The organism is Sorangium sp. So ce128, assembly GCF_051525245.1.
GTDB lineage: Bacteria > Myxococcota_A > Polyangia > Polyangiales > Polyangiaceae > Sorangium > Sorangium cellulosum_B.
Genome location: NZ_CP150313.1, coordinates 8,388,365 through 8,503,707 on the forward strand (window position 1 = coordinate 8,388,365; position 115,343 = coordinate 8,503,707).

Annotated in this window: 89 protein-coding genes and 1 other RNA gene (2 of these 90 running past the window's edge); 36 read left to right on the plus strand and 54 right to left on the minus strand. The window is 72.0% G+C overall.

The features are described 5' to 3' along the window. Both WME82_RS31820 and WME82_RS31825 read left to right on the plus strand, forming a co-directional pair. Positions 1-1,956, plus strand: the 3' portion of a protein-coding gene (locus tag WME82_RS31820; protein ID WP_438038374.1) for a hypothetical protein. Its footprint begins 288 nt before the window's first position; 1,956 of the gene's 2,244 nt are visible here — the last part of the coding sequence; its start codon lies beyond the left edge, outside the window; the stop codon is at positions 1,954-1,956. Positions 1,957-2,160: 204 nt separating this feature from the next. Then, on the plus strand, positions 2,161-2,724 hold the full coding sequence (locus WME82_RS31825; RefSeq protein WP_438038375.1) for a hemerythrin domain-containing protein: 564 nt from the start codon (positions 2,161-2,163) through the stop codon (positions 2,722-2,724). Between the two features lie 56 nt (positions 2,725-2,780). On the opposite strand, the gene WME82_RS31830 is transcribed toward WME82_RS31825, so the two are convergent. Then, the gene (locus WME82_RS31830; RefSeq protein WP_438038376.1) at positions 2,781-3,962 is read right to left on the minus strand and encodes a hypothetical protein; all 1,182 of its coding nucleotides are present in this window, start codon (positions 3,960-3,962) and stop codon (positions 2,781-2,783) included. A gap of 73 nt (positions 3,963-4,035) precedes the next feature. Between WME82_RS31830 and WME82_RS31835 the strand changes: the two genes are divergently transcribed. Beyond that, positions 4,036-4,341, plus strand: a complete 306-nt coding sequence (locus WME82_RS31835; RefSeq protein WP_438038377.1) for a PilZ domain-containing protein — start codon at positions 4,036-4,038, stop codon at positions 4,339-4,341. A gap of 170 nt (positions 4,342-4,511) precedes the next feature. Here the strand turns inward: WME82_RS31835 and WME82_RS31840 are convergent, their stop codons facing one another. From WME82_RS31840 to WME82_RS31850, 3 genes are all read right to left on the minus strand, one after another. Next, on the minus strand, positions 4,512-5,786 hold the full coding sequence (locus tag WME82_RS31840) for a FecR domain-containing protein (RefSeq protein ID WP_438038378.1): 1,275 nt from the start codon (positions 5,784-5,786) through the stop codon (positions 4,512-4,514). Beyond that, positions 5,783-6,757, minus strand: coding sequence for an RNA polymerase sigma factor (locus tag WME82_RS31845; RefSeq protein WP_438038379.1), 975 nt, complete (start codon positions 6,755-6,757; stop codon positions 5,783-5,785). Before WME82_RS31845 ends, WME82_RS31840 begins: the two co-directional genes overlap by 4 nt. 304 nt (positions 6,758-7,061) lie before the next feature. Then, on the minus strand, positions 7,062-7,499 hold the full coding sequence (locus WME82_RS31850; protein WP_438038380.1) for a hypothetical protein: 438 nt from the start codon (positions 7,497-7,499) through the stop codon (positions 7,062-7,064). A gap of 58 nt (positions 7,500-7,557) precedes the next feature. Here WME82_RS31850 and WME82_RS31855 point away from each other — a divergent pair, with 58 nt between their 5' ends. Beyond that, positions 7,558-8,409, plus strand: a complete 852-nt coding sequence (locus tag WME82_RS31855; RefSeq protein ID WP_438038381.1) for a purine-nucleoside phosphorylase — start codon at positions 7,558-7,560, stop codon at positions 8,407-8,409. Then, positions 8,406-8,870, plus strand: a complete 465-nt coding sequence (gene cdd, locus WME82_RS31860) for a cytidine deaminase (protein WP_438038382.1) — start codon at positions 8,406-8,408, stop codon at positions 8,868-8,870. The genes WME82_RS31855 and cdd overlap by 4 nt, the downstream gene beginning before the upstream one ends. Before the next feature lie 34 nt (positions 8,871-8,904). Here the strand turns inward: cdd and WME82_RS31865 are convergent, their stop codons facing one another. Next, a complete protein-coding gene (locus tag WME82_RS31865) occupies positions 8,905-12,204 on the minus strand; it encodes a response regulator (protein ID WP_438038383.1) in 3,300 nt (1,099 codons plus the stop codon). A 230-nt stretch (positions 12,205-12,434) separates the two neighbouring features. After that, a complete protein-coding gene (locus WME82_RS31870; protein WP_438038384.1) occupies positions 12,435-13,559 on the minus strand; it encodes a 6-phosphofructokinase in 1,125 nt (374 codons plus the stop codon). A 315-nt stretch (positions 13,560-13,874) separates the two neighbouring features. On the opposite strand from WME82_RS31870, the gene WME82_RS31875 reads away from it, so the two are divergent. After that, a complete protein-coding gene (locus tag WME82_RS31875; protein ID WP_438038385.1) occupies positions 13,875-15,104 on the plus strand; it encodes a lysylphosphatidylglycerol synthase transmembrane domain-containing protein in 1,230 nt (409 codons plus the stop codon). 96 nt (positions 15,105-15,200) lie between these two features. Here the strand turns inward: WME82_RS31875 and WME82_RS31880 are convergent, their stop codons facing one another. Next, positions 15,201-16,685 carry a Do family serine endopeptidase gene (locus WME82_RS31880; protein WP_437740262.1) on the minus strand — a complete coding sequence of 495 codons (1,485 nt, stop codon included), beginning with the start codon at positions 16,683-16,685 and terminating at the stop codon, positions 15,201-15,203. Between the two features lie 261 nt (positions 16,686-16,946). On the opposite strand from WME82_RS31880, the gene proC reads away from it, so the two are divergent. Then, positions 16,947-17,804 (plus strand): pyrroline-5-carboxylate reductase, encoded by an 858-nt coding sequence (proC, locus tag WME82_RS31885; RefSeq protein WP_438038386.1) that lies wholly within the window; start codon positions 16,947-16,949, stop codon positions 17,802-17,804. A gap of 172 nt (positions 17,805-17,976) precedes the next feature. Beyond that, an RNA gene (rnpB, locus tag WME82_RS31890) (RNase P RNA component class A) lies at positions 17,977-18,441 on the plus strand. Between the two features lie 66 nt (positions 18,442-18,507). On the opposite strand, the gene WME82_RS31895 is transcribed toward rnpB, so the two are convergent. Next, the gene (locus WME82_RS31895; protein WP_012238497.1) at positions 18,508-19,359 is read right to left on the minus strand and encodes a sigma-70 family RNA polymerase sigma factor; all 852 of its coding nucleotides are present in this window, start codon (positions 19,357-19,359) and stop codon (positions 18,508-18,510) included. A 457-nt stretch (positions 19,360-19,816) separates the two neighbouring features. Beyond that, a complete protein-coding gene (erpA, locus tag WME82_RS31900; RefSeq protein WP_437740264.1) occupies positions 19,817-20,140 on the minus strand; it encodes an iron-sulfur cluster insertion protein ErpA in 324 nt (107 codons plus the stop codon). A 599-nt stretch (positions 20,141-20,739) separates the two neighbouring features. Between erpA and metH the strand changes: the two genes are divergently transcribed. Then, a complete protein-coding gene (gene metH, locus WME82_RS31905; protein ID WP_438038387.1) occupies positions 20,740-24,507 on the plus strand; it encodes a methionine synthase in 3,768 nt (1,255 codons plus the stop codon). Between the two features lie 117 nt (positions 24,508-24,624). Next, a complete protein-coding gene (locus WME82_RS31910) occupies positions 24,625-25,431 on the plus strand; it encodes a class I SAM-dependent methyltransferase (RefSeq protein ID WP_437851177.1) in 807 nt (268 codons plus the stop codon). Positions 25,432-25,444: 13 nt separating this feature from the next. Here the strand turns inward: WME82_RS31910 and WME82_RS31915 are convergent, their stop codons facing one another. After that, on the minus strand, positions 25,445-26,149 hold the full coding sequence (locus WME82_RS31915; protein ID WP_437851179.1) for a glutathione S-transferase family protein: 705 nt from the start codon (positions 26,147-26,149) through the stop codon (positions 25,445-25,447). A 94-nt stretch (positions 26,150-26,243) separates the two neighbouring features. Next, positions 26,244-27,068, minus strand: coding sequence for a DUF3025 domain-containing protein (locus WME82_RS31920; protein ID WP_438038388.1), 825 nt, complete (start codon positions 27,066-27,068; stop codon positions 26,244-26,246). Positions 27,069-27,414: 346 nt separating this feature from the next. Between WME82_RS31920 and WME82_RS31925 the strand changes: the two genes are divergently transcribed. From WME82_RS31925 to WME82_RS31935, 3 genes are all read left to right on the plus strand, one after another. Then, a complete protein-coding gene (locus tag WME82_RS31925) occupies positions 27,415-28,296 on the plus strand; it encodes an MBL fold metallo-hydrolase (protein ID WP_438038389.1) in 882 nt (293 codons plus the stop codon). Positions 28,297-28,402: 106 nt separating this feature from the next. Further along, complete coding sequence (gene allB / locus WME82_RS31930) at positions 28,403-29,758, plus strand: allantoinase AllB (protein ID WP_437851185.1); 1,356 nt, start codon at positions 28,403-28,405, stop codon at positions 29,756-29,758. Further along, positions 29,737-31,290, plus strand: a complete 1,554-nt coding sequence (locus WME82_RS31935) for an allantoicase (RefSeq protein WP_438038390.1) — start codon at positions 29,737-29,739, stop codon at positions 31,288-31,290. Before allB ends, WME82_RS31935 begins: the two co-directional genes overlap by 22 nt. A gap of 97 nt (positions 31,291-31,387) precedes the next feature. Here the strand turns inward: WME82_RS31935 and WME82_RS31940 are convergent, their stop codons facing one another. The 4 genes from WME82_RS31940 to WME82_RS31955 form a co-directional block, all read right to left on the minus strand. Further along, on the minus strand, positions 31,388-31,825 hold the full coding sequence (locus WME82_RS31940) for a CHRD domain-containing protein (RefSeq protein ID WP_438038391.1): 438 nt from the start codon (positions 31,823-31,825) through the stop codon (positions 31,388-31,390). Between the two features lie 593 nt (positions 31,826-32,418). After that, positions 32,419-33,636 carry a formylglycine-generating enzyme family protein gene (locus tag WME82_RS31945; RefSeq protein ID WP_438038392.1) on the minus strand — a complete coding sequence of 406 codons (1,218 nt, stop codon included), beginning with the start codon at positions 33,634-33,636 and terminating at the stop codon, positions 32,419-32,421. A gap of 241 nt (positions 33,637-33,877) precedes the next feature. After that, positions 33,878-34,219, minus strand: coding sequence for a hydroxyisourate hydrolase (uraH, locus tag WME82_RS31950; protein ID WP_437740273.1), 342 nt, complete (start codon positions 34,217-34,219; stop codon positions 33,878-33,880). A gap of 56 nt (positions 34,220-34,275) precedes the next feature. Next, positions 34,276-35,709: a DUF6986 family protein gene (locus tag WME82_RS31955; RefSeq protein ID WP_438038393.1), complete on the minus strand. Its 1,434-nt coding sequence runs from the start codon at positions 35,707-35,709 to the stop codon at positions 34,276-34,278. A 225-nt stretch (positions 35,710-35,934) separates the two neighbouring features. On the opposite strand from WME82_RS31955, the gene WME82_RS31960 reads away from it, so the two are divergent. Continuing rightward, positions 35,935-38,190 carry an alkaline phosphatase D family protein gene (locus WME82_RS31960; RefSeq protein ID WP_438038394.1) on the plus strand — a complete coding sequence of 752 codons (2,256 nt, stop codon included), beginning with the start codon at positions 35,935-35,937 and terminating at the stop codon, positions 38,188-38,190. A 91-nt stretch (positions 38,191-38,281) separates the two neighbouring features. Here the strand turns inward: WME82_RS31960 and WME82_RS31965 are convergent, their stop codons facing one another. Both WME82_RS31965 and WME82_RS31970 read right to left on the minus strand, forming a co-directional pair. Further along, positions 38,282-39,547 carry a hypothetical protein gene (locus tag WME82_RS31965; RefSeq protein WP_437740276.1) on the minus strand — a complete coding sequence of 422 codons (1,266 nt, stop codon included), beginning with the start codon at positions 39,545-39,547 and terminating at the stop codon, positions 38,282-38,284. Continuing rightward, positions 39,544-41,541 carry a zinc-ribbon domain-containing protein gene (locus tag WME82_RS31970; protein WP_438038395.1) on the minus strand — a complete coding sequence of 666 codons (1,998 nt, stop codon included), beginning with the start codon at positions 41,539-41,541 and terminating at the stop codon, positions 39,544-39,546. The genes WME82_RS31965 and WME82_RS31970 overlap by 4 nt, the downstream gene beginning before the upstream one ends. 191 nt (positions 41,542-41,732) lie before the next feature. Here WME82_RS31970 and hisF point away from each other — a divergent pair, with 191 nt between their 5' ends. The 6 genes from hisF to WME82_RS32000 all read left to right on the plus strand — a co-directional run bounded on the left by hisF (position 41,733) and on the right by WME82_RS32000 (position 50,716). Then, positions 41,733-42,545, plus strand: coding sequence for an imidazole glycerol phosphate synthase subunit HisF (hisF, locus tag WME82_RS31975; protein WP_438038396.1), 813 nt, complete (start codon positions 41,733-41,735; stop codon positions 42,543-42,545). After that, a complete protein-coding gene (locus WME82_RS31980) occupies positions 42,542-45,106 on the plus strand; it encodes a hypothetical protein (protein WP_438038397.1) in 2,565 nt (854 codons plus the stop codon). The genes hisF and WME82_RS31980 overlap by 4 nt, the downstream gene beginning before the upstream one ends. Positions 45,107-45,139: 33 nt before the next feature. Further along, a complete protein-coding gene (locus tag WME82_RS31985) occupies positions 45,140-45,523 on the plus strand; it encodes a TerB family tellurite resistance protein (protein ID WP_437740280.1) in 384 nt (127 codons plus the stop codon). Between the two features lie 438 nt (positions 45,524-45,961). Continuing rightward, positions 45,962-47,650: a delta-60 repeat domain-containing protein gene (locus WME82_RS31990; RefSeq protein WP_438038398.1), complete on the plus strand. Its 1,689-nt coding sequence runs from the start codon at positions 45,962-45,964 to the stop codon at positions 47,648-47,650. 179 nt (positions 47,651-47,829) lie between these two features. Beyond that, positions 47,830-49,260 carry an imelysin family protein gene (locus tag WME82_RS31995; protein WP_438038399.1) on the plus strand — a complete coding sequence of 477 codons (1,431 nt, stop codon included), beginning with the start codon at positions 47,830-47,832 and terminating at the stop codon, positions 49,258-49,260. Next, positions 49,247-50,716: an HTTM domain-containing protein gene (locus WME82_RS32000; protein ID WP_438038400.1), complete on the plus strand. Its 1,470-nt coding sequence runs from the start codon at positions 49,247-49,249 to the stop codon at positions 50,714-50,716. The genes WME82_RS31995 and WME82_RS32000 overlap by 14 nt, the downstream gene beginning before the upstream one ends. 143 nt (positions 50,717-50,859) lie before the next feature. Here the strand turns inward: WME82_RS32000 and WME82_RS32005 are convergent, their stop codons facing one another. Both WME82_RS32005 and WME82_RS32010 read right to left on the minus strand, forming a co-directional pair. Continuing rightward, positions 50,860-52,245 carry an IS4 family transposase gene (locus WME82_RS32005; RefSeq protein WP_438037969.1) on the minus strand — a complete coding sequence of 462 codons (1,386 nt, stop codon included), beginning with the start codon at positions 52,243-52,245 and terminating at the stop codon, positions 50,860-50,862. A 122-nt stretch (positions 52,246-52,367) separates the two neighbouring features. Further along, positions 52,368-54,503 (minus strand): TonB-dependent receptor family protein, encoded by a 2,136-nt coding sequence (locus tag WME82_RS32010; RefSeq protein ID WP_438038401.1) that lies wholly within the window; start codon positions 54,501-54,503, stop codon positions 52,368-52,370. A 757-nt stretch (positions 54,504-55,260) separates the two neighbouring features. Between WME82_RS32010 and WME82_RS32015 the strand changes: the two genes are divergently transcribed. Beyond that, complete coding sequence (locus tag WME82_RS32015) at positions 55,261-55,464, plus strand: hypothetical protein (protein WP_437740285.1); 204 nt, start codon at positions 55,261-55,263, stop codon at positions 55,462-55,464. Here the strand turns inward: WME82_RS32015 and WME82_RS32020 are convergent, their stop codons facing one another. The 5 genes from WME82_RS32020 to WME82_RS32040 all read right to left on the minus strand — a co-directional run bounded on the left by WME82_RS32020 (position 55,465) and on the right by WME82_RS32040 (position 60,880). Continuing rightward, on the minus strand, positions 55,465-56,370 hold the full coding sequence (locus WME82_RS32020) for an FAD binding domain-containing protein (RefSeq protein ID WP_438038402.1): 906 nt from the start codon (positions 56,368-56,370) through the stop codon (positions 55,465-55,467). Then, entirely contained in the window at positions 56,367-56,849 is a 483-nt protein-coding gene (locus WME82_RS32025) for a (2Fe-2S)-binding protein (RefSeq protein ID WP_012238522.1), read from the minus strand. The genes WME82_RS32020 and WME82_RS32025 overlap by 4 nt, the downstream gene beginning before the upstream one ends. Continuing rightward, positions 56,846-59,194 (minus strand): xanthine dehydrogenase family protein molybdopterin-binding subunit, encoded by a 2,349-nt coding sequence (locus tag WME82_RS32030; protein ID WP_438038403.1) that lies wholly within the window; start codon positions 59,192-59,194, stop codon positions 56,846-56,848. Before WME82_RS32030 ends, WME82_RS32025 begins: the two co-directional genes overlap by 4 nt. 106 nt (positions 59,195-59,300) lie before the next feature. Then, on the minus strand, positions 59,301-59,939 hold the full coding sequence (locus WME82_RS32035; protein WP_437740289.1) for a nucleotidyltransferase family protein: 639 nt from the start codon (positions 59,937-59,939) through the stop codon (positions 59,301-59,303). Further along, entirely contained in the window at positions 59,936-60,880 is a 945-nt protein-coding gene (locus WME82_RS32040; protein ID WP_438038404.1) for an XdhC family protein, read from the minus strand. Before WME82_RS32040 ends, WME82_RS32035 begins: the two co-directional genes overlap by 4 nt. A gap of 189 nt (positions 60,881-61,069) precedes the next feature. On the opposite strand from WME82_RS32040, the gene WME82_RS32045 reads away from it, so the two are divergent. Further along, positions 61,070-62,986 carry a HEAT repeat domain-containing protein gene (locus tag WME82_RS32045; RefSeq protein WP_438038405.1) on the plus strand — a complete coding sequence of 639 codons (1,917 nt, stop codon included), beginning with the start codon at positions 61,070-61,072 and terminating at the stop codon, positions 62,984-62,986. A gap of 1,721 nt (positions 62,987-64,707) precedes the next feature. On the opposite strand, the gene WME82_RS32050 is transcribed toward WME82_RS32045, so the two are convergent. The 11 genes from WME82_RS32050 to WME82_RS32100 all read right to left on the minus strand — a co-directional run bounded on the left by WME82_RS32050 (position 64,708) and on the right by WME82_RS32100 (position 79,871). Then, complete coding sequence (locus WME82_RS32050) at positions 64,708-66,021, minus strand: hemolysin family protein (RefSeq protein ID WP_438038406.1); 1,314 nt, start codon at positions 66,019-66,021, stop codon at positions 64,708-64,710. A 63-nt stretch (positions 66,022-66,084) separates the two neighbouring features. Continuing rightward, positions 66,085-67,416, minus strand: coding sequence for a glutamate--cysteine ligase (locus WME82_RS32055; protein ID WP_438038407.1), 1,332 nt, complete (start codon positions 67,414-67,416; stop codon positions 66,085-66,087). Between the two features lie 73 nt (positions 67,417-67,489). Beyond that, entirely contained in the window at positions 67,490-68,539 is a 1,050-nt protein-coding gene (locus tag WME82_RS32060; protein WP_438038408.1) for a homocysteine S-methyltransferase family protein, read from the minus strand. 117 nt (positions 68,540-68,656) lie between these two features. Continuing rightward, positions 68,657-71,479, minus strand: coding sequence for a VWA domain-containing protein (locus tag WME82_RS32065; RefSeq protein ID WP_437851227.1), 2,823 nt, complete (start codon positions 71,477-71,479; stop codon positions 68,657-68,659). Further along, the gene (locus tag WME82_RS32070) at positions 71,476-73,383 is read right to left on the minus strand and encodes a vWA domain-containing protein (protein ID WP_438038409.1); all 1,908 of its coding nucleotides are present in this window, start codon (positions 73,381-73,383) and stop codon (positions 71,476-71,478) included. Before WME82_RS32070 ends, WME82_RS32065 begins: the two co-directional genes overlap by 4 nt. Before the next feature lie 2 nt (positions 73,384-73,385). Continuing rightward, positions 73,386-74,339: a DUF58 domain-containing protein gene (locus tag WME82_RS32075; RefSeq protein ID WP_437542928.1), complete on the minus strand. Its 954-nt coding sequence runs from the start codon at positions 74,337-74,339 to the stop codon at positions 73,386-73,388. An 18-nt stretch (positions 74,340-74,357) separates the two neighbouring features. After that, positions 74,358-75,362, minus strand: a complete 1,005-nt coding sequence (locus WME82_RS32080; RefSeq protein ID WP_437740297.1) for an AAA family ATPase — start codon at positions 75,360-75,362, stop codon at positions 74,358-74,360. A 72-nt stretch (positions 75,363-75,434) separates the two neighbouring features. After that, positions 75,435-77,375 carry a hypothetical protein gene (locus WME82_RS32085; protein WP_438038410.1) on the minus strand — a complete coding sequence of 647 codons (1,941 nt, stop codon included), beginning with the start codon at positions 77,373-77,375 and terminating at the stop codon, positions 75,435-75,437. A gap of 335 nt (positions 77,376-77,710) precedes the next feature. Beyond that, complete coding sequence (locus WME82_RS32090) at positions 77,711-78,481, minus strand: response regulator transcription factor (RefSeq protein ID WP_438038411.1); 771 nt, start codon at positions 78,479-78,481, stop codon at positions 77,711-77,713. Positions 78,482-78,600: 119 nt separating this feature from the next. Further along, positions 78,601-79,266 carry a hypothetical protein gene (locus tag WME82_RS32095; RefSeq protein ID WP_437851235.1) on the minus strand — a complete coding sequence of 222 codons (666 nt, stop codon included), beginning with the start codon at positions 79,264-79,266 and terminating at the stop codon, positions 78,601-78,603. After that, entirely contained in the window at positions 79,266-79,871 is a 606-nt protein-coding gene (locus tag WME82_RS32100; RefSeq protein WP_437765560.1) for a hypothetical protein, read from the minus strand. The genes WME82_RS32095 and WME82_RS32100 overlap by 1 nt, the downstream gene beginning before the upstream one ends. 452 nt (positions 79,872-80,323) lie before the next feature. Between WME82_RS32100 and groES the strand changes: the two genes are divergently transcribed. The 3 genes from groES to WME82_RS32115 all read left to right on the plus strand — a co-directional run bounded on the left by groES (position 80,324) and on the right by WME82_RS32115 (position 82,938). Continuing rightward, positions 80,324-80,614 carry a co-chaperone GroES gene (groES, locus tag WME82_RS32105; protein ID WP_012238539.1) on the plus strand — a complete coding sequence of 97 codons (291 nt, stop codon included), beginning with the start codon at positions 80,324-80,326 and terminating at the stop codon, positions 80,612-80,614. Between the two features lie 33 nt (positions 80,615-80,647). Beyond that, entirely contained in the window at positions 80,648-82,276 is a 1,629-nt protein-coding gene (gene groL / locus WME82_RS32110; protein ID WP_437740301.1) for a chaperonin GroEL, read from the plus strand. A gap of 128 nt (positions 82,277-82,404) precedes the next feature. Next, positions 82,405-82,938 (plus strand): GNAT family N-acetyltransferase, encoded by a 534-nt coding sequence (locus tag WME82_RS32115; RefSeq protein ID WP_437740302.1) that lies wholly within the window; start codon positions 82,405-82,407, stop codon positions 82,936-82,938. A 40-nt stretch (positions 82,939-82,978) separates the two neighbouring features. Here the strand turns inward: WME82_RS32115 and WME82_RS32120 are convergent, their stop codons facing one another. Further along, positions 82,979-83,506, minus strand: a complete 528-nt coding sequence (locus WME82_RS32120) for a TrmH family RNA methyltransferase (protein WP_437542947.1) — start codon at positions 83,504-83,506, stop codon at positions 82,979-82,981. 15 nt (positions 83,507-83,521) lie between these two features. After that, positions 83,522-84,364 carry a PDZ domain-containing protein gene (locus WME82_RS32125; RefSeq protein WP_437740303.1) on the minus strand — a complete coding sequence of 281 codons (843 nt, stop codon included), beginning with the start codon at positions 84,362-84,364 and terminating at the stop codon, positions 83,522-83,524. A 64-nt stretch (positions 84,365-84,428) separates the two neighbouring features. Between WME82_RS32125 and asnS the strand changes: the two genes are divergently transcribed. The 4 genes from asnS to WME82_RS32145 all read left to right on the plus strand — a co-directional run bounded on the left by asnS (position 84,429) and on the right by WME82_RS32145 (position 88,753). Further along, a complete protein-coding gene (gene asnS, locus WME82_RS32130) occupies positions 84,429-85,769 on the plus strand; it encodes an asparagine--tRNA ligase (RefSeq protein ID WP_438038412.1) in 1,341 nt (446 codons plus the stop codon). Between the two features lie 563 nt (positions 85,770-86,332). Beyond that, positions 86,333-87,070 (plus strand): class II glutamine amidotransferase, encoded by a 738-nt coding sequence (locus WME82_RS32135; protein WP_437542954.1) that lies wholly within the window; start codon positions 86,333-86,335, stop codon positions 87,068-87,070. A 100-nt stretch (positions 87,071-87,170) separates the two neighbouring features. After that, positions 87,171-87,797 (plus strand): hypothetical protein, encoded by a 627-nt coding sequence (locus WME82_RS32140; protein WP_438038413.1) that lies wholly within the window; start codon positions 87,171-87,173, stop codon positions 87,795-87,797. A 41-nt stretch (positions 87,798-87,838) separates the two neighbouring features. Next, positions 87,839-88,753: a patatin-like phospholipase family protein gene (locus WME82_RS32145; RefSeq protein ID WP_437740306.1), complete on the plus strand. Its 915-nt coding sequence runs from the start codon at positions 87,839-87,841 to the stop codon at positions 88,751-88,753. A 52-nt stretch (positions 88,754-88,805) separates the two neighbouring features. Here WME82_RS32145 and WME82_RS32150 read toward each other — a convergent pair whose 3' ends face one another. From WME82_RS32150 to WME82_RS32170, 5 genes are all read right to left on the minus strand, one after another. Next, complete coding sequence (locus WME82_RS32150) at positions 88,806-89,291, minus strand: hypothetical protein (protein ID WP_438038414.1); 486 nt, start codon at positions 89,289-89,291, stop codon at positions 88,806-88,808. A gap of 122 nt (positions 89,292-89,413) precedes the next feature. After that, on the minus strand, positions 89,414-91,324 hold the full coding sequence (locus WME82_RS32155; RefSeq protein WP_438038415.1) for a beta-ketoacyl synthase N-terminal-like domain-containing protein: 1,911 nt from the start codon (positions 91,322-91,324) through the stop codon (positions 89,414-89,416). Next, positions 91,321-92,235: a hypothetical protein gene (locus WME82_RS32160; RefSeq protein WP_438038416.1), complete on the minus strand. Its 915-nt coding sequence runs from the start codon at positions 92,233-92,235 to the stop codon at positions 91,321-91,323. The genes WME82_RS32155 and WME82_RS32160 overlap by 4 nt, the downstream gene beginning before the upstream one ends. Then, positions 92,232-94,544 (minus strand): beta-ketoacyl synthase N-terminal-like domain-containing protein, encoded by a 2,313-nt coding sequence (locus WME82_RS32165; RefSeq protein ID WP_438038417.1) that lies wholly within the window; start codon positions 94,542-94,544, stop codon positions 92,232-92,234. The genes WME82_RS32160 and WME82_RS32165 overlap by 4 nt, the downstream gene beginning before the upstream one ends. 25 nt (positions 94,545-94,569) lie before the next feature. After that, positions 94,570-94,836, minus strand: a complete 267-nt coding sequence (locus WME82_RS32170) for a phosphopantetheine-binding protein (protein WP_044969499.1) — start codon at positions 94,834-94,836, stop codon at positions 94,570-94,572. An 84-nt stretch (positions 94,837-94,920) separates the two neighbouring features. On the opposite strand from WME82_RS32170, the gene WME82_RS32175 reads away from it, so the two are divergent. Both WME82_RS32175 and WME82_RS32180 read left to right on the plus strand, forming a co-directional pair. Beyond that, positions 94,921-95,712, plus strand: a complete 792-nt coding sequence (locus WME82_RS32175) for an enoyl-CoA hydratase/isomerase family protein (RefSeq protein ID WP_437709110.1) — start codon at positions 94,921-94,923, stop codon at positions 95,710-95,712. 176 nt (positions 95,713-95,888) lie between these two features. Then, the gene (locus WME82_RS32180; RefSeq protein WP_438038418.1) at positions 95,889-96,737 is read left to right on the plus strand and encodes an RNA polymerase sigma factor; all 849 of its coding nucleotides are present in this window, start codon (positions 95,889-95,891) and stop codon (positions 96,735-96,737) included. A gap of 60 nt (positions 96,738-96,797) precedes the next feature. Here the strand turns inward: WME82_RS32180 and WME82_RS32185 are convergent, their stop codons facing one another. Next, positions 96,798-98,342 carry a flavohemoglobin expression-modulating QEGLA motif protein gene (locus WME82_RS32185; protein WP_438038419.1) on the minus strand — a complete coding sequence of 515 codons (1,545 nt, stop codon included), beginning with the start codon at positions 98,340-98,342 and terminating at the stop codon, positions 96,798-96,800. Positions 98,343-98,472: 130 nt separating this feature from the next. Here WME82_RS32185 and WME82_RS32190 point away from each other — a divergent pair, with 130 nt between their 5' ends. Then, on the plus strand, positions 98,473-99,507 hold the full coding sequence (locus tag WME82_RS32190; RefSeq protein WP_438038420.1) for an AAA family ATPase: 1,035 nt from the start codon (positions 98,473-98,475) through the stop codon (positions 99,505-99,507). A 24-nt stretch (positions 99,508-99,531) separates the two neighbouring features. Here WME82_RS32190 and sixA read toward each other — a convergent pair whose 3' ends face one another. Then, entirely contained in the window at positions 99,532-100,059 is a 528-nt protein-coding gene (gene sixA / locus WME82_RS32195; RefSeq protein WP_438038421.1) for a phosphohistidine phosphatase SixA, read from the minus strand. Between the two features lie 80 nt (positions 100,060-100,139). Continuing rightward, positions 100,140-102,020 (minus strand): MopE-related protein, encoded by a 1,881-nt coding sequence (locus WME82_RS32200; protein WP_438038422.1) that lies wholly within the window; start codon positions 102,018-102,020, stop codon positions 100,140-100,142. An 804-nt stretch (positions 102,021-102,824) separates the two neighbouring features. Between WME82_RS32200 and WME82_RS32205 the strand changes: the two genes are divergently transcribed. Both WME82_RS32205 and WME82_RS32210 read left to right on the plus strand, forming a co-directional pair. Then, complete coding sequence (locus tag WME82_RS32205; protein ID WP_438038423.1) at positions 102,825-103,385, plus strand: SMI1/KNR4 family protein; 561 nt, start codon at positions 102,825-102,827, stop codon at positions 103,383-103,385. 65 nt (positions 103,386-103,450) lie between these two features. Continuing rightward, positions 103,451-104,509 (plus strand): RluA family pseudouridine synthase, encoded by a 1,059-nt coding sequence (locus WME82_RS32210; RefSeq protein ID WP_438038424.1) that lies wholly within the window; start codon positions 103,451-103,453, stop codon positions 104,507-104,509. On the opposite strand, the gene WME82_RS32215 is transcribed toward WME82_RS32210, so the two are convergent. The 3 genes from WME82_RS32215 to WME82_RS32225 form a co-directional block, all read right to left on the minus strand. After that, the gene (locus WME82_RS32215) at positions 104,490-104,753 is read right to left on the minus strand and encodes a hypothetical protein (protein WP_012238561.1); all 264 of its coding nucleotides are present in this window, start codon (positions 104,751-104,753) and stop codon (positions 104,490-104,492) included. The genes WME82_RS32210 and WME82_RS32215 overlap by 20 nt on opposite strands. 84 nt (positions 104,754-104,837) lie before the next feature. After that, the gene (locus WME82_RS32220; protein ID WP_438038425.1) at positions 104,838-106,379 is read right to left on the minus strand and encodes a hypothetical protein; all 1,542 of its coding nucleotides are present in this window, start codon (positions 106,377-106,379) and stop codon (positions 104,838-104,840) included. Further along, the gene (locus WME82_RS32225) at positions 106,376-107,035 is read right to left on the minus strand and encodes a Maf family protein (RefSeq protein WP_438038426.1); all 660 of its coding nucleotides are present in this window, start codon (positions 107,033-107,035) and stop codon (positions 106,376-106,378) included. The genes WME82_RS32220 and WME82_RS32225 overlap by 4 nt, the downstream gene beginning before the upstream one ends. A 186-nt stretch (positions 107,036-107,221) precedes the next feature. On the opposite strand from WME82_RS32225, the gene WME82_RS32230 reads away from it, so the two are divergent. Together WME82_RS32230 and WME82_RS32235 are read left to right on the plus strand one after the other, a co-directional pair. Then, positions 107,222-109,243, plus strand: coding sequence for an OmpA family protein (locus tag WME82_RS32230; RefSeq protein ID WP_438038427.1), 2,022 nt, complete (start codon positions 107,222-107,224; stop codon positions 109,241-109,243). Next, positions 109,240-110,178 (plus strand): PPC domain-containing DNA-binding protein, encoded by a 939-nt coding sequence (locus WME82_RS32235; RefSeq protein ID WP_438038428.1) that lies wholly within the window; start codon positions 109,240-109,242, stop codon positions 110,176-110,178. The genes WME82_RS32230 and WME82_RS32235 overlap by 4 nt, the downstream gene beginning before the upstream one ends. Positions 110,179-110,227: 49 nt before the next feature. Here WME82_RS32235 and WME82_RS32240 read toward each other — a convergent pair whose 3' ends face one another. From WME82_RS32240 to WME82_RS32265, 6 genes are all read right to left on the minus strand, one after another. Continuing rightward, positions 110,228-110,821 (minus strand): polysaccharide biosynthesis/export family protein, encoded by a 594-nt coding sequence (locus WME82_RS32240; protein WP_438038429.1) that lies wholly within the window; start codon positions 110,819-110,821, stop codon positions 110,228-110,230. After that, positions 110,821-112,230 (minus strand): hypothetical protein, encoded by a 1,410-nt coding sequence (locus WME82_RS32245; protein ID WP_438038430.1) that lies wholly within the window; start codon positions 112,228-112,230, stop codon positions 110,821-110,823. Before WME82_RS32245 ends, WME82_RS32240 begins: the two co-directional genes overlap by 1 nt. A 38-nt stretch (positions 112,231-112,268) precedes the next feature. After that, positions 112,269-112,844: a hypothetical protein gene (locus tag WME82_RS32250; RefSeq protein ID WP_438038431.1), complete on the minus strand. Its 576-nt coding sequence runs from the start codon at positions 112,842-112,844 to the stop codon at positions 112,269-112,271. 212 nt (positions 112,845-113,056) lie between these two features. After that, positions 113,057-114,502 (minus strand): AgmX/PglI C-terminal domain-containing protein, encoded by a 1,446-nt coding sequence (locus WME82_RS32255; RefSeq protein ID WP_438038432.1) that lies wholly within the window; start codon positions 114,500-114,502, stop codon positions 113,057-113,059. Between the two features lie 190 nt (positions 114,503-114,692). After that, on the minus strand, positions 114,693-115,304 hold the full coding sequence (locus tag WME82_RS32260; protein ID WP_438038433.1) for a hypothetical protein: 612 nt from the start codon (positions 115,302-115,304) through the stop codon (positions 114,693-114,695). 9 nt (positions 115,305-115,313) lie between these two features. Next, positions 115,314-115,343, minus strand: partial view of a hypothetical protein gene (locus WME82_RS32265; protein WP_012238571.1) — the 3' end only. The gene runs 219 nt beyond the window's last position; only the last 30 of its 249 coding nucleotides appear in the window; its start codon lies beyond the right edge, outside the window; the stop codon is at positions 115,314-115,316.

A 115,343-nucleotide genomic window follows, 5' to 3' on the forward strand; every position in this document is an offset into this window, starting at 1 on the left:
CCCGATCGGGCCGTCGAGAGCGTCCTGGGCGCGCTGGCCCTCGTCCGTCCCGGCGAGGGGCGCGCCGAGATGATCGACGCCGTGGGCGAGCGCGCCATCGCCGGCGCGATCGAGCGGCTCAGCCCGCGCGGCGACGAGGGGCGGGTGCGGGCCCTCATGGAGATCCGCTCCGCCGCGCTGCCGAGCGGGAGCCGGGCCCGCGCCGAGAGCGACGAGCACCTCGCCGCGCTCGAGCAGTGGATGAAGGAGACGCGCACCGGCGGGCCGCTCGAGCAGCTCGGCGCGGATCAGCGCGCGGCCGTCTCGCGCGCCCTCGTCGACGGCCGCGCGGAGTCGATCCAGCGCGCGGCCGCCGCCACCGTGGCGTGGATCGATCGGGCGATCGAGTTCAACATCGAGTACCGGCAGGGCGGCGCGAGGCCGGAGCGCGAGGAGGCGGTCGAGGCGGCGCGCGCGCTCGAGTCGGGCGGCGCGAGCCTGGCGGCGCTGTTCCTCCGCTTCGGCGACGCGAAGGGCGCGATCGATCAGATCGACCGCACGAGCGTGCGCCGGGTGATCCCGCCCGGCCTGTACCAGCGGCTCAAGGCCGCCGCCTCCGACGACGACGCGGTCTCGTGGCAGGCGCTCGCCGCCGCCTTCGCGCAGCACGAGGCGCAGGAGCGCGACGCCGAGACCGGGATGCGGCAGGATCTGCTCGACGGGGCGATCTGGGGCGCGGCCCTCGAGGCCTACCGGCGCGACCCGCAGAACTACGACAGCGCCACGCTCCTCTCCCAGGTGATGATCCGCCTCGGCATGTCCGAGGCGACGCCGCTCGTGATCGCCGGCGCGCTCGGCGACCGGCCGAGCCCGGGCGCGCTCGGGGCCGCGCTCGGGCTCGTGCTGAGCGCGCTCTCGGAGGAGGCGTCGAACGACGATTTCGACGCGGCCCGGCGCACCTACAACGCGGCGGGGCCGCTGCTCGTGCTCGCCGATCGCGCGGCGCGCGGCGGCGGCGCGCTCGATCCGTCAGGCGCCCGCGTCCGTTCTCTCATGGCGTCGCTCGAGCTGCGCGCCGGCAACCTCGTGGCCGCGCTGCCGCTGCTCCGCGCGGCGACGGCGGCCGAGCCGACGGTCAACGGGCTCACGGTGCTCGCGATGGCCGAGCGGCAGTCCGGCGAGCACCAGGCGGCGCTCGAGGACGTGCGGCGCGCGCTGGGAGCGCCGGACGCGCGCAGCGCGCCGCTCGAGATCATCCAGGCGCACCTGCTCGCCTTCGAGCTCCACCGCGACGCTGGCACGCAGGACCGGGCGAAGGAGTCGCTCGACGCCGCGCTCGCCGCCGCGCTCGACACCCGGCAGCGCGCCCGGGATCCCGGCGCCAAGGCGCGGACGGAGCGGCTGCTCGGGCGCATCCTCGACGGCTATGGCGACGAGAAGGGCGCGACCCGGGCGTACGATCGGGCGTTCGCCCTGGTGGCGGCCGAGCCGCCGCAGCTCGGCGCCACGATGCTCGACGCCGTGGGGCGCGCGCTCGTGGAGCGCGATCTCCCCGCCGCGCGACGGGCGCTGAAGCGCGGCCTCGAGGCGAACGTGGACGAGGACGATCTCATCTACGGCGGGCTCTGGGTCCTGCTGCTGGAGCGCGCCCTCGGCGTCGCGACCGACGGCACCGCGGGTCGCGCGCTGGACAGCGCGACGAGCCGCGCGTCCTGGACGGGAAAGCTCGCGGCCTGGGCGAACGGTGGGCTCAACGACGCGGATCTCGGCAGGCTCGCCCGGAGCGCGGCGCAGCGGGTGGAGGCGCAATTTTACACCGCGATGGCCAGGAAGGCGGCGGGTGATGCCGGCGCGGACGAGCGGCTCCGCGCGGTGTCGAAGAGCCCCGTGATCGACCTGCTCGAGGTGCACCTCGCGCGCGAGATGCTGGCGCCCGCGCTGCACCTCGATCTGCCCCGCAACGCGGGCCTTCCGTAACGCGCCAGCGATCCCGCGCGGGATGACCGGCGCCGGAGGTGCGATACGGTCTCCGCTGGTCAGGTGGCGAGTTGGTCGGATGACCAGCGCGCGAAACGCGCGACGCGGAGCGCGCGACGCGGAGCGCGCGACGCGGAGCGCCAATCGCGCGCGGAAGGAATAAAGGGCTTCCACGCGTGCGCCTTGTCGTTCGATCATCGATGAATGTCCGATGACCGGATCGATCCGCTCGAGAAGCTCGCCGCCGCTCACCGGAGCCTGGAAGAGAACCTGAACGATCTCGCGCGCGCCGCGCGCGCGCTCAGCGATCCCCGCGGGCGCGCCGCCGCGCTCGAGGGTCTCTCCAGCGTGGTGTCCTACTTCGAGCGGTCGATGAGCCGGCATCGCGAGGACGAGGAGCGCTCGCTGTACCCGCGGCTCGCGGTGCTCGAGGCGATCGCGCCGACCCTCGAGCGCCTCCGGCAGGAGCACAAGGCGCAACAGCGCGCGCTCGATGCGCTGCGCGCCGCGATCGACAGAGACGGCGGCCCCGAGGCCGTGGAGACGATCCCCCAGCTCATCGAGGACCTGCGCGCTGCGCACCAGCGCCATGTGGAGAGCGAGGAGCAGGAGGTATATCCGGCCGCTCGCCGGTTCCTGCAGGCCTCGGCCAAGCAGGGGATCTGGAACGAGATGGAGACGCGCCGAGGGCGCGGCGGGCAAGGCAACCCGGCCAAGGGCATCAGCGGGCGCCCATACCGCCCCGGCGGGATACGCAGGGGCCCGTAGGCCCTCCCCGGGGGATGCGGGCGCGACCGATCGGCGCGGCCGACGGGAGACCGTTCCTAGAATTGCTCCTCGCGCGCGCGCTCGAGCGCGGCGCGCAGGTAGTTTTGCGCTCGAAGCGTGTACGCCCCGTCGGGGTGCTGGTCCAGGTGGCTGCGGAATGCCTCCGCCGATTGCATGAAGCTCCCCAGCCGATAGAGCGTGACACCGCGGGCGAGGTGCCTGGGATAGGAGGGGTCGAGCGCGGCGAGCTCGTCAATCTTCTTCAGGCGATACTGCTCCTCGGCGCGCCGCGCCTCCGCTGCGCGGAGCGCGGCCGCGGGTGCGCGCGGCCCCGACCCACCCGCCTGCGCAAGGCGCGCCGCCGTCTCCTCGTCGGGAGGAGCCGGGAGGGTCTGCGCGCTCCTCGCGGCGACGAGCGGGTGCGCGAGCAAGAACTTGAACAGCGCGCGCTCCTCGTCGAGCGCCGGGGCGAACGGATCTCGCTGGACGCCGACGATGGCGCTCCAGCGCTTCTTGAAGAGCACACCGAGCGCGACGCCATCCATGGCGACGCGGCGGGCTCCCTCCCCGCCGCCGCGCGGCGCCGCGTCCCCCTGCCCCAGCCAGGCGTTTCGGCGGAGCAGCCCGAGGAAATCGCCGCCGAGCTCGCGGAGCTCGTCGGACTCCTCGCCGGTCGCCTCGAAGCGGCGCACCTCGCGGACGAACGCTCTCAGCTGGTAGGCGCGCAGCCGGAGCACCGCCTCGTCCCCCTGGGCGAGCGCGCGGCCCATGGCGTCGATCACGCGCGCGCGCGCGGCGAGGAGCTCGGCCTCGGTGTGATCCGCGTCGGCGTCCACGAGCCCGAACGCGCGGACGGCGGAGCCGAGCTCGCGCACCTCGGCGTCGAGCCCGAGCTCCTCGGCCTCGCGGGCGCGCGTGATGTCCGCGTCTCGCACGCGCGCGAGGGTTCGCGCGTCGGCGAGCGGCAGCGGCAGCTCGGCCGGCTCGACCGACCGCGGCACAGCGAGGATCGCCGCGGACCCCGCGATGAACACGGCCACGAGCCCCGGCTCCCAGCCCTCGAGGTGCCGCTTCCAGCCGCGGCGCGCCCCCGCGTCGGCCCTCGTGGACGACGCGATCGCGACCGCGGGGGTGCTGCTGCCGCTGTTGTTCGATCGGCTCGAGCGACTCGAGCCACTCGAAGAAGAACTCGAGCGCGGCTCCCGGCGCTTGACAGCGACGCTCTCGGCTCGCGACATTGATCGTCTCCTCTGCGCTCCAGAATACCCCACGCGGCGCGCCTCAGCGCCGCGCAGCTAGCCAGCGAGGAACGTGCGAGATCACCGGAAGCACCCGCGCAAGCAAATCGAGCTCTCGATCGCGTTCCGGATCGGTGACGGCCCGCGCGTCGACGCCATATGCCGCGACCTCAGCCTCGGCGGGATGTTCATCGAGACGAGCTCGCCGGCTCCCTTCGGCGCGACCGTCGAGGTGCTGCTGTCCCTGCAAGGACTGAAGCAGGTCGCCGTGATCCCGTCGGTGGTGCGATGGACCACCCCTGAGGGGATGGGGGTACAGTTCAGCATGATGGGCGCGCGAGAAACCTTCGCGCTCACGCAGCTCCTCGGCTCCCTCTAAAGCGGCGGTCACCCGCACAGGAAGAGCGGCGGTCACCCGCACAGGAAGAGCGGCGGTCACCCGCACAGGAGACGGGTCCAGATCGGCGTTTTCGGCGCGCAAGCGCACTCCGGTGCGCTGAGCACCGAAAACGTCGAGATGGGCCCGTATCCGAAGCGGGTGACCGCCGCTCAGTCGTCGATGGTCAGGGGGATGTCGAGCTGCCTCGAGCCTCCCGCGAAGCGCCCTCGGTAGAGGCCCTCGGCGCAAGCCTGCAGCGCCGGCCGGAGCGGCGGGTTGAAGCGCAGGGCGGCGACGCTGCCGTCGGGGCGCACGGAGACGTGCAGCGTCGAGACGATCGATCGGCGGACCGAGGACCTGCCGCCCGCGCTCTCGCGCGCGAAGCAGCTCGACAGCAGCGACTGCACGGAGGCCGGCGTGAGCGCCGGCGGGCCAGACGCCTCCTGCGCCTCCGGGACCGGCGGCGCGGCGGCGGCCGGGGGCTCGGTCGTCAGCGGCGACAGCAGCGCAGTCGGCTCAGCGACCGCAGGGGCGGCGGGCTCCTCCGCGCGAGCCACGATCGCCGGGGCCAGAGCGGCTCCGCCCGGCGGACGCGCGCCGACGGACGGCTGGGGCGGAGCGGGTGCAGGCTCCGGCGCCGGCGACGCGACCGCGGCGGCGCCTTCCTTCGGCGCGGGGCGCTCGAGGAGGCGCGCCTCGCGGCCGCCGTCGAGCGAGAAGGTGCCGCGCGACGGGCCAACGAGGAGGTGCGCGGTGGTCGCGCCGCGGTACGCCGCAGGGCCGACCGCGACCGTGCCGTGCTCCACGTCGACCTCCACGCGGCCCTCCAGACGGGTCACGGTGAAGAGCGTGCCGTGCACCGCGACGCGGGTGCCGTCCACCTCGACGGCGAACGCCTCGACGAGCCCCTCCTCGGGCGCACGCGTGACGACGTCGGCGCGCACCGAGCCCCGCTCGAGCGAGATCACGTGGCCGACCCCTGCCGCGCCCACGGCGCGCACGACGGCGCGGCTGTCCGGCAGGAGCGTCCAGCGCACCGAGCCGACATCGACGAAAGAGACCGCGTGGTCCGCGGTCTCGACGGAGTCGCCGGGCCGGAGGGCGCGGAAGTCCAGGTCGCCGGACGCCCGGTCGCCGCCGGCTGCCACGGGGACCTCGGCGAGATCGCGGGCGCGCGGCGGCGTCGACGTCGCCGTGACGGGCGGGGCGGAGCGCCCGGCCGCGAGGACCGCGAACGCGATGGCCGCCGCCGCCGCCGCGAACCCGAGCGCGCGCCCGAGCGGCGAGCGCTGCTGCGGCGCGGCGCGGTGGACCGGAGCGGCCCGCTCGATCCGCGCGAACAGCTCGCGCTCGATGGTCTCCCAGCGCGGCTCGGGCGGCTGCTCGGCGCGGAGCAACCGCTCCATGTGCTCGCGTGCCCGGTCGTAGTGCTTTGCGCCGCTCATGCGTCCTCCGCGTCGACAGCCGATGGATCCGCCGCGGGGTATCCCACGGCGGCGCCCCCCACGGAAACGCGCGTGCGCGCCGCTGCCGGCCCGGCGCCATCCGCCTTGTCCGCGCCGCCCTCGGCCAGCTCGGCGGCGAGCTGGGCGAGCGCGGGCTCGGCGCGCATCATCGCCTCGATCTCGCGGCGCGCATAGAACAGGCGCGTCCGCACCGTCAGGACCGGCGCGCCGACGATCTCCGCGATCTCGTTCGGCGGGATCCCCTCGAGCTCGTGCAGGACGTAGACGACCCGCTTCTTCTCGGGGAGGCGCTCCAGCACCCGCCGAAAGGCGTCGATCCTGCGAGCGCGAGCGGCGTCCTCGTCCGGGAGCATGCCGCGGTCCACCTCGATATCGGCGCCGAGCTCGCCCACGAACACCGGCCGGCAGCGCGCAGCGCGCCGCGCCATCAGCACGGCATTGACCGTCACCCGGTGGAGCCACGTCGTGAACTTCGATTGCCCGCGGAAGTCACCCAGGCTCCGGTGCACCTGGATGAACACCTCCTGGATGACGTCCTCGACGTCGGCCGTCGGCCCGAGCATCCTGAAGACGAGGCGCGCGACGTCGCGGCGGTAGCGGCGGAAGATCTCCGCGAACGCCGTCGGGTCACCGCTCTGGAAGCGGCGGATCCACTCGCCCACGTCGTCGGGCTCGGTCACCTGCGGAAGCCTACCCGCCCCCTCGGCGCTCATGGAGCTCGACGGAGAGACGAGGAGCGCCGGACGACGAGAGCGGTCACCGCCCGCGAACGCGACGTCGAGCGGCGCGTGGGCGTCTCTGGCAGCGCACTCGGGCAGGTCGTCGTCACGGCCGTCCGGCGCAGCCGCGTCAGCAGGGAAGAACGACCGCGAGAGGTGCGCCCACAGCGCCCCCGTCTCGACCGCCACGGTATGCACGGAGAGCTCTGGTGCGCCGAGCCGCCGGATCATTCATGGCGCCGCACGGCTGCTCCACAAGGGCAGCGGTTACGCCGAACGCAGAAAAGTTGTTCCTTGAGCCACATTGGCGCGACCTTCCGGCGCATGATCTTCATCGCCGTATCGCTGACCGTGGCCCTCGTCGCCGCCGACCTGCTCGATCTGGGCTCCCGCCGCCGCGATCGCGTGTAGCGAGCGCCTTCAGCCCCTGACAAAAAGGGGCCCGGCTGGAGCCCGCGTCGGCCTCAGGCCGACGAGCGCTCCAGCCGGGCGAGTCGAGGAGATCGCGGCGCCGTCCGGGTCGTCCCCGTCGGCTTCAGCCCGCGGCCTCGGCCCCCGCCGCGCCGCCCTTTTTGGGCAGCTCGAAGAGCGCCGACAGCTCGACCTTCTCCTGCTTCTTCTGCTCTAGGACCCGGTTGACCGCGCGAAGAACGCGCGTCTTCGCGGGGCCGCTGATCGCCTTGCCCTGCAGCGCGGCGCTCAGCGTGCGGTCGGTCACGGGACGACCGCTGCGCGGCTTCTTGGCGCTGGCCGCCTCCTTCTTCTTGGCGGCGTCCTCGCTGCCACGCGCCAGCCGCTTGGTCAGGCGGATCGCCCGATCCTCCGGCTGCAGCCGCTCGATCTTCACCGACGCCGCGATGATGCGGCGGGGGTCGATCTTCTTTTCCTTCAAGAAATCTTCGATCTTGGTGCCCATCGTCGTCACTTGCCCCGAAAGGGCGGCGACCCTATCACGCGCCGCGCCGCCGTGCATCTGCGACGTTTACGCTGCGACGTTTACCCTTTGCGCCGCCCTGGGGTAGCTTGTCACGGTGACCCTCCTGCCTGAGCTCGACGAAGCCGCGCGCGTTATTCGTGAACGAATTCCAGCGCCTCCGCGCGTTGGTGTGGTGCTCGGATCGGGGCTCGGCGGCTGGGGCGACGAGCTCGCCGAGCTCGTGAAGGTGCCCTACGCGGACATCCCCGGCATGCCCCGGCCGGCCGTCGCCGGGCACCCCGGCTTCCTCTGCGCCGGCCGCGTCGGGGACGTGCAGGTCGCCTGCCTTCAGGGGCGCGCGCACCTCTACGAGGGGCACCCGCTGGCGAAGGTGGTGTTCGGCGTGCGGGTGCTCGCCCGGCTCGGCTGTCGCGCCGTGCTCCTGACCAACGCGGCCGGCGGCATCAACCCGGGGTTCGCCGCCGGCGACCTCATGCTGCTCACCGATCACCTGAACCTGATGGGAGCGAACCCGCTGGTCGGGCCGAACGACGAGGCGCTCGGCAAGCGCTTCCCCGACATGACCTACGCGCACGACCCCAGGCTGATCGAGCTCGCGAAGACTGCGGCGAGCGACGCGGGCGTCGCCCTGCGCGAGGGGGTCTACGCCGCGCTGCTCGGACCGACGTACGAGACGCCCGCCGAGATCCGGATGCTGCGCACGCTCGGGGCCGATGCGGTCGGGATGAGCACCGTCCCGGAGATCATCGCGCTCAGGCACATGGGCGTGCCCGCCGCGGCCATCTCGTGCGTCACGAACCTCGCCGCGGGGCTGACCAAGCGCGAGCTCGACCACAAGGAGGTCGAGGAGACCGCCCGGGAGGCGCGCGCCCGGTTCACGGCGCTGCTCTCGACGTGGGTCCGCCGCGTCGGCGCCGACGTCGCGGCCGGGAGCACGGCGTCGTGAGCCGCCCTCCGCGCGACGCCGGCGACGCGCTCGCCTCGGCTGAAGCGGCGCAGGCGATCGACTGGGGCGCGCTCGACCAGGCCGCCCTCGCCGTCCGGACGCGGGCGCACGCGCCGTACTCCAGCTACCGGGTGGGCGCGGCGATCCTCGTGCGATCCGGCCGCGTGTTCACCGGCTGCAACGTCGAGAACGCCTCGTACGGGCTCACCATCTGCGCAGAGCGCTCCGCCATCGTGCAGATGGTCGCGGCCGGCGAGCGCGATCCGATCGCGCTCACCGTCGCCACCAGCGGGCCCGTGCTCGGCAGCCCGTGCGGTATGTGCCGGCAAACCCTCGCCGAGTTCGCCGTGGATTTCCCGATCCGCCTCATCGCCGCCGAGGCCGACGGCGTGGCGCCGCGGACCACCTCGCTGTCGGCGCTGCTCCCCGAGGCGTTCGGGGCGGCCGCGCTCTCGCGCTGATCGCCCCGAGCGCCCTCCAGGGAGCGCCGAGGGCTCACTCGATCGAGAGCGCCTCGGCTTGATCGATCTGCGACAGCGCCGCGGCGAGCGCCTCCCGCGCGCGCTCGAGCGAGACGCGGTCCTCACCCCACTTCGAGCGTGCCTTCTGCAGGCGGGCGCGCTCGACGGCCAGCTGCTCGGTGAGCTGCTCGCCGTGCGCCCGCAGGGTGTCGCGCTCCTCGGTCCGCTGCGCGAGCTGAGCGCCGAGCTCGCTCCCACGCCGCTCGGCCTCGGCGAGCCGGCCCTGGAGCGCCTCGATGGATTGCGCCCGCTCGGCGAGCTCACCCAGCAAGCGCTCGCGCTCCGCGGCAGCCGCGGAGAGCTCGCCCGCGCGCTGCTCCAGCTGCCGATCGAGCTCCTGCGTCCGGGCCTCGAGGTCCGCGATCTGGCTGCGCGCTTGCCCGAGCTCCGTGGAGAGCCCGCGGGCGACCTCGTCCAGCTCGCGCCGCTGCGCCGCCCAGGCGGCCTCCCGCTCGGCGGTCTCGGCCTGGTGCGCCGCGCGCGCGTCGGCGAGCGCCTGCGCGTGCGCGGCCTCGAGCTGCGCCTGCCGCTCGGCGGCGCGCGCCTCGAGCTCGACCACCCGCTTCGCGTGGGCCTGCTCGGCGTCGCGGACGGCCTGCTCGCGCTCCTCGATGAGCTCGCGCTCCCGCGCCGCGAGCTGCGTTGCGAAGCTCTCGCGCGCGGCCGCGAGCGCCCTCGCGTGCTCCTCCGTCTGCTGCGCGATCGCCCGCGCATGCTCCTCGGCCTGCCCCTCGAGGGCGCGCGCGTGCTCGGTCTGGAGGCGTTGCAGCGCGCCCGCGTGCTCGCGATCCCGCCGTCCGATCTCGTCCGCGTGCTCGCTCCGGAGCCCCTCGACGGCGCTCGCGTGCTCGCCCCGCAGCGACTCCAGCGCGGACGCGTGCTCGCCCCGCAGCGACTCCAGCGCGGACGCGTGCGCGGCCTGCTGCTTCTCGATCGCGGCGGCGTGCTCGTCGCGCGCCCCCTGGAGCGCGGCGGCGTGCTCCGCCTGAGCGCGCTCCAGGGCGGCGGCGTGCTCGCTTCGCGCCGTGTCCAGCGCAGCGGCGTGCTCCCGGTCGCGCCGCTCCGCCGCGGCTTCGTGCTCACGCCGCAGCGCCTCGACGGCGGCCTCGTGCTCGCGCCTCGACGCGTCGAGCGCCCCGGCGTGCTCGGCCCGCAGCCCCTCCATGGCGGCGGCGTGCTCGGATTTCGCCCCCTCCGCCGCCGCCGCATGCTCGGCCCGGAGGCGGTCCAGCGCCGTGGCGTGCTCGCCGGCCAGCTTCTCGATGGCGCCGGCGTGCTCGCCGGTCAGCTTCTCGATGGCGCCGGCGTGCTCGCCGATCAGCTTCTCGATGGCGCCGGCATGCTCGCCGGTCAGCTTCTCGACGGCGGCGCGGTGCTCGGCGGCCTGCTGCTCGCGCCGGGCGGCGTGCTCGGCGTTGAGCCGCTCCACCTCCGCCCGGTGCCCCGCGGCCGCCTGCTCGAAGCGCTCGCGCTCCACCTGCGCGCTCTCCTCGAGCTCGCGCTGCGCCGAGGCCTCGACGGCGGCGATCGCTTGCGTCTTCTCGTCCGCCGCCGCGCGCAGCGCCTCCGTGTGCGCCGCCTCCGCGTCCATCAGCGCCTGCCGGGCCGACGAGAGATCGGCGTCGCGGGCCGCGATCTGCCCCTGCAGCTTCTCCGCGCGCGCCTTGAAGTCGTCCGCGCGCTTCGCGGCGAGCTCCTTGTCCGCGCGGAGCGACGCGACCTGTCCGTCGAGGTCCTCGCTCGCGCGCTCGAGCTCCAGGATCCTGTCGACCTGATCGGCCTTCTCTCGCTCGAGCGACAGCGACTGATCCCGGAGCTCCAGCAGCTCCTTGTCCTTGCGCGACATCTGGTCGCGGAGCGCGAGGATCTCTTTGTCCTTCTTGTTGAGCGCCTCGCGCAGATCCAGGAACTCGCGGCTCGACACGCCGCCGGGCCTGGAGCCGGCGCCGGCGCCGGACGCGAGCTTCACCTTGAGCTCGTCCAGCTCGCGCCGCAGGCGGGCCGCCTCCTGGCTGCCGTCGTTCGTCGAGGAGAGCTCTCCCTCGAGGCGGAGCGAGGTCGCGCGCGCAGCCGCGACTTCCTTGGTGAGGCGGACGATCTCTCCCTTGGACCTGTCCAGGTCGCCACGCAGGCGCTCGATCTCGGCCGCGTCGGCGTCGGAGCGAGGCGGCGCGGGCGGCGCAGGGGTCAGCCGCCCGCGCTCGGAGATCGGAGCCCGGTACGCGGCACCGCGCTCGGAGACCGGAGCCCGGTACGCGGCACCGCGCTCGGAGACCGGCGCCCGGTACGCGGCCACCGGCGACGAGCTCACGGGCGGCGGCGCCGAGGCCGGCACGGGCGTCTTCGTGGGCGCCAGCGTCCGAGACGACGGCGCGACCGAGGGCCTGACGTCGGTGCGCTCCTCCTCCTCGTCGCGGATCAGCCGGGTGAACGCGCCGCCGATGAACTCCTCGATGTCCTCGTCCGACTTGCGGGCGTCCGACCGCGCCGCGGCGCCCTGCGGAGGCCTCGGCGGAGCTGACGCCCGGGCACGATCCTGCGCAGCGGCGGCAGGGGGCGCCGACGGCACGGCAGACGGTGTGGCGGCAGACGGCGGCACCGCGGACGTCGGCCGCGGCGCGGGGGGCGGCGGCACCGCGGACGTCGGCCTCGGCGCGGGGGGCGGCGGCACCGCGGACGGCGTGGCGGCGGCGGCAGGCGGCGGCGGCGCCGCGGACGGCGGCCTCGGCACTGGCGGCGGGACCGACGGCGCAACGGCGGGCGGAGGCGCGACGCTCCCGGGCGTGCCGTCCGAGCCCACGGCGGCCGTGATGATCGTGGGATCGCCGGAGTCCTCGTCGATGTCGGCCTCGAGCACCTCGGCCTCATCGATCATGATCGGATCGGCCTCCGCGTCGTCCCCGTCGATCGGGACGTAGTTGCGGATGTGCTCGAGGAGCTCGCCGAACGCGATCGGCTTGTGGATGTAGTCCTCCGCGCGCGTCCTGAGCTTGCGGTGCTGCTCGAACGTCTCTTCGCTCGACTCGCTCGACATGATGACGAGCGGGACGTCCTTGAGCTGCACGTCCTTCTTGAGCTTGTTGCAGACCGAGAAGCCGTTCATGCGCGGCAGCTCGATCGACAGCAGGATGAGGTCGGGGCGCTCGGCCGCTGCCGCCTGCAGGCCGACGTTGCCGTCGTCGACCACCTGAACGGTGCAGCCGAGGCGGCCCAATTCCGTGCGGAGCTCCCCGGCAAACGCCGGATCGCTCTCAAATACGAGGACTTTCGTCATGTTCCGGGGTGTGCGCGGGTTCGGAGGGGAAACCAAGATATCGGCCCCCTTCAACGAGTGTCAAACACGAGGCTGGCAGCGCAGCTCAGATCGCGCGGCCGCCGTCCGCCTGCCAATCCTGCCGACGGGGCGCCGAGCGGAAATCGCCCGGTCCGGGGGCGATACCGCACAACCCTACATAACTCTCGCCGAGGAGCAGGGAGACAGCGGAAGACCCGCGCGCTCGCCGATCAGGGCGCGACGAAGTGGCCGGGCGCCTCGTCTCCAAAGCACAGCCCCATCTCACGGGCGGTGACGACCGTGTCCGAGTCGAGCGGCACCGTCTTCGTCTTGCCGGCGACCTCCTCGAGGGGGACGAGCTCGATCCGGTTCGAGCGCAGCGCCACCATCCCGCTGCCGCAGTCCTCGACGAGGCACCGCGCCGCGGCCGCGCCGAAGCGGAGGGCGAGCAAGCGATCCGCCGTCGTGGGTCCGCCGCCCCGCTGGAGGTGGCCGAGCACCATCGAGCGCGCTTCCTTGCCGGTGCGGGCCGCGAGCTCCTTGGCCACGCGCTCGGCCACGCCCCCGAGCACGGCGGTGCGGCGGAACGCGTCGCCCGCGTCCTTGATGATCAGCTCACCCCCTTGCGCATACGCCCCCTCGGCCGCCACGACGATGGAGAAGCGGCGCCCGCGCGACTCCCGCAGGCGGATCTTCTCGGCGATCGCGTCGAACCGGAACGGGATCTCCGGCATCAGGATGGCGTCGGCTCCGCCGGCGATCCCGGCGTTGAGCGCGATCCAGCCCGCGTGCCGCCCCATCACCTCCACGACCATGATCCGCTCGTGCGCCTCGGTCGTGGTGTGGAGCCGGTCGAGCGCCTCGGTCGCGATGGAGACCGCCGTGTCGAAGCCGAACGTGAGGTCCGTGCAGCAGACGTCGTTGTCGATCGTCTTCGGTACGCCGATGACGAGGGGCAGCCCGCGCTGGAGCAGCTGGTGCGCGATCCACATGGATCCGTCTCCGCCCACCGAGATGAGCGCGTCGAACCCCTCCGCGCGAAACCGCCGCACGAGATCCTCGGATCGATCCCGGGGGACGAGCCCGTGCTCGCCAGGCGTCGGGTAATGGAACGGATCGCCGCGGTTCGCGGTGCCCAGGATGGTGCCCCCGAGGTGCGCGATGCCCCGGACCCGCTCGCGATCCAGGCGGATGAGCCCATCCGGATCGTCGTCGAGCAACCCGCGGTACCCTTGCCGGATCCCCCAGACCTCCCAGCCACGCTCGAGCGCGCCGAGCGTGGCCGCGCGGATCACAGCGTTGAGCCCCGGCGCGTCGCCTCCGCCGGTACTGATAGCGATCTTTCGTGCCGCCATGAGGCTCGCAGCATCGCGAGCCGCCCCCGGCGACGCAATAGACATCTCCTCGACCTGGCCTCGAAAGGCACGGATGCGCGTCGCCATTCGACGGAGCGACGGCGGCGAACGCGGCGCGCTGGACGAGCCCGGGGGACGCGGCGAGCGAGGAGCGCCTGCGCGAAGCGGCCTTCGCACCCGACGCGCGTGCGCCGTGTGGTCGGGGCCGCCACGGGAGGGGTGTCGATCCGGAGGAGCGCAGGCATGACGGTCGCGAGCGCCGGCGACAGGGTATAGGGGCGTGCGCATGCGATCACCCCGGCTGCGTGCCCCTGTATGAACCGCGCCACCCTGATCCGAGGCATCCAGGTCATCGTCACGCTCACGCTCGCGTCGTTCGCTTACGTCCTCTACAGCGAGATCCACGACAAGCAGGCGAGCCTCGCCGCCGCGTTCGCGCACGTGCGCCCGGGCTGGCTGCTCGTCGGCGCCGTGCTGGCGCTGCAAGAGGGGGTGTTCGGAGGCCTCAGGATCTGGACCCTCGGGCGCGTCCTCTGGCCCGAGCTCCGCGTCCGTACCGCGGTGACCTCGGAGTTCGTGCTGATGTTCTGCGCCGGGGTGACCCCCGGACAGGCCGGCGCGGCGCCGTCGCAGGCCGCCGTGCTCGTGCACGGCGGCATGCGGCTCGTCGACGTGGCCACGGCGGAGCTGCTCACCGCCTCGTGCACGATCACCTTCTTCCTCCTGTCTGCCGTGGTCATCTTCGTGCTGCAGCAGGGCGGGATGCTGGTCGTGCAGGCGGGCTCGCAGATCGAGTGGCTGCTCCTCTTCACCGTCGTGATGTTCGGCTCGGCCCTCGTCGCGCTCATCGCCGCGGCGGCGTACCCGCCGCTCCTCAAGGGGATCGTCCGCGCGCTGTCGGTGCCGCTCGGGAAGCTCCTGCGCGCCGCCCTGCTGGGCGTCCGGCGCGTGCCCCGGCTGCGGGCCCGCGCCGAGGCCGCGCTCGCCGCCCCCGGCGCCACGACCGCGCGCCTGCTGCTGGGCGTGGACGAGTTCCACCACGGCTTCCGCATCTACATGCGCCGCGGCAAGCGCGCCTACGCCGCCGCGCTGCTGCTCACGTTCGGCTTCTTCTGCTCGCGGTTCGCCGTCGCCTACTTCATCCTGCTCGGGCTCGGCATTCCGACCTCGCCGTCGACGTTCGTCTCGGTAGGCCCGCCGATCGTGCAGGTCGTCCTGATCCAGACGCTGCTCAACTTCGCGCTCTACATGACCCCCACGCCCGGCGCGAGCGGCGTCGCCGAGCTCGGCTCGAACGCGCTCATGTCGCCCTGGGTCCACGGCGCGTTCGTGGTGCCCTACGTCGTCCTCTGGCGGGTGCTCACCCTGTTCCTCTGCATGTTCGTCGGGGGGGTCTACGTCTTCCGCTACCTCGGCACCGACGTGCTCGAGGAGCGCGTGAAGCAGACGGAGGCGGAGAAGCGCGCGCTCGCGGAGGCGGCGCGCGCCGCGAAGGCGCCGCTGGGTGGAGAGGACACCACCGATCGGCAGCAAGGCGTGGGGTGACGCGGGAATGGGGTGACGCGGGAATGGGGTGGCGCGGTCGGCGCGGCTGGCGCAGGGCGGCTCGCGCCAGCCGCGAAAGCCACGCCCGGCGCAGGATCAGCGCGCGGAGATCGGCACGGCCGCGAACTGGACGAGCTTCCCACGCCGCACCTTGAGGAGGGCGACGGACCCGTCCTTGAGCTTGGCGATGGCCGCCCGGAGGCCCGCGACGTCCTTCACCGGGGCGCCGTTCACCTCGAGGATCACGTCGCCCACCTCGATCTCCTGGACCTTGCTGCCCGAGGCGAGCCCGTCGACCCGCACGCCGCCGCCCGGGGCCTCGGAGACCTGGATGCCGAGCTTCTCGGCGCTCAGCTGGCGCTCGGGCCGCGCGCCCTGGCTCGGCCGCGCGCGGCCCGCCGCGTCGCCCTCCTCGTCCTGGAGCGCGTCCAGCTTGGCCACGACCTGTTGCTGCTTCTGGGCGCGCACCAGCGTCACCGCGATCTCCGAGCCGGGCGCGTTGCGCGCCACGTTGCGCCGCAGCTCCTCGGCGTGGTGGATGGGGACGCCGTTCACGTTCACGATCACGTCGCCCGGCTTGATGCCGGCGCGCGCGGCCGCGCCGCCCGGCTCGACCTCGGCGACGAGCGCGCCCCGAGGCCCGTCGAGCTGGAGCGCCGCGGCGAGATCGCGCGTGACGGGCTGGAACAGGAGGCCGAGCTTGCCGCGCTCGACGAAGCCCTTCTCGCGGAGCTGCGGGAGCACGTCCTTCAGCGCGTCGATCGGGATCGCGAAGCCGATCCCGTTCGCGCCCGCCCGGATCGCGGTGTTGATGCCCACGACCTCGCCCCGCCAGTTGAACAGCGGGCCGCCGCTGTTGCCCGGGTTGATCGACGCGTCGGTCTGGATGAAGTCGTCGTACGGCCCCGCGCCGATCGCGCGCGCCTTCGCGCTGACGATGCCGAGCGTGACCGTGTGGCCGAGCCCGAAGGGGTTGCCGACCGCGAGCACGTGCTCGCCGACCCGCAGCTGCTCGCTCGCCCCGAGCGGCGCCACAGGCAGGCCGCTCGCGCCCTTCAGGCGGAGGAGCGCGAGATCGAGCTTGGGATCGCGGCCGACGACCTCGGCCTCGAACTCCCGCTCGTCGGCGAGCCGCACGCGGACGCCGGACGCGTCGTGGATGACGTGCTCGTTCGTCACGACGTAGCCGCTCGGGTCGATGATGAAGCCGGTCCCGAGCGCCGTCTGCGTCGGCTGCTGGCCCCGCGGGTTGAGCCGTCCGCCGCCTTGCGGACCGAAGAAGAACTGGAAGGGGTCGAGCCCTTCGGGCCCCTGGACCTCATGCGTCGTCGTGATGTTGACGACCATCGGCTTGACCCGATCTGACAGGGCGGCGACATCGAAGGTGGCCGGCACCGGCGCCGTCGCCGGCGGGAGCGTCACGGTCGCGACCGGCGGCGCCGCGGCCTGCGGCGAGGCGGCGGCCTGGGTGGAAGGAGGCGTGGCGTGGGCCTGTTGACCGCAACCGCCGATGGCCAGCGCCGCCGCCGTGAGCAGCGCGAGGGCCGAAGCGCGAGGGCGATAGGAAACCGCTTGAATCATGAAATCTCCGTCGGGCAGTCGAAGGGTCCCGTCCTGCCATCGACGAACATGGGACCGACTGCGTTCATTCCGCCGCACCAATAACGCCGCAGGCTCGGCTGACAAGAGTGATCGCCTCGGTCCGGGCGAGCGGGCCCCGCGCCTGTCTGCACGTCCATGGCGGCACGCGCGGCACGCAGCCGCGCGGCGGTGTCCGTCGAGATTTGAGCCGCGCGCTCGGCAAGGCTGCTAGGGTGCGCGCTCCTGGAAGCGAGGCGAGCGATGGCGAGCGATGAGGGTCTGCTGCGAGGGCGCAAGATCGGGTTTCTTGGCGGCGGAAACATGGCCGAGGCGCTCATCCGCGGCCTCGTCCAGGGGGGCGCCGTGGGCGCGGAGCAGATCCGCGCGAGCGATCTCAAGAGCGAGCGGCTCTCCTTTCTCCACGGGCGCTACGGCATCGAGACCACCGAGGACAACGAGGCGCTCTGCCGGTGGGCCGACGTCCTCGTCATCGCCGTCAAGCCGCAGATCGTCGATCGCATCCTCGCTCCCATCTCGTCGGGGCTCGGCCGCTCGGACGTCGTGATCTCGGTTGCGGCCGGCGTGCCGATCGACGCCATCGAGGCGCGCCTGCCCGAGGGAGCGCGCGTCATCCGCAGCATGCCGAACACCGCGGCGATCGCGCTCGCCGGCGCCACGGCGATCGCCGCCGGGAGCCACGCCACGAGCGAGGACGTCGAGATCGCGCGGACCCTGTTCCAGGCGGTCGGCCGCGTCGTCGTGCTCGACGAGTCGCTGCTCGACGCGGTGACCGGCCTGTCGGGCAGCGGCCCCGCCTACGTCATGGTGATGATCGAGGCGCTCGCGGACGGCGGCGTGAAGGTCGGCCTCGGCCGGGACACGGCGCTGCTGCTCGCGGCGCAGACGGTGTACGGCGCCGCCAAGCTCCAGCTCGAGACCGGCGAGCACCCCGGCCGCCTGAAGGACATGGTGACGAGCCCCGGCGGCACGGCCATCGCGGGGCTCCACACGCTCGAGGCAGGCGGCCTCCGCCGCACCTTGATCGACGCGGTGGAGGCGGCGTCCAACCGCTCGGCCGAGCTGGGCGCCCAGATGGCGCAGAAGCTCCGCCGCACCTGAGCCTGACCAAGGAGCGGGCCTGTCCCCGAATGCTGACCACGAGCAGGGGAGCAACAGCGCCACCGCCGGAGCTTGGCTTTGAAAGGACAAGACACTCCACGGCATGCAGTCGCGCCCGTTCTCCGACCTCAGTGTTGGCGTTCGGCCGGCTCTTGACTATGTTCGCCGCGTCGCAGCGGGACAGGCGATCGCCGGCGGACGGGGAAACCCGGCCGCGGGAGGAAAGTCCGAGCTCCGCAGGGCAGGGTGCCGGGTAACGCCCGGTGAGAGCGATCTCGAGGAAAGTGCAACAGAGAACAGACCGCCGCGCCGCGCGCTTCGCGAGGGCAACGAGCCTCCTGCCCGGATGGGCTGGGCTCCGAGCCTCCGCTGGCTCGCCGCGCGGCAAGGGTGAAACGGCGGGGTAAGAGCCCACCGCGCCCTTGGCAACAAGGGTGGCACGGCAAACCCCACCTGGAGCAAGGCCGCGTAGGGAGGCGTCCGCGACGGCGACAGCCGCCGCGGCAAGGGTTGCCCGCCCCAGGCCTCCGGGTTGGCTGCTTGAGGCGCGCGGCGACGCGCGTCCTAGAGGAATGATCGCCGGCGCGAGGGGGGCGACTCCCCGCGCAACAGAACTCGGCTTACGTCTCCTGCGACCACGAAGCTCCGCCCCGGCGGGGCTTCGTGCTTTTGTGCTCGCCCGCCGCTCACCTGTGGCAAGTCGCTACGCCGCCAGCGGCTGGAGCCGGTCGCGCAGCTTCTTCTTGGCGCGCGCCTCGAGCTGCCGAGCCCGCTCGCGCGACACGCCCAGGCGACGCCCGATCTCGGCGAGCGACAGCTCCTCCTCGGGATCCGCCATCATCCGGGTCTCGACGATGTACCGCTCGCGCGGGTCCAGGTTCTCCACCGCCTGCGTCAGCCGCTCCCGGAGCAGGGCCCCCTCCTCCGCGCGCGAGAAGCGCTCCTCCTGGTCCTGATCATCCGCGGGCAGCGTGTCGACCAGCGACCGGGCGCCGTCCTCGAACACCTTCGTGTCGAGCGAGACGTCCCGGGCCTCCAGCCGGTGAGCCATCTCCAGCACCTTCTCCGCGGGCGCGCCGAACTTCTCGGCCAGCAGCCGATCCCCCTCCTCCCCCTCGCCCACGAGGCCCGCGATGCGCGCCCGTTCCCGCCGCAACCGGAAGAACATCTTCGAGCGGAGCGGGCCCGAGCCCACGCCGACCAGGCTCCAGGAGTGGATGACGTGGTTCAGAATGTACGCCCGGATCCAGTAGGCCGCGTAGGTCACGAAGCGGTTTCCGCGGTCCGGGTCGTACTTGCGGATCGCGTGGACGATCCCGAAGTTCCCCTCGGCGATGAGGTCGGCGAGCGGGATCCCGTAACGCCGGTAGCTGATCGCTATCGAGACAACATGCCTCAGGTTTGCGAGCGCGAGCGCCGCTGCGGCCTGCTCGTCGCCGTGGTCCCGCCACCGTCGAGCGAGCTCGACTTCTTCCTCGCGCGACAGCTCCGGGATCTGCCGAACATGCGTGATGTAGCGCGAAACCGCGCTGGCCTGATCTCGGGACGTTTGCACAGGGTTTCCTTCGAGGTCCGAAGACCCCGGTTCGGTTGGTGAGGCCGGCCGACGCCGGACCCCGTCTCCTGCTGTCGAGGTCGGCCGGGGCCGGACCTCGATCGCGTTGATCGCTTCGCCGGCACTTGCCGCCGACGTGGTTGGTTCGAGATTCCGAAGAGAGCAGCCCACCCAGGCTGCGATGCAGCTGGCATGCCGCCCCGGGCGGGCAGCTTGTACACCATGGCTGCGAAGCGCTGGCGCACGCGCCTCAGGCGCGCCCGAGCGAGGGACGAGCCAAACCGAAGGCGCTAGAGAGCCAGGAAGGCCGCGATGCTCCGGGCAGACGCGCTCACGCGGCCCGTGTGCATCTCGCGTAGGCCGCTCGAGGGACGAGCGGCGCGAGCCAGGACGGAAGCGACGCCCGCGAAGAGAGCGGGCGCCCGATCAGAGGGGAATCTGACGGAAACGAACGGAATCAGACGGAGAACGAGGAGCCGCAGCCGCAGGTGCTCTTCACCGACGGGTTGCTGAACTTGAAGCCCGAGCCGTGGAGGCCTTCCACGTAGTCAATCTCCGTGCCGTCCAGGTACTGGAAGCTCAGCGGGTCGATGTAGAGCTTGATTCCCCTGTCCTCGAACTCCTCGTCGAACTCCGTCGGCTTGTCCTCGAAGTACAGGTCGTACGAGAAGCCGGCGCACCCACCGCCCACGACGCGCAGGCGCAACCCCTGCCCCATCAGCTCCTCCGCTGTCGCGATCTCCATCACCTTCTCGGCTGCCTTCTCTGTGATCGTGATCATCCTGGAATCTCCTCTGCGTGCTTTGTCGGCGGGGGACGGCAGGTCCTGTCTCGGGGGGCGTTCGCCCCGCAGCAAGGCGAACCGTGCGGTGAGCCCGGCCGGCCGTGCCCTGGGGTGGGGTGCTCAGGGCTCGCCAAAGATACGCACCTTCAGCGATGTCCGCCAGTGCCTCAGCCGGAGCGGCGTCAGGCGGCGCCCTGGCCGCCCGTTCGTCCATGGATGACCACCAGCTCGCCGCTCGCCCGGCGCGCGCCCTGCTGCCAGTGCGCCCAGACGCGACCACCCGGTCGGCCATCCAGCAGCATCGCGCAGCGTGCACAGCAGCGTGCACAGATGAGCCCGCGGCAGGGACCGCCGCCATCGCCCGCTCGCAGCCGACGCTTGACACCGGCAGGCAGGCCCGGCAGTTTTCAATCCGTTAATCCGGATTGAGATATCAAATGCCTCGGTCCATGTCCGCCGCGTGAGACCGGCCTCGACCGTCCCCTGGACCGCAAGCCGGGCGACGACGGGCCCCGGGCCGCCCAGCCCTCGCGGCAGAACGGCTGCCCTGCGGCCGCAGCGCCCACGGGAAAGAAGCCCAGGAGATGAGCAGAGCCATGAACGGAAGCGAACGCCCCGCGCGCCTCGAGGAGATCCTCGAACACCGGATCCTGTGCCTCGACGGCGCGATGGGTACGATGATCCAGCGCTACCGCCTGGACGAGGCCGACTACCGCGGCGAGCGCTTCCGCGACCACGCGATCGATCTCAAGGGCAACAGCGATCTCCTCGTGCTGACGCGGCCGGACGTCATCGCCGAGATCCACGGCGCGTACCTCGACGCCGGCGCCGACATCATCGAGACGAACACCTTCACGGGCACCTCGATCGCCCAGGCCGACTACCGGCTCGAGTCGCTCGCCTACGAGATCAACCTGACCGCGGCCCAGATCGCCCGGAAGGCGGCCGACGCGTGGACGGCGCGCACGCCCGGCAAGCCGCGCTTCGTCGCGGGCGCGATGGGGCCGACGCCGAAGACGCTGTCGATCTCGCCGAGCGTGAACGACCCGTCGTTCCGCGCCGTCGGCTTCGACGAGCTGCGGCGCGCGTTCGCGGAGCAGGTGCGCGGGCTCGTCGACGGGGGGGTCGACGTGATCCTCGCGGAGACGTTCCTCGACACGCTGAACATGAAGGCGTGCCTCGTCGCGATGGAGGAGGTCTTCGCGGAGAAGGGGCGGCGCCTGCCGATCCTGCTCAGCGTGACGATCACCGACAGGAGCGGCAGGACGCTCTCCGGCCAGACGATCGACGCCTTCTGGACGAGCGTGGAGCACGCGAGCCCGCTCAGCGTCGGCCTCAACTGCGCCCTCGGCGCGAGCGACATGCGGCCCTACCTCGTGGATCTCGCGAAGCTCGCCCGGGCGCGGGTGAGCTGCTACCCGAACGCGGGCCTCCCCAACGCGTTCGGCGAGTACGACGAGCTCCCGGAGACGACGTCGCGGCTGCTCGCGGAGTTCGCGGAGAGCGGGCTCGTGAACATCGTCGGCGGCTGCTGCGGGACGACGCCGGATCACATCCGCGCGATCGCGCGGGCGACGGCGGAGCTCCGGCCGCGGCCCGTGCCCGCGGAGCGCGACGGCTTCGGGCGCTTCGCCGGCCTGGAGACGCTCGTCATCCGACCCGACACGAACTTCCTGATGATCGGCGAGCGGACCAACGTGACCGGCTCGGCCCGGTTCATGGAGCTCATCAAGAAGGGCGACTTCACGACCGCGCTGGAGGTGGCGCTCGATCAGGTGCGCGGCGGGGCGAACCTCCTCGACGTGAACATGGACGAGGGCATGCTCGACTCCGAGCAGGCGATGACGACCTTCCTGAACCTCGTCGCCACCGAGCCCGAGATCGCCCGCATCCCGATCATGGTCGACAGCTCGAGGTGGTCGGTCATCGAGGCGGGGCTCAAGTGCATCCAGGGCAAGGGGATCGTCAACTCGATAAGCCTCAAGGAGGGGCCCGAGGACTTCCTCGAGAAGGCGCGCGCCGTGCGGCGCTACGGGGCGGGGGTCGTGGTGATGGCCTTCGACGAGATCGGCCAGGCCGAGACGGTGGAGCGCAAGGTCGCGATCTGCCAGCGCGCGTACAGGCTGCTCACCGAGGAGGCGGGCTTCGATCCGCAGGACATCGTCTTCGACCCGAACATCCTCGCGATCGCGACCGGCATCGAGGAGCACAGCGACTTCGCGAAGAGCTTCATCGAGGCGACGCGGATCATCAAGGCGACCTGCCCGGGGGCGCGCGTGAGCGGCGGCGTGTCGAACCTGTCGTTCTCGTTCCGCGGGAACAACGTCGTCCGCGAGGCGATGCACTCGGCCTTCCTGTTCCACGCGATCCGGGCCGGAATGGACATGGGCATCGTGAACGCGGGGCAGCTCGCGGTCTACGAGGACATCCCGAGGGATCTGCTCGAGCGGGTGGAGGACGTCCTCTTCAACCGGCGCCCGGACGCGACCGAGCGGCTCGTCGAGCTCGCCGAGCAGGTGAAGGGCAAGGGCAAGAAGAAGGAGCTCGACCTCGCCTGGCGCGACGGCCCGGTCGAGGAGCGGCTCTCGCACGCGCTCGTGAGGGGGCTCGTCGACTTCATCGAGGCGGACGTGGAGGAGGCGCGGAGGAAGTACGAGAGGCCGCTCTCCATCATCGAGGGGCCGCTGATGGACGGGATGAAGGTCGTCGGCGAGCTGTTCGGCGCCGGGAAGATGTTCCTGCCGCAGGTGGTGAAGAGCGCCCGCGTGATGAAGCGCGCCGTCGCGCACCTGCTGCCGTTCATGGAGGCCGACAAGGCCGCCGGGGGCTCGTCGTCGCAGGGGAAGGTCGTGATGGCGACCGTGAAGGGCGACGTGCACGACATCGGCAAGAACATCGTGGGCGTGGTGCTCGGGTGCAACAACTACGAGGTGATCGACCTCGGCGTGATGGTGCACCAGGACAGGATCCTGGAGGCGGCGCTGCGCGAGGAGGCCGACATGATCGGGCTGAGCGGCCTCATCACGCCGTCGCTCGACGAGATGGTCAGCGTGGCGCGCGAGATGGAGCGGCGCGGAATCCGGCTGCCGCTGCTCATCGGCGGGGCGACGACGAGCCGGCAGCACACGGCGGTGAAGATCGCGCCGGAGTTCAGCGGGACGGTGGTGCACGTGCTCGACGCGTCGCGGGCCGTGGGCGTGGTGTCGAGCCTGCTCGATCGGGCGAACCGGCCAGCCTTCGACGCGCAGAACCGGGAGGAGCAGCGCCGGCTGCGCGAGCTCTTCGCGAGGAAGCGGGCGAAGCCGCTCGTGACGCTCGCCGCGGCGGACGGGGGGCGGCTCGAGATCGCGTGGCGGCCCGAGGACATCGCGAGGCCGTCGTTCACGGGGCGCCGCGTGGTGGAGGTGCCGCTCTCGGAGGTCGCGAGGTACATCGACTGGACGTTCTTCTTCACCGCGTGGGAGCTCAGGGGGCCGTTCCCGCAGATCCTGGAGCACCCGCAGTACGGCGAGGCGGCGCGCGAGCTGTTCGATCACGCGCAGAAGGTGCTGCAGCGGATCATCGAGGGTCGCCTGCTCGAGGCGCGGGGCGTCTACGGCTTCTGGCCGGCGAGCGGCGAGCAGCGGGACATCGTGCTCTACGCGGACGAGGAGAGGGAGCGGGAGCTCGTCCGGTTCAACATGCTGCGCCAGCAGCAGGTGAAGGGGCAGGGCGGCGCCGAGGAGGACGGAGACGGCGGCGACAAGGCCGCGGGCGGGGTGAGGCCGCACCTGTCGCTGGCCGACTTCGTGGCGCCGCGGGAGCGCGGGCTCGCCGATCACGTCGGCGCGTTCGCGGTGACGGCGGGGCTCGGGCTCGACGAGATCGTGCGCGCGTACGAGAAGGACAAGGACGATTACAGCGCGATCATCGCGAAGGCGCTGGCGGACCGGCTCGCGGAGGCGTTCGCCGAGCTGCTCCACGAGCGCGCGCGCAAGGACTGGGGGTACGGCGCGGGAGAGGCGCTGACGAGCGAGGAGCTCATCGAGGAGAAGTACCGGGGGATCCGGCCGGCGTTCGGGTACCCGGCGTGCCCGGATCACACCGAGAAGCGCAAGCTGTTCGCGCTGCTCGACGCGCCGTCGGTCGGCATCGAGCTGACGGAGAGCTGCGCGATGACGCCGGCGGCGAGCGTCAGCGGCATCTACCTGGCGCACCCGAAGGCGCGGTATTTCATGGTGGGGCGCCTCGGCAGGGATCAGGTCGCGGACTACGCGAAGCGCAAGGGGATGACGGTCGAGGAGGTGGAACGGTGGCTGTCGCCGAACCTGGGGTATGACCCGAAGGCGGCTGTCGAGGGGGAGAGCGCCGTCGTGGCGGCGTGACGGCGGACGGAAGCGGTGATGTGCCCAGGAGCGCACATTGCGGCGCAGGGACGGCGTCCGAGCGCGGCAGCGATCCGACGCAGACCGCGCGACGAACGTTGTGATAACAAGTTCCCCATGTCCGAAGCCGACTGGTTTGCGCTGAACCGCGCCGCCTGGAACGCGCGCACCCGCGTGCACCTGGCGTCCAAATTCTACGATCTGGCCTCGTTCCGGGCCGGCGCGAGCTCTCTCAAGCCGATCGAGCTCGAGCAGGTCGGCGATGTGCGCGGAAAGACGCTCCTCCACCTGCAGTGCCATTTCGGGCAGGACACGCTCTCCTGGGCGCGGCTTGGCGCCCGCGTCACCGGGCTGGACCTCTCCGACGAGGCCATCACGGCGGCGCGCGCGCTGGCGCAGGAGCTCTCGGTGGACGCGCGCTTCGTCGAGGCCAACGTCTACGACGCCCCCGAGGCCCTCGGCGGCGAGACGTTCGATATCGTCTTCACCTCGTACGGCGTCCTCGGGTGGCTCCCGGACATGACGCGCTGGGCGCGCGCGGCCGCGGCGTGCCTGAAGCCCGGGGGCGTCCTGCACGTCGTCGAGTTCCACCCCCTCGTGTGGATCTTCGACAATGCATTCGAGCAGATCGCCTATGCCTACGATGGGCACGGGGAGCCGATCGTCACCGAGGAGACAGGCACGTACGCCGACAGGAGCGCGCCCGTGACGCTGAAAGAGGTCGGCTTCAACCACGGGATCGGGACGGTGGTGTCGGCGCTCCTCGACGCGGGCCTCACGCTGGAGCGCCTGCGCGAGCTCGACTGGTCCCCCTACGACATCTTTCCGGACATGGTGGAAGGACCGCCAGGGCAGTTCCGCATGAAGAAGTTCGAGCGCCGACTGCCGCTCGTCTATGCGCTCGCGGCGCGACGGCGCGTCTGAGAGCGGGGCGCCCTCAGGCGGCGATCGCGTTCAGCGGGCTCGTCCGGCCGAGGCCGCCGTAGAGGTCCTGGACGCGGCCGAGCCACACGAGGAGGGGATCGTCGGCTTTGAGGAAGGGGGCGGTGGCGATCGACCCCACCCAGAGCAGGAAGCCCGCGACGATGTAGTCCGCATAGCCAGGGTTCGCCCCCGCGAGGAACGGCGCGCCCCCCTTGAGCGTGAACCGGACCGAATCGAAGCCGGCGCGCGCCGCGTCGAGCCGCTCCGCGCGCCCGCTGGCCAGCTCCTCCAGCGTGGAGCCGAGCAGCTTCTCCCGGGTCTGCCGGAAGTAGGCGCGATCTCGCTCGTGGGCGTGGTCGTGGATGTCCTTCACATAACTCATCAGAAGCGACCTGCCGGCGCTCACGAACAGGCTGGCCTCGACGAAGCGGCAGAGCTCGCGCTCGGCCGGCGAGGCGAAGAGACGCGGTCGGTCGGGATACGCCTTGTCGAGGTGGTCCGCGATCGCCCAGGAGTCGGAGACGGTCTTTCCGCCATCGTCGATGATCGGCACGGTCTTGTGCGCGCCGCCCTCGATCGCTGGGATGTCCGTGAGCCCGACCGGCACGGTGTCGAACGAAAGGCCCTTGTGGGCCAGCGCGTACTTGATCCGCCAGCAAAAGGGGCTCGGCCGGCGGTCGTCCCGCACCTGGAGATCGTAGAGTCGGATCGCTGTCATGGCGGCGGCCATCTTCCGGTCGGGCTGCGCGCCGCGGCAAGCCCCTCGCACGCTCAGGGCGCCGTCGTCCCCCGGCCGCGGCCGTCACTTACCATCACCTGCACAGGACGCGCTCGTCCAGGGGGAGGCGCGGGCTGCGCTCCGGGCGCGCGAAGCTGTCGGGTGACCGCAGCACGTCGCCGAGGCGCGCGTCGGCCAGCGCCACGAGCGCGGCAGGCGCGGCGGGCAGCGGTCCGTCGCACGGGATGGACTGCACCATCGCGTAGACCATCGGTCCGCGCTGGAGGAGGCTCTCGTACAGCGCGTGGCCGAAGACGAGCGCCGCGGCCTCGCCCCGCTGCACGGCGTCCCGCACCTCGCCGGCGCAGCGCTCCAGATCGGAGGCATCGCCGAGGAGGGGCGCCTCGCGCGCGTTGTTGTGGAGCAGCAGGAGCCCGCCCTCGTCGAGGAGCGCGAGCCCGTCCAGCTCGCGCGTGCGCGCCGGAGGGAGCGCCTCGGCGCCGGGGTGGAGGCGCGCGGCGATCGCCCGGTGCTGGCGCGCATGGAGCTCCGCCTTGGCGCGCGGGAAGGCGCCCCACACCAGCATGTTGAGGAAGTCGTGCCAGTTGCTCGGGCGCGTGGGCACGCAGCCCTCGACGTGGATGCGCGCGTCGTAGAGCGCCGAGGGGTCGACGGGCCCGCGCCGCCCGCGCCGACGAGGCCGCGGCTTTTGCTCCGCAAAGCGCACGGGGAACCCCTCGCCGAGCGCCCGGTTGTAGTCCTCTACCGGCGGCCAGCCGGCGCACCCCGCGAACGCCGCGGCGAGGGGGCGGATGGGCCAGTAGAGCCGGCTCTTCTCGTGGAAGAGCGGCTCCCAGGGAACGGGGGTGCTCCCTGGCGCGCCGCTCGGGTGCGGCGCAGCTCGGCCGGCGGCGCTCACGCCGCGCAGCGTAGGAGCAGCGCGGCGAGAGCTCAAGCCGCGCGCAAGGCGGCGCCGGGGCGCGCTGAGCGCGAGGCGGCGGCCACGCGGCGGGACCAGGGCCTCGCCGGCCGCCCGGCAGGCCCGCGGTGGACCGAGCGCACAGAGCTGGACAGCAGGGCGCCGGTGTCCCGAGACTCCCTGTCTCAACTCACCCGGTTTCCCGGGATATCCACGCTCGCCCTCATGCAGCCATCACGCAACGAGAGCTCGCGCCAAGCCTGGAGTGATGGCCGTTCGCCGTGGACGTGGCTGCGACGGATCTGCCCCCACGCCCGCCGCCCGCGTGTCATCCTGAGATAACGAGATGGCTCGCCTCGAGGACCGCCTGCCAGAGAACGCCCCCGGCGATTACTTCGTCGACCGGTCGTGCATCGACTGCGACGTATGCCGCCAGCTCGCCCCCTCGGTGTTCGCGCGCGCGCCCGCCGTCGAGCAGAGCGTCGTCGCTCGCCAGCCCGCGACGCCGGACGAGCACCTCCGCGCGGCCATGGCGCTGGTGTCGTGTCCGACCGCCTCCATCGGCACCTCCGCACCGGCGGCGGGGATGGCCGCCGCGACCTTCTCCTTCCCCGAGCCGATCGACGAGGATGTCTATTATTGCGGCTATACCTCGTCGTCCTCGTTTGGCGCGGCGAGCTACCTCATCCTGCGACCGGAGGGCAACGTGCTCGTCGACTCGCCCCGCGCCGCCAGGCCGCTCATGAAGCGCATCCGCGAGCTCGGCGGCGTCCGGACCCTGGTGCTCACCCACCGCGACGACGTCGCCGATCACCGGATCTTCCGCGACAACTTCGGGTGCGATCGCGTGATCCACGAGGACGACATCGACGACGGAACAGCGCTCGCCGAGGTGAAGATCAAGGGGCTCGACCCCGTGGCCCTCGCGCCCGATCTCACGTTGATCCCCGTCCCGGGCCACACGCGGGGCAGCGTCGCGCTCCTCTTCCGGGACCGGTACCTCTTCACCGGGGACCATCTCTTCTTCTCCGGCGAGCTCGGGCGACTCGACGCGTCGCGCGACATCTGCTGGTATTCCTGGGCGGAGCAGATCCGCTCGATGGAGCGCCTCCTCCAGCACCGGTTCACGTGGGTCCTGCCAGGCCACCTCCGCCGGTACCGCGCTCCCTCCGAGGACGCCATGCGCGCCGAGCTCGCCGAGCTCATCGATCGCATGAAGATGGCGTGACGCGCGCACAGGCCCACGCGCGCCTCGACGTGCGCGCGGGCAGGCGCGCGCTTCGGCGAGCGGCCCGCCTCGGTCCGCCGGGCGCCGTGGTACGATCGCGTCCCTGATGACGCCGGACCTCATCGTTCGCGGGTTGCGGGTGGTCACCGGGGGCGCCGTGCGGCCGGCCTCGGTGCACATCCAGGGCGGCACCATCGTCTCCGTCGCCGGCTACGACGAGCTGCCGGAGGGCTGCCCCGTCGTGGACGCTCAGGGCGCGGTGGTGATGCCCGGGCTGGTCGATGCGCACGTGCACATCAACGAGCCCGGGCGGACCGAATGGGAGGGCTTCGAGACGGCGACGCGCGCCGCGGCCGCGGGCGGCGTCACGTCGCTCGTCGACATGCCCCTCAACAGCATCCCGCCGACGACCACGGTCGCGCACCTCGAGAAGAAGGCGCGCGCGGCGGAGGGCCGGTGCCTCGTCGACGTGGGCTTCTGGGGCGGCGCCGTCCCGGGCAACGCGGGAGAGCTGGTCCCGCTGCTCGAGGCCGGCGCGCTCGGCTTCAAGTGCTTCATGGTCGACTCGGGCGTGGCGGAGTTCGGCCACGTCGCCGAGGCGGACCTCAGGGCGGCGCTCGAGGTGCTCGCGGGCACGGGGGCGCCGCTGCTCGTGCACGCCGAGCTCCCCGGCCCCATCGACGCGGCGCGCGCGGCGATCGCCGGCCTGGATCCGCGCACGTACGCCGCCTACCTGCGCTCGCGCCCGCGAGAGGCGGAGGACCAGGCCATCGCCCTGCTCGCGTCGCTCTGCCAGGCGACGGGCGCGGCGGCGCACGTGGTCCACCTCTCGTCGGCCACGGCGCTCGACATCCTGCGGCGGGCGCGCGACGGCGGCGCCGCGCTGTCGGCCGAGACGACGCCGCACTACCTGCACTTCGCCGCCGAGGAGATCCCGGACGGCGCGACGCCCTTCAAATGCGCTCCGCCGATCCGGGAGCGGCAGAACCGCGAGGAGCTCTGGGCCGCGCTCGCGGGAGGCCTCATCGATTTCGTCGTCTCCGATCACTCCCCGTGCACCCCCGAGCTCAAGCGGCTCGAAGCCGGCGACTTCGACGCCGCCTGGGGCGGGATCTCGAGCCTGCAGCTCGGCCTGTCGATCGTCTGGACCGACGCCCGCCGCCGGGGCATCCCGCTCGAGCGGCTCGCGGACTGGCTGTGCCGCGGGCCCGCGAGGCTCGCCGGATTGCGCCGCAAGGGGGAGATCGCGCGCGGGTTCGACGCCGATCTGGTGCTCTGGGATCCCGACGCCAGCTTCCGGGTCGAGCCGCCGACCCTCCAGCACCGGCACAAGGTGACGCCGTACGCCGGAGAGGAGCTCCACGGCGTCGTGGAGGCCACCTACCTTCGCGGCGAGAAGGTCCATGAGCGCGGGAGCTTCCCCGCGGAGGCGAGAGGGCGATGGCTGAAGCGAGAGGGGTGACGGGGCCGGCGTTCGCGGAGGCGCTCGATCTGGCCTCGGAGCGCCTGGGCGGCGCGGTGCTCGCGGCGAACGACGAGTTCTTCGCGCCGAAGGAGAACCTGCTCAAGGCAGGGAAAGCGGTGTTCCTTGAGCACGAGTACACCGATCGCGGGAAGTGGATGGATGGCTGGGAGACGCGCAGGCGCCGGACTCCCGGGTTCGACTGGTGCCTCGTCCGGCTGGGGCTGCCAGGGATCCTCCGCGGGGTCATCGTCGATACGGCGTTCTTCCGGGGCAATTACCCCGAGCACTGCTCCATCGAGGCGTGCGCGGCGCGGCCCGACGCGCGGGTCGAGGACTTGCTCGACCCACGGACGCACTGGGTCGAGATCCTGCCGCGCTCGCCGCTGGCCGGCGACTCGCAGAACGCGTTCGAGCTGAGCAGCTCTTCGCGGTTCACGCACCTCCGCCTGAACATCTACCCGGATGGCGGCGTGGCGCGGCTCCGGGTGCACGGCGACGCCCTCCCCGACGTTCGCCGGCTGGGCCGCCCGGGCGCGGAGATCGACCTCGCGGCCGCGGAGAACGGCGGGCGCGTGCTCTCGTGCAGCGACATGTTCTTCGGGGTGCGCCACAACCTCATCATGCCCGGCCGGGCGGCGAACATGGGAGACGGCTGGGAGACGCGGCGCCGGAGGGGGCCCGGGTACGACTGGGCGCTCGTGGCGCTCGCGGCTGAGGGCGAGATCGCGCGGATCGAGGTCGACACGAACCACTTCAAGGGCAATTACCCCGACAGCTGCATGATCGAGGGGATCGACGCGGCGGGGCGCTCCGCGGCGGAGCTCGCCGGCGCGGGCGAGTGGCGGGAGATCGTGCCGCGGACGAAGCTCCAGGCGCACACGCGTCATCTCTTCGAGGAGGAGCTCCGCGCGACGGGGCCGTTCACGCACGTGCGCCTGAACATCTATCCTGACGGCGGCGTGAGCCGGCTCCGGATCTTCGGCAAGGCGACCCGGAGCGGGGCGGCCGAGCAGCGGCTCCGCTGGCTCAACGCGCTCACGGAGCCGGAGGCCGAGGCGGAGCTCCGCGTGGCGTGCGGCTCGTCGGCGTGGGCGTCGCAGATGGCGGCGGCGCGGCCGTTCCGCGACGAGGAGCACCTCTCCGCGGCGGCGGCGCAGGCCTTTGCGCGGCTCGCGCCGGAGGACTGGCTCGAGGCGTTCCGCGCGCACCCCCGCATCGGAGAGACCAGGCCGCAGGCGGAGGCCGCGGAGGCGAGCGCGACGGCGAGGCGCTTCTCCAGCCAGGAACAGGCGGGGATGAGCGCCGCGGCGGTGGATACGCGAGAGGCGCTCGCGCGCTTGAACCGCGTCTATGACGAGAAGTTCGGGTTCATCTACATCGTCTGCGCCACAGGGAAGAGCGCGGACGAGATGCTGGAGGCGCTGCGCGCGCGGATCGAGCACACGCCGGAGCAGGAGCTGCCCATCGCCGCGGACGAGCAGCGGAAGATCACGGCGATCCGGCTGAAGAAGCTCCTGTGGGGCGGATAGAGCCCCGGGGCGCGGCCCTCGAGGAGGGAGCGCGTCGGGCGAGGGGAGCGCCGGCGCGTCGGGTGTCCGGGCGATCGGGTGTCCGAGCGTGGGGCGCTCAGCGCGAGAGCTGGCCTCGCAGCGCGCCGTCGGGGAAATCGGCGGTGCGCACGGCGACGTAATACCTCTCCGGATCACCGAGCAACGCGCTCAGATCGTCGCGGGCCGCGCTCACGCAGCCGCTGGAGCTGCCGCCTGTCGGCGGCATCAGCGTGATGATCCCGCGGCCCGCGCGGCCGGCGGAGCCCTCGTGGATGCGCGCCGCGGTCGCCGGCGCGATGCCGGCCACCGCGAGGTCGAAGCAGACCTCGCCGCGGTCGAGATCGAGCGTGACGCGGGCCGTGCCGCTCCCCTTCGGGTCGCCGGGGCCGGGCACTTCGTCTTGCCCCGTGAGCGCCGCCGTGAGCGAGCCGACCGGGCGCTCAGGCAACGCCGCGCGCGCCAGCGCCGTCGCGAGGAGGCCGGCGCCCAGCGCGAGCATCGTGAGGTATTGCATGTCTCCCTCCTGCACATCACGGGGATGTGCGATTCGAGGGCGCCACGAAGAGCAAAGACGACGCCGCCCACGCGCCGCGAGCCGCCCCGCACGTCGCTCGATCGCGGGGGCGGCGAGGAGGCCGCGACGGACACGGCGATTCGCCCCGATCGCCGAGGCGCGCTGGAGAGAGACAGAGGCGACAGCGGACCCGGATCGGCACACGACGCGGGGAATCGGCGTCGCCTGCGCGAGGTGGCAAGGCGGCCCGTGCTCCACACGGGCGGACAGGCCGCGGGCGCGGCCAGAGCAGCGGTGGAGGCATCCGCATGAGCACGCCCGGTCCGTCGCGGGCGGGGGCTCAGGGTTGACGACGAGTCCGCCTTCTGCCAGGAGACGGACGCGCGCGAGGCGCGCGGAGAGCACGGCGGAGGCACACGATGAGCACAGAGATCTCGAAGACCGACAACGACGACTGGACCATGCCCAAGCTCATCGCGCTCGCGTTCACGACGCTCCTCGTGGCCTTCTCGGTCATCTACCTCATCTCTCCCTGAACGGCGCCCGTTCGCCCGTTCCCCGGCGCGCGCCGGCCCCACGAAGGGCGGCGTGCGCTACAGCCTCCTGGCGCAGCGCACGCCGAGCGCGTCCGTCACATCGGTCGGGTCCCAGCCGGTCCGCAAGCGAGCGGAGAGGTCCTCCGGTCTAGGCTGCCACCAGCTGCCGCCGCGGATCACCCGCGCGGAGCCGCGCTCGACGTTCGCGCAATCACGGCACGGCTGGGGGTACGTCCCCTCGAAGTCCAGGGTCCACTCCCACACGTTCCCCGCGAGGTCGGCCTGCCCCCACCGACCATCACCCCTCGGCGATTTCGATCCGACGACGGCGCTGCCCGTCATGTCGAACACGGCGTAGGTCGAGTTCGGAAACGCGTTGCCCCACGGATACGCCCGCTGCTCGCTCCCGCCAGCCGACGCGTAGTCCCACTCCGCCTCTGTCGGGAGCCGCCCGCCGTCCCAGGCGCAGAAGGCGAACGCGACGAACCAGCTCACGCAGCTGATCGGCTTGAGCTCGTTCCCGCCCGCGTCGTCAGTCCACGAGTGCAATCCCGGGTTGCACTTCAGGTCATCCCTCAACGCCGCCTGGCTCGCGGGCAGACGGGAGTCCCACGCAGCGTCCCAGCCGCTCCGCTGGATCGCCGGGTGAGCTCCAGCGCCGGCCGCGGGTCGGCTCGCGGGATACGCCTCGACGAACTTGCGGAACCGTCCGACGGTGACCTCGTGGCGATCCAGGCGCAGGTCGCTCACCTCCGCCGGATACGCCGCGTCGTTGCTCCGGTCGTACCGGCCACCCGGAACGCGCGGGCTCGCGCAGCAGGGCTGGTTCCGATCCGGCCCGCAGGTCTCGCCCGCCCCGGTCTCGCCCAGGCGGCAGCTCGGCGGCAGGATGCACCGGCCCGCGCCGCACCACCCAGCGCAACCGGCACGACCCCACCGCCCGTCGCTGCCGCACACCTCGATGAGATCGCCGGCGCACCGCGCCTCGTCGGGAGAGCACTCGACAGGGGTCCCCCCGCCCCCGCCTGCGTCACCGCCGCCGGCCTCGCCGCCCCCGGCCGCTGCGCCGCCGGCCTCACCGCCACCCGTCGCGCCACCGCCGCCGGTCGCACCGCCCCCCGTCGCGCTGCTGCCAGCCCCGCCGCTGCCAGCCCCGCCGCCACCGACCGCCGTGCCCGACCCACCACCTGCTCCGCCGCCAGCGGCGCCAGCGCCGCCGTCGCCATCGACGAAGCTCCGCACCTTCTGCTCGCAGCCCGGCCCGAGCGTGGCCATCGCGACGGCCAGCCAGCCAGCACCGCGCCGGCGATCCCGAGCTTCACCCGAACGAATCCGTAGAGCGCCCACCGTTCACCCTCACAGTCGCCCACCGACGGGCACCCGCCATCGTATCATGTGGGACACCTCCTTCACCCCGCCCGACCGTCGACCTCGCGGCGCCTCCGGGCGCACCACGGACGGCAGGCGCGCGCGTCGCGCTCGCCGCGCAGGACGGCGCTCTCGCGCGGATGCGCGCTCAGCTGCCTCGGTACGTGGTGTAGCCGTGAGGGCTGAGCAGCAGCGGGACGTGATGGTGCTGCGCCGGGTCCCGGATCTCGAAGAGGATCGACACCGTGGGATAGAAGCTCTCGCATCCGAGCGCCGCGTAATAGGCGCCTGTGTGGAAGGTGAGACGGTAGCGGCCCTGGAGGGGCCGTTCGCCGGGCGGCAGCAGCCCCTTCTGCCGGCCGTCGCCGTCGGTCGTGCCCCGTCCGACCTCCCTGTAGGCGCCGTCGTCGCCGACCTCCAGCACCACGAGCACGCCGCTCGCCGGGCAGCCCCGTGACGTGTCCAGCACATGCGTCGTGATCGCGCTCATCGGTCCTCCTCGCCGCTCGGGCCCTCCGCGAACCGGGCCATTCCGGTGCTCTCCTATCACGCGCTCCGGCGCGCCACGATGGCCTGAAAGGATCGGCCCCTGAGCTCGTCCGGCGTGAGTCCGGTCCTCTCCGCCGCCTCGCCCTCCGTCATCGCCCCCGCGCCGATCGCGCGCAGGAAGAAGCCCAGGAGGCCCTGCCCCGTCGCGGCGTCGTCGAACACCGTCCCGGCGACGGTCGCCTGCGCGGCCCGCTCGACGAAGCTCCGCAGCCGCGCGGCGGCCGCATCGACGCCCTCCAGGAAGAACGCGTACGTGGCGGCGTAGCGGACCGGCAGCTCCGCGGGGTGGAGGTCCCAGCCCTGGTAGTAGCCGCTCTCGAGCGCGCGGCGAACCTGACCGTACTTCAGCCGCCACGCGCCCACGACGGCGCGACGGTTCTCCTCGCCCTGCTGCGGCGTGAGCGGCGCGCCGCCGGGGCGCGCGCGGTGCGGGCCGACAGGCAGGAGGTTGCTCGCGCCGTCGGAGAGCCAGAGCCCCGAGCCGGCCAGCGCGACCTGCATCACGTGCCGCGCGAAGTCGCACGCCGGGTGGGCGAGGTGCTGATGGGCGGCCGTGATCTCGCAGCTCGCGGTGTAGTCATAGGCCCCGAAGTGCGCCGCCACGCACCGCCCGCGGGCCGCCTCGACCAGCCCGGGCAGCGCGATCTCCCCGCGCGGGCCGATGATCGACGCCGGCGTCTCGACCATCAGCTCGATCCGGATCGAGCCGGCCGGCAGCCGCAGCGCGCCCTCGAGCGCGTCGAGGGCGTCGGCCAGGGCGGCGACCTGCTCGGGCGCGACCACCTTCGGCAGCGTCACCGCGAAGGCGTGCGGGAGCGCGCCGCCCGACGCGGCGATGAGCGCAGAGAAGAAGACGTCGAGCGTCCTCAGGCTCCGCTCGGCGCACCCGTCGCCGAGCGGCTTGAGCCTGATCCCGAGGAACGGAGGCAGGCTGCGCGCGGCCATGCCGAGGGCGACCTCGCGCGCGGCGGCGGCGGCGTGCGCGTCCTCCTCGTTTCCGGGGCGCACGCCGTAACCGTCCTCGAAATCGATGCGCAGGTCCTCCACGGGCTCGCGGCGGAGCTTGTCGAGCACGCGCGCGTGCACCGCGTGCGCGAGCCGCGCAGCCCCGGAGGCGCCCTCGGCCGCGCCCCCGCCCGCCTCGATCGCGGCCGCGAGCGCGAGGGCGTCGGCGCGTCCCTCCGGGAGCCCCTCGGCCCCCGGCAGGCCGATCGCCCGCGCGAAGACGGCGAAGTCGGGCGCGTGCTCCTCGACGGCGCGGAGGGCCACCGCCCCGAGCTTCCGGGCCGTGTCGGCCTTGAACAGGTGGGCGCCGCCGTAGACGGTATGGACCGGCTGGCGCGCGCCCGTGTGGTCGAAGACAGAACGCCCGCTGCGGAGGCGCGAGAGCGCGCCGCGCAGCGCTTCGGAGGAGAGGTTCGTCTGGAACATGGTGTGCTTTCAGCGGGTAGGGCGCACACGAGATGCCGCCTGACTCGGCACGTCAAGTGGCGCTCGCGCTCCTCGCGAGGAGGCGCCATGCTGCGACCCGCGCCGCTCGAGCGAACGCGAGGAGCGCCGCGCGCGGCGGCGGCGCTGCGCGCGCGACGGGGGCACCGGCGCCGCCGTTGCGCGCGCAGCGCTCGGGGTGTATCCGTCGTTGGAGGACTTGAATCGATGATGAGACGCCGAGACTTTCTTCGCGCCACCCTGGTGACCGCTGGTTCGGTGGTCGTGCCGACTGCCTGCTCCGATGATGGTGACGCCGTCGGCGCATGCGACGCGCACGAGGATGACGGGTTCTTCCCGCAGTCGGTGGCCTCCGGCGATCCGCGGCACGATAGCGTCGTGCTGTGGACCCGGCTCATCGATAGCAAGCAGCCGCAGTCGGATCTCAACCTGGCGCTCGTGGTCGCGCTCGACGAGGGGTTCACGCAGCTCGTGGTGCTCAACCCGAGCTCCGACAACGTGGCCACGGTGGGGTCGGGCAGCACGCAGCTCCGCGTGACCGCCCGGGCGGAGTTCGATCACTGCGTCAAGATCAAGGTGAACGGCCTGAGCCCCGGCACCACGTACTATTACCGCTTCTACTACATCACTGGAGAAGGCTGCGTCCGCTCGCGCGTCGGGCGCACGCGGACGGCGCCCGCGGACGGCGCGGACGTGCCGGTGCGCTTCGCCTTCGTGTCCGGCCAGGACTACATCGGTCGCTACTACAACGCTTATGTGGCCCTGGCGAAAGAGGAGCTCGACTTCGTCGTCCACCTCGGGGGCTACATTTACGAGACGACCGGGAACCCGAGCCTCCAGGCCCCCCCGGGGCAGCGCGGCATCTCCTTCTCCGACGTGGACGGCGCCATCGCCTTCCAGCCGGCGGAGGGCGCGGCCTACCACGCGGCCAAGTCGCTGAGCAATTACCGGGAGCTCTACAAGACGTACCGGTCCGACCGGGCGCTGCAGCGAGTCCACGAGCTCTTTCCCATGATCGCTGTCTGGGGCGATCACGAGTTCTCCGACGATGGCCACGGCGCGACGGCGGCCTATCTGGACGGCCGAGAGCCGGAGACGGACGAGTACCGGCGCAAGGCGGCGAACCAGGCCTGGTTCGAGTACATGCCGGCCGAATACCCGAATGATCCGAAGGGCGACGAGTTCCGCTACGACAGCGCGGTCGAGTACCCGGACGACATCACCATCTACCGGGACTTCTCGTTCGGGAAGCACGTCCACCTCGTGATGACGGATCTCCGCTCCTACCGCGCGGATCACCTGATCCCGGAGGACGCCTTTCCGGGGAAGGTCATCGCGCTGAAGGTGGACATCGAGGACGAGTTCAACGAGGCAGAGATCGAGGCGTTGGCCCCCTACAGAAGCCACTACATCGAGGACATCGACGTGTTGACTCGATACAAGGACGCGCTGGAGATCGCCGCTCCCCTGCTCGGCTTTGACCCGCTCCTCGGGTTCGCTCAGAACGAGTCGCCGCGCCCCATCAGCGCCAGCGTCGTCAACGAGATCGTCGCGAAGCTGAACGAGCAGAGGCCCGAGACCGAGCAGGTGCCCCTCATCAGCGCAAGCGAGATGAGCTTCATGGACGTCGGGTTCGCCTACGCCGATCTCGGAAAGACGGACTATTACAGCGCATTCGGATCGCGTCACCTCGTCGTCAAGGAATCCTTCGACCCCATCTCGAGGATCGCTCTCAAGGCCGACGTGGAGCGGGGCGTCGTCATGGGAGACGCGCAGAGAGCCTGGTTCAAGAAGACGATGGAGGACTCCCGGAGCACCTGGAAGGTATGGGGGAACGAATACCCCCTTTCACAGCTCGTCCTCGCCCACACAACGCCACCCGCGGAGCCCGAGCAGGAGTCGCTCACCCGGCACTTCTACCTGAGCTGTGACGGCTGGGACGGCTTCCGCAAGGAACGGGACGAGCTCATCGGGATGCTCGCCGCGGTCGAGGGCAACGTGGTGTCGATCACCGGCGAGCTCGGCGCCTTCCTCGCAGGGACGGCCGCCGTGGAGGGCGCCACGGCCAAGATCGTGGAATTCGGCGGCGCCGCGATCTCGTCGGCCACGTACCGCTCGGTGCTGACGAAGCAGCTGGCGAGCCATCCGACGCTGAAAGGCGTCCTGGAGGCGGAGGACATCGACATCGACGACAGCATGCAGAAGGCCAATCCGTACCTCGCCTTCAGCAACGCCACGAGCAACGGGTTCTGTATCGTCGAGGCGAATGCCGACGAGTTCGTCGTGAGCATGCACATGATCCCCGAAGACGCGCTCGCCGCCCCCCTGTACGACGAGACCGGCGCGGCGGCGCTCGACGAGCAGATCACGATCGCGCGGTACAAGACGAGGGCGGCCGAGTCCGAGCTGTACTGGGAGGACGAGGGCACCTGGAAGCAGTGGATCCCGGACACCGCAAGCTAGGACGCAGGATCCATCGACCGAGCTGGTCGGCTGGCGCTGCCGGCCAGCTCGGCCATCGACACGCAGCTCTGGGCACGAGCGACGGCTGGCGCTAGCGCGCCAGCATCACCACGGTGCCGTCACGGCAGGCGATCGCCATCCGCTCCTCGCCGGCAGGGATGACGGCGACCGGCGCGGAGCAGACGCGCTCGGCCGCGATGGAGACATTGCCGTCCGCCTCGACGACGCCGGCGCGTCCGCCCGCGCGCACGAAGCCGACGCGGCCGGTGCGATCGATCACCACCGGCGGGCTCGGCTTCGCGTCCACCGGGCCGAAGAAGCCGGAGAGCCCGCCGTCGGCGGGTGGGGACCCCGGAGGCCTGTCGATCGCGACCCGGAACGCCAGGTCGCCCGACGCGTTGACCCCGAGGAGCAGCCCGGTCGTCGACAGGACCACGGCCACGCCCCCGGCGCCGATGGCGGGCGGCCCGTCGAGCGCGCTGAAGGCCGCGCCGGCGCGGACCCCGGCGGTCCCTGTCGGCAGATCCAGCGCGACCAGGCGGCGGGCGTCGACGACCGCGAGCAGCGTGCGGGCGTCGGCGAGGGCCGCGCCGCGGCGAGGCACACCGCCGAGAGAGCCGAGCCGCCTCGGCGCGCCGGGCGGACGCCAGGTCAGCACCGCGCCCGACTCGGTGGTCACGAGCGTGCCTTCAGGGCCCGCGAGCAAGGCGCCCGTCGCGCGATCCGCGATCTCGGCGCGGGCGCGCACGGTCCCGTCCGCGGCGAGCTCGACGAGGGAGCGCCCCAGGGCCGCCACGAGCCCGCCGTCGTCGAGCGCGAGGGGCGTCACGTCGGCGTCGCGCCCCCGGAGGCCGAGGGGGACGGCGAAGCGCACGCTCCCCGCGGGCGTGAGCCCGACGGCGACGCCGGACGAGGTGATCAGCGCGAGGGTGCCGTCGCTCGTGAGCACGGCGGGCGCGAGCGGCGCGCTGTCGCCGATGCGCACGCGCCAGCGCTCCCGGCCGTCCGCGCCGAGCTTGACGACCTCGGGGACCGTCAGCGTGAGGAGGAGATCGCCCGCGGCGTCCGCGAGCGGCGCAGCGTCGATCCCGCCGCGGAGCTGCTTTCGCCACGCCTCGCGCGCCGGGAAGGGCAGCCGCGCGGCGGAGCGGCCCGTGCGGCGCGCGTCGAGCCGCTCGCTCGGGGCGAAGCCGCGGGGCGCGCCGACCACGATCGTGTGCGGCCGGCTCGTGTCGACCGCGTCGGCGAAGGCGAGCGGCGCCGCGGCGGAGAGCAGGAGCGCGGCCGCGGCGAGGCCCGCCGTCCGGGCGCGACGCGGCCTTCTCGGGCTGGGCGCCGTGGTGCGCGCGGCGCTCATCGGCCGCCCTTCACGGTGAACTCGACCTGCACCTCGGGGATCTCGGCGCCGCCCGGCGCGACGAACGGCGGCGCGACGCTGCCGTAGGCGGTGAGGATGTCCCCGCGCTGGGCGGGGTTGTCGGCGCCATGGACGAGGCGGACCTTGCACGCCTCCGGAGAGCGCGGCGCGGCGCCCGGGCTCGCGCTCGCGGCGGCCGCGCCGCCCTCCTTGCAGCCGGACGCGGGCGGGATCGAGAGCAGGATCAGCGTCGCGTATCCCTGCCGGCGCACCTCGAGGGCCTCGCCGGTCAGCGCGATCGGCTTGCCGATGTGGTCCTTCCCGCCGGCGGCGAGCTCGGCGTACCCGATCGGGCCGCGGCCGGCGAACTCCTTCGCGGCGGCGTCGAGCCGGTCGACGCGGCGCACCGCGAGCTTCGCGATGCGCGGCGCCATCCCCTGCATCTTCGCGCGCACCTCGAACTGGGTCGCGCCCACGGACGAGACGTTCATCACGTGCGCGAAGGTGCCGTCGGGGCGAACCGCGATCGGGTGCGCGCCGGCGAAGATCTGCGCGCCGCGGGCCGTGCGCCCGGCGAGGACGAAGCTCTCCTTGTCGATGACCACGCTCGGGCCGGGCGACTCGATGGTGAGCGGGACGATGCCGACCGCGACGCTCACCATGCCCTGCTCGCGCGGGCCGTCGGGCGGCGTGACGGTGTACGGCACCTGCCGGCTCAGCGTCTTCGTCTCGTCCGAGGGCCCCGCGACCGCGTCGGTGACGTCGATCGACTCGATGGCCCGGCCGCTCGTGAGCGCGACCTCCTTGCCGTCGAGGATCACCTGCGTGCCCTTGCTCGCCTCGACAACGACCTGGATCGAGGGCCGCTCCCCTTGCAGCGTGCCGAGGTCGGGCCGGAGCCGGTAGGCGACGTGGATGGAGACGCCGACCGTCTCGTCGCGCCCGCTGCCGGGGCGGTCGATGGCGACCTTCATCCGGTTTTCGCCGACGGAGAGCGGGCTCGCGAGCGGGATCTGCGCGACGCGGCCGGCGGTGGTCGCGCGCCCCTCGCCGATGGAGACCGCGGTGCCGTCAGGACAGCTGTCGCACCGGAGCTCGATGACCTCGCGGCCCCCGGCGTCGGCGCGGGCGCGCGCGGTCACCGGGGGCGCGCTCGGCCAGAGGAGCGCGAACAGGACCGCGCCGAGCGCGAGCACGCCGCCCGCGACGACGACGGCGACGGCCCGACGCGACGTGCGCGGGCGCCTCTCGCCCTTCGGCGGCGGGAGCCGCTGCTTGAGGCGATGAGGGCGCATGAGCGCCGGGTTCTGCAGCGGAGGGGCGCGGAAGCGCGCCGGCGCGATCGTGGCGCCGAGCTCTCCGGCCGGCTGGTAGCGCGCGTCGAGCTCGGGATCAGGCTCGGGGTCGGCCGGGGCGCCGGGCGCGAGCGGCGCGATGCCTGGCCGGGCGACGCCGACCAGCGTCCGCGACACGGCGGGCAGCGGCACCGGAGCGCGCGGCGCCGCGAGGCCCGGGGCGATCGGCACGGTGTGGTCGAGGCGCAGCTCACCCGGGGCCGCGTGGAGCGGCGCGGCCGGGGCCGCGTGGAGCGGCGCGGCCGGGGCCGCGGGCGCGTCGAGGCGCGCTCCCGGGGCCACGGAAGCCGGGGTCCCGACGACGAGCGTGCCACCGGCCAGGCGCGGATCGGCCTGCGCTTGCGCCGGCGCCGCCCCGAAGATCGCGGCGGGCATGCCGACGATCGTGCGCGAGGCGGCGGCCGGCCCGCCGGCCATGGGCGGCAGCGCGGCCTGGCCGGGGCGCGCGCCGCCCGGATCGGCGGGGGCGGACGGCGTCTGTCGGAGCAGGTCGGGGAGCGTGACGCCGACCATGGTGCGGGCCGCGGGCTTCATGCCGTAGTAGCCGGCCGCTCCGCCCGGCGGCGCGAGCGCGGCGCCGCAGTGCGGGCACGCGATCGAGCCCTCGGGTACGGGTCTCCCGCAGTGCGGGCAGTGCATGGCGCCATGGTAGCGAGGAACCGCGGCGCGGTCAGGCTCCGGGCGCTGCGGCCGGCGCGCTGCGCCTCCCCGGCGGCCGGAAATGCGGGCAAAACGTGCGAGAGGCGCGCGAGGAAGCCCCCCGCGGCGCCGGAGCGGGCGCACAGCGCAACAGTTGGCCCTGGCGTGGCAGGTAGGCTAACGCGGGACGTATGCTCGCGAAGCGCATCATCCCGTGCCTCGACGTCAAGGACGGCCGCGTCGTGAAGGGCGTCCGCTTTGTGGGGCTGCGGGACGCCGGTGATCCGGTCGAGGCCGCCCGCCGTTACGACGCCGAGGGCGCGGACGAGATCACGTTCCTCGACATCACCGCGTCGCACGAGAAGCGCGGCATCATCCTCGACGTCGTGGCGCGCACGGCGGAGGTGCTGTTCACGCCGCTGACGGTCGGAGGCGGCGTCAAGTCCGAGCAGGACATCAAGGCGCTCCTCGACGCGGGGGCGGACAAGGTCGCGATCAACACGGCCGCCGTCAACGATCCCGACCTCGTGCGGCGCGCCGCGGACCGCTGGGGTGCGCAGGCGATCGTCGTGGCGATCGACGCGCGCCGGATCGTGGATCCCTCGCGCGTGGCCTGGACGGTGGTGACCCACGGCGGCCGTCGGGACACGGGGCGCGACGCGGTCGCGTGGGCCGAGGAGATCGCACGGGCGGGCGCGGGCGAGCTGCTCGTCACGAGCATGGACCGCGACGGCACGCGGGACGGCTACGACCTCCTGCTGACCGCCGCCATCGCGCGGGCCGTGCCGGTCCCGGTGATCGCCTCGGGCGGCGTCGGGACGCTGGATCACCTGCGCGCCGGCCTCGTCGAGGGCGGCGCCGACGCCGCGCTCGCCGCGTCGATCTTCCACGACGCCGAGTACACGATCGGCGAAGCGAAGGCGTACCTCGAGGCGGCGGGAGTGCCGGTCAGGCCGGCGCGCGCAGGCGGGCCGGGCGACGCGGCGGGCCGGGGGCGCTCGTGAGCGCTTGCGTCACGCTGGAGGAGGTCGTCGCGGCGGCGCACGCGCGGAGCGCCTCGCTGGTGCCGGAGACCTCGGGTTACCTGGCGCTCGCCGTCAGCGACGCGACGTCGCGCCTGCCCCTCAGGCTCGACGATCGCGCGGTGCTGCTCACGACCGAGGGCACCGTCACGGTGCGCACGCGCGGCGACGCGGTGGCGCCGACCGAGGCCGCGCGGCTGCTCCGCGACCTGCTCGCCCGGCTCCTCGCTGTGTCCGCTGGCAGCATGCCCAACCTCACGGCGACGGCGCGCCCGCGCCCCGCGCACGAGCAGGACCCGGAAGCTGTCGCGCGGGAGCTCGAGGCCGCGCTGATCCCGGTGAACCGCAACGCCGCCCGGCGGGCGCTGGCGCGGCTCGCCCGTGAGACGCTGCGCGCGAAGGAGGCCGGTCGGCTGAGGCGCCCGCGCCCGGAGGTCCAGGCGAAGCCTGCGGCGCCGGAAGCGGACGAGATGCCGCCGCCGCAAGCGGAGCAAGCGCGGCGCGATGCGACCGCCGCTGCCGCTCGCGGCGACGCCCCCGCTGCCGCGCGCGGCGACGCCCCCGCTGCCCCGCTGCCGAATCCCATCGTGGAGCTCACGCTCAGCCCCGGCCCGGTCGCACCTGCGGTCGTGGAGCTCACGCTCAGCCCCGGGCTCGTCGCGTGTGCAATCGCCGGGGTGACGCTCCCGGCGCCTGCGAGCGCAGGCGATGCTGCCGGGGCGGTAGCTGTCGCGCCGTGTCCCGAGAACCCGCCGGCGCCTGCGCACGCCGGCGAGCAGGTCGAGGCGCTGCCGGAGCCGACCCCGACCGTCGTGCAGGCGGTGGTTGAGCTCCATGGGGCCGCAGCGCCGGCCGAGATCCCGGTCATCCCGGAGCTCATCGAGCCTGCTCGGACGATCGCGCCGGTGGCGCCGCTCACGCGCGCGGCGGCGGAGATCGCTCCTGAAGAAGCGCGGCCCGTGCCCGCGCCATCGCTCGTCGTCAGCGGCTCCTCTGCCTGCAGCGAAGCGCTCACGAGCCCCGAGGGGATCGAGGTGCTCCTCGTCGACTTCTCCCCTGCTCCCGCCGCCGTCGCGCTGTCTTCCCGGGAACCGACGCCGACCGATTCGATCCTCGTCGAGCTCTCCCCGGATCCCGCCGAGGTCGCGCCGCTCTCGCAGGAGCCGACGCCGACCGTGGCCATGGCCGTCTGGGAGGAGAGGGAGGCCGCCGACGGGGCCGTGCTCTCGCGCCTGGCGGACGCGCCTGCCAGCGTGAGCGAGGTCCCGGAGTTCATCGAGACGTCGCGCGCGCCCGCCATCCAGTTCATGGCGGCGGACGCGGCGCTCCAGGTCACGCCGGCCTATGGCGCCTGGCCGCTCGTTCGTCGGGCACACCTCGCCGTGCCCGCGGTTCCTCGAGCGGCCGTTGCGCCGTTCGACGAGACACCAGCAGCGCGTCACACGCTGCCCTGGCCCCTTCCGGCGCAGCGCGACGACGACGCTCCGGCCGCGCCGCACCCGACGGCTCCGGCCGCGCCGATCGAGGCCTTGCTGGCGGCGGAGACCGACGGTCCGGAAACCGCGCACGCCGGCGCGCCGCCCGCGGACGCAGCACCCCAGGAACTGTTCGCGGGCGCAGCAGCTCCCGAGGAACCGTGCGCCGATCTGGCTCCCGAGCTGCCGCCCGCTGTTCTGGCTCCCGAGCAGCCGCCCGCGGATGCAGCTCCCGAGCTGCCGCCCGCCGATCTGGCTCCCGAGGAACTGCCCGCAGACGCAGCAGCTCCCGAGCTGCCGCCCGCCGATCTGGCTCCCGAGGAACTGCCCGCAGACGCAGCAGCTCCCGAGCAGCCGCCCACCGATCTGGCTCCCGAGGAACCACCCGCCGACGCAGCTCCCGAGCTGCCGCCCGCAGACGCAGCAGCTCCCGAGCAGCCCTCCGCTGACCTCGCGCCCGCGGATGCAGCATCAGCGCAGCCTCCCGCCGACGCAGAGCCGCAAGAGACGCCGTGCCCGGCGGAGCTCGGTCCCATCGATGCGATCGTGTGGAACGCCTCGCGGCGATCCCGGAGCGCGCGCCCTCCCGCGGATGGCGTCGGTGCAGGCGCTTCCCGGGTCGACGAGCTCGTCGCGCGCTTCGTCGCGCAGTCCGAGCACAGCGCGCAGCGCCGCGCGGCGCGCAGCATGAAGGCGCTCGCTGGCCTCGACCTCACCCTCACGCCGCCGCCGGTCGCTGCTGTCTCCGGCACCTCCGCGCGCGCCATCCCCGGCGCGCGCCCGCCGCTCGCCGGGGCGCTGAGCCCCGTTGCATCCGAGCGCGCCACGCCCGGATCCGCTCCGGTCGCCCTGATGGACGACGGCAACAGGCCGCCTTTGCCGCTGGTGGCCCCGCGCCGGCGAGGTCTGTCCTTGTGGCTTGCGCTCCTCGCGCTCGCCCTGCTCTGCGCCGGGCTCGCTGGGACGCTGCGGCCGGAGGTCTTCGCCTCGCTGACGGAGCCGCTCGCACGGGGAGCGCTCCAGATCGTCCCGCGCGCCGAGGCGAGGACGCCCTCCCCTCACGATTGACGTTGCCCCGGGGGAGCGACGACACTCGTCGTCATGCAAGAGCAGAGCATGGCGATCGTGAAGTCGCTCGTGAGCGTGGCGTGGGCGGACGGCGAGTTCCACGAGGCCGAGCGCGAGATGGTGGAGGGGCTGATCGCGGCGTTCGAGGCGAACGAGGACCAGGCGAAGGAGATCCGCGCCTACGCCTCCCAGCGAAGGACCCTGGACGACGTGCCGCTCGGCGAGCTCGGCGGCGACGACCGCCGCGCGCTGCTGCAGCACGCCGTGCTGCTCACGTTCGTCGACGGCGAGCAGCACGACGCGGAGAAGCAGTACATCGCAGCGCTGACCAAGAAGCTCGAGCTCCCCGAGCCGGAGTCCGCGGAGATCATCCAGGCGGCCGAGGCCCGCGCCCGACGCCTCCTGACCTTGCTCTGACGCAGCCTGCGCGGCGCCCGAACGCCGCTGGCCCGGCCTCCGCCGGGACTCCCGCTGCGACCTCGGCCGGCCGCCCTTCCGGCCGACGGGCCGCGATCCTCCGTGCTCCGGAAGGAAACCGACCCCCCCAGGCGAAGTCGCTCTGCCGATACGGCGCGCCGAGCGGTCATCGATCGCCGAGCAGGCTGCCCGCGCGCGAGGTGCCCCCGACAGCGTCGCGCGGCGCAATGCGGGCATCGTCAAAGGCGCGTCACACGCCGCGCTTCCCCCACCCACCGCACCACCTCCACACCTTCACCTCCATGCGGCATTTCCAGCGAGGAAAGGCCTTGGCGGGATAGCGACAGCAGAATCTCTTGACAGCGTGGACGGCATGCAAGATTATACCCAACAAAGATAACGACTTTCATTTTCATGTTCATGAAGGGATTGCCGACCATGCCTGTGAAGAGAACCTGGTTGTCCGCGCAGCGGACCGTGCTCGCGACGTTCGGACTTTCCTGGTGCGTGCTGCTCGGCGGAGTGGCTGCGTGCGGAGACGACTCCGACGGCTCAGCGAACTCCGGGGGCGGCGGCGCTGGCGGCGCTCCCTCGACGAGCAGCAGCGGCGGCGGCGGCGCCGGCGAGGGCGGCGGCACCGGCGGCAGCGACACAGGCGGCGGCGGCGCTGGCGAGGGCGGCGGCACCGGCGGCAGCGACACAGGCGGCGGCGGCGCCGGCGAGGGCGGCGGCACCGGCGGCAGCGACACAGGCGGCGGCGGCGCCGGCGGCAGCGACACAGGCGGCGGCGGCGCTGGCGAGGGCGGCGGCGGCGCTGGCGAGGGCGGCGGCACGGGCGGCAGCGACACAGGCGAGGAGCCTTGGTCGACCGGATTCGCAGGGGTCGTGGCGCTCGACGAAGCCACGGACGACCGCTTCTGGGCCGTCGCGTTCGACGCCGAGTCCAGAGCTTACGCTGCCGGGCACGTGGCCGTGGCGGGCGACACGTACATGGCGGTGGCGCGCTTCAAGACCGATGGCTCGTTCGACACGACCTTCGGCACGAACGGGGTCGCGAGGGTCAACGTGGTCGCAGGCAAGACCACGGAGACCGCGCGCGGCATCGTCCTGCAGTCGGACGGGAAGATCGTGCTCGCCGGCCAGGTCGAGCACGACCCGAGCGCCACGCCGTCGGACGCGGATCTCGCGGTCGTGCGGTTCAACAGCAACGGCACGCTGGATACGACCTTCGGCACCGAGGGCATCGCCATCCACGATCTCGGCGCCGGCGAGGGCAACACGGGCGATCTGCTCTGGGGCGTCGACCGCGACGCGAGCGATCGGCTGGTCCTCTTCGCCAGCAGGAAGGCGGCGGCTCGCGCCGATCGGGATCGCGCGATCGTGCGGCTCACCGCGAACGGCGCCCTGGACACCACGTTCGCGACGGAGGGCGTCCACACGCTCGACGTCGATGGGCTGAACCTGGGCGACAACCCGCGCAACGGGTTCGTGCAGGCCGACGGCAAGATCTTCTCTTCCGGCTACACGAGCGTGGGCGGCAGGAACCAGATCGTGCTGCTGCGGCTGAACCAGGACGGCACCCCGGATACGACCTTCTCGTCGGACGGCGTCGTGAGGCTCGCGCCGTTCCCGCTCGGCATGGCCGAGGCCTACGGCGCGGCTCGCCAGTCGGACGGCAAGTACGTGACCACCGGATACGGGCGCTCCGAGGAGAGCGGGGCCGTGGATCTCGTGTCCTTCCGCGTCACGGCCACGGGCGGATTCGACCCCTCCTGGGGCGTGGGCGGCGGCGTCCTGCTCGACGTGGCCGGCGACAACGACCGCGGGCGCAACCTCCTCGCCCTGCCCGACGATCGCGTCGTGATGGTCGGGAGCGCCACCCCCGCGACGGGCAACGTCGACGGGATGATCGCCCTGTTCGACAAGAACGGCGCCCTGGACACGCGCTTCGATCCGAACGGATACCGGCGCTACAGCTTCGATCGCCCCGACGACTCGCTCTACGGCGTCGCGCTGTCGCCGAACGGCGCATGGCTCGCGGCCGCCGGGTACCGGTCCGACAGCGACGGTCCCGAGGACGACGACGCGACGCTGGTCTTGCTGCCGGTCCCGGCGCAGAGGGACTGACGCTCACACGACCGACGCGCGCCGGGAGGCGCCCCCCGCCGCGCCGCGCTGACAGGCGGGGGAGCGCTCCCTCCGTGTTGACGGGCAGGGTACGACGGACGATTCTCGCGCGAAACGAGCTCGGGGCCGCCGCGACGCCGGCGGGCCCCGGGCGAGCGCCCGTATCTCGGAGAGGCAGCATGAACAGCGTGAGGCCGACAATGAACCGCGCCCGGAGCGAGAGGGCGGGCCGCCGCCTCTCGACAGCGCTCCTGCTGTCGCTCGTCGGCGTCGCCGCGGCCGCCGGGTGCCGCAAGCCGCCCCCGGACGAGGTGGTCTATACGGGCCAGGGCGCGGGGCCCGGCGTCGCGCAGCCGCCAGGCAGCGGCGGGTCCGCACCCGTGCCGTCGATCGGGAGCGGCGCCACGAGCACCACGGCGGCCTCCTCCACGATCGCCACGACCGCTGGCGCGGGGGGCGCGGGGGGCGGCGAGCCGGCCCCCGGCGACGTGTGCCCCCCGGTCCCCATCGCGGAAGGCCCCTTCAGCAAGGCCAAGCTGATCACCGCAGCGGCGGACTGCGCGCTGAACCGCGCCTGCGAGTTCGAGGTGCAGGCGCGCGCGCTGCACGAGAGCGCCGCGGCCCTCGCCCGCGGCCCGGGCGAGCCGAGCGCCGCCGCCGCGCGCGGCGCCTGGCTCGCCGCCATGGCGGTCTGGCAGGAGGTGGAGCTCTTCCGCTTCGGCCCCGCGGCGAGCTCCACGCAGCCCGGAGGACAGGACCTCCGGGATCAGATCTACTCCTGGCCCCTCGTGAGCCGGTGCAAGATCGAGGAGCAGATCGTGAGCCGCGCCTATGCGCAGCCGAGCTTCTCCTCGTCGCTCATCAACGGGCGCGGCCTCGCGGCGCTCGAGTACCTCGCCTTCTACGGCGGCGGCGACAACGCCTGCTCGCAGTACTCGCCCATCAACGCGAACCGCACCTGGGCGGCGCTCGGCGCGGGAGAGCTCGCGCAGCGCAAGGCCGATTACGCCGCCGCGGCGGCCGCGGACGTGCTCGCCCAGGCGGGCGCGCTCGCGCGCGCATGGGCGCCCGAGGCGGGGAGCTTCCGGGAGAAGCTCATCCAGGCCGGCCAGGGGAGCCCCGTCTTCGCGACCGAGCAGGACGCGCTCAACGCGGTGAGCGACGCGATGTTCTATGTCGAGAAGGAGCTGAAGGACTGGAAGCTCGGGCGCCCGCTCGGCTTCACCGAGGACTGCGTCACGCCCACCTGCCCGGAGGCGCTCGAGTCCCGCTTCGCCCTCGCCTCGGCGGCGCACATCCGGGCCAACCTGCGCGGCTTCCGGCGCCTGTTCCAGGGCTGCGGCGAGGGCGGCGAGGGCGTCGGGTTCGACGACTGGCTGCGCGCGGTCGACTCGGCCGATCTCGCCGATCGCATGCTGCAGGCGCTGTCGGGAGCCCAGTCGGCCGTGGACGCGCTCGACCTGCCGCTGGAGCAGGCGCTCTCGACCGACCGGGCGAAGGTCGAGCCGGTCTACACCGCCGTGAAGGCCCTGACGGACCTGCTCAAGACGGAGTTCGTCAGCGCGCTGAACCTCGAGCTGCCCCAGTCGTCGGAAGGTGACAACGACTGAGCCCCCTGGCCGCGCGGGCCCCCTGGGGCTCGCGGCGGCGTGGTCGCGCGCGGCCGCGGCGCTGCGTCGAGCGCTGTTTCGCCCGATCGACATCGCCTGGCTCGCGGCGCTCCGCGCCCTGTTCGGGCTCACGATGTGCGTGAGCATGGCGCGCTTCATCGCGTATGGCTGGATCGACGAGTTCTTCGTCAAGCCCAGCTTTCACTTCAAGTACTGGGGCCTCGCGTGGGTCGAGCCGCTCTCGCCGGCCGGGATGCACGCCCTGTTCTGGGCGCTCGCGGCGCTCGCCCTGGCGCTCGCCCTCGGCTTCATGTTCCGCGTCGCGGCGCCCCTGTTCGTCGTCGGCTTCACCTACCTGCAGGTCATCGACGTCACGACGTACCTCAACCACTACTACCTGGCGAGCCTGCTGGGCCTGTTGCTCGCGGCGTCGCCGGCGCACCGCGCCTGGTCCATCGACGCGCTGCTCTCGCGGCGCAGCGAGCGCTCCGTCTCCGCTGCGTGGCTCTACCTGCTGCGCTTCCAGGTCGGCGTCGTGTACACGTTCGCGGGGCTCGCGAAGGCCCACGCCGACTGGCTCCTGCACGCGCAGCCGCTCCGCATCTGGCTCGGCTCGCGCACGGACATGCCGGTCCTCGGCCCGCTCTTCACGCACCCGTGGGCCGCGCCGCTCATGAGCTGGGCGGGCTTCCTGTTCGACACCAGCGTCGTCTGGCTTCTCCTCTGCCGGAGGCTCCGCCCCTTCGCGTACGCCGCGGTGATCCTGTTCCACGTCGTCACGCGCTCGCTGTTTCCGATCGGGATGTTCCCGGTGATCATGGTCCTCTCCGCGCTCGTGTTCTTCTCCCCGGAGTGGCCCCGGCGGCTCCTCTCCCGGCTCCGAGCGCGCGCGCTCCCCGCCCACGGCGGCGCCGGCGCGCCGCAAGCGCGCACCGACGACCCCGCCCTCCCCCCGGCGGCGCCGCCCTCGCGATCGCTGCGCGCCCTCGGGCTCGCGCTGGGCGCCGCGTACTGCGCGATTCAGCTCGCGATGCCGCTCCGCTTCCTGGCGTACGGCGGCAACGTGCGCTGGCACGAGCAGGGGATGCGCTTCTCCTGGCGCGTGATGGTGCGCGAGAAGAACGGGAGCGTCACCTTCATCGTCCGCAGCAGGCAGACCGGCCGGACATGGCATGTGAGCCCGCGGGAGTACCTGACGCGCCTGCAGGAGCGCGAGATGGCGGGCCAGCCCGATCTCATCCTGCAGCTCTCCCATCACATCCGCGAGGACTTCGAGCGCCGCGGCCGCGGGCCGGTGGAGGTGCGCGCCGACGCCCTCGTCTCGCTCAACGGCCGCCGCATCGCGCGCCTCATCGATCCCGGCGTCGATCTTGCCGCGGTCCGCGACGGCCTCGGCCCGGCGCCCTACATCCTTCCAGCTCCAGAGGGGCCTCCCCCCCACATCCGCCCGCTCTGATCGACGTGCGCGTCCACGTCGGGCGCCCCGCTCGCTTCCCGCCCACCTCTCCTACATGCAGCGCACAGCGGCGGTCACCCGCACAGGAGACGGGCCCAGATCGGCGTTTTCTGCGCGCAAGCGCACTCCAGTCTCAGGATTGATCATATTTTCCCCACCTCCCTCGCGGCGCTCCAGCCTTGGACGAGGGTGAGGAGTTGCTCGTAGCCACGGCCCAAGGTCTGCCAGCCGGGCTCGCCGTTTCGCCGGAGGTGTCCGCCGAGCCCGGCGATTGCCAGGAAGGCATCGCGGGCCGTGGCGTTCTCGGGCAGGGGCTTGCGCGCGAAGACCCGCAGCACCTCGATCTGGGTGGGCGTGAGCACGGCGGTCGCGGGCTGCTCCGGAGCGCGCCGAGCCTCGCTGCGCAGCAGCAATAGCTGCCAGGCGATGGGCGCGAAGAGCGCCAGCACGTTGCGCAAGCCGTGCAGGTCCTCGATCTGGCGCTTCTCGTAGGCGCATCCGGTCTTCAGGGCCTTGAAGAACTCCTCCACCATCCAGCGCGCCCGGTACCAGTCGACCAGCTGCGTCAGCTGCTCGACGGACTCGACCGGCTCGCTCGTGAGCAGCACCCACTCGACCGGCGCTTCGCCCGGCGGCGGCTCGATCTCCCAGACGCGTACGACCCACAGCGACAGCGTCGCAGGCAGCTCGCGCGGCTGGGATCTCGGTCGCCGCAGGGTCACGCGCGTGCTTCCAAGGGCGAGCTTGGCCAAGCGTCCTGCGCGCGGAGGATGCAGCCGTTTCTGTTGAGGGCTGCGATTGCCCGCCGGCCGCGGCGAAAGCTCTACCTCGCGTACGGCCACCGCTTGAACATGCGCGAGCGCCTGCTCGAGCTTGGCCTGCTCTCCGAGGGCGTCAGCCTCGACGAGGCGATTGTGCGCGAGCCGAATCACGAACCGATGCCCTGCGCTCAAAAGCTGCGCGAACAGGCCGTAGTCGTCGCCTTCGCGGTCCATGACGTGCACCACGTCGTGCGCAGTAGCGCCCAAGGCCGCGACTCGCTCCACCTGCTCTCCCCAGCGGTCGTGCTCGTTGTCCGTCCTGCCGTCGTCGCGCACGTGCGTGCTCAGATCGAGCACGCCGAGCGGGCGGCGCGTTCCATCGCCGCTGACCGCCAGCGTGAAGTGGGCGAAGAACGTCTGCCCCGAGGAGCGCAGCCGTCCGAGCCCCTGCCGCTGGCCGTCCGAGCGGAAGGACAGGGTCGTGGTGTCATGGATGGCGAGCACGACCGGCTCGGCCTCCATGCGCGCGAGGGTGGCGCGCACATGCGGAGCCAGAATCGCCGCGGGCGTGACGGCGTCGTTGCCGAAGAAACGGTACGCCGCCTCCAGCTCGCTGTCGGACAGCAGCGAGGGGAAGCTCTTGTCCGGCGCCTGCGCCAGCTTCTGCACCAGCTTGCTCTGGCGCTTCGAAAGCCGCGCATCGCCGAAGTGCGCGTCGCTCATCTCCTCGGCGAGCGCCGCTGCGTGCTCTGCTGCAGGTGAACCCATCCGCAGCTTTGATCACGTCGCTCAGCACACATCAAGCGAGATGTGTAGGATCCTGAGACTCCAGTGCGCTGAGCACCGAAAACGTCGAGGTGGGCCCGTATCCGAAGCGGGTGACCGCCGCTCTAGAATGATGCCTTGGCGCCGACCTGGATCCAGCGCGGCGCGTTCGGCCGGGCGCCGAAGGGCCGGCGCGACACGATGTACTGGGAGCCGAGGATGTTCCGCGCGTTCGCGTAGAGCACGAGCGGCCCGACGACACGCACCTTGGCGCTCGCGTCGAAGAGGAGCTGCTCGTCGGTGGCGAGCGCCCGGGATATGGGCTCGCTGCCGGCCTTCTCCCGCATGGCGGACATGTAGGTGGCGCCCACGGCGACGCCGGCGCGCTCGTGCTCGACCCCGACCGAGAGGCTCGCCTGGTGCCGCGGGACATAGGGCATCTCGTCTCCCTTCACGACGCGGCCGAAGATGGGGTCGTCCGAGGCGAAGCTCGAGAGGAACTCGGTGCGGGTGAGCGTGTAGGCCGCGGTGATCGGCAGCTTGAGCTGGCCGAGCGGGACCTCGTGCTCCGCATACGCCTCGATTCCGTAGATCCGGGCCTCGCCCGCGTCGTACTGGCGATCGAGATCCGCGTCGAGACAGCCGCTGGAGAGCGTGCAGACATCCGTGATGTTCGAGTAATCGTTGAAGTAGCCGATGATCTCCGCGCGCAGCGGCCCGTCGGCGAAGCGAGCGCCGCCCTCGTAGTTCACGCTGAGCTCGGGCTCGACGTGCTCGTCGCTCCCCGGGGCCGGGGGGCTGAATCCTCGGTAGGCCCCGGCCAGGAGGCCGAGCGCCTCGGTGAGCGCAAGGTAGGCGCCCGCGCCGGGCAGGAGCGCCTGCGCGAGCCGCGTTTGCTCGCGCCCCGCCGCGCGATCCACGAGGGCAGAGCGCATGAGCTCGATCCGGACGCCGGGCGTCACCGTGAGCGCTCTCCAGGTGATCGCGTCGCTCGCGTGGAGCGCGACCGCCTCGGTCCATGCCTCGTTGAACTGGGTCACGACGGTCGGTCCGCCGTCCGGCACGAGCGCGCCGCCGAGCACGAGAAACCCGTTCTCGCTGTGGCGGCGCTCGACCCGATCGTGGTGCAGGCGCAGGCCGTACTCGACGCGGTGCGAGACGGGCCCCGTGGCGACGTTCCAGCGGACGCGGGTCTCCACGCCTTGCGACACGAAGTCGCGCTCGTTGGGGCCGATGAGCAGCGCCTCGCCCGGCGTCGAGCTGTCGAGCTGCCCGGTCAGCACGGCGTGGTACACCGCGTTCTGCGGCGTGTCCGGGGCCGCGAGCACGTCGAACAGGTTGGCCCCGCGGAAGCCGTTCACCTTGCGCCACACGCGCGAGAAGTCGTTCCGGTACACGGTCGTCGTCACCGACAGGTCGCGCGACGGCTCGAGCACGTGGGTCACGGCGACCGCGGTGCGGTGGTTGCGCATGCGGTCGAGCGCGGTCACCCCGTAACGGCGGAGCGGGTCCTCCTCGAAGTCCCCGTCCGTGATGCCGAGGTACGTCTCGTTGGAGAGCTCTTCCGAGTAGGTGAGCTTGAGGCGGAGCTCGTTCTTGATGCGGGCGGCAGGGTCGACGAGGTAACTGCCCTTGACCATCACCTCGTTGCGGTAAAACCCTGTGTCCGCGCCGCTCGGGAGCTCCTTGAAGCCGTCGCTCCGCAGGTGCACGCCCTCGACGAGGAAGTCCATCTGACCGTCGCTCGTCCCGACATAGGCGTGCGCCTTGCCGTAGCCGTACTGGCCCAGCGCGAGATCGAGCGCGCCCGACGCGAGCGACGGGGCGGAGCGGGTGACGAGATCCACGGTGCCACCCACGGTCTGCGGGCCATAGGCGATGGCCCCTGGCCCCTTGATCACGCGCACGTTCGACATGCGGGTGATGAGCGGGAAGTAATAAGCGGCTGGCGCGGAGTACGGCGCAGGAGAGATGGGGACGCCATCCTCCATGAGCGTCACCTTCTTGCTGCGATCGGGGTTGACGCCGCGAACACCGATGTTCGGCCGCAGGCCCAGCCCGTCTTCGCCCCTCACGTACACGCCGGGAACGCTGACCAGCACGGCGTGGGGATCGTCGTGCTCGAAGCGCTCGAGCTGGCGGCTCTTGATCACATGAGCCGAGCCCGCGGTCCGCGTCACGCGCGTGCCCGCGACCGTCACCTCCACCGGCGCGTCGCCGGCAGGCGCCGCCGGCGCCGGTGTAGCGCCTTCGTGATTCACCGCCGGCGCATCGCCGGGAGGTGCCGCCGGCGCAGCGCTGGGAGCCGCCGCCGGCGCTGGCGCAGCAGCATCCTGGTCCCCCGCCGGCGCATCGCCGGGAGGTGCCGCCGGCGCATCGCCGGGAGGTGCCGCCGGCGCCGGTGCAGGTGCGTCCCGGCCCGCCGCCGGCGCTCCCGTGCCCGGAGGCGCTCCCGGCATCGCTGGATCCCCCGGGGCCTCCGCGCTCGGTTCAGGAGACTGCGCATGAGCGACCCCGGCCACGGTGATCAGAAGCACGGGAACAGCGAGCCCGAGACGGGCCCGGAAGGGACGGGTCTGCGTTGACATGTAATATGTATTACTAATCCACCGAATCACACCGCATCGCGAGCTCGGTGGGCTCGCGGCGTGTCGAACTCGCGGTCATCAGGGGCCTACTACAAATGAAAGTCAACATCGAGTAGCCCTTGAACAGCGCAGGCCGACGTGCGCTCACGCCAGACGGCAGCGCAGACGACAATGGAGCGTGCACCGCCGTCCGCGCAGCCACAGAAGGCCTCCGCCGGTCCGAGAGAGGCCGCCTCGTTCTCAGGTGCAGGAGCGCGTTCGGAATGGGAATGGAAGAGGACGGGCTTCTCGACGACACGCCTCCGATGGGCTGCCCCGCAGGGCCGAAGCTTCCACGCGATGTTGCCGCGCCGTCGCAACCACGTCGCCCCTTCAGCGCATCTTCCCGCCGCTCGGACCGCCCCGGAGCGTTCGTCGTCGAGGAGTGCTCATGAATTACGACATCGGCATGATCTGCCCAGCCTGCGGCTGCGTCACCATCTTCCAGGCCGGCACCACCACCCCGCGGCGATGCGCGCGCTGCCACGACATGGACGCGGAACCTCCGCTCCCGCCGCCAGCGTACGAGCGGCCGACATTCCCCGGCGGGCGCAGCCGGAGGCCCGAGGCCGCGCAGCTCGACTGGATGGAATGATCATACCGGCGCGCCGAGCTGCCGAAGGAGCTCCCGCACCACCCCGCAAGCGCAGTGCTCCCGGTAGGCGCGCGTCGAGCGCACGTCGTCGATGGGCGAGATGTCCTGCGCGACCGCCGCGTCGATCTCCGCCGCGGTGAGCTCGGCGAGCGGACGGGACATGCAGAGCGCGCGCACGCTCGGCAGGAGCGCCGTCGTCGGCGCGACCGACGCCATCCCCAGCCCGAGCCGCGCGGCGCGCCCGGATCGCACCTCGGCCACGCCCGCGAGCGCGACCTTCGAGATCGCCTGCGCCCGTCGCGCGCCGATCTTGCGCCAGTACCAGGGCGACCCGGGCGCCGGCAACGCGATCTCCACGGCGACGATCACCTCGTCCGGCGCGCGCGACGTGCGCTTGTAGCCCGTCTGCAGGGCGCTCATCGGGATGCGCCGCTCCCCGCGGACGCTCTGCACCACGACGGTCGCGTCGTAGGCGGCGAGCGCGGCGACGCCATCGGCGGCCGGCGACGCCGTGGCCAGGTTGCCGCCGAGCGTGCCGCGCGCCTGGATCTGCACCGCGCCCACGTCGCGGCTCATCCGCGCGAGGAGCGGCGCCCGCGCGGCGATGGCGTCGCTCCGGAGCATCTCCAGGTACGTCGTCGCGGCGCCGACCCGGAGCGTGTCGCCAGAGAGCGAGATGCCTCGCAGCTCCGAGAGCCGGGACACGTCGACGACGAGCGGCGCCGCCGGGCTCCCTGCCGCGACATCGAGCGTGGGCCTGAGCTCCTGCTCGACGACCCAGTCGGTGCCGCCGGCCAGGAGCGTGACCGGCGCGCCGAGCGCGGCCCGCTCCGCCACGATCTCGCACAGCGGACCGAGCCCGGCGACGTGCCGCATCTCGAACAGGCGCAGATCGGCGAGGCTCACGGCGCCGCCCCTCCCCCGCCGCGGCGCAGCGCGGCGGCTGCGCGGACGCTCTCGACGATCCGCTGGTACCCGGTGCAGCGGCACAGGTTGCCAGCGAGCGCCTCGCGCACCTCGAGCTCCGACGGATCCGGGCTCCGCGCGAGCAGCGCCTCCGCCGAGAGCAGCATGCCCGGCGTGCAGATCCCGCACTGCGCGCCCCCCTCCTCGACGAAGCAGCGCTGCAGCGGCGACAGGTGTCCGGCGCATGCGAGGCCCTCGACCGTCGTCACGTGCCGCCCCTCGCACTGCCCGATCGCGACGAGGCAAGCGTTCACGGGGTCGCCGTCGAGCAGCACCGTGCACGCGCCGCACTCGCCCTCCGCGCACCCCTCCTTCGTGCCCGTGAGCCCGAGCGGGCCCCTGAGCGCGTCGAGCAGCCGCGAGAGCGGCGGCAGATCGACCTCGCGCGGCGAGCCGTTGACGACGAGCGATACCTTCATGCGCGATCCCCTCCCCCTGCCGCCTGCCGCGGCGTTGCGGCGGCGCGCGCCGCCTCGAACAGGCGCTCCGGCGTGAGCGGCAGCGCGCGCGCGGCGATCCCCGTCGCATGCTCCACCGCCGCGGCGATCGCGGGCGCGGCGCCGTCCATCGGCAGCTCGCCGATGCCCTTGGCCCCGCCGCCCGGGCCGAACGGGAAGGGCTCCTCGACCAGGACGACGTGGAACGGCGGCGCGTCGAGCGACGTCGGGATGATGTAGTTGCTCATCCGCGGGTTCCTGATCTTGCCGTCCTGCCAGACGATCTCCTCGGAGAGCGCCCAGCCGATCGCCTGGAGGCTGCCGCCCTCGATCTGCCCCGTGCACATGACCGGGTGGATCGCCTTGCCCGCGTCGACGGCCGACCAGAAGTCGACGACCGTCACCTCGAAGGTGTCGAGGTCGACCTCGACCTCGGCCACGTCGCACGCCCAGCCGAAGCACGGGTACGCGTCGCCCTTGTACGCCTCGTCGTCCCAGCGCACGTAGCCGGGCGGCTCGTACTGCTTCAGCGACGTCACCTGCCCCTCGCGCGCGAGCAGCCGGTCGGCCGCCTCCTCGAAGGTCAGCGCCGGCAGTGCCTCGGCCGCGCCGCCCTGCGGGGCACTCGCCTGCCATGCCGCCCGCGCCGCCTCCTGCTCCGCGCGCACGCGGCCCGCCAGATCGCGCGCCGCAGCCTCGAGGATCGAGCCGACCACCATCACCGTGCGCGACGCCACGGTGGGCCCCGAGTCAGGCACGGTCGTCGTGCACGGCACCGCGAACTCGACCCGATCGATCGGCAGCCCCGCGGCGTCCGCGGCGATCTGCCGGAACACCGTCTCCGTCCCCTGGCCGATGTCCGTCGACGCGGTGCGGACGCGGAGGCGGCCGCCAGGCGCGAGATCCAGGGCGACCTTGCCCTTGAGGAAGCGCTCGCCCGCCCCGGTGAAGCCCGCGCCGTGCATGAACACGGACAGCCCGATCCCGCGCGCCACGCGCCCGCGCACGACCGGCCCCGCCGCGCGCTTCTGGCGGTAGCCGCTCGTCGCGATCGCCCGGGCGATGCACTCCTCGCCCGCGACGCTCGCGCGGAGCACCTGGCCGGTCGCCGTCGAGTCGCCGGGGCGCAGGACGTTCTTCGCCTTCAGATCGAGCGGATCGCAGCCGAGCTCCTGCGCGACGCGGTCGATGTGCCGCTCGATCGCCCAGATCGTCTGCGGCGCGCCGAAGCCGCGGAAGGCGCCGTTCGGCGGCGTGTTCGTCGCCACCGCGGTCGCCTCGATCCAGACGTCGTCCCAGCGGTAGGCGCCCGTCGCGTGCAGCGCGCCGCGCGACAGGACCACCTGCGATAGCGTCGCGTAGGCGCCGCCGTCCATGAGGATCCGGATCTTCAGCGCGCGGAGCGCCCCGTCGCGGTCGCAGCCGCTCGTGATCTCGCAGGAGGCCGGGTGGCGCTTCGTCGTCGCCTCGATGTCCTCGGTCCGGTCGTAGATCATCCGGACCGGGCGGCCGCTCTTCTTCGCGAGGAGCGCCGCGTGGAGCGCGATGACCGACGGGTACTCCTCCTTGCCCCCGAAGCCGCCCCCGGTCACCGACTGCGTGACGTGGATCCGCTCGGGCGGGAGCCCGAACGCCTTCAGAAACGCCTTGTGCACGTAGAACGGGCACTGGAGCGAGCCGGTCGCGTGCGCGCCGGCCTCGTCCCACCACGCGACGACCCCCTGCGGCTCGATGTAGAGTTGCTCCTGGTGGTGCGTGGCGTACGTGCCGGAGACGACCACGTCGCAGCGAACGAGCGCCGCGTCGATCTCGGCCTCGCTGCGCTCCCGGTCGACGTCGGCGCGCCCCTTCGTGATGAGGAAGCGCTTGAAGACGTTGTCGGTGCCCCAGACGAGATCCTTGCCTTCGAGCGCGGCGCGCGCGTCGAGCACCGGCGGCAAGGGATCGATGTCGAGCGTGACCGCCTGGACCGCCCGCGCGAGCTTGAGCCGGTCCGCGCAGCCGAGCAGGGCGATCGGCTCGTAGGCGTGGTTCACCCTGCCGGCGGCGAGGATCGGCTGATCGTCCAGGATGAGCGCGACCACGTTGACCGGGACGTCCTCGGCGAGCACCACCGTGACGTCGCTCCAGTCGAACGCGGGGTCGAGCCGCACTCCTCGCAGGATCCCGCGGGGCACGGGGCTCCGCACGGTGCGCCCGAAGATCTCCCCCGGCATCGCCGGGATGTCGTCGACGTAGCGCGACGCCCCCGTGACCTTGGGAGGGCCGTCCGTACGGGGCACGCTGCTCCCCACGGTGCTCGCTGAAGCGGGAGGGCTCGTCGCCATTCGTGTGCTCCTCCTCGCTGACGATAGCCCTGTACCCGGGGCACGTCGACAGCGGGCGCGCCGCGCGCGAGGCCGATGGACGCGGCGGGCTCTCGTCTCTTCAGGTTCAGGCCAGGAAGCGCGGCGGGCCCCCGAGCACGCGGATCACGTCGACCGGCACATTCAGGTCGTGCAGCACCCCTGGATCGTCCACCTCCTCGTCGACGCACCTGTCGCCGAGCGCCCTCAGGTGATCCCGGAGCGGCGGTGGATCGGCCTCCAGGTAACGCTGGAGCGCCTCGGTGCGCAGCACCACCGGGTGCCCGCCGCGGCCGAGGTGCCGCGGCCGCACCGCGAGCGGCGGCGTCGTCGAGGAGGCGCCCGCCTCGAGGCGGGCGAGCAGCCGCGCCACCGTCGCGGCGCGCGCGGGGGGCACGTCGACCGGCGTCACGATGACCGCGTCGGCGTCGCCGATGCGCGGCGCGGCGACGGCCAGCGAGCCCGCCGGCCCGAGGTCGTCCGGCGCGGACCACGAGACCAGGTCGATGCCCGGCTGCACATGAGCCAGCAGCGCGTGAAAGACGGAGCTGCGCACCACCACGAGCACCCGCGCGCTCTCGGCCGAGAGGCGAGCCTCCGCGTGCGCGATCGCCAGCGGCCGCTCGGCCCCGCCCTTCGTCGATGACGGCCAGGCCAGGAGCGCCTTCGGCCCCCCGAGCCGCTTGCCCGCGCCCGCGGCGAGCACGATCGTGGTCACTCGATTCATCCAGCCTGCTCCTCTCCGGCGGACGTCGTGCCGGTCGATGACCATCGAGCGCGCTGCCGCCCCGCGCGCCACGCGACGAGCTCCGCGGCCAGAGCAACGCTGATCTCGGCCGGCGTGCGCGCCCCGATGTCGAGGCCGACCGGCATCCTGACCCGCGCGACGTCGCCCTCCGGCACCCCCTTCGCCTCGAGCCGCGCGCGCGTTCGCGCAGCCTTCGCGCGGCTCCCGACGCCGCCCACGTACCCGAAGCCGCGCGCGAGCGCCCACGCGAGCGCCTCCTGATCGAGGGCGTGGTCGTGCGTCATCACGAGCGCCGCCGCCTCGCCGAGCTCCCTCGGCAGGCCCGTCAGCACCTCCGGGTCGTCGTGCTCGGCGAGCACGAGCCGCACCTGCTCCCCCGGCGCCGGCGCGAGATCCCGCGGCGCATCGTCGTACGCCGACGGCGCGCGGGCGAGCGGCGCCGCCGCCGGCACGCGGGCGGGGTCGGCGGCGGCGGGGCGCGTGTCGCAGAGGGTCACGCGGAAGCCCAGCGACGCGAGGAGCGGCGCGGCGAACGCGCCCACGTGCCCGGCGCCGATCACGAGGACGTGCACAGCGGGCAGCATCGGCTCGATGAGCACCTCGACCGAGCCTCCGCAGCACATGCCCAGCGTCGGGCCCAGGCGGAACGTCTCGAGCTTCGGCGCGCTGGCGAGCTCGTCGAGCGCGCGCCCCATGATGCCGAGCGCCGCCCGCTCGACGGCGCCGCCGCCGATCGTGCCGATCGCGGTGAGATCGTCGAAGAGGCAGAGCTTCTGCCCCGGCGTCGACGGCGCCGAGCCGTGCCGCGCCACCACCGAGGCGAGCACCACCCGCCGCCCCGCCTCGAGCGCGTCCAGGGCCGCCCGAAGCACGTCGTGCGGGAACGCCGTCCTCGGGATGACCTGGCTCAGATCCGGCATGATTGAGACTCTAGCGACCCGGCGACCGAAAACGAGAGCGCCGAGAGCCCCGGCGCCGAAAGAGCTTGCTGGAACGCCGCGCTTGTCGCGAAAGTCGAGCGCGCTCGGAGAGCGGCGCAGGCGTCCCCCGAGATCCCGGCCCGCTGTGACCGCCGGGATCCACATAAATACGCGGAGTTACAAGCCACGATGACCCCCCCCGCCACGCTCGACCCCGACCTCCAGCGCGCCCTCTCCGATCCGGGCTTCACGCCGGGCCGCCGCCACTTCGCCGCCCTGATGGATCTGCTCGAGACGGCCGATGAGCCCGCCGAGCTGGCGGAGCGGGCGCTGCGGCGCGCTGGCGCTGCGGCGCTGCCCGCCGCGATCGAGCGCGCGGCCGGCGCGCCGCCGGCGCTGCGCGCGCCGCTCACCCGGCTCGTCGGCAAGCTGATGGCCGCGGGGCCGATCGAGCCCGAGGTCTCGGAGCGGGCGCGCGACTACCTGCTCGCCTGCCTCGGCGACGACGATCGCCGCACGCGCCGCATGGCGGCGGTGGCGCTCGGCAAGCCGCCCGCGGCGGACGCCGGGCGAGCGCTCGTCGAGCAGGCGCTCGCCGAGGCGGCGCGCAGCGAGCGCTCGCCCGACGTTCGCCGCGCGCTGATCGACGCGCTCGGCAAGGTGGGCGGCGGCGCCGCGCTCGAGGCGCTGGCCGAGCTCGACGGCGACGACATCGCCGGCGTGCGCGCGCGCGCCGAGCTCCTGGCCAGGAGGACCCTCACGCGCGGCGAGCCGTCCGAGATCGCCGGCGATCGCGCGCCGGAGCGCCCCCTCCGGGTGGCGGTGCGCTGCCGGCGCGGGCTCGAGGCGATCCTCGCCGAGGAGCTCGCGGCGCTCGACGCGGACTCTCCCGGCGGGGCGCTCGTCCCCGAGCTCCGGAGCGATCCGTGCGGCGGCGCGCGGGTCGAGGCGGTGCTGAGCGGCCGCCTCGACGTCCTGTTCGGGGCGCGCACGATGCTGTCGTTCGCGTTCCCGCTGCCGCTGCGGAAGCTCGACCAGGGCGCCGACCTCGCCGCGGCGGTCGCGGAGCGGCTGCTCTCGCGGGAGGCGCGCGAGATCCTGCGCCGCTTCACCCAGGGCGCGATCCGCTACCGCATCGACTGGGCCGGCGGCGGCAAGCGCCGGGCAGCGGTGTTCCGCGCCGCGGCGGCCGTGGAGGCGGAGGCCCCGGAGCTCGTGAACGATCCGACCCAGAGCACGTGGGACGTGGTCGTCTACGAGGGCGCGGGCCGGGTGCGGGTCGAGCTCGCGCCGCGCCTGCCCGACCCACGGTTCGCGTATCGCCGGGGCGACGTGCCCGCGGCGTCGCACCCGACGATCGCGGCCGCGCTCGCGCGCATCGCGGGGGCGCGCGGCGACGACGTCGTCTGGGATCCGTTCGTCGGCTCGGGCCTCGAGCTCTGCGAGCGCGCCCTGCTCGGACCGTACCGGCGGCTCGTGGGCTCGGATCGCGATCCTCGGGCCCTGCAGATCGCGCGCGAGAACCTCGACGCCGCGGGCGCGCGGGGCGCGGAGCTCCTCCAGCGCGACGCGGGCGGCGCGCCGCCCCCGGGCGAGGCGCCCACGCTGATCCTGACGAACCCGCCCCTCGGGCGGCGCGTCGAGCGCACGGGAGATCTCGACGCCATGCTCGACCGCTTCGTCGAGGGCGCCGCGCGCGCGCTCGCGCCGGGCGGCAGGATGGTGTGGATCTCGCCGTTCCCCGCGCGGACCGAGGCCGTCGCGCGCCGCTCAGGCCTCCGGCCCGAGACGCTCCTGCGCGTGGACATGGGCGGCTTCGACGCGCAGATCCAGAGCTTCCACAAGGAGGCGCTCCGGCCGCGAGCGAGCCACGATCGACGCGACGGCCAGCGCGGGGACCGGCTCGACCGCCCCCCTGCCGGGCGCGGTGGGCGCGGCCCCCAGCAGGCCGAGCTGCGCGGCGAACAGCATCGCCCCCCCCGCCAGGAGCAGCGCCACCACCACCGCAATGATGATCCCGAGCCGCCCCGAGCGGTCAGGCGGCACGTCGGTGATCAGGCCGAAACCGTCGGCCGTGCCGAGGGGCGGCGGCTCCGGCGCGGCTGAGCCCTGCCCTGCGCTCTGAGCGGGCGCCGCGCTCTGCTGCGCGGCGACGGCGCCGTGCATGGCCGCCGAGGCTTGCTGCGATGGGCTGAGCGCGCCGGCTGCGGCGGAGGTCGGCCCGAGGAGCGCTCCGCCCCCCGCGTCGGCCCTCGTGAACGACGCGGCCGCGGGCGCCCCCGCGGCTCGTTCGAGCGGCGCCGCAGCGGAGCGACCTGTCGCCGCCGCATCGGCGAGCGCCTGGGGCGCGCCGAGCGTCGGCGTCGCGTCGACCGGGGGCGGCACGACCGGCGTGGGAGCCTCCCGCGTCCGCGTGGGGACGTCGTCATCGTCATCGTCGCGGTCGTCGACGATCGTGGGCGCATCGAGCGTGGACTCGTCGAGCATGTCCCCGTCGAGATCGCCGAGGAAAGGTAGCTCGCCGCTCCGGGGCTGAGGTCTCGCGACAGCTTCGGGCTCTGCGTCCGGGCGCTCGCGCCCCGGGAACGCGGGCGCTGGCGCTGCGACCGCGGACGGCTCTCGATGCCCTCCAGCCGGCGGCGCCGCACCTGGCGCGGGCCGCCCCGCGTCGGGCGCGCGGGGCGGGGCGGGCGCCGCTCCTCCGGAGCGCGCGGGCGCTGCGGCCGCTGGCCCAGCGGGCCCGCGGAGGTTCAGGGGCGTCGCCTCCCGCGCGGCCATCCTGGGCTCCGAGCCCTCACGGGCGTCGCCGGACGTCTGGGTCACCGGGACCGCCCCCACGCCCGGGACGCGCGCTCGCGCGACCGGAGCGCGCCCTTGCGCGGCCGGAGCCGCGGCGGGCGCCCTGGGGATCGGGGCGGCGCCCTGCCTGGGGGCCGGCGCGCCGGGTTGCGCCGCCGGGGGCCGCGCGCGCTCGGCCGGGAGAGGCGGCGCCGGTTGCCCAGCCGCCGCTGCCGCCGCGCGCTGCGCGATGACCTCGTCGAGCTGGCTCGAGCTGAACGGCGAGACCCGCATCAGCGTGCGCACCTCGTCGTCGTCCTCGTCGTTCGTCGCGTCCTCGTCGTCGAGCGGGAGCAGCGTGCGCACCGCGGGATCGGGGTGCCATTCCTCGAGAGCGCGCCGGAACGCGGCGGCGTTCGTCGTCCGCGCGGAGCGATCGCGCTGGAACGCATCGTCGAGGACCCGCTGGAGATCGTCGTCGCCCACGTCGAAGACGGCGAGCGGCGCCGGTGAGGAGCTCGAGATCCGTTGCCGCGTCTCGGCGTCGCTCCCGCCGCCGAAGGCGCTCGCCCCGGTCAGCACCTCGTAGAGCGTCGCCGCGATGGCCCACACGTCGTCGCCGGCCGAGAGCGTCCCGCCCCCGACCCGCTCGGGCGACTGGTACGCGATGCGGCTCGGCGTCTGGCGCAGGTCGGCCAGGATTGCCTTGGAGGTGCGATCGACCGCGGTCGTGAGCACGCACTCCGGCGAGATGGCGCCGTGCGCGACGCCGAGGGCGTGAAGCGCCTCGATCCGCTTCGCAAGACGAATGGCCCAGCCGACGGCGTCGAGCTCGTTCAGCGGGCCATCGCGCAAGATCCGAGTTGCAAGCGTTTCCACTTACGAAGCCAGGGTAGTACCGGTCCGCCGAAGTTTGTACCTGGATCCGCGCGCCGTTCGTCCCCGGGGCGACCGATTCCAGGGTGCGCGCCTCGCCGCGAACGCTCGGAGGCGGCGCCCCTGACGGACGGCGCTGGGGCGCGGATCCGCGGCGCAGGGAGCCGCGCTCGTCATGACCGCTCGCCCCCGGCCGCGTCGGTCGGGACGATGCGGACGCGCCGTACCCGCCGGCCGGCGACATCCATCGCCACGAGCGTGTAGCCCTCGCACTCGACGCGCTCGCCCGCCTCGGGTGGGTGCTCGAGCCGGCCGAGCATGTAGCCGCCGACCGTCTCGACGGTCTTCACCTCGGGCAGCAGCACGATGTGCCCGTCGCGCTCCAGGTCCGTCAGCAGGACGCGGCCGTCGACGTCGACGATGCCGCCGCCGCGGCGGTGGATGGGCGGCACCTCCTCGTCGTTCTCGTCGCGGATCTCGCCGACGATCTCCTCGATGAGGTCCTCCATCGTCACGAGCCCCATGAACTCGCCCGAGGCCGACGTGATGATCGCCACCGGCACCTGGCGCGCCTGCATCTCGAGGCGGAGGCGCTCGACCGAGGTGTTCTCGCGCGCGAAGATCGGCTTGCGGAGCAGCTCGGCGACGCGCGCCGCGCGGCGGCGGTGGCTCAGGACGTCGAACAGGTCGCGCAGGTGCAGGTAGCCGAGCACGTTCTTGCCCTGCTCGTCGAGCACCGGGTACCGGGAGTACCCGGCGTCGGCCACGATCCGCACCGCCTCGTCGATCGTCATGTTCGCGCGCAGGGTCGCCGCGTCGGAGCGGAGCGACATCACGTGCCTCGCCGTGCGCCGGCGCAGATCGAAGATGCGCACGAGCATGCTGCGCAGCGCCGGATCGAGCCCCGCGGGGCTCTTGGTCAAGAGCAGCCGGAGCTCCTCCGACGTGTGCGCGAACTCCTCCTCGCCCACAGGCCGGAGCCCGAAGAGGCGGACGAACCCGTTCGCCATCGAGTTGAGCACCCAGATGACCGGCCACATCAGGACGAAGAACCCGTGCAGCGGCCGCGCCGCCCAGAGCGTAACCTTCTCGGTCCGCTGGATCGCGAGCGACTTCGGCGCGAGCTCTCCGATCACGGTGTGGAGCGACGTGATCAGGATGAACGCGATACCGACGGAGATGGCGTGCGCGCCGACCCCCGACCAGGCGTCGAGCGGCGCGAGCAACGGCTCGATGAGCTGGGCGATGGCCGGCTCGCCGATCCAGCCGAGCCCGAGGGACGCGAGCGTGATGCCCAGCTGGTTGGCGGACAGGTACGCGTCGAGCCGCTGCGACATCTGCAGCGCGAGCCGGGCCCGCGCGTCCCCCTCGCGCACGAGCTGCTCCAGCCGCGTCGGCCGCATCTTGACGATGGCGAACTCGGACGCGACGAAGAACGCGTTGAGGAGCACCAGGAGCAAGGTGCCCAGGAGGTAGACGAGCGTCATGCCGATCGACGTCCTCCCCCCGGCGCGCCCGCCGCCCCGCGCCGCCTCGGCGACGAGCCGCGGCTAGATCCTCGCACGTTCGAGGATCTTGCTTCGCAGGTCCGGGTCGTCGTTGCTGAGTCCATCGACGAGAGCATCGGCCGGGGATTGCCCCTTGGCGATGAGCGCGCTGAGCCGATCGAGGTGGACGCGCTCGTCCTTGCCGTTCTTGTTCAGGCGCGCGCGCCGCTCGAGGCCGCCCGAGGCGATCGAGACGAGCCGCTCGGCCAGCGCCGCGAGCGGCTTGCCGCGGAACGTGGCGCGGAGCGCGCGCTCGGCGATCTTCGGGCGCACGGCCTCGAGCTCGTCGAACCTGAAGCTCTCGGACAGGGCGTCGGCCTCGTCGAGCGCGCGCGCATCGTAGAGGATGCCCGCCCAGAGCGCCGGGAGCGCGCAGACGAGGTTGGCCGGCAGCGAGTCTGCGCCGCGGACCTCGAGGGTCCGCTTCAGCCTGACCTCCGGGAAGAGGGTGTTGAGGTGCGTCTCCCAGTCGCCGCGGGTGGCCCGGTGCCCCTCGAAGCCGTGCTCCAGGAATTCGCGGAAGGTCTGCCCCGTGTTCTCGATCACCTCGCCGCCGCGCTTGAAGAGGAACATCGGCGCGTCGACCGCCCACGCGACGTAGTCCGAGAAGCGGCGCCCGCGCTCGAGCACGTCGCGGATCAGCCCCTGCCGCGCGGCGTCGACGTCGAGCCAGACCTTGGCGCGGTAGCTCCGCCCGCCGAACAGCGCCCCCTCGTAGAACGGGGAGTTGGCGAAGATCGCCGTCACGAGCGGGGAGAGCCGGAGCGACACGCGGAGCGCGCGCATCGCCGCCTCCTCGCTGGCGTAGTCGAAGTTCGCCTGCACGGTGGCGGTGCGGCGCATCATGTCGAGGCCGTGCGCGCCGCGCGTCGGCAGGTAGCGCCGCATGATCGCGTAGCGCGCCTTGGGCACCCAGGAGAGATCGGCTTGCGACGCGAAGGGGTGGAACCCGATGCCGAGCCAGGTCAGCTTGAGCTCGGCGGAGATGTCGCGCAGCTCCGCGAGGTGCCCGCTCATCTCCATACAGATCTGGTGGATGTTCTCGAGGGGTGCTCCGGACAGCTCGAGCTGCCCGCCTGGCTCGAGGGTCACCGAGGCGCCAGCCCGGGCGAGCGCGATCAGCGGACCGCCGGGGGTCTCGTGCTCGGGTGTCCACCCGTGCCGCTCGACGAGCGCCTGAAGGATGTTGAGGATGCTCCGCTCGCCCTCGTACGGGATGGCAGCGCCTGTCCTGGCATCGACACCGAACTTCTCCGCCTCGGCGCCGATCCGGTGAAGGGCCTCGGGCTTCGTGGCTTCGTGGAAGGGAAACAGCAGATCGTCAAACGTCTCCAACGGTTGAGACTTCGACTCACTCCCGTGGCTTGCATCGGCCATCATCACGTTTCCGGTTGGGTTTCGTTCTCGCTTAGAGCGCGCGCCTGAGAAGGGGCGCGCGCTGCGTCGTACGGAGCATCTTCGCGAGCGCGCCCAGGTGCGCCAGCGTTGTCCCCGTCCCTCCCCCGAGCATTCGCGCGCCCGCCTCGATGAGCCGCGCCGCCGACGCCGCCCAAGCATCGCAGATCTCGGCGGGCGCGATGCGGTCGGCACCGTCCGCCTGCACAGATTCCGCGCCGAGCAGCACGCCGACCTGAACCTCATGCGCGACGCCCTCGAGGCGCCGGAGCAAGTTGAGCCCGAGCTCGACCGACGGCACCTCGAAGAGCAACGCGTCCGCGCCGCTGTCGAGGGCTGAGCGGGCGACCTCCTCGAAGCCCTCGCCATCGGCGGTGCGCCCGGCGCCGTCGAGCTCCACGAGCGCCCACGTCGCCAGCTGCGTCGTGCTGGCGCTGACCACCGCCGCGCGGCGCGCGAGCCGCGCGACCGTGGGGCCGACGCACGCTGCCTGGATTGGATCGAAGCCGCACGCGACGAGGATCTCGCAGCCGGCCGCCGCCAGCCTCGCCGCATGGACGGCGTAATCCTCGGCGATCCGGTCGGCCATGGGCGCGGCAGCAGTGTGGCCCAGGATACCCGCCACCGCCACGCGACGCGCGGCCGCGCCCGCCGCCTCTGTAGCGAGCTCGACCGCAGTTCCGGTCAGCGCGGCGGCGCGGAACGCCATGCCGATGGGCGCCAGGGCGCGCGTCGTCGTCGCGGACGTGAGCGCCCGGACCACGTCGATCCCCAGCGCGATCTCCTGCTCGTGCAGCTCAGCGATCGCCCGCGGCGACTCGCGGAGCAGCCGGCCGAGGGCGGTGTTGGAGGACACCGCGGTGCCTCGTCCACGGAGCGAAGCGAGCGGATCGCCGCTGATGATGAGCGGACGACCCACGGGAGGCCGAGAGGTGGAGGCCTCGAGCGCATTCACGTCCTTCGCTGCTTTCCAGGGCTCCTCTACCACCGGTCTATAAGGGGAAACTAGCCCAAGACGGCCCTTCCGCGTCGCGAAATGGTGCAGGCCAGCGGGCTGGAGCACAGCGTTCCACGCAGCGGAGTCGGGGACAACCTGACGGACGCGCACCGGCGCTCGGCGCGGCGCCGGGGAGGAACGGGGGATCGGCCGTCATGAGGGGCTCCGCTTTGCCATGAGCCGTCATGTGGCCGGGAGGCGCCGGCCCCCTACCCCTCGGCCCCGGCGCGCGACGAACTTCCGGTCGAAGAGCCGCACCCGGCGGACGAACAGATCGAGCAGGAACACGACCATCGCAGCGTAGATGAACTGCTGCCAGAGCTCCTCGTGGAACGTCACCTTCTCCCCTGCCGGGTCGAAGATGGCCGCCACGCCGTTCGGATCGACCGCCCCGCCGGTCGACGTCGCGGCTTTCTCGAGGATCGCGAGCTCGGGCTCGAAGCTCGCGTACTCGCGCGGGTACGGGTTCGAGACGTGGCCGTAGCTGACGGCGACGGGCCGGAGCGAGCCGTCCTCGGCCTCGCGCAGGTGCTCCGCCCGCAAGAGGAACGAGCCGTACCGATCCAGCGCAAGCGCCGTCTCGTAGCGCCCCGGCGCGGTCTGACGCATGTCGACGACCCGCGTCGCGCCGCCTGGCTCGGGCCCGATGAGGGTGAGCCGGGAGGTCAGGTTGTTCTCGAACCGGTCGTCGGCCCCGAACGCGTCGACGGACGCGCGCAGCTCGCCGTCGACGATCTCGGCCTTCATGTCGAGCTCGCGCCGGTGCTTCTGGCGCATGTGCTCATGGACGAGCTGTCCCCAGAATTTTTCGAAGCCCGGCCACCTCAGCCACTCGACGGCCCAGCGCGCCTTGACGTCGGTCGTCCAGGCCAGCGTCCACCCGAGGCCGACGCGCCAGCGCGCGAGGATCGGCTCCTCGGTGTCGCTCGTGAGCAGCTCCTGGGCTGGCGCCGGCTTCAGCTTGGTCGAGACGTAGCCGTGCAGGTTGGGCGCCGTGCGGACGTCGACGCCGCGGAGGAACGCCGCGTCGCCGACCTGGGTCACCGGGAACCACTCCTCGACGGCGGCGGCGCGCGCGACCATCTCGGTCTCCTTGGTGAAGATCCGCGGCAGGTTGTTCGGATCCGGGACCGCGTGGAAGCGCCCCCCGCCCACGTCGGCGATCATCTTGAGCAGCTGCTCGTCGAGGTCGTTCCCGAGCCCCACGGTGGTCACGGTGATCGACTCGGCGATCATGGCGGACACGAGGTCCCGGATGCCGCCCGTCGACGCCTTGCCGTCCGTGAGCAGGATGACGTGCTTCTTGCGCGCCTGCGTGACGGTCATGTCCTGGTAGGCGGCGTCGAGCGCGGAGAAGATCTCGGTCCCGCCGCCCGGCTGGATGCGCGCGATCTCGCCCGCGATCCGCGAGCGGTTGCGCGCGGGCTGCATCTTCACGTAGCGCGTCGGCGCCGAGTCGAACGCGATCACCTCGATCAGATCGTCCGACGACAGCACCCCCGCGGTCGCCTTCGCCGCGGCCTTGGCCATCTCGAGGGGCAGCCCGGTCATCGATCCCGAGCGATCCATGACGAGCGCCATCGCCACGCTCGGCATGTCCTTCTTTCGCTCGTTGTCCATCCGAACGGGCAGGATCCGCTCGATGGTAGTGCGGTACCAACCACCGAGGCCGTACCCCGACTCGCCACCGGCGAAGAGGAACCCCCCGCCGAGATCCCGCACGTAGCTCTCGATGATCTCCTGCCCCTGCAGGCTGAGCGCTTCCTTCGGGGTGTCGGACACGATCAGGAAGTCGTAGCGCTCCATCTCCTTGAGGGAGCCGGGGAATCCTGCCGGCGGCCTGACGTCGACGTCGAACTGCTGCGCGGTGAGCGCGCTCGACAGCGGGCCGGCGTGCTGCGGCGTCCCCTCGACGTAGAGCACCGACGGGCGCCCTGGCACGTCGATGGTGGTCGCGTATCGGTTGTTCTCCTTGAACTTGTCGTCCGCGATCTGGTCGAGCTCGAGCGCGTAGGTCACCTGCCCCGCGATGCGCACGACGCTCTTGAACACGACGTCGTTCGGCCCTGCCTTGAGCTCGAGGTCCCGGATGCCCTCGAGGCCGTTCAGCGCCTCCCCCTGGAAGAGCCGCGCGCGCGCCTTGGTGGCGCGGCTGGCGTAGATGTCGGCGTGGATCTCGAACGTCTCCCCGACCTTGACCCGGTCGGGCATCCTGAGCTCTCGCACCGCGACCTCGGGCGGCGCGGGCCGCCGGTACGGGATGGAGAACAGCCGCACCCCGACGTCGCGCGCCCGGTTGGCCTCGGCGAGCACGTCGCCGTCCGTCTGCACGCCGTCCGACATCAGCACGGCGCGCTTGAGGTAGCCGGGCGGATACAGCCCGTACGCGAGCTGCAGCGCGGCCTGGAGGTTCGAGCCCGCGCCGAGATCGCCGCGCTGTCCGTTCGCGTCGACGTGGCGGCCGATGGGCGGCGCGCGCCGCTCCTCCTCGCGACCGGCCGCCTCGCCGGCCGCGCGCTCGGCGAGCCGCGGCCGCCGCGCGAAGGTGATCACCTTGATGACGCCGTCCTCGGGCTTCTCGGCGAACGCCTTGTCGAGCGTCGCTCGCGCGTCGTCGAGCGCCTCGTCCGTGACCGACTCGGAGACGTCGATGAGGTAGATGGTGGCGACCTTCTCCGTGGTCGCGGACCTCGCGAGCCGCGACAGCCCGAGCGCGATCAGCGCGACGAACGCGACCCGCAGCAGCACCGAGAGCACGCGCTGCGGCAGGGGAAGGTCGGCGAGGGATCCCGCGAGCACCCCGACGAACCAGGGCGCGAGCAGGATCGCGCCGAGCATCTTCGGGTTGAGGAGCTCGTACTTCACCCCCTCGCGCACCCACGTCAGCGTCGGATCCGGGTGCAGGAGGACATACCTCCGGTACGCCCAGAACAGGATCCCGCCGAGGGCGACGCATGTGATGGCCCACGCGGCGATGCGCAGCCTCCGACCACGGAACGCGCTCACACCGTCACCCTCCTGTGGTACGTGAACCACTCGATCGCGGTCATGAGGAGCACCGCCGCGAGCAGGTAGACCCAGAGCTCACGGCGAACGCCGATCTTGAACTCGCTCACCGCGCCCGCGCCGCGGCCGTCGACCTTGAGCTCGGCGGCCGGGGCGATCGCGCTCTCCTCCGGGGCCGAGAGGTTCGCGGCAAACATGCTCTCCTCCTGCGCGCCCGCGGCGCCGACGCGCAGCGTGTAGAAGCCGGCGTGCTGCCCGAGGAACACGGCGCGCCCCTCCTGGATGGGGACCGCGCGCGTCGTCCCGTCGGGCTGCTCCAGGCTGGCCACCTCCGCGGACGAGGACGCCGGGATGTGCCAGACGGAGCCCGTGCGGAACGAGGAGATGTAGCTCGTGTCCTCCTCGACGAAGTTGTTGATCGCGTTGAGCAGGAAGAGCGGCCAGGCGATGCGGAGCGGGAAATCGCTCTCGCGCACGTCGAAGCCGAGCGCGACGAATTTCACGCCGCTGCGCCGCCCCTCGAGCAGCAGCGGACCCTTGTAGCTCCGGCCGACGACCCTGTCTTCCTTGTTGCCCTTGAGCACGTGGGCGCGCGCGACGTTCACGTCGCTGAGCGCCGTGTAGCGCAGGAGCGGGTGCTTCGCGTCGAGCTCGTCGAAGCCCAGGCGGTAGTTCGGGTCGTCGTCGAGGACCTCCTTGCCCACCTCGAACGGGACGCTGGTCCCGGTCGGGTTGAGGTAGAGCAGGCTCCCGCTCCCCGGCGCGACGCTCGGCGCCACGCCGTCGAAGATGGTCACGTCGAACGACGAGGCCGCCGGGTACCGCTGTGGATCGACGAAGGTCACATCGAGGTACTCGTCGAGGAGCAGCGCCGCCTCGAGGAACATGTTCCCCGCGGAGACGACCTGCACGCGCGCGCGGCGCCGCTCGGGGAGGAGCGCGTAGGCGCGGTTGTCCGCGGGGAGGTCGTCCGAGCTGCCGTCGGCCAGCGCGAGCTTCGCCTCGAGCGTCTTCGACGCGCCGGAGAGGTTCGGGTAGAAGCGGGGCAGCTTCTCCTTGGGCTTGAGCCGGATGCGCGTCAGATCCGTGAGCTGGCCGTCGCCGAGCAGCGACAGCTCGAGATCGAGGGGCTCGTCGCTCGTGTTGGTGACCTCGAGCATCACCTCGTAGCGGCTCTTGTCGAGCGGGTAACGCCGCACCGAGAACTCGGTGATGGCGGCGTTCCTCGATCCCTTGCCGATCGGCAGGTACGAGAGCTTGATGTCGCCGAGGCGCACCTGTCCGCCAGCGTCGGTCGGCTCGCCGAGCGCGCCGTCGCTCACGACGATGACCTCCGGCGACGGGAGCCCGCTCAGGGTGTCGCTCGCGAAGCGGAGCGCGCGCGCGAAGTCGGCGGTGGCGTCGGTCGGCCTCACCGCCGCGACGGCCGCCTCGAGCTCCGAGATCTCTCCGGTGAGCGTCGACAGGGGCGTGATGGCCGCATCCATCTGGGCCAGCAGCATGCGGTCGCTGCCGGAGAGGCCGCGGACCATCTTCCTGACCTCTTCCTTCGCGAGCTCGAGGCGCGAGGGCGCGACGTCGATGGCCTGCATGCTCGCGCTCGCGTCGATGAGGACGACGATGTTGCGCCCCTCGACGAGGTTCGCCTGAGGGCGCGGATCCCCCAGCGCGAGCAGGAGCAGCGCGAGGAGCGCGAGCTGCAGCAGCAGCGACAGGAGCCGCTTCAGCTGGGAGAACAGGCTCGTCGCCTCCTTGTCCCGGAGGATGCGCTCCCAGATCCTCGAGAAGGGGACCGCGACGGGCCGCCGGCGCAGCTTGAGGATGTAGAAGACGACGACGACGGCCCCGCCGAGGGCGCCGATCTGGAGCAGTGTCTGCAGCGGAACGCCGGTGAAGTGCAGCATCGCTACCGGAGGAAGCCGCCTCTGCGGAACACGCGAAGGATCAGCTCATCGAAGGGGACGGACACGTCCGCGCGGAAGTAGCTCACCTGCCGCGACGTGCAGAAGCGGCGGATCTCGTCGAGGTACTGCTCGTAGGCCTCGGCGTAGCGCTCGAGCACCTTGGGGGTCACCGTGACCTCGCGCTCGTCGCCGGTCTCGCAGTCGTAGACGCGCACGTCCCCGCGCAGCGCGGGCCTGGCCTCGCGCGCGTCGACGACGTGGAGCACGAACGGCTCGAACCGGTTGTACCGGAGGACGTTGATGCCGCGCTCGAAGCCCGCCGGATCATAGAGATCGCTGAGGATCACGGCGAGGCCGCGCCGCTTGTGCTGCGCCACGAAGGTCTTCATCGCCTCGCCGAGGTCGGTCGGGCCCTCGGCGCGCGCCTGCCCGAGGAAGCGGAAGATCCTGAAGATGCGCGCCTTGCCGCGGGTCGACTGCATGCGCCCGCTGATCTCGTCGGTCGCGGTGACGATCGCGATGCGGTCGAGGTTGGCGAGCCCCACGTACGCCAGCGCCGCAGCGAGGCGCTTTGCGTGCCGCAGCTTCTCGCCGTCGCCGAACGCCATCGACGCCGAGGTGTCGACGATGAAGTAGATCGAGAGGTCTTCCTCCTCCTCGTAGAGCCGGATGAGGAGCCGGTCGAAGCGCTGGTACGCGGCCCAGTCGAGGTACCGGAAATCGTCGCCGGGCGCGTAGTCGCGGTGGTCGGCGAACTCGACCCCGGAGCCGGTCTTCTTGGTCCGCCGCTCCGCGCGCATCGCCCCCGAGAAGACGCGGCGGCTCACCATCGCGAGGTAGTCGAGCTTGCGCTGGAACTCGTCGTCGAAGAGCTCCTCGTCGGGGGCGCTCGCGGAGAGCGCGGAGATGCGGCGCAGCGGCGCGGCGGCCCTCTTGAACGCGTCGAAGAGCCCCATGCTACCTTCGACGGCGCCTCATTTGCTCTCCGGAAGGTGCTTGAGGATCGCCTGCAGCACCTCGTCGGTCTTCACGCCCTCCGCCTCGCCCTCGAAGTTGAGCAGCACGCGGTGCCGGAGGGCGGGGAGCGCGCACGCGCGCACGTCGTCGACCGACGCCGCGAACCGCCCCTCGAAGAGGGCGCGGATCTTCGCGGCGAGCAGCAGCGCCTGCGCCCCGCGCGGCGACCCGCCGAACTTCACGAACCGCTTCACCTCGTCGAGGCTGCCTCCCTCGGCGGGGTGGGTGGCCTGGAGGAGCCGCACCGCGTAGTCCTGGACGTGCTTCGCCACGGGCACCTCGCGGACGAGCCGCTGCATGGCGATGATCCGCTCCTTGTTCAGGACCGGCCGCACCTCGATCGCGTCGGTGCCGGTCGTCCGCTCGAGGATCGAGTTCAGCTCGTCGCGGCTGGGGAACGGCACGTGCAGCTTGAAGAAGAACCGATCGAGCTGCGCCTCGGGCAGCGGGTACGTCCCCTCGCTCTCGAGGGGGTTCTGCGTCGCCAGGACGAAGAACGGCTCTTCCAGCGTGTAGCTCTGCCGCGAGACCGTGACCCGGTGCTCCTGCATGGCCTCGAGGAGCGCGCTCTGCGTCTTCGGCGTGGCCCGGTTGATCTCGTCGGCGAGGACGATGTTCGCGAAGATCGGCCCCTTGCGGAACGAGAACGACCGCTGCCCGCCCGCGTTCTCATCGATGACCGTGGTGCCGATGATGTCCGCGGGCATCATGTCGGGCGTGAACTGGATGCGCGAGAACTGGAGGTCGAGCGCCTCGGCCATGGTGCGGACGAGCATCGTCTTGCCGAGCCCCGGCACGCCCTCGAGCAGCGCGTGCGAGCCCGCGAGCATGCACGTGAGCACGCCGTCGACCACCTCGCGGTTGCCGACGATGACCTTCCCCACCTCCTCGCGCAGCTGTCCGATGCTCGCGCGGAACTCGTCCACCTCGGCCCGCGCTGCTTCCTTCGTCTTCTCGGCCATGACTTCCTGCTTCGCGCCCGCTGTCGCGGAGCGCCTGTAGAGGCGCGGTCGCGTTCGAGCCGCCGGCTCGACTCACTCGCGCGGCCTGATGAGCTGGAAATACCGGTTCACGTAGAACCGGTATCCATCAGGGATCTGATCCTTGTTGATCTGCTGCTCTGCGACCGTGTGATAGTCGGTGAAGACCTTCTTGTAGCCGGTCCCCTTGAAGCCCCGCTCGGCCGCGCTGAGGATCACCTCGCTGTTCGAGGGCCCTTGCTGCGTGTCGAGCCCCTGCGCCTGGACGTCCTGGGTCCCCATCTTCGGGTCGGTGCGCTTGCCCGCGACCTCGCCGCCGCGGCCGGAGCCGACGCCGTCACCCCCGGGCTGGTTGCCGCCGTTGCTGTTGCCCTGGCCGCTCCCCGGCCCCTCCTGCCCCTGCCCCTGCCCGCTGCCGGGCATCAGGATCTTCTTGCCGCCGGGCCCGATCACCAGCTCCTGCCCCTGGCCTTGCCCGCCCTTGCCCTGACCGCCCTGGCCTTGCTGGCCCTCCTGCCCTTCCTGCGCGCCGTCGCCCTGCCCCTGTTGGCCCTGCCCCTGCTGCTCCTCACCGCCGCCCTGGCTGCCGCGCGCGCGCTTTCCGAAGCGGAGCATCCTGGCCATCCGCTGCTTGCCCCCCTGCCCTTGTTGACGCACGAGCTCCCGGAGCTCCTCTAGCCGCTGGCGCAGCTCTTCCTTCTCCTGCTCGGACATCTCCTCCTGCTGCATCCGGTTGATGTCCTCGGCCGCCTGCTCGAGATCGTCCGCTGACATCCCGAGGTCGCGCATCAGATCCTCGGCGGCCTTGGCGAGCTCGCGATCGAGCCGGTCGAGCTGGCGCCCGGTCCGCTCCTTCTGCTCGGCCTCGCGGTCGAGCCGCTCCAGCTCCCGCTCCTTCTTCTTGAGCAGCCTCTCCTGCTCGGATCTCTGCTGATCGTTCGCGGAGGCCTTCTGCTTCTGCTTGAGGAGCTGCTCGCGCGCCTCGGCGCGCTTCTCGTTGATCGCGGCGAGGGCCTCCTTGCGGCGCGACGCCGCCTCGGCGAGCGCCTTGCGCAGCCGCTCGATCTCGGCCTTGTCGAGCTTCTGCTTCTTGTCGCGGAGCTTCTCGGCGAGCTCCTTCAGGTCCTTCTTCGCCTTCTCGAGATCCTTCTTCTCGAGGGACTCCCCCACGCCCTTCGCCAGGTCGCTCTTCTTGAGGTCGAGCCCCGTCTCCTTCAGCGCCTCTTCGAGCGCCTTCAGGTCGGCCTCCGCGCCCTTGAGGAGCTCTCGCTCGAGCGCCTCCATGCGGCGGAACGCCTCGGTGCGATCGAGGCGCTTGTTGGCGATGTCCTCGATGAGCTGGTTGAACCGCTCGACCGCGGACTTCATCTCCGGGCTCTGGTCCTGCCGATCGAGCGCCTTGGCCGCGTCCTTGAAGAGCTCGATGTCGTCGGGCGACATGGTGAGCGCGTCGATGGTCGCCGCGACGGGCGCTTGCTTCCGCGGGGTGCGCACCTCCAGCAGCGCCACCGCGAGCACGCCGAGGCCCACCGCGGCGGAGGTCCAGAGCTCGCGAGGGAGCGCGAGCGGCGCGGCGCCAGCCGGGCGCAGCCCTGCGGCGTGCTCGCAGGCGTCGTCGATCGCCGCCTCCATCAGGGGGGTGCGCTGCGCTGCGGGCAGCGCGTCGAAGGCAAGCGCGATCGTCAGCCGGTCGTGGAGGCCGTGGTGCCGATCGAGGGCGATGGTGCCGGCGCGGGGAGGCAAGCGGCGCAGCATCGCCACGACGAGGGTGGCCAGCACGAGCAGCCCCGCGCCGAGGAGGAGCTGGCGCGCGCGCGGCTCGCCGAGGTACGCCGGGAGCGCCTTGTGCACCGCGAGCGTCCCGGCAGCGAGCGCGAGCGCGAGGGTCAGCGCGCTCGGCAGCGCGCGCAGCGCGCGCCCGAACCGCAGCCTCAGCTCAACCGCGAGCGCGGCGCTGCGAATGCGGTCCAGTTGCTTCGTGCGAGAGTCGCTCACGGTGCTCAGCGCTCCGGGCGCCCCCCGCGGGGGCCCTCGAAGGGGAAACGTCGCAGCATTGTACCTGCTGACGGGTCAGGCGCCCGAAAGTTCCTGGGAGGCTCCGCGCGACGTACGAGGGAATGACGCGCGGCGAGCCCTGATGATTCCCGTGCAGGGCAGCCTCTGCGCTCAGCGCGCCGCCGGCATGGATGCGCGTTGCCGGTGGTGGGTGGGGGTCTTCCCTCGGGGCGCTGATCGGACGGCTCTTCTGCGCCCGGCTCGGCGGCGGCACGCGTACGTTGCGTGGGAACGAGGTGACGGGCCACTGCGCACGGCGCCCGCCTCGGATTGGATCACTTCATCGACTTCTTCTTGGACGCCGCCTTCGTGGCGGCCGGCTTCTTCGCCGCGACCGGCTTCTTCGCCGCCTTGGCGGCCGGCTTCTTCGCCGCCTTGGCGGCCGGCTTCTTCGCCGCGACCGGCTTCTTCGCCGCCTTGGCGGCCGGCTTCTTCGCCGCGACCGGCTTCTTCGCCGCCTTGGCGGCCGGCTTCTTCGTCACGGCCGACCGCTTCGCAGCCGCCCTGCTCGCCATGGCACCGTTTGCCGCCGACTTCTTCGCCCCCGTCGTCCGCTCTCTGGAAGACGGCTGCGCCGCGGCTTCACGCTCCTCGCCAACCGCGCTCGTCTGAGCCCTGGCGCCGTTCGCATCAGGCACCTGCTTCGCATAACGCGCGAGCGTCTCGCGCACCCGCGCGTCCAGATCCGTGAAATCGAACGGCTTGTTCAACCAGGCGTCCGCGGCGAAGAGCGGCGAGGTCATCTCGTTCAGGTTCTCGCCGATCCCGGTGAGCATGATGACGCCGGTGCTCGCGAACGGCCGTCCGTCGGACGTGTCGCTCTTCAGCCGTTTGCAGATCTCCCAGCCGCTCATGCCGGGCATCATCACGTCCAGGATCACCAGATCCGGCCGGTGCTCACGCGCGAGCTCCCAGGCGGCATCGCCCTCGGAAGCCTCGATCACAGAGAACCCTAGGTTCCTCAGGTGACGCGCAACGAGGCTCAACATCGCCGGTTCGTCTTCGGCCACCAGGACACGGGGCGGCATCGTGCTCGCGGAAGGCATCGTGGATGCGGATGAGAGTACGTGCGCGCGAACCGGTCAAGAGAGAACGAGAGCGCGCGGCCGCGGCGAGCGCTCCGCGCCGGGCTCCCGAGCGACCCCGAGCGCCCGGGAGGATGCGCTCACGCGGCGCGCGCGAGGGCGATCTTTTCCGTCTGCCCCGCCGCATAGAAGCGTCGCAGCGCCGCGAGCAGCTCGGCATGACGCCCGTGGCGGGCAAACTCGGCCTCGAGTCGGCCCGCGAACCGCGCCGCCAGATCGTTCGCGATCCGGTAGCGATCGCCGGTCTCCGTGCCCGGTGGATCCATGAAGGTGACCCGCTCGAAGAGATGGGCGCGGATCCGCGCGGCGCGCTCGGGCTCGAAGCGCCCCGCCCCCGGTGGGGCCGCCTCGTGGCGGCGCCGGAGTGGCGGGCCTGGCGGCTCGACCTCGTCAGCCAGATCGCCATAGACAAGCAGCACGTATTTGTCGACCTCGGCCTGGAGCTCGAGCTCGAGCTGGGTCGCCGGCAGCTCCCTGCGGGCCCGCTCGGCCACATAGAGGAAGTGGCTCACGCCCTCGACGATCTGGCAGATCTCGTCGAACGTCCGCTCTCGCCCCCGCGTGATCGCCCGGCGGGGCAGGTGCAGCGCGATCTCGATATCCCCGTCGGCGTGCCGGATCAGCAGCGCTTCGCGTGCGCTGCCGTCCGTCAGCCGGATGAAATCGTCGACCGCGGGCGCGTCATCGAGCGCATAGGTGCGCGCCAGGTGCTGCTGGATCCGGGACGGGAAGGTCGCCCCCCGCATCAGTTGAGCCCGCCCGTACCACGGCTCGGCACGAGCCCTCGTGCCCCGAGCTCATCCGCGAGGCGGCTCGATCCCGTACGAACCCAGCGCTCGTACAGCCGGAGCACCGAGCGCTCGTCCCGAGCTCCCGACGCGAGCGTACCGTCGGCCACATCGTTCAGGACGCTCACGAACCGCTCGAATTTCTCGGCCATCTCCGAAAGAACATCGGGCCCCTGGCCGACGCGCGCATTGAGGCGCAGCATAGCGGCCGCATGGTGGTAGGCGGTGGACCCGACCCCGACCACGTAGCCGCGATCGACCCCCTTGAGCTCGATGTGGCCGCCGAAGAAACCGACCACGTAGAGGACGCTGTCTCCCAGGTTACGCAGCCGCTGGAAACGCTCGGCTCCGGAGGCTTCCAGCGCGTCGCGCAGAAGAAAGGTCAGGGGCTGGTTGAAGGCAGACTCGGCATGCTCGTCCGGGTGAGCAAAAGCACAGAGCAGACCGACGAGGTAACTCGACGCCGCCTCGGTGGCAGCGACGTTCCGAACTCGGAGCGCCTCGTCCACAACCTCCTGGAAATAGCGGGTCATGCTCGGGGACAGAGAGATCGCTTGGCTCACAGCGGCACCTCACTTATGCGGGTGCCCTGGATACCGACGTAACCCGGGCCACCGCGCGCTCAGGTCAACCAGACACGTCCTGGCGGCCTCCCTCGGGCTGGAGACCGTGAGGGCATCGCGTCACTGTGCTGCCGCAGCTTTGCCCTCATAAGCGCATTTTAGCCGAGAGGCTCCGCCGAGCCCAGCCTTGAGCCGCGCGCCTTCCCCTGCGATCTCCAGGACTTACAGCCACCTCTGCGCCTGGCTGCCAGCGCGCAAAGTGCCGCCTGGGGCCACTCTTGACACCCTCCAGGGGGTGGCTATCTTCCGCGCGCTCGCTAGCACTCGCCGCAGGTGAGTGCTAGCAAAGTGCCCAGACTGCAATCGTAGGGGGCCTTCCGGCGCGCTCTATCGCGCCGGCTGGGTCTCGCCGTTCGTGGGACGCGGCGCTCGTCCCCGGAGGACTTGCAAAGATGAAGATTCGACCGCTCCAGGACCGCGTGATCGTTCAGCGCGTGAAGGAAGAAGAGAAGACCAAGGGAGGTCTCTACATTCCGGACACCGCGAAAGAGAAGCCGATCGAGGGAACCGTCGTCGCCGTCGGCAACGGCAAGGTCGCCGAGGACGGTACCGTGCGGAAGCTCGACGTCAAGGAGGGCGATCGCGTCCTCTTCGGCAAGTACTCGGGCACCGAGGTCAAGATCGACGGCGAGGAGCACCTCATCCTCCGCGAGGACGACATCCTCGGCGTGATCGAGAAGTGACGCGGGCGACAGAAGGAACTTAGGAGAGACACCATGGCAGCCAAGGAAATCATCTACAACGAGTCCGCCCGCAGCATGATCCTCGCGGGGGTCAACGCCCTCGCCGACGCGGTCAAGGTCACCCTCGGCCCGAAGGGGCGCAACGTCGTCATCGAGAAGAGCTTCGGCTCGCCGACGGTCACCAAGGACGGCGTGACGGTCGCCAAGGAGATCGAGCTCGAGAACCGCTTCGAGAACATGGGCGCCCAGATGGTCCGCGAGGTCGCCTCGAAGACGAGCGACATCGCCGGCGACGGGACGACCACCGCGACGGTGCTCGCCCAGGCGATCTACCGCGAGGGCTCCAAGCTCGTCGCGGCCGGGCACAACCCGATGGAGATCAAGCGCGGCATCGACAAGGCGGTCGAGGCGATCGTGGCGCACCTCCACAGCTCGGCCAAGCAGACGAAGGACGCGAAGGAGATCGCGCAGGTCGGCACGATCAGCGCGAACGGCGACGAGACGATCGGCAAGCTCCTCGCCGACGCCATGGAGAAGGTCGGCAAGGAGGGCGTGATCACGGTCGAGGAGGCCAAGAGCGCCGACACGACCCTCGACGTGGTCGAGGGCATGCAGTTCGACCGCGGCTATCTCTCGCCGTACTTCGTGACCGATCCCGAGGCCATGAAGGCGAACCTCGAGGACTGCTACATCCTCATCTCGGAGAAGAAGATCTCCAACATGAAGGACCTGCTCCCGGTGCTCGAGGCGATCGCCAAGAGCCAGAAGCAGCTCCTCATCATCGCCGAGGACGTCGAGGGCGAGGCGCTCGCGACCCTCGTCGTGAACAAGCTCCGTGGCACCCTGCACTGCGCGGCCGTCAAGGCGCCGGGCTTCGGTGATCGCCGCAAGGAGATGCTGAAGGACATCGCCACCCTGACGGACGGCCAGGTGATCGCGGAGGAGCTCGGCCTCAAGCTCGAGAACGTCACGATCAGCGATCTCGGCCGCGCCAAGACCGTCATCATCGACAAGGACAACACCACGATCGTCGGCGGCCAGGGCAAGAAGGACAAGATCAAGGCCCGGCAGCAGGAGATCCGCGCTCAGATCGAGAACACGACGAGCGACTACGACCGCGAGAAGCTCCAGGAGCGGCTCGCGAAGCTCGTGGGCGGCGTCGCGGTCGTCAAGGTCGGCGCTGCGACCGAGACCGAGATGAAGGAGAAGAAGGCCCGCGTCGAGGACGCGCTCCACGCGACCCGCGCGGCCGTCGAGGAGGGCATCGTCCCGGGCGGCGGCGTGGCGCTCATCCGCGCGCAGAGCTCGCTCGAGAAGCTCAAGGTCAACGACGAGCAGCGGTTCGGCGTGAACATCATCCGCCGCGCCATCGAGGAGCCCCTCCGCCAGATCTCGGCCAACGCCGGGGAAGAGGGCTCGATCGTCGTGCAGAAGGTGCGCGACGGCAAGGACTCGTACGGCTACAACGCCGCGTCGGGCGACTACGGCAACCTGCTCGAGATGGGCGTCATCGATCCGGTCAAGGTCGTCCGGTCGGCGCTCCAGAACGCGGCCAGCGTCGCCAGCCTGATGCTCACCACCGAGGCGCTCATCGCTGAGCGGCCGAAGGAGGAGAAGGCGGCGGCTGGTGGCGGCCACGCGGGCCACGGCCACGACTTCTGATCGCGACGCGCCGCGCTGACCGCTAAGCCCGGCGGGCGAGGGCCGGCTTCCTCCTCAGGAAGTCGGCCCTTCGCCATTTCGACTTCCGGCGAGCCGCGGCGCATGATCTGATCCGGCGCAGGTTCGCGATGAGCACCCTGACTACCGAGCGCCTGGCGCTCACCCCGGTCTCGCTGTCCCTGCTCGAGGCGGTCATCCGCGGAGATCGCGCCGAGGCCGAGGCCCTGTCCGGCGCGCGCTTCCCTGGCGCCTGGCCCGGGCGCGCGCTCGTCGAGCGCGCCTTCAGCTCGCCGCTCGACCGGCTGCGCGACGATCCAGAGGCGTTCCTGTGGGGCACGCGGCTGATGGTGACGCGCGGGCAGGAGGAGCGCGTCGTCGTCGGCAGCGTGGTGCTGAACGGCCGGCCCGACGCGACCGGCACGGTGGAGATCGGCTACGGCGTCGAGGGCAAGTCCCAGGGCCAAGGCTACGCGACGGAGGGGTCGCGCGCCGTCCTGCACTGGACGCTGCAGCAGCCGGGCGTGAGGCGCGTCATCGCGACCACGCCGGCCTGGCACCGCGCGTCGCTCCGGGTGATCGAGAAGCTCGGGATGCGCCCTGCTGGAACGCTCGATCACGACCTCCTGGGCGAGCTCCTCGTCTTCGAGCGCTACCCCGAGTAGCGCGCTTCCGTCCACGGACGGGGGCCCGCCTCGGCGCCGCTCACCCTCCTGCGCGGCTCACGCCGCCGCGCGGGTCGCGCCGCCGAGCCCACTCGCACAGGGTCATGCCCGCCGCGATCGCCACGGGGTACGAGTGGTTGATCCCGTACATGGGGATCGCGATCACGTCCTCGCACGCGTCGAGCAGCGCCTGCGGCAGCCCGTCATCCTCGCTGCCGAAGAGGAACACGAGCCCGCGGGGGAACGGCGCCTCCCAGAGGGTGCGCCGCGCGTGATCGCGCTCCACGCCGATGAGCGGGCGGCCGCGCGCCGCTTCGAGGAAGCTCGCCTCGTCGGGGCACTCGACGATGGTCTCGTACTTCTGCATGCCCATCGAAGCGCGCTCGTAGTAGGGCTCGGTCCCGATCAGGAAGATCTCCCGCACCAGGAACGAGTGCGCGACGCGGATGATGGCGCCGATGTTGAACGGGTTCTTCGCGCGGCAGACGGCGATGGAGAAGTCGTTCCGCAAGGGGGCGAGCTCTTCGCGGATCTCCCGGGTGGTGAGCCCGAAGGGCGGGATCTTCACGGCGCGCTGGCTCCCCTACTCGGCGGCGGCGAAGCGATCGAACAGCGGATAGATGGGCCCCTCGTGGACCCTGATCCGCTCGGTCGTGCCCGTGGCGTGCTTGACCAGGAGCACGAGCCCGGCGCGCGGCACGGCGTCGAGCGCGCCCCGGATCGCCGCGACGGACATGCGCCGCAGCGGCTGCCCGGCGATCTCCAGCACCTCGTCGTCCTTGCGGAGCCCGGCGCGCTCTGCAGGCCCGCCCTCCATCGTCCGCGAGATGAATGCCGAGCCGGAATGCAGCTGGTACCAGAGGCCGAGGCCGAGCTTGGCGTGCGCCGGCTGGAACGCGAGCGTGAGCGAGCCGCCCGCGTCGAGCTCGATCTCGATCTCGCCTGCGGCTCGGTGCGTATCGCTCGGACGGCCGATGTCGCGCACCCCGATCGGCTTGTCGGTGAGCGGATCCGATTCCCAGACCTCCACCCGGAGCCGGTCCTCGGGCAAGATCTGGAAGTTTCCGCTGGGTCCTTCGGGCCAGGTCGGCTCCAGCGTGTTCGCTTGCTCCGCCGTCCGAAAGATCTCCGCGCCGTTGACGAAGACGCGGACATAGGGGTCCGGGAGGTCACCGGCGCCGGAATCCCAGGCGCGGCCGTCCCGAGTGCGCTCCGGGATTCTCGCCCGGACGACCCGCAGCCATCGGACGTTCTCGGGCGGCGGAGGATGCAGCTCCTGGTCTGAAGGAGGCTCGTGCAGGCGGGTCGAGAGCTCGGGATAGAGCGCCGAGCAGCCGCCAGCGGCGAGCGGCGTGCCACCTGCAGCGAGCAGCAGGATGAACGCGGGCAAGCAGAGCGAGAGCGCGCGATGCCGTTGGAGGACCAAGATGGCGCCATTTTTGGCCGGAGCCGGCGTCAGCCGCAACTAAACCGTGCTATTTCGGGCGCCCATGCAGGATCAGCCCGTCATTGCTACCAGCGACCTCAGCGCGCACGTCGGCAGCACTGTCGTGCTCCGCGGATGGCTCTACAACAAGCGATCGAGCGGCAAGCTCCACTTCCTCGAGCTGCGCGACGGCTTCGGCACCGTCCAGTGCGTGATGGCGAAGAGCGACGTCGGCGACGAGGTCTTCGCGGCCGCCGACAAGGTCACCCAGGAGAGCGTGATCGATGTCGTCGGTGAGGTGAAGGCGCACCCGAAGCGCGCCGGGGTCTACGAGATCGCCGCGTCCGGCTTCCGCGTGCTCGGCCCCACCGCCGGCGAGTACCCGATCTCCCCGAAGGAGCACGGGACCGACTTCCTCATGGATCACCGCCACCTCTGGCTGCGATCGAAGCGGCAGCACGCGATCTTGCGCGTCCGTCACACCATCATCCAGGCCATCCGCGACTTCTTCGACGGGCGCGGGTTCACGCTCGTCGATGCGCCGGTCTTCACGCCGAACGCGTGCGAGGGGACGAGCACGCTGTTCCAGACCGACTACCACGGCGAGAAGGCGTACCTCACCCAGTCGGGGCAGCTTTACATGGAGGCGGCAGCTGCCGCGTTCGGGAAGGCGTACTGCTTCGGGCCCACGTTCCGCGCGGAAAAGTCGAAGACCCGACGCCACCTGGCCGAGTTCTGGATGGTCGAGCCCGAGGTGGCGTTCATGGACCTCGCGGGCGACATGGACCTCGCGGAAGACTTCCTCTGCTTCATCGTCGAGCGGGTCCTCGAGCGGCGCCGCCCCGAGCTCGCGGTGCTCGAGCGCGACGTCGGGAAGCTCGAGGCCGTCAAGAAACCGTTCCCGCGCATCCGCTACGACGAGGCCGTCGCCATCCTGAACGAGGCGCGCGCGGAGAAACGCGAAATGGCCGGAGAGGCCGAAATTCCGGATTTTCCTTGGGGAGAGGACTTCGGCGGCGAGGACGAGACGATCATCTCCGGCCGGTACGATCGCCCCGTCATGATTCACCGCTATCCGGCTCAGGTGAAAGCGTTCTACATGAAGCGCGATCCGACGGACGACCGGCTCGCGCTCTGCGTCGATGTCCTGGCGCCGGAAGGTTATGGAGAGGTGATCGGGGGCGGGCAGCGCGAGGATGATCTCGCCATCCTCGAGCGGGCAATCGAGGCGCATCGGCTGCCCCCCGAGGCGTTCGGCTGGTACCTGGATCTGCGCCGGTATGGCACCTTCCCGCATGCGGGCTTCGGGCTCGGCGTCGAGCGGAGCGTCGCCTGGATCTGCGGTCTGCCGCACGTGCGCGAGACGATCCCGTTCCCGCGCATGCTGAATCGGCTCTCGCCTTAGTGCCGCGCGTCAGAGCTCCTGCCGGAAATTCTGGGCGCCGCTTGGCATCGCATCGTTCACGGCGCGATGCGCCACGGCGCCGACGCGGCGGGCCGACGCGTGGGAGCGCGGAAGCGTGGGAGCAGACGAGGCTAGCCGCTCCTCGCGCGCACCCACGCGTCGGAATCGCGACGCTGTGCGAGGAGCGTGAGTAAGAGGTAACGCGATCGGCAAGCCCACGCGACGCGCGACAACGGCGGGCAGTGTGGTCAGGCCGTGCCCGCGCCCCGCCTCGCCGCTGGGGATCCGTTTTTGCTCCGCTTGCAGGGCGACTCTGTCGTATCAAGAAAGCATAGGGCGCAACCCGCGACCCACGCTCACTCGGCCGACCGACGGAGCCACCCCTGCTTGCAGATGAGGGAGCGCTCTACCGGCGAGCCGGACCCTGCCCCCGCCTCCCCGACCCAACTCGCGAGGACAAAGCTATGGCTCGTCTCGTCGGCTTTATCGGTAACCGTCCGGATCTCGGCGCGCGTGCGATCGAGCTCGAAGAACGTGCCCTCACGGTTCGCCGAAGGGAGGGCGTGATCCCTGGCTGGGGGGTCGGCTTCTACCAGGGAGGAGAGATTCTCCTCAAGCGCCGGCCGATCGATGATCGACCGGAGATCAGCCTGGCCGACATGACCAAGGACGTGCGCGCCGACATCCTCGTGGCGCATGTCCGGGCTGCGACCGTCGGCAGCCTGCGCACCGAGAACACGCACCCCTTCCGTTATCGGCAGTGGCTGTTCGCCCACACGGGCACGGTCGAAGGGTTCGCCCGCCTGCGGAACCAGCTGAGCGACTCGCTGCCGCAGTTTCTCCAGCGCGACGTTCGCGGCGAGACGGACAGCGAGCTCCTCTTCCACCTGTTCCTGTCCTTCCTCCACGACAGCGGCCAGCTCGATCGACCCAACGTGGACGCGGCGAGCGCGCGGACGGCCCTCCGGTCCTCCATCGCGCTCGTGGACCGGCTCTGCGCGGAGGAAGGGGCGGGGCCGAGCGCGATGAACATCGTGGTCACGAACCCCGAGTACCTGCTCGCCGCCCACGGCGGCACGTCGATGGCGTACCGCATCTACCAGGGCAGCGAGGACATGGAGCGGCTCCTCAGCGACGGCGGGTTGGGCCGAATGCGCATGCCCGACTATGCCGCGAGCCGGTTGACGCTCGTCGCGTCGGACTTCGATGACGACCAGGCCCCCGCGGGGTGGACCCACGTTGGCGAGCGTGCGATCGTGACGTTCACCCGCGCCGATGCTCCCGCGATCGAGCCGATCTGAACGCCCGGAGGGCCCGCAGGAGGCCAGGGCCCATGCACCGCCGGCCGGCGCTCCGGACGCCTCTCGGCCGTCGCGAGCGTGTCCATCGCTGCTCGTCGCCGTGATCGCGGGCTGGTCGCTCCTGGGGTGCGGCCGCGGAGAACCGGCCTCCTTTCCCACCGCCGCCGAGCTCTCTGACGAGCGCCGCCGCCCCGACGGGGTGGCGCTCGATCCGGCGAGCACCCCGCCGCCACCGACGAACCAAGCAGACGTCGAGGACAGCGTCGTGACCCTCCGGACACCTCTCGGCATCGGCGCCGCGCAGGACGTCGTGGACGAGTTCTTCCGGCGGGTGGTCGCCGAGGACAGCGAAGCCTTGAGCGAGTTGCTGACGCGCGATGCCCTCGCGATCCACACCGGCTCGGGCGGATCGGGGCAGCCGCCGAGCGCCGGGCTCTGGTGGGAGCAGCGGTTCCGGCGGCTCGAGTACGGAAAGCTCGCCGGAGAGCCGGTCTATCGAGAGTCGGAGCTCCAGATCTTCCGGGCCGAGGACGTGCTCGCGACGCCGCAACACCCCGCGATCCAGCCCGAGACGCTCGATGACCAGGACGTCGTGATCCGCGTGCCGATCGCGACCGCGCGGGTCGCCACGGATCGCCTGCTCGGCGACGAGATCGTCGTCTGGCTGCGCCGCGACGGCCCGCGATTCAAGATCTATCGGCTGCTCGAGGACTTCCAGCTACAGTAGGCTTTGCGCTTGTGCCATATCTCCGACAAGATCGGGGCTCGATGAGCCGCCTCAAGATCGCGTTCGTGGGCTCCGGAGGAGCGGCGCGAGGCCTTGCGCACCTCGGCGTGCTGAAGGCTTGCGAGGAGCTGGGCATCCATCCAGAGATCTACGTGGGCGCGGGAGCGGGCGCGCTGGTCAGCGCGACGTACGGGCAAGACATCCCGCTCGATGTGCTTCTCGACGCCTACCGCCTCCCCTGGAGACGACGTCACCGCGGGCCTCGCCTCCACGTGTCGAGCTTCTTCGGCGCTCCCGCCCTGCGCGATCTGCTCGACCCGGGATACCTCTGCTCGGGGGTGTTCTCGATCGACAGGCTCGAGCGCTACGTGCGCCGGACGCTGCCGATCAACGACTTCCGGCAGCTGCCGCACGCCGTCTACGTGACGGCGGTGGACGTGGACAGCGCCAAGCGCGTCGTGTTCGGCCCTGGCTACGACGAGGCCACGCCGATCAGCCAGGCGGTGGCCGCCAGCTGCTGCGTGCCCGGCCTGTTCCGGCCCTACCGCATCAACGGCCGCTATCACTTGAGCGGCGAGGTGATCCGGACGCTCTCCGCCGACGTGGCCGTGAATGCCGGCGCGAACATCGTGATCATCTCCAACATCTACCGCCCCGAGGAGCGCGACGAGTCGCAGCGCTCGATCGCGAGGAGCGGCGCGCCCAGCGTCGTCCGGCAGTCGCTCAGCATCCTTCTGGCCGAGAAGGAGCGCCGCGGCGTCGAGCTCCTCTCCAAGCTCTACCCGAACGTCACCTTCCTGGACGTGGCGCCCGCGATCGGCCGGTACAGCTACATGAACCGGTTCGCCGCCAAGCCGCTCGTCCTGCGCGGCTACCGCACTGCGCTCCGCATACTCGCCGCCGCGAAGGAGAAGGGCGTGTTTGATGCGCCCTCCTCGAAGAGCGCACTAAACTAGATCTGGCGGGCGGAGCTACCGCCGCACGTCCCGGTCGCGCAGCGACCGGCCGCTACATCCCCGCGACGATGCGGTACCCGTCCTGGTACTCCACGAGCTCCAGCCGGTTGTCGTCCACCTTGCGGCGCCACTCTTCGCCCTTGCCCCCCGGGATGCGATAGCTCGCGCTGAAGGTGTAGTCGACGTAGATGACGTCATCACCCTTCAGGACGCGCCGGTAGCGGATCTCGTAGCGGATGGCGCGAGCGTCCTGGAACTTGCCGGTGAGGTACGAGCGCAGGCCAGCGTAATCGAGGTCGTCCGCCGCATCGATGTTGCCGCCGTCCTCGTAGTACTTGGGCGACGCGAGCTTGAGCAGCTCGCCCACGTTCTTGCTCTCCACCGCGTTGCGATACTTCTCGCAGAACGAGATGATCTTGCGGTTGTCGTCGTTGTCCTCCACGTCTGTGTTCGGGATGTAGTGGGTCGCGCACCCGGCGAGGACGGCCGAAGCAACGACGAGGAGCGAAGCGACAGCTTTTGTTTGGCGGCAGAACATACGCGGGCAGGACAACGCTCGGGGGAAGCAGCTGATTCCAGCTGGGAACCTTGCCAGATCGAGGCGCGGATCGGCAAGCGAAGCGATCACGACCACCAAGGATGACGGGGACGGGCGCGCCGCTACGCGTGCTCCTTGAGCCAGCGGAGGAGGGCGAGATGGCCAACCGGCCCCTCGTGGTCGACAGGGAGGTCCGGATCGACCTTGCGCAGGCGCTCCTCGTCGCCGGGATCCGCCTGCAGGAGCAGCGCGACGGCGCCGCTGGCGAGCGCGCGGTGCTGGGCGCCTGTGAGGCCGAGCAGCTCGCGCGCGACCGGCCCCGCGTCGTCGGCCGCGAGGACGACCATGCGGTCGGCGTCGGAGGACGCGACGAGATCGGCCGCGGCGCGGAGCGCCTCCAGCGCGCCGCCGAGCCCGGCGCCGACCGCGAAGCTCGGCCCGGTGAGCTGGTACGCGATGGCGCACTCGCCCGCGATCGCGTTCGGCGACGTCGCAGGGAAGAGGCGAGGCTCGACGAAGCGGGCTCCGCGGGCGCGCCGGCGGGCGTCGTACACCTCGTTGGTGTCGATCGTGGCGAGCGCGTGGCCCGCGACGATGCCGGCCCCCCGCAAGCGATCGGCGCCGACGATGGCGGCGAGGGCTGCCACCGCGGTCAGCCCGAGCCGGCAGAGCGCGTCGAGGCGCGCGAGGCGGTCGCGCGCGATGCCGGTCGCCTCGGCGAGGCGCCCGAGATCGGAGCCCGTCACGTGCGCGTGCGCGCGGAGAACCACGGCGCGCGGGCGCCGCGGGCGGCGCCCGCTGGCGGTGGACGTGAGCAAGAGGGCGGCGTTGGCGCCGCCGAACGCTGCCGAGAGCTTGAGCGCCGAAGAGAGCGGGCGGGGCTCGGCGCGATCGAGCAGGTGAGCCGGTGCGTCGGGGTCGAGCTCGCCTTCGGAGGCCGCCGGTGGAGCGATGGACGCCTGGAGGGCGGCTGCTGCGGCGAGCGCCTCGAGCACGCCCGCGGCCCCGAGCGTGTGCCCTATCTGAGCCTTGAACGGGTGGACCACCGGCGGAGGCGCATCCGCGCCCGGCAGCGCGTCCGAGCCCTCCACGGCGCCGCGCGGCGAGAGCAGCGCGGCGATCGCGCGCGACTCCATCGCGTCGTTGTAAGGCGTCGCCGTGGCGTGGGCGCTGATCAGACCGACGCGCGAGGCAGGCCACCCGGCGTCGGCGAGCGCCGCGGCGCCGGCGCGCGCGAGCCCCGAGCCGGTTCGATCCGGGGCGGTGATGTGCACCGCGTCCGTGGAGGCGCCGAAGCCGGCGACGCGGACGATCACCGGGGCGCCGCGGAGACGGTCCTCGCGGACGAGGGCGACGACGGCGGCGCCCTCGCCGAGCGCCATGCCGTCACGGCCGACCCGAAACGGGCGCGACCTGGACGCCGTGGTCGCGCGGAGCGCCTCGAAGCCGGCGGCGACGAAGATGCTGAGGGCGTCGTAGCCACCGGCGAGCACGAGATCGCAGGCGTCGCGATCGAGCCAGCGGAGACCGAGGCCGATCGCCAGGGTGCTCGCCGCGCACGCCGCGAGCAGGTGCGTGCGCAGCGGGGTCCGCTCGAGCCCGAACGCCGCGAGCGCGTCGTTGAACGGCGCGAAATACGTCGCGCGCGAGGCCAGCGCGGCGAGCGATCCGGCGTCGGCGCCCTCGGCGCGGGCGGCGAAGAACCGCTCCGCGGTGAGCATGCCGCCGCTGGAGGTGCCGAGGGCGATGCCGATGCGCTCGCCACGAAAGCCCGGACGCACGCCCTCCAGCGCCGCGAGCGTCTGTGAGAGCGCCGCCTTCAGCAGGTCCGTGGCGCGATCGGCGCCTGGAGCGACGCCGAGCTCCGCCGGCGCGCGCGCGGCGAAGGGCCGCAGCAGGCCGGCGCGATCCAGCTCCGCGTCGCGCGCGATCGCGACAGGCGCAGGCTCACCAGCCCGAGGGACGCGGTAGGCGAGAGGGCCGAGGCCGAGCGCCGAGACAGCGCCCGAGGCGATGACGCAGGCGTCGCTCATGAGCCGCCCCCCGGCCGGAGCGCGTCGGGATCGACGAACGCGCGCGGATCCGGCGCGCGATCCCGCTCCTCGGCCTCGCAGATCACCGTGATGAGCAGCCCGGTCGAGGCCTGCGCGTAACGGACGTTGCCGCAGCCCATGCCCTCGGCGATCACGACCTCCTCGTCGAGCCGGCGCCGGCGGGTGCCCTCCGCCGTCGACCACGTGGTGCGGCGCGCGCCGATCACGCCTCGGTCGTTGACCCGCAGATCGATCACGGCGTCGCCGTCGCGCAGGACGAAGGAATCCGTGCTCTCGGCGCGCGAGTACCAGAGCAGCGTCCCCGCTGCCGGGTGAAGCATCCACCAGCGCAGGAAATCTACCGGCAGACCGCGGAGTGCAGTCCGTGGCGTCGAGGCGTCGCCGCGCCTCAGCAGATCGAGCGCGGGAACGGCGAAACGGAAGCGATCGCCGCGCGCCCACAGGTCGAGCGCGGTGGTGCCGCCCGGGCCGAGGAGGATCATCCGCAGCGCGCCCTCGGGCTCGAGAATGTCGCTCCCCGCCGCGCGTGCTCGCCCTTCGATCGCCGGCGGGGCGACCGCGATCGCGCCGCGCGCCTCGAGCACGTGGCCAGTGCGCGGCTCCCGCAATGCCAGGCGGACGCGGAGCGTGCGCGGGCCAGCCCCCTCGACCTCGCGGCGGAGACCTGCGAGGCGCTCGCGCCCCTCTCGCCACGCGGAGGGGTCGAGCCGCGCGGCGGACGTGCCCGCCGATGGGCCAGGAAGGAGGCGCGCTAGCTCGGCGTCGAGCGCGCCGCCGCGCCGCGGGGCGCTCGCGGCGCAGGCAGGGAGGCTCGCGAGCAAGAGCAGGAGGCGCCCGGCGCTGACGAGGTGCCGCGCACGACGGCGGGGAGCGGGCGGCGATGTCGTCACGCGTCGCCGGGAGCGACCAGCAGGATGGCGTATCCCCGGTCGGGTGCGCCGCCCACGACGAGCACGCTCGCGAGGTCGCGGCAGGCGAGCGCCGCGACCGCCGCAGCAGCGGCGAACCCGCCGGCGCCCTCGTGATCGCCTGAGCGCGACGCGAGCGTGGAGCGCCGCACCTCGGCCCACGGTGAGCCATGCAGGCAGGCGACGAGGCGCTCCTCCTCCCGTCCGACGAACACGGCGGCTGGCGACGGGACGGTGGCCTGCGCTCGCAGGGCGCCCTCTCCCGAAGCGCCGAGGCGCGCCGGCGCTGGCGCTCCCGCGAGCATCCCCACGCCGTCACCCCGCCAGGAGTTCCACCAGGACACCATCGCCACCGGGCGCGCCCCTCGCTCACGCACACGCGCGGCGCTCTCGAAGAGCAGCACGGCAGCGCCCTCGCTGCGGACCCCGCTGCTGACGACCTGCGAGCAGATCGGACCGAGGCACCGCTCGATCATCGGGCTCGTCTCCTCGACGCTGCCCGCGGCGAGCGCCTCCCCCTCCCCGGCCGTGATGAGCTCGATGGCCGTGACCATGGCCGCTTCCGCGGTCGCTCCGAGATCGGCCATCGCGAACACCGGGCCACGGAGGCCCAGGTAGATGGAGGCATGCCCGACCGGCGACGAGGGGACCAGGTTCGGAAAATCGGCGGGGCTCGCGTACTTCGCGCCCTTGTCGTAAATGCGCCGCATGTAGGCGGTCGAGGCGTCGACGCTGCCAAAGGACGCGCCGACGATGGCGCCAGGCAGGGTGCGGCTCGGCGCGACGTCGGCCGCCGGATCGCCCGCGCCGGCCTCGGCCTGGACCGCGCCACCGAGCCCGGCCTCCGAGAGGGCCGTGAGGATCGCGGCCGTCGTCAGCCGGCCAGCTCGGTCGAGCCGCCTCGCCCGCGCGAGATCGAGGTGCGCGGCCGTGTTGAAGGGGATGGCTCCTTCCGCTGGCGGAGGGCCAGGCTCCAGATATGCGGCGCCGCCGCGGGACGCGAGGACGCCGAGCGGGCCGATCGTCGCGGCCGCCGTCACGACGACCGAGCGCCGCCGGGGCGCGCTGCCGGCGTCGAGCGGCGGAGGAAAACGGTCTGGCTGCGCGAGCACGAGCACGCTGTCCGTGCCGCCGAAGCCGAAGGAGTTCGACATCGCCGACCGGATCGGCGCCTCGCGCGCCTCCTTCAGGTGCACGAGCTGGCACTCCGGATCGACCTCTTCGAGGCCGCCGGTCGGGGGCATCACGCCGCGCGCGATGGCGAGGGCGGTGATCGCGGCCTCGACCGCGCCCGCTGCGCCGAGCGTGTGCCCGATCTGCCCCTTCGATGAGGAGACGGCGATGCGGTTCACCTCGGGGCCGAGGCAGGCGCGCAGGGCGGCGCTCTCCATGACGTCGTTCAGCGGCGTCGCGGTGCCGTGCGCGTTGACGTAATCAAGATCCGAGGGCGTGAGCGCCGCGCATCGGAGAGCGTCGCGCATGACGCGCGCGGCGGTGCGCCCCTCGCGCTCGGGGTTGGTGATGTGATGCGCCTCGGCGCCGGTCGCCCATCCGCGGAGCTCGACGATCGGCTCCGCCCCGCGCGCGCGCGCGGCGTCCTCGGACTCGAGGAGCAGGAACGCCGCCGCTTCGCCGAGGTTCAGACCGGCGCGCCGCCGATCGAACGGGCGGCACGGCTCCGGATCGACGGCCGCGAGCGCGCCGAAGCCGGTGTACGTCAGCCGGCACAGGCCGTCGGCGCCCCCCGCGAGCACGCGGGTGGAGAGGCCGGCGCGGAGCCAGGCCGCGCCCAGCAACACGGCGTTCGCGCCGCTCGAGCAGGCGCTGCAGACGCTCCTCACCCGACGGAACGGACCGACGGCGGCGCGGACGTGGTCGGCCGTCGATGAGAGGGGATGCGAGAGCATCCGCTTCAGGGGGGCGATCGCGCTGGGGTCATGCGACAGCCAGGCGAGCAAGTCCTCCGTCTCGAACATCCCGGCGGTCGTCCCGCCGACCACCAGGTCGACTGGAACGGCCCTCGGGTCGATGCCCGCGTGTCCGAGCGCCTCGCGGGCCGAGAGCACGGCCATCGCGTCGGTTCGAGACCACCCTTCCGCCTCGCCGGGCGGCGCGACCTCCTCGGGGGAGAGGTCGCGGACCTCCGCGGCGATGCGCCCGCGCGTCCCGGGGATCTCGAACAAGGAGAGCGGCGCGAAGGCCCGTTCTCCTGCGATGAGCCGGTCCATCGTCTCGCTCGCCCCGCGCGCCAGGGGCGAGACGACCCCGATGCCCGTCACCCAGATGCGCACGCCCGAACGGCTCTCTGCGGCGCGTTCACGCCGCCGCGGTCGACTTGACGATGTGGGCCACGAGCGCGTCCACCGATGCGAAGATCGGCCTCGCTTCGTCGCCCTCCGGGATGCGGACGCCGAAGCGCTCCTCCACGCTCATGGCGAGCTGGAGCGCGTCCAGCGAATCGAGGCCCAGCCCCGCGCCGAACAGCGGCGCGGCGTCGTCGATGTCGGCCGGCGTCTTCCCCTCGAGGTTCAGCTCCTCGACCATGAGTTCTTTTAACTTCTGCCGCACGTCCTGCGCGTTCATGAGCACGTCCCTGCGGGGTAGCACAATTCCGCGCCTTTCCACCAGGGGGCAGCGCTTTTTCTGACGGTTTGGTAAAGAGCGCCCATGGCCCTCGTCGACTACGCCACCTCTGCAGGCGTCGCGCTGCTTACGCTCAATGATCCGCCCGTCAACGGCTACACCCACGAGATGATGAAGGACCTCGACGCGGCCATCCTCGAGGCCCGCTTCGACAACGATGTCCATGTCATCGTCATCACCGGGCACGGCGAAAAGTTCTTCTGCGCAGGAGCGAACATCAACATGCTCCGCGAGTCGGACCCGACGTTCAAATACTACTTCTGTCTCCACGCGAACGAGACGTTGAGCCGCCTCGAGCACACGCCGAAGCTCTGCATCGCCGCGCTGAATGGCCACACGGTGGGCGGTGGTCTCGAGATCGCGATGGCCTGTGACCTCCGCATCGCCCGCAAAGGCGCCGGCAAGGTCGGCCTCCCCGAGGTCACGCTGGGCGTCCTGCCAGGCACCGGAGGCACCCAGCGCCTGGCCAGGCTCATCGGCAAATCGCGGGCGATCCAGCTGATGTGCGAGGGGCAGACGTTCGATTTCGAGACAGCGCTCGCGGTTGGCCTGATCAATGACGTCTGGGAGACGGCCTCCCATGACGAGTTCATGGACCGGATCCTCGCTTACAGCCACACGTTCACGCTGCCGGACCGCGCGGCGCTGGCGGTCGGGCGCATCAAGCGCGCCGTTCAGACGGGCTTCGAGGTAGGGCTCGAACAGGGGCTCGCCCTCGAGCGAGAGCTCCAGGCCGAGCTGTTCACGTCGGAGGACGCCCGCGAGGGGCTCGCCGCGTACATGGAGAAGCGGAAGCCGGTGTTCCAAGGCAAATGAGCGCAAACTGAGCGCACGCCGCACGTCGAGCAATGCGCTGCCTCGCCGTTCTTCTCCGTCGGCAGCCGGACCAGGTTGAGGCCACCTCGAATGTAATAAAAATTACTTATTAATGGTAACGTCGGAGGGTTGGACGATTTTCAAATCAGAGGGGGCTGCTGCACGTAAGTTCAGGCATGCAACAGCTTGTTGAGCATAGGCCCCTTCTGGAGCGGCCCAGCTTCGAGACCGTGTACACTGTCGGGCTGTCATTCCTCCGACAAGCGCTCCGCTGGCTCGGGGTGGCAGAACGCGACGTCGACGACGTCCTGCAAGACGTCATGATCGCTGCGTATCACGCGCTGGATCGCTTCGATCCGAGGCGCTGCTCAGACGAGGCGCGCACCAGACATCCCCCCTGCGGCCACGCCCCAAGCCTGGAACGCGGGGCGCCACAAACGGCGAGCCCGCTCGGCGAGCCCCTCAGGCGCTGGCTGTTCGGCATCGCCTGGCGACAGGTCGGCCACTATCGCGAGCGCGCCCACCGCCGCCGAGAGATCGCGGTCGGCGCCGGGGCGAGCTGGCCGTTCGAGCTCGCCGACCCCGGCTTGACCTCGGAACAGCTGCTCGCACGCGAGCAAAGCGGCCAGCTCGTCGGCAGGCTGCTCGGCGGGCTCGACACCGAGCGACGCGTGGTCTTGATCATGCACGATCTGCTCGATGTGACGACCGCCGACATCGCGCGCGACCTGGACGTGAAGGAGAACACGGTGCGCAACCGCCTCCGGCTGGCCCGCGAGGACTTCCGCGTGGCGGTGAAGCGCATGAACGCCGAGGACCGGCGCGCACTCCACGATCCGTTGAGCCTCCAGGTCGCCGAGCGCTCCCGCGGGGCGGACGAAGAGTCGCTCATGAGCACCGCCAGGCTCATCCCCGAGGTGCCGGACGCTACCCGGCGCAGGATCTGGCTCGCGGTCACGCGCGCGATCGCCGAGGCGCACGCGGCGGGCCCGAACCCCAAGGCTTGCGCCGCGCCAGCTCCGTAGGCGACCGCCGCACGCACCGAAGGGAGGCCGGCGCAACCGAGGCCCCGGGGTCGGCCGCGCTCAGCGCTCCAGCATCCTGCCGTAGTGCTCGGCGAGCGCCGTCCCTCCCAGGCGGGAGAAGAAGGAAGAATAGCATATCCAGATCGCCAGCCCGTTCATGTCGTCGAAGATCGGCGGGAGATACGGGGGCGGGCGGATGATCCCGTCGGTCACGTGCGCATGGAGGACAGGGACGTCCTCGTGCGCGACCTTCCCCACGAACAAGAAGGGAATCAGCATCGCCCGATCGTGCTGAATGGCCGCGCGCATGAAGGCGTAGTTGAGAACGATCCCCTTACAGTAGCAGGCGTCCTTCGTGAACGGCGCCCCTCCCGCGAGCACGCCGCCGCGGAAGACGCGCCTGGCATTCTGGAAGCACTCGTCTTCTTCGTAACCTTCGGTGCGGTACCACTCGAACACGTCGAGGAACGACGCCCCGTCCTCCGCCTTGTCCACCGCGAGGATGCGGTCGTTCAGCTTCTTCGCGCGACGCGGAGTGCTCCTGAAGGTGAGGATCTCCACCAGAACGGCGAGCCCTTCCTGAACCGCCGTGGTGCGCGGAGGCCCCTTCGCGAGCCAGCGCGCCACCGGCTGAGCTTGCCCGTTCAAGCTGGTCGCCACGTGCACCCACCCCTCGTGCGCCTCGAGGATGTCGACATCGCTCTTGGCGAACATCGCGCCGCTCCGGATCTTCACGTAGTCGCTGCCGGCGGCGGCGTCCGCGAGGAGCGAGTCGTCCACCTGCACGCGGATCGACGCGCCGCCGAAGAAGCGGTCGAAGCGGGCGTTCAGATCGAGCGCCGCCATCTCCGCCGTGATCTCCCGCTGCTGCGACGGGCCGAGGCGCTCACCGCCGATCGCCGTCAGGAGGTCGTAGAGCACGAACCCCATGTCCCGCACGCTCGTCTTTCCGTCTGGCAGCTTGTCCTTCGGGGATCCGTAGAGCTCGCGGGACAGCGCGTAGAACGCCTTCGTTCCCCGTCCGATGAGCATGCGCACGACCTTCCGGTACTCGTCCGCCGTCGCGCGGAGGATCTGCCCGAGCCGATCGCGCTTGCCGAGCTCCCGCTCGGCGTCGCGCAGGATCTCCTCGAGCTCGCGCTGCTTGGCCTCCGGGTCGAACCCCAGATCGTCCGAGTAGGCGACCTGCGGCAGCTCGCGCTGCTTCGAGCGGACAAATTGCTCTTCGACGTCCGCCTCCCAGCGGAGCGCCTGGAGGATGCGGATCGGCCGCTGCGCATCGAGCACGCGCTGAGCCAGCGTCGCGAGGATCTCCTTGTAGGAACGCCACGGCCCCGCGACCGGCGGGAGCGGCGCGTGCGGGATCGGTCCGTCGTGCAAGCTCAGGGACTCGAGCGGCGCCGACGGCGCTTCACCGCTCTCCGCGCCGCCTTCCCCAGGGCCGACCTGGCCGCCGATCTCGGCCGCTCCCGCGCCGTCCTCCGCCGCGCCAGCGCTGCCGCTGCTCGGCTCGTCCGCTGGCTCGCTCACCTTGAGCTCGCGCTGCGCCTCCACGTCCGCCGCGTGCGCCCCTCTCCTCTCCCGGGCCTCAGAGCTCTGCGCCATTGCGATCGATTGCTAACACTGGCTCACCTGTCCGAGCAAACCTCCACGGGCCAGGACCAGCGCCGCGGGGAGCGCCGGCTTCGCCGGATCCTTGTCGGCATCGCGGCCTCGGGGTACGAGCCCTGCCCGTATGAGCGATCCCGAGCACAAGAATGACGCCGACACGACCGCCGAGGAGGAATCGACCGCCCTCTCGGACGCCGCGCTCCTCGAGCGCACAGCGGAGGGGGCCAGGCGGCTCCGCTCGGCGATCGCGGCGGCGGTGGTAGGGCAGGACGATGTCGTCGAGGCCATGCTGATCACGCTCGCCGCGCGCGGGCATGCGCTGCTCGTCGGCGTCCCGGGGCTCGCCAAGACGCTGCTCGTGTCGTCGCTCGCGAGGGCGCTCGATCTCAGCTTTGGGCGCGTCCAGTTCACGCCTGACCTGCTGCCCGCCGATATCACGGGGACCGACGTGCTGCACGAGCAGCACGGGTCGCGGAGCCTGCGCTTCCAGCCCGGACCCATCTTCCACAACCTCGTCCTCGCGGACGAGGTGAACAGGACGCCGCCGAAGACGCAGGCCGCCCTGCTCGAGGCGATGCAGGAGCGCAAGGTGACCGTCGGGACCACCACGCACGCCCTCCCCGACCCGTTCCAGGTGTTCGCGACGCGAAACCCGATCGAGCAGGAAGGGACCTACCCGCTGCCAGAGGCGCAGCTCGACCGCTTCTTGCTGGAGATTCACGTCACCTACCCGAGCGAGGCCGAGGAGCGCGAGGTGGCGCGACGGACGACCTCGGGGAAGCCGCCGGCGATCGCGGCGGTGCTCAAGGCGCGAGAGGTGCTGGCGATCGGGCGCCTCGTCCCGAGGATCCCGGTGACCGACGAGGCCGTGGACCTCGCGGTGCGCCTCGCCAGGGCCACGCGGCCGGGGGCGGAGCGCGCTGCGCAGGAGGTCCGGGACTACGTGCGCTACGGCGCGGGGCCGCGCGGGAGCCAGGCGCTGGTGATCGCGGCCAAGGCGCGCGCTGCGCTCCGCGGCGAAGCAGCCGCAGACGTGGACGACGTGAGGGCGCTGCTGATCCCGGCGCTGCGGCACCGGATCGTGCTGTCGTACCGCGCCGAGGCGGACGGCGTCCGCGACGTCGACGTGCTGAGCGCCGTGGAGAGATCGGTGCGCTGAGCGGCGCCGCGGCGCGGACGCCCATCACCGGGCGCGAGGCGCCTGTTGCTGCGCTTCCTTCACCGGCGCGACCGCCTTCATGGCCTTCAGATCCAACGCGAAGCGCAGCGTCCCCGGCCCGCGCCCGTCCCAGCTCACCGCGACGACGCCGCTCTTCTTCAGGCTCAGGCCGGCCCAGCCGCCGTCGCCGAGCAGCGACGTCACCAGCGCCGACAACGAAGGCTCGTGCCCCACCAGCGCCAGCGGCTGAGCTCCCTGGTGCTGCGAGAGCCGGCGAAGGATCTCGGCCGTGTCGCGCGAGGGAGAGAGCTCGGCGACCACCGACACCTCGTCGGTCAGCCCGGCGGCCTCGGCGATGATCTCCGCGGTCTGCACCGCGCGCACGAGGGGGCTCGTCCAGATCACCCCAGGACAGCGGTCCTTCTGCTTCGCGAGCCATTTGGCGACGCGCCGGGTCAGCTTGCGCCCCTTGCCCGTCAACCAGCGACCTGCGTCGCCGAGGTCCGGCGCGTCATCCACGGCATGGCCATGGCGGATGATCAGGATCTCCATGACCTGACCTTAGCCCGGACGAGCGCCAGCCGGGGAGCGCCGCGCGCGCGAAAGAGGCGGCGGCGTCACCTCGACGCCCATCAGAACTCGCACTGATGGGTCGCATCGTTGCAGTGCGAGCCCGGCGCCACGAAGGGACAGATGCTCCCGCGGAAGTTCTCGCACGGGAAACCGCACGTGAATGAAGTGTGCGTGTAGCAGCTCTGCCCCTCGTCGCAATCGGCATCGGAGGCGCATCGGCAGTTGAAATCGTCAGGGAACCCGTTCCCGTTTTCATCAAGGCCGTTGCAGCACTCGGTCACGTAGACGTCGCTCGCGCTACAGTCCTCGTCCGCGCAGTCCAGCGCGCCGTCGCAGTCGTTGTCGATCCCGTCGGTGCACGCGGCGGTCCCGAACTCGGGGCCAGGCGCGGCGCCCTTCGCGCAGCTCCGGCATGAGCCGAAGGTGGCGCAGCCGGGATCAGCGCAGTCGACGTAGTGATCGCCGTCGTTGTCGAGGTCGTCGTCACAGATCTCGCGCGGGTTCGGGACGATCTCGACGTTGAGCACGAAGGGGCCCTCGTTGGGTCCGCTCGCGGGATCGATCGTGAAGCCGTCGAGGAAGACGAAATAGGTGCCGGGGTACAGGATGCCGAAATCGAGCAGGGAGGCCCGCGACCCGCCGCTGTCGTCGTCGCAGCCGATCTCCCGGCCGGAATCGCAGACGCCCGTGCGGACGTAGAGCGCCGTGTCGAAGGCCGACCCGCGCGAGTCGACGCGCACGCGCGACGGCGCGGTGAGCACGAAGAAGAAGACCGCCTCGCCGGCGTCGCCGCCGCACTCACCCCGGGTCTCGCTCACGTGCCCGGTGGTGTCCCCCGTGTACGTGCCAGTCCCGGGGATGCGCTTCGGCGACAGGCAGTTGGCCTGCTCGAGCACGCACACGGGGCTGCTCGCGCAGTCCGGGTCCTGGCAGTCGACCAGGGCGTCGCCGTCGTCGTCGACGTCGTTGTTGCAGCGCTCCGGCGTCGGCTCGCAGTTCGGCGCGAAGGCGCAGGCGCTGTCCGCGCAGTCGACGCGCTCATCGCAGTTGTTGTCGGCGCCGTCGTCGCAGATCTCCGGCACGCAGCGCTCGCAGGCCGGCGCGGCGGTGCACTGCGGATCCGCGCAGTCGACGCGCCCGTCGCAGTCGTTGTCAGCGCCGTCCTCGCACCGCTCCGGCGAGCCGGGCGGCTGGCACGCGCAAGGGAAGATGCCGCGGCAGTCCGGATCGCCGCAGTCGACGAGGAGATCGCAGTCGTCATCCTCGCGGTTGTCGCAGCGCTCGCGCTGGGAGCTGCAGGCGCAGAGCGGCTCGGAGCCGCAGTCGGCGTCGTCGCAGTCGAAGGCGAGATCGCAGTCGTCATCGGCGCCGTTGCCGCACTTCCCGGCCTCCGAGGTGGAGCAGCCGCAGACCGGCGTTCCCGAGCAGTCGGCGTCGAAGCAGTCGACGATCGTGTCGCAGTCGTCGTCGGCGCCGTTCTGACAGCGCTCGCCGGCAGGGCTCGGGGTACAGCCGCAGATCTCCCCCGCTGCGCAGGCGGGATCGAAGCAGTCGCTGACGCCGTTGCAGTCGTTGTCCGCGGCGTCCGTGCAGATCTCCGGCGCGCCCGGGAAGACGGACGGGTTGAGGTCGTTGCAGTCGCTCCCGCCGCAGAACGTCGGGCCGACGCCGTCCCGATCGTCGTCGCGGGGACGATGGTCGCAGCGCCCGTCTGCGCAGTCGTCGCTCGTGCAGTCGTCGCCATCGTCACAGTCCGTGGGGCCGCCGCACGCGTCGAAGCCTCCGACGCCCTCGCCTCCGTTCGATGAGGTCGACATGCTGCCGCTCGTCGCGCCACCAAAGCCGCCCCCTCCAGCGCTGGCGTTCGAGAGGTCGGGGAGGCTCGTCCGGCCGCACGCTCCCGCCAGGACGCCGAGCACCGCCCATGCGCCGAGCGCCATGAGGCACCGTCGAATCCGGGAAGGCCGCGGAAGCGCCCCCTCGACCCACGCTGAAGAGCCCGGCTTCATCTCTCACCCTCTCGCACCGGCCGCACGGTGCCCGCGCTTCGGTCCACTTTACAACCCCGAGTTTCCAGGAAAGCAAGTTTTGATCCGCTGGCTCTGGCCGGTCGGTGAGGCGTTGATCTGGAGCGCGCTTCCTCGCTCTGCGCGGCCAGCCCGAGCAGCTGCCACGGCTGCTCACGAGCCGGCCTGCACGCCGAGCCGGCCAGCTCGCGCCACGGGATCAGTTGCGGGTCGGAGCATCCGCGTGTAACGAGGGCCGGTGGGAGCGGAGCTCCAGATCGAGTACGAGCGGCCGCCTCCTGGCCTCCAGCGCGGGCGTTACCCTGCGCCACAATGGGTCATCCTGGGGATCGGCGCCGCGGTGGTGCTCATCGCAACCGCCGTCCTGATCTGGCGAGCGCGGCGCGCCTTCAGCGCACGCGGGAGAGGCGGACCGCGCTCCTCGAGACGAGGGTGACGGGAACGGGAAACCAGGCGATCACTTCAGGGGGAGGAGGAATGATCAACCGCAGTGCGATCGCAGGTTGACACCGAGCGGACCGGACCGGTAGGCACCATAGAGGGATGCGCACCCGGTCGGCCGATGTAGAGAGCCGACCGAGCGCGCGACGAGCCTGCAACATCCGGGGCCCAGAGACGCGGCCCCAGTGAGGCCCTTTGGGTCCTGAAGAACGCCGCGCAACCGCGGCCCGTGGATACATGGCACCGATCGAACGTGGCGTTGAGCTTGTGCATCGCGTGATCGCGCAACTGAAGAAGCGCCCTTCCAGCCATACCGCCGTGGGAGCGAGCCAGGCCGCTCTCGATGCGCTCGAGTCGAGGCTGATGGTCGAGCTGCCGCCCACGCTGCGGGCGTTCCTCGAGTTCGATTTCACGCTCGATAGTCTGGGCCCGCGGTTCAAGGGGCGGCATCGCTTCGGCCAGGACCCGTCGGCGCCTCGACCGAAGCTCACCTCGGTCCGCAAGCTGGCCGAGGCGAAGACCGACCTCGGCTGGACCGAATCGCGACTCCGGGCCAAGGTCGTGAGGCTGCCCAACCTCCCCGGTCAGCCATGGAACGCGCTCTACCTCGGGGAGGCCAGGCGGGACGGCGAGCTCGTCATCCTCGGCCTCGACAACGAGGACACGAACGTCCGGGTCTTCCCGCGCTACACCGCGTTCGACCTGTACCTCGCCGAGCAGTGCGGCCTCATCAAGCTGCGCGAGTCGCAGAGGCTCGAGGACCTCGAGTCCCACGTGGCGCTCAACCCCGAGCTCGGGACCGCCGAAGAGGACGACGAGGGCGACACGGAGTATTGATCGCGCGGCCGCGACGCCCTCACCCTGGCGCCGCTCGGCCGTGAACGACGTCCGTGACGAACGCGATGGCTGCCGGTGCAGGAGCGCTCCACTTCCGGTTCCGGGTGGACGACGGCGACCCTCGTGACCGGCTCGACAAGCTCGTCGTCCACCTGCTCGACCGCGCCGGCCATGCGGCCTCTCGCGCGGCGGTGCAGCGGTGGATCGCCGCCGGTCGCGTCCTCGTCGACGGGGAGCCCGCGCGCGCGTCGGTGGCGGTGCGCGCAAGCGCGCTGGTCGAGGTCCGCCCCGAAGAGCCGTCGCCCTCGCCCACCGCGGCCGAGCCCGACGTGATCATCCCGGTGGTGTACGAGGATGAGCACCTGCTCGTCATCGACAAACCTGCGGGGCTCGTCGTGCATCCGGCCCGCGGCCACGCGTCCGGCACGCTGGTCAACGGGCTGCTCGCGCTGCCCGGGTTCGCCCTGGCGCCCGCCGATCCGCGCGATCCCATGGGCCATGTCCGCCCGGGGATCGTGCACAGGCTCGACCGAGGGACGAGCGGCCTGCTCGTCGTGGCGAAGGACGAGCCCACCCGCGAGGCGCTGAAAGAGCGGTTCGCCAGGCACGCGATCGAGCGCGAGTACGCCGCGATCGTCGCCGGCGAGGCGCGAGACGCCACCTACGACACGCTCCACGGCCGGCACCCGACCGACAGGCTCCGGTTCACGTCGTGGATCCGCGGCGGCGCCGGCGCACCCGGCTCCGGAGCCGGCGCGCCCGGTTCACGCGTCGCCGCGCCGCGCCGCGCCGTGACGCACGTCCGCGTGCTCGAGAGGCTCGGCGACGCGGCGACCGTCGTCGCGTGCTCGCTGGAGACGGGCCGCACCCACCAGATCCGGGTGCACCTCGCCGAGCGCGGCAGGACACCCGTCCTCGGAGACCCCCTCTACGGCAAGCCGCCGAAGAAGCCGGCCGTGCGGGCGATCGCGGAGGAGCTGGGCCGGCAAGCCCTCCACGCGCGCGTGCTCGGGTTCATCCACCCCGCCACGCAAAAGCCCGTCCGCTGGGAGAGCGCGCTGCCAGCGGACATGCGCAAGGCGCTCGACCAGCTGCGGGCGCTCGCTACCAGATCTTCGATTTGATGTGGCCCTTGGACTTGATGAGGATGTCGACGAGGGCGCGGTCGTAGAAGTTCTTCTGGTAGAGGTCCGGCGAGACGCGGCTCTTGTAGAGGGCGCGCCCTTCCTCGATCTCTTCGGACAAGACCGTGAAAAGGTCATCCTGCTGGATGCCCTGCACGATCTTCTCCTCGTTGTAGAGCGAGAGATCGCTCGCGATGGCGCGCGCGAGGCGGCGCGCCGCCTCTTCCGTTTCAATCAAGGGCATCCGTCTCTCCTCCAGGTTCGCCAGCCGGGGGCACGCGCTCCCGAACCGACGGGGGCCTAGGATGCAGCAGCCCAGGCGGCGCTGTCAAAGTAGCTCGTCGTCCGACGACCCGCCCCCCCACCCGCGCGGCGGCGCGAGGGGCGCGGCGCGCATGTGGGTGGTCGCGCGGGGCGCGCCAGCGGCAGGCCGATCCGCCTCCTGGCGCGCCGCGGCGAGGGCGGCGAGCCCCGAGAGGAGCGGGAACGCGACCAGCGCGTAACGCCCGGCACCGAAGAACACGGCGTGCGTCGCCGCGGTCGCAGCGAGGACGGCGAGCGCGGCGCCCACGAGCACCGGCGCCCGGAGGAGCGCGCGGCCCTTGAGCAGCGCGAGGCCGAGGAGCGCGAGGTAGCCAACCCATGCATGGACGTGCAGCGCGGCTACGACCCCCAGCGCGAACAGCGCGAGCCGAGCGATGTCGAGCGCGCGCTGCGCGAGCGAGGGACGGCGAGCTGCGCCGGGCGCCTGCGCGGGCCTGCGCGCCGCCCACACGAGCGCGGCGAGGAGGACGACGCGCTCGAAGACGGTCTCGACGGCGCCGAGCGCGACCTTGTCGGCCTCGCTGAACGCCGACGGGTTCGAGGCGTGGAGGTACCACCCGGCCGCGCCGCAGTAGTCGAACGTCGCCGCGAGCTTCCTGGGCACGAGCCCGAGCCATTCGCCCGGGTGCTCCGCGATGTACCGGCGCGCCTCACGGCCGAAGCAGGCGTCCTTGCCGGCTTCGTCGAAGACCTCGCGGCACGCGTCGGGGACCTGGACCGGCGCCCAGGCGCCGGTGGACGCCGGATCCGCTCCGATGAGGAGATTCCATCCGCCGTTCACGCTCACCAGGGCGCACTGGTTCATCCGCAGGCAGTTGCGCGCGGTCCAGGGCGCGCACACGAGGAGCGCCGCGATGACGGCCAGCAGGACGGGCGCCGCGCGCGCGGCAAACGGGGGGAGGAGCCGGGGACCGCCTGCAGGCGGAGAGCCCGAGAGGGCGAGGCCGGCGAACAGGGGCGCGAGCAGGAGCGCCTGCGGGCGGACGAGGGTGGCGGCGCCGATGAGCAGCCCGATGACGGCGAACGGGGCCAGCGCGGGGCGGCGCTCGCGCGCCCTCGCAGACGCCCACGCCGCGCAGGCGACGAGCGAACCGGTGACGCCCTCGGTCATGAGCGCCGGGGTATACGCCACGAGCCCGGGGTGGAGGGCGACGAGCCCACCGGAGAGCGCCGGCACGGCGCGCGAGCGCGGCGCGGCGCGGGCCGCCAGGCGATGGACGGCGAGCGCCGCGAGCGCGCCGAGCACGGCGTTCAGCAGCATCGCGACCGCGGGGTGCGCGCCGAGCAGCGCGTACAGCGCGCCGACCGCGCCCGGATAGCCCACCGGGTAGTGCGCGGCGTACGTGACGACGCCGTCCGGCCATAGCCACGTGTAGCCGAGCCCCGCCGCGATCCGCTCGGCGATGCGCTGGTAGTACGTCCCGTCGGCGGTAGGCGGGAAGCGCCCGGCCGCCCAGACGACCATGGCGAGCCGCGCGGCGAGGGCGAGCGCGAAGATCGCGCCCGCGTCGCGCCGACGCGCGACGACCGAGGCGCCGTCGCTCATGATGAGCGCGCGAGCGACAGCGGGAAGCGCGCGAGCAAGCCGGTGGCCCGCAGCGCAGCGACGACCTCGCACGCGGGCAGACCGACGACGTTCGAATAGGAGCCGTCGATGCGCGCGACGGCGAACGCGCCGATGCCCTGAATCGCGTAGGCGCCGGCCTTGTCGAGCCCCTCGCCGGTCGCCGCGTACGACGCCACCTCGCCGTCGTCGAGCTCGCGGAAGCGCACCCGCGTCACGACCGTCTCGGCGTGGAGCGCCTCGGCGAGGCCCGGGGCGGATGCCGTCGCGACGTTGGCCCGATCGCCGCCGGCGATCGCGAACCTCGTCCAGACATGGTGCTCGCGGCCCGAGAGGGCGCGGAGCATGGCGCGCGCGTCGACCTCGTCCCGCGGCTTGCCGAGGATGGAATCGCCGAGGATGACCGACGTGTCGGCGACGAGGATCGCGCCCGCCCCGGCCGCCTGGCGCAGGCGCCGGGCGGCCGCGAGCTTCGCCAGGGTGACGCGCTCCAGGTAGGCAGCGGCGTCCTCGCCGGCGCGCCCCGCCTCGTCGACCTCGGCTGCCGCGACGCGGAGAGGCAGGCCGAGCGTGGTCAGGATCTCTCGCCGGCGCGGCGAGCCGGAGCCGAGCAGGAGCGGGTGTGAGTCGTCGATCATGGTCGTGCGGACGCCGGCGGCGCCGGCCCCGGCCGGGCGTGGTCCTAGCACGGCGCCAGCGCGACCGCGGAGCACGACGCAATCCGACGCAATCCGACGCAAACCCGAGCCTCGGACGCCAGCGGATCGCGACGCGTCGATTGCTCTTTTGACTCTCCCCCCGGCAGTAGTAGAGGGTCGGGCGCGATGCGCGCCAACCGGAGGGAGCCTGCACGATCGAGCCTCCCGCTGCTGGTGGCGTCCGGGGTCTTCATGGCGACCCTCCTTCCGGCGCCGGTGCGCGCGGACGAGTGCGCGCCGGCCAGCGGGCTGTCGGGCTGTATCGATGCCGACAACCTCTGGCCGCACGCAGGCGGCGGCCCTTTCTTCGCCGTGGGGAGCACAGGGACGGCTCCGAGCGCGAAGGCCTCGTTCGGCCTCGTGGCGAGCTACCTGTCGCGGCCAGTGGGCCTGCGCACCGCCTCGCCCGACCCCGAGGGGACGGTCATCCATGCGCTGGACAACATGGTCGACGCGACCTTCCTGGCGTCGTTCGGGCTCACCGATCGCCTGGAGGTCACGGTCGCCGCTCCCGTCACCCTGTACCAGGACGGGGCAGGCTTCTCCGACGTCCTCGGCACCGACACGGAGCTCCAGCGCAGCGTGATGCGCGACGCTCGCCTGGGCGCCGCGTTCGCGATCTTGCCGCCGGCCCAGCGTGGTCCGCTCGATGGCTTCTCGCTGGCAGCGCGCCTCGATCTGGGCGTGCCTACCGGCGACGGGTCGGTGTTCGCCAGCGCCGGGACCGTGACGCTCGCGCCGAGCGTCGCCGCAGCGTACCGGCTCGGCAAGCTCCTTCTCGCGACCGAGGTCGGGGCCCGGCTCCGTGGCTCGAGCACGCTGATCGATACCGAGGTCGGCCCACAGCTCCTCGGCGCCCTCGGCGCCTCGGTCGACGTGCTCCCGGACCGCTGGCTCACGGCGTCCGCGGAGGCGTTCGCCCTCTACACGCTCGCCGAGCAGCCCGCCGGAGCCCCGGCGCTGGTGCCGGCGGAGTGGATCCTCTCGGCCACGAGCGCCCCGCTGCTCGCAGGCGACGTCTCGCTGTCCGCGGGCGGCGGCGGCGCCATCCCGTTCGCCTCCGGCGGCGCGCTCACCGCGCCGCGCGTCCGGTTCAACCTGGGGCTCCGCTATGCGCCGACGGGGCGCGATGCAGACGCCGACGGCGTCCTCGATCGCGACGACGAGTGCCCGCCCGTCGCGGAGGATCGCGACGGCTTCCGGGACGGCGACGGATGCCCCGATCCCGACAACGACGGCGATCGGATCCCCGACGGTCGCGACAGGTGCCGGGACGAGCCCGAGACGATCGACGGCTTCCAGGACGGCGACGGCTGCCCGGATGCGGACGACGACAGCGACGGCGTCCCGGACGACGCCGACGCCTGCCGGAACGACGCCGAGGACCGCGACGGCTTCCAGGACAGCGACGGATGCCCCGATCCCGACAACGATGGCGACGGGATCCTGGATGCGCGCGACACGTGCCCCATGGGCGCGGAAGACGTGGACGGCTTCAAGGACGACGACGGATGCCCCGATCCCGACAACGACATCGACCAGGTCCCTGACGCCAGCGATCAGTGCCCGGGCAACGCCGAGGATCGCGACGGCTTCCAGGACGACGACGGCTGCCCCGAGCGCGACAACGACGAGGACGGCGTGGCCGACGCGGCCGACGCATGCCCCGTCACCGCCGAGACGATCGACGGCACGAACGACGCCGACGGCTGCCCTGAGCCGGCCGGCAGGTCCTTGCCGCGGTGGTCCGGCGATCAGGTCGTCCTCGACGGCCTGGCCCGCTTCCCGGCGGCGAGCGCCCGCGTGCCGCCGGCCCTCGCGGCGCAGCTCGGCATGATCGCCCAGCTCATGCGCGGGCGCATGCCCCTCGACATCGTCATCGTGGAGGCCTACGCCGATCGTCAGGGCGATCAGTCCGCGCGCGCCCTCGAGCTCGCGGGCGCGCGCGCGAGCGCCGTCAAGGAGTTCCTTGCAACCGCGGGCTTGCCGGCGGACCGGATCACGGCCGCCGCTGGCGACCCATCAGCCAAGCGCGCGCCTGGCGCGCCCCAGATCGAGGTGACGGCGACCCGCGCTCGGCGCTCTGAAGGAGCCCCGGGTGCTCCGGGCGCAGCCCCCTCGACGACCGGAGAGAAGAAACAGCGATGAATGTCCTCGAGGCACGCCGTGCCCGCCATTTGATCATCCGCCTCGACCGGGGCGAGGAGCTCCCTGCAGCGCTGGTGCGCGCGCTTGATGAGGCCGAGGCGCGCGCCGGCTGGATCGAGGGGGTAGGTTCGCTGGAGAAGGCCGAAGTGGCGCTGTTCGATCAAGCTTCCCGCACCTACGCGAAGACGCGCGTCCTCGACGGCCCGTGCGACGTGGTGGCGCTCTCGGGGAACATCGCGCTCCAGCAGGGAGAGACCTCGCTTCGGCTGTCGGCCACGCTCGCCCGCGAGTCGGGCGTCGGCCTCCAGCTCGCCGCCGGCGAGCTCGTGTGGGCGCGCGTCTACGGGCTCGAGCTCCGCGTCACGGCGTTCGACGATCTGCCCCTGGCGCGGGTGTTCGACGATCGAACGGGCACGATGCAGCTCGCGCCCCAGTCGTCCGCCATCCCCGCGCTCGCGGGCGAACCGCCCCGCCTGGCGCCTCCGTTGCACGCCGCGGAGCTGCCGCGCGCGACGCCCCCGGCGCTCGCCATCGAGCCGCCGCGCGCGGCGCCTCCGGCGCCCGCCATCGAGCCGCCGCGCGCGGCGCCTCCGGCGCCCGCCATCGAGGCGCCGCGCGCGGCGCCTCCGGCGCCCGCCATCGAGCCGTCGCGCGCGGCCTCAACGGGCTCCGCGGAGCTCGCCGCCGCGCCGCTACCGCAGCGCCCGACCCGTCCTCGCCAGGAGGACGAGCTCTATCCGGAAGTGGGCGACAGCGTGACCCACTTTCACTTCGGCGACTGCACCGTGATCAGCTCGGATGGCGAGCGGATCCGCCTCCGCCAGGAGCGCGACGGCCGCGTGCGCGAGGTCTCGCTGACGATGCTCCGCATCGAGCCTCCCACCGTCGACGCGGCGACAGGCAGGAAGCAGTTCCGCCTCGCGCGGAAGAACTGAGAGCGACCGCGCCACCTCGGTCGAGAGGTGGCGGACGGCGCCTGCGCGCTCAGAAGACGCGCTGGGCGATGTGGATCGAGTCCCCTGCCTGAAGCGGCACATCGGGGATCTTGTTGTCGATGATGTCCTCGACCGAGACGGTGGTGAACACCGTCTTGCCCTGAGACTTCCTGCGGATCGTGACCCGATCCTTGTCCGCGATGCTGTTGAACCCTCCCGCCATCGAGATGGCGCGGAGCAGCGTCATGCCGGGCTGGAGCGGCAAGGACCCAGGCTTCTGCACCTCGCCGAGCACCTCGACCCGCTTCGAGTTGTACTCCTTGATGCTCACGCTCACGCTGGGATCGGTGAGGACCTGCCCTTCCATGAGCTTCGCGCGCACGAGCTCCGCGACTTCCTGAGGCTCGAGGCCCGACACCTTGAGCCGCTTCACGTACGGGACGTCCACGGTGCCGTCCGGCGCGACGGTGAACGTCGAGGGCAGCTTGTCTTCTCCGACGATGCGGAGCTCGAACACGTCGCCGACCCCGATGGTCGTCGCCTCCACCGGCGCAGGCAGGTTCGCTGGCTGGGGCGTTCGCGACGAGCACGCAGCGAGCGCCAGCGCGAGCACGGCGGCGGTCCACCGGCCAGAACGCCGCATCACATGAACCAGCGCACGCCCAGGTACGCCTCGAACTGCTGCCATCCGAGGTGGTTGTCGGGGGGATTGACGTTTGACTGGTCGGGAGTCGTCAGCGCGGTACTGCTGATGTTGTTGCCGTAACGCAGCGTCGAGTTGATGCCCAGCGAGTCCCCGATCCGGTACTCGCCGAACAGCGAGGCATCGATGCGGACATCTGTCCAGGGGTCGTGCGGCAGGGTGACGCTGCCGTTCCTTTCCGGGATTTCGGGATACACGTTTGCTGCCACGCCGCCATCTGCGATCACGAGAAAGCGCCCACCGAAGAAGTAGGTCAGCTTGAGGTACCCGCGATTGCGCTCGTAGTAGCTCGCGACATAGCTGTCGTGGAAATCGCGCGTGAATCCGGCCGACAGCGACGACAGCGCGAGCGTCGCCGCCTCGGGATCGGCCGACGGGTTCGGCGTCAGGTACCACTTCAGCTCGAGCTGGCCGATGACGCTGTCGAAATCGTGCACCTCGGCCTGGCTGTCTGACGCGTAGAAGCTCGCGCCCCAGCCGGCCATCGCGAGGAGACCGAACGACGACGTCACGAGGCCGTTGATGCCGAGCTGCGCGCGCAGGGGATGAGAGGAGAGCTGGGCAGGCGGGCTCGGCTGGTTCGGGTAATTCACGAACCCGAGCGACGCGTCGTAGATGAGCGCGGTGCGGGGCAAGAAGCGCCAGCGACCCCGCGTCCGGATCGTGTGGTGCAAGTTCGTCAGGCTGTCGAACTCATCGACCTCGAAGAACGTGCCCAGAAAGCGATAGCCTAGCCGCCAGTCGAGCAGCCCCCCGCCCGGCGTCCACACGAGCTCCGCGCCCGCGTCAGCGTGGATGCGGCGAAAGCTCTGGTTGGAGATCCCGAGATCCGAAGAGGCGATGGTCCGGCCGAGCGACGCATCGAGGATCCCGGACCAGGGGCGCCGGGGCAGGATCGTCAGCTTGGCGTCGAGCAGGCCGCCGATGTTCCGCTGATCACTCAGCCGATCCTGCCCTACCTCGTTGCCGGATACCGGGAAGAACTCCTCATAGGTCGCGGCGATGCCGGCGCGAAACTCGACGTCTGGCGGCGGCGCGTCGGGCGTCACCTCGTGGCGCTGCTGGCTCAGCGTCGAGAGCGAAAACGACGGCGTGATCCGGAGCCGCAACGAGCCAACAGGCCCCTCATCACCGAGGCCAGCATTGTCGCTCTCGTCCCGGCGGAAGAAGTTGGAGTCATAGCCGAACTCCGCAGCGACTCCGGGATGCAGCTCGAGATCACCGGTGCGTATCCCGATGCCCTCGGTGTAGCGCCGATCCTTGAGCCACGGCTGATCCTGCGCCAGGGCCAACGCCGGGGACAGAGTGAGTGTGACTGCGGCAGCGGCTATGGTTTCACGAAGTTTCATCGCCTATTGGGCAGTGGCAATCCGAGAGAGGCGGTCGCCTACCGAAAACAGCTACTGCACGCAGGCGGCTCGATGATGATCTGGCTGACGGGATACTCGGAAGGATCGTCCTTGGGGAGGTTCGGATCGATCGTCGCAGTCACGGCGCTGTCGCCGATAAAGCCCGCTTCCTGTCCGATGCACTGGTTGGCCTCGGCCGTCAGCTGCTCGGTCCGCTGCCGCAGCACCGTCAGGATCGTGAACTCATGGTTGGAGAGATCGACGTCACGCCGATTCACGGCGAGCTCCAGGCCCTGCCGCCGCTCGCGGGCGGAGCGGATGGCGACATCGATCTGATTCAGCTTGTCGTCAAGACAGAGCGTCTTCACGACGTCGCGCTGCGACCGGGCCGTCTCCAGCTGGCGACGAACCGACATGCGGGCGCCGTCCATCCGGGCGAGGTAGGTCTCGCTCTGCGCGAGCTGCTCTGCGGGCGAGAGCGTCACCTGCCGCGCGAGGCCGGCGGAGGCGTCCGGCGGAGGCGCCGTCTGCGCCTGCGCAGCGGCGATCCCGTGGCCGATCACGACCGAGATCAGCGCCACTGCGGCGAAGCCAGGGATCTGTTCACGCTTCATCGAAGCCTCCGGAAGTCAGACCCGCGCAGTATAGGTGCGGGCAGACGTAATTGTCAAAACGCAATGAACATGCCGAGCAGCCAGCAGCGCGCGTCCGTCGGGAGCCCCCGTACGGCGCTCTCCCCGTTCGATGCGCGACGTCAGCACGCCATTCACGTGCAAGCGAGGAGAGAGGATTGCGTCTTGTCCACGGGCCCGGAAAGCATCGGAGGCTATTGGCTCACGAAAGTGACAGGAATCACAACCGTCGCGCCGCCGCCCTCAGGCGGCGCGAACTGCGCGCTCTGGACGCGCGCGACGACACACGAGACCACCGTGCCGGACAGGCCGGAGCCGCCGGATGGGGTCGCCGAGAGCACCTCGCCGTTGGGGCCGATCTTCGCGGTGATCCGGACCGACCCCTTCATGCTCGGGTCCTCTTGAAGACCTTTGTTGTAGCAACGACGGAAGCCGGCGGTCATCCCGGCCACGACGGAGGGCGCGTTCGAGACGCTCCCGCCGGAGACCGCGGCGCCGCCCACCTGGGCGTTGCCCACCGGCCCCTTGACCGTCTGTGCCGAGCCGGCCGTCGCAGGGCCGCTGGTCCCGGTGTTGCCAATCGTGGCGAGGCCACCACCGCCGGCCGCGCCAGGTCGCACGGTGCCACCCCCGGCGCCGCCCATGTTCAATCCCGCCACACCGCCCTTGCCGACGCCGGCCCCCGAGGCGGCCGCGTTTTCGAGCAAGCCGGTGGGCACGTCGCCCGAGCTCAGGACGCTGGCGGTCGCGTTCCCGCTCGAGTTGAGCGCGCCCAGCATCTGCATGTCGAGCTGCGCGAGCTCGTTGGTGAGCGCCGACGCGCGGGCGTCGCTCATCCCGCCAGAGCCCTTCCCCGGGCTGGCAGCCGCTGCCCCCTTGTTCCCACCGCCAGCGGCCTTGGGAGCTTCGGCAGCAGGCGCCGCCGTCGCGGCCGGCGCCTCGACGTCCTCCTTCGGCTGCTCCACCGGCGGCGGGGGCAGCTGCTTCACGGACTCGAGCAGCTGCGCGACGTCGATCTCATCGTCGACCACCGGGTCCATCCAGTCGGAGTAGATCGACCCCACGGCGCCGAAGTGGAACAGGAACGAGAACGCGGCGATGATCGTGGTCGTCCAGTCGATGTCGTTCGCGATCCCCGACCGCACCGAGACGGGCAGCTGCGGCTTGGGCTGTACCGGCGGCGGCGCGACGAACTGGAAGAGGAACGTCGTCTCCCCCACGACGAGCTTGCCGCGCGCCTCCTCGCTGAGCTGGACCTGGTAGGCCTGGACATTGCCGACCGCCACGCGCTTGGCCGACGACTTGAGCGCGGAGAGCTCGGAGACGCCGCCCTTGAAGGCGACCCGACCGGTCATCCCGTCCAGGAAATTGAGGAAGTACTCGCCCCCCACGAGCTCGAACACCCGAAAATTCGGCGGGATGCTCTTGCTCGGGATGACGAACATGCTCTTTTCGCTGGGGCCGATGGTGACGTGGGTGCGCTGCTTGATGACGCGCTCCTCGATCACCTTTCCCCCCTGAACCAGGCCGATCCTGAGCACCTTCGGGCCGGTCACCGGTGCGACCGCCCGCATGACCGCGGTCATCTGCCCGGGCTGCCCGGGGCGCGACGGGGTGGGGTGCGGGTGCTGCTGGGTCATTCCAAAGGACTCCGGGAGAGGGGGGACGAAGCGTGCGCCGATCGCGATCGCGCGCGGCTTACGGAGCCGCGCTCCGGGGCCCGGCAGGCCCCGGGCCCGGATCCGCGAGCGACGCGCCGCGCAGCGGAGGGCACCATAATTTGCGAGGGTACACGGACAGCTCGGGGCGGTCCAGGAGAGCGCGCCGCGCTCACCGAGGCGCCCGGCGAGAGCGTCGAGGCGATCCGGAAGGGCGCCCGGGGCCCCCGACGCCATCGATGTTATCGGCGCTATCGAGTGGTTCCAGGGCGACCCGCACGAGCGCGTCGATCGCCTCGCGCCCTCGCGCGGCAGCGGCGCGGCCGGCCCGCCCAGCGGCCGCGGACGCGATCGCGCCGGCGCCCCCCGCGCCCAGGACGAGCGCGATGACCGAGGGTCCGGCCTGCGCGAGGTACGAGAGCGTGGCGAGGAACAGCGCCGTGAGCGCCGACAGGCGCGCCGCCGCGCGCGGCCACCCCGCGCCGGCGTCGAGCCGCTGCTCGATCTCGGCGAGGAGCTCGTTCGCCGCCACGATCTTCGCGCGCGGGTCAGCGGCGGCCATGACCTCGAGCGCGAGGCGGCGCTCCCAGCTCTCCGGCGGCGACCGCCTCGCGAGCTCCGCCAGCCGCGCCTCGCCGGGCAACGCGCGGAGCGAGCGAGCGAGCGACATCAGGTCGCCGCCGGTCGCACGCGCGACCTGCGCGGGGTGCTTCCACGAGATCGCGGCGCAGGCGGCGCTCGACGCGATGGACAGCGCGCTCAAGAGCACGGCGACGGCGGACACACCCGCCGCCTAGAACGGCTCCTTGAAGATCGCCTGCTC

Excerpts from the sequence above, each read along its gene's own strand:
- WME82_RS31910 (WP_437851177.1), top strand. The coding sequence starts at position 24,625 with ATGTCCGAAGCCGACTGGTTTGCGCTGAACCGCGCCGCCTGGAACGCG.
- WME82_RS31880 (WP_437740262.1), bottom strand. The coding sequence starts at position 16,685 with ATGATTCAAGCGGTTTCCTATCGCCCTCGCGCTTCGGCCCTCGCGCTG.
- WME82_RS32040 (WP_438038404.1), bottom strand. The coding sequence starts at position 60,880 with ATGCCGGATCTGAGCCAGGTCATCCCGAGGACGGCGTTCCCGCACGAC.
- WME82_RS31840 (WP_438038378.1), bottom strand. The coding sequence starts at position 5,786 with ATGAGCGGCGCAAAGCACTACGACCGGGCACGCGAGCACATGGAGCGG.
- WME82_RS32150 (WP_438038414.1), bottom strand. The coding sequence starts at position 89,291 with ATGTTCTGCCGCCAAACAAAAGCTGTCGCTTCGCTCCTCGTCGTTGCT.
- WME82_RS32115 (WP_437740302.1), top strand. The coding sequence starts at position 82,405 with ATGAGCACCCTGACTACCGAGCGCCTGGCGCTCACCCCGGTCTCGCTG.
- metH (WP_438038387.1), top strand. The coding sequence starts at position 20,740 with ATGAACGGAAGCGAACGCCCCGCGCGCCTCGAGGAGATCCTCGAACAC.
- WME82_RS32235 (WP_438038428.1), top strand. The coding sequence starts at position 109,240 with ATGAATGTCCTCGAGGCACGCCGTGCCCGCCATTTGATCATCCGCCTC.
- WME82_RS32170 (WP_044969499.1), bottom strand. The coding sequence starts at position 94,836 with ATGAACGCGCAGGACGTGCGGCAGAAGTTAAAAGAACTCATGGTCGAG.
- WME82_RS32220 (WP_438038425.1), bottom strand. The coding sequence starts at position 106,379 with ATGAGCGACGGCGCCTCGGTCGTCGCGCGTCGGCGCGACGCGGGCGCG.
- WME82_RS31915 (WP_437851179.1), bottom strand. The coding sequence starts at position 26,149 with ATGACAGCGATCCGACTCTACGATCTCCAGGTGCGGGACGACCGCCGG.
- proC (WP_438038386.1), top strand. The coding sequence starts at position 16,947 with ATGGCGAGCGATGAGGGTCTGCTGCGAGGGCGCAAGATCGGGTTTCTT.
- WME82_RS32180 (WP_438038418.1), top strand. The coding sequence starts at position 95,889 with ATGCAACAGCTTGTTGAGCATAGGCCCCTTCTGGAGCGGCCCAGCTTC.
- WME82_RS32175 (WP_437709110.1), top strand. The coding sequence starts at position 94,921 with ATGGCCCTCGTCGACTACGCCACCTCTGCAGGCGTCGCGCTGCTTACG.
- WME82_RS31850 (WP_438038380.1), bottom strand. The coding sequence starts at position 7,499 with ATGCACGGCGGCGCGGCGCGTGATAGGGTCGCCGCCCTTTCGGGGCAA.
- WME82_RS32155 (WP_438038415.1), bottom strand. The coding sequence starts at position 91,324 with ATGAGCGACGCCTGCGTCATCGCCTCGGGCGCTGTCTCGGCGCTCGGC.
- WME82_RS31945 (WP_438038392.1), bottom strand. The coding sequence starts at position 33,636 with ATGGCCACGCTCGGGCCGGGCTGCGAGCAGAAGGTGCGGAGCTTCGTC.
- WME82_RS32015 (WP_437740285.1), top strand. The coding sequence starts at position 55,261 with ATGAATTACGACATCGGCATGATCTGCCCAGCCTGCGGCTGCGTCACC.
- WME82_RS32240 (WP_438038429.1), bottom strand. The coding sequence starts at position 110,821 with ATGCGGCGTTCTGGCCGGTGGACCGCCGCCGTGCTCGCGCTGGCGCTC.
- WME82_RS32210 (WP_438038424.1), top strand. The coding sequence starts at position 103,451 with ATGGCTGCCGGTGCAGGAGCGCTCCACTTCCGGTTCCGGGTGGACGAC.
- groES (WP_012238539.1), top strand. The coding sequence starts at position 80,324 with ATGAAGATTCGACCGCTCCAGGACCGCGTGATCGTTCAGCGCGTGAAG.
- WME82_RS31995 (WP_438038399.1), top strand. The coding sequence starts at position 47,830 with ATGAACAGCGTGAGGCCGACAATGAACCGCGCCCGGAGCGAGAGGGCG.
- WME82_RS32245 (WP_438038430.1), bottom strand. The coding sequence starts at position 112,230 with ATGAAACTTCGTGAAACCATAGCCGCTGCCGCAGTCACACTCACTCTG.
- WME82_RS32145 (WP_437740306.1), top strand. The coding sequence starts at position 87,839 with ATGAGCCGCCTCAAGATCGCGTTCGTGGGCTCCGGAGGAGCGGCGCGA.
- allB (WP_437851185.1), top strand. The coding sequence starts at position 28,403 with ATGACGCCGGACCTCATCGTTCGCGGGTTGCGGGTGGTCACCGGGGGC.
- WME82_RS32255 (WP_438038432.1), bottom strand. The coding sequence starts at position 114,502 with ATGACCCAGCAGCACCCGCACCCCACCCCGTCGCGCCCCGGGCAGCCC.
- WME82_RS31830 (WP_438038376.1), bottom strand. The coding sequence starts at position 3,962 with ATGTCGCGAGCCGAGAGCGTCGCTGTCAAGCGCCGGGAGCCGCGCTCG.
- WME82_RS32075 (WP_437542928.1), bottom strand. The coding sequence starts at position 74,339 with ATGGGGCTCTTCGACGCGTTCAAGAGGGCCGCCGCGCCGCTGCGCCGC.
- WME82_RS31960 (WP_438038394.1), top strand. The coding sequence starts at position 35,935 with ATGATGAGACGCCGAGACTTTCTTCGCGCCACCCTGGTGACCGCTGGT.
- WME82_RS31870 (WP_438038384.1), bottom strand. The coding sequence starts at position 13,559 with ATGGCGGCACGAAAGATCGCTATCAGTACCGGCGGAGGCGACGCGCCG.
- hisF (WP_438038396.1), top strand. The coding sequence starts at position 41,733 with ATGCTCGCGAAGCGCATCATCCCGTGCCTCGACGTCAAGGACGGCCGC.
- asnS (WP_438038412.1), top strand. The coding sequence starts at position 84,429 with ATGCAGGATCAGCCCGTCATTGCTACCAGCGACCTCAGCGCGCACGTC.
- WME82_RS32070 (WP_438038409.1), bottom strand. The coding sequence starts at position 73,383 with ATGCTGCACTTCACCGGCGTTCCGCTGCAGACACTGCTCCAGATCGGC.
- WME82_RS31985 (WP_437740280.1), top strand. The coding sequence starts at position 45,140 with ATGCAAGAGCAGAGCATGGCGATCGTGAAGTCGCTCGTGAGCGTGGCG.
- WME82_RS31955 (WP_438038393.1), bottom strand. The coding sequence starts at position 35,709 with ATGTTCCAGACGAACCTCTCCTCCGAAGCGCTGCGCGGCGCGCTCTCG.
- WME82_RS32250 (WP_438038431.1), bottom strand. The coding sequence starts at position 112,844 with ATGAAGCGTGAACAGATCCCTGGCTTCGCCGCAGTGGCGCTGATCTCG.
- groL (WP_437740301.1), top strand. The coding sequence starts at position 80,648 with ATGGCAGCCAAGGAAATCATCTACAACGAGTCCGCCCGCAGCATGATC.
- WME82_RS31875 (WP_438038385.1), top strand. The coding sequence starts at position 13,875 with ATGAACCGCGCCACCCTGATCCGAGGCATCCAGGTCATCGTCACGCTC.
- WME82_RS31940 (WP_438038391.1), bottom strand. The coding sequence starts at position 31,825 with ATGCAATACCTCACGATGCTCGCGCTGGGCGCCGGCCTCCTCGCGACG.
- sixA (WP_438038421.1), bottom strand. The coding sequence starts at position 100,059 with ATGGAGATCCTGATCATCCGCCATGGCCATGCCGTGGATGACGCGCCG.
- WME82_RS32190 (WP_438038420.1), top strand. The coding sequence starts at position 98,473 with ATGAGCGATCCCGAGCACAAGAATGACGCCGACACGACCGCCGAGGAG.
- WME82_RS31970 (WP_438038395.1), bottom strand. The coding sequence starts at position 41,541 with ATGCACTGCCCGCACTGCGGGAGACCCGTACCCGAGGGCTCGATCGCG.
- WME82_RS31825 (WP_438038375.1), top strand. The coding sequence starts at position 2,161 with ATGTCCGATGACCGGATCGATCCGCTCGAGAAGCTCGCCGCCGCTCAC.
- WME82_RS32095 (WP_437851235.1), bottom strand. The coding sequence starts at position 79,266 with ATGCGGGGGGCGACCTTCCCGTCCCGGATCCAGCAGCACCTGGCGCGC.
- WME82_RS31845 (WP_438038379.1), bottom strand. The coding sequence starts at position 6,757 with ATGATCCGGCGGCTCGGCGCACCAGAGCTCTCCGTGCATACCGTGGCG.
- WME82_RS31990 (WP_438038398.1), top strand. The coding sequence starts at position 45,962 with ATGCCTGTGAAGAGAACCTGGTTGTCCGCGCAGCGGACCGTGCTCGCG.
- WME82_RS32005 (WP_438037969.1), bottom strand. The coding sequence starts at position 52,245 with ATGGGTTCACCTGCAGCAGAGCACGCAGCGGCGCTCGCCGAGGAGATG.
- WME82_RS32215 (WP_012238561.1), bottom strand. The coding sequence starts at position 104,753 with ATGCCCTTGATTGAAACGGAAGAGGCGGCGCGCCGCCTCGCGCGCGCC.
- WME82_RS31935 (WP_438038390.1), top strand. The coding sequence starts at position 29,737 with ATGGCTGAAGCGAGAGGGGTGACGGGGCCGGCGTTCGCGGAGGCGCTC.
- WME82_RS32045 (WP_438038405.1), top strand. The coding sequence starts at position 61,070 with ATGACCCCCCCCGCCACGCTCGACCCCGACCTCCAGCGCGCCCTCTCC.
- WME82_RS31965 (WP_437740276.1), bottom strand. The coding sequence starts at position 39,547 with ATGAGCGCCGCGCGCACCACGGCGCCCAGCCCGAGAAGGCCGCGTCGC.
- WME82_RS32025 (WP_012238522.1), bottom strand. The coding sequence starts at position 56,849 with ATGAAGGTATCGCTCGTCGTCAACGGCTCGCCGCGCGAGGTCGATCTG.
- WME82_RS32090 (WP_438038411.1), bottom strand. The coding sequence starts at position 78,481 with ATGCCTTCCGCGAGCACGATGCCGCCCCGTGTCCTGGTGGCCGAAGAC.
- WME82_RS32230 (WP_438038427.1), top strand. The coding sequence starts at position 107,222 with ATGCGCGCCAACCGGAGGGAGCCTGCACGATCGAGCCTCCCGCTGCTG.
- WME82_RS32050 (WP_438038406.1), bottom strand. The coding sequence starts at position 66,021 with ATGACGCTCGTCTACCTCCTGGGCACCTTGCTCCTGGTGCTCCTCAAC.
- erpA (WP_437740264.1), bottom strand. The coding sequence starts at position 20,140 with ATGATCACGATCACAGAGAAGGCAGCCGAGAAGGTGATGGAGATCGCG.
- uraH (WP_437740273.1), bottom strand. The coding sequence starts at position 34,219 with ATGAGCGCGATCACGACGCATGTGCTGGACACGTCACGGGGCTGCCCG.
- WME82_RS32080 (WP_437740297.1), bottom strand. The coding sequence starts at position 75,362 with ATGGCCGAGAAGACGAAGGAAGCAGCGCGGGCCGAGGTGGACGAGTTC.
- WME82_RS32200 (WP_438038422.1), bottom strand. The coding sequence starts at position 102,020 with ATGGCGCTCGGCGCATGGGCGGTGCTCGGCGTCCTGGCGGGAGCGTGC.
- WME82_RS32030 (WP_438038403.1), bottom strand. The coding sequence starts at position 59,194 with ATGGCGACGAGCCCTCCCGCTTCAGCGAGCACCGTGGGGAGCAGCGTG.
- WME82_RS31865 (WP_438038383.1), bottom strand. The coding sequence starts at position 12,204 with ATGACGAAAGTCCTCGTATTTGAGAGCGATCCGGCGTTTGCCGGGGAG.
- WME82_RS32225 (WP_438038426.1), bottom strand. The coding sequence starts at position 107,035 with ATGATCGACGACTCACACCCGCTCCTGCTCGGCTCCGGCTCGCCGCGC.
- WME82_RS32185 (WP_438038419.1), bottom strand. The coding sequence starts at position 98,342 with ATGGCGCAGAGCTCTGAGGCCCGGGAGAGGAGAGGGGCGCACGCGGCG.
- WME82_RS31925 (WP_438038389.1), top strand. The coding sequence starts at position 27,415 with ATGGCTCGCCTCGAGGACCGCCTGCCAGAGAACGCCCCCGGCGATTAC.
- WME82_RS32035 (WP_437740289.1), bottom strand. The coding sequence starts at position 59,939 with ATGAATCGAGTGACCACGATCGTGCTCGCCGCGGGCGCGGGCAAGCGG.